The following is a 115,343-nucleotide window of genomic DNA, read 5'->3' on the forward strand; positions in this document are numbered from 1 at the left end:
TATGGAGAGATATTATAATTGCGATAGGCTACATAGCTCTTTGGGATTTAAATCTCCAAATAAATTTGAAAAAATGGCCGCATAAGATGATATTAACCAAGGCGTCTACTTTTCAGGGGGAGGCTTCAGCTCCTTCATCGAGACCAGCCAACTGGGGTGGTTAGGTGTGTCGTAGATAGCCGCCACACGTGACTCGTTGACGTAATTGCCATCCACATTAACACCACGGGCGGAGACCACTTTCAACGGCTCCATAGTATGGGCGTCGGCAATGACGAAGTGGGGTGGCCAGTAACCGCCGCCCACCACATACTTGCCGTCACCGGACACGGCTACGTCTCGAGCGTCATAGGCGATCTGCACCTCGGCAACCTTCATCTTGTCAGGAGTCTGCCAGAGATCGATCTTGGTCAGCTTGCCGTCACGCCCCTGGGTATACCAGAAACGGCCGGCGTCCTTGGCATGCAGGCTCTTATGATGCTCAGCAGCTTTTAGAACATGCACCGCATAGCCGGTTGGTACGTGGGCAACAACCTCTTTTTTGTCGCCGTCGATAATAGCCACTTTACCCACGTCACGCTCGATGACCAGGAAGAAGTTCTTCCAGTTACGGCCATGCAGAGGCTTGGAGGGATAATCTTTCGGGTCGACGAAGACCTTGTGGCGCTCTTTCATCAAGGCCAGTGACATTTCAGGCGGAATCGGGGGTTCCATCTGAATGTAGGTGGCCATCTTCTTGATCTCATCCGCGGTCATGATATCGTCGAAGTTGTTCATACCGCCTTCGGTACCGAACTTGATGATCTTTTCTAAACGCTCCTGTCCCAGTTTCTGCGTTTCCTTCGGTTCCAGACTCTTACCTGTCGCGCCTTTACGCAGGGTGCCATGGCAACCCGCACAACGCTGAAAATAGATGGTCTTGGAAGCCTCAAAGTCCGCTTCGCTGAGTGTGGGTGTTGCGGCTTGGGCAGCAATGCCTGCACCGCCAATAGTCAAGCTGATTGCCAAAGAGAGCGTACTGACGCTGATACCGGTCCTCACGCTTGGCCTAGAACTTCTAATCATTGGAGTAATCCTCGCTCATGTGTCGATAGTCGCACTACGAATTAAGCTCCCCGGTCAAGTCATCAACCTTGACAAATGTCAAATCAAAAAATGTGGTTTTACCCGATAGTCAATCCAGACAAGGTATTTGATTCGAGTCCGGTTTGGGTTTATTGCGAGATTGAAATGACCCAATCCGTATCCGGTCTTCCTTTTGTTATTGATTTACAACAGTTTCGGGATGCTCGTCATGCGCAAGAGCTTACAGACTTTCGGACTCTCCCTGTTTATCGTACTGGCCTTCCTGGTTATCGGTATCGGTTTTCTGTTTGGTATTGATAATCCGGTTCCGTGGATCATGATAGCGATACTCATTGCATTACCCGTGATCCATAAGAAAATGACATCACGGAAGTTTATTGCCTGGGACGACAACCTGAGTGTAGGAATAGAGGTCATCGATGAGGATCACAAAAAACTACTCTCATTGATCAATAATTTACAGACAGCCATACTCTATCCGACCGGCGAGGCATTCGAACGTCAAGCGTTAAGTGAATTAGTGGATTACACCAAATATCACTTTGCAAGAGAAGAAAAGCTGATGCAGGACAACGGCTATCCGGATTTTGAGCCGCACAAGGAACAGCACGAAATAATGATCATGCAAGTAAGCAATTACATGGATGCCTATGAAAAGGACCGTGAAGCGACGATTGACGAATTGACCAGTTTTCTTAAGACTTGGTTAATCAACCATATCGCAGGCACAGATCAAAACTATAGCCAGTTTTTACGTGACAAAGGGATCCGCTGAATCCATTTGAAATCGACCAATCAGCGTATGAGTTGAATCAACTACCTGTATTGCAGCTCAAAAATCGCGGACGATAGGGATATTTGTTCTGCGTGTGTGGTGCTGTGCCACTTTGCAGAAGCCCGGTTTCAGTTAATATTGCTTTGTCTTCGGAAGTTTAACGCGCCAGAGTTGAACTCTGGGCGCACTGGCCTCTGCCGATGGGTATCGCTACTTAGTGATGTCTCATTGACAAAAACAGTTGCACTCCCATGGCCGCTACTCGCCGTGGCCCACTAGAAATGCACTTGTATTGCTCGCTGATAAGCCATATAGGCCTTAGCAATATTACTTGACAGATAGATCGCTGACCCTGTGAAGACAATACCAGGAAGAGCTGGGAAAGGTTGCGTTATAAAGTCGCCTGCTAACAGCAGGATAATCGCGGATGTATGAACGATATAATGCCGCCTGGCTGAGCGCTCAGGTATAAAATGCTTCATGGAGGGAATTTGAGCGTTAAAACGGCGTCTTTTAAGCACAACCGCCTGCAGATGGTACCAGCATAGAAAAGGCAAAACCCTGTAGATAATGCCAATTGGGATGGTCAAGCCAACGCCGATTAGAAGCAGAATACCTATAACAACATCCCGCTCCGATACTATCCATATCGCCGCCGCCAGTAAAAGGCACCCGATACCGGTTCCTATGAACAAAAGGGTTGAATCGATAATCGGCCGTTTTCTTTGAATAATAATCACAAGAATTCCTACTGCCATGAGGCATAAGAGAAACAGAACCGCTGTAATACTTGATTTAAAAACTGGATCTTCAATAAAGATAGATAGTGTAAAGAACGTCAATAGAATGACTATGGATGGCGCATAAATCTGTTGCAGCAGCAGCGGAATTTCGCGAGTGACATAGAAGATTGGCACGAGCTTGAACAGTACAGAAAAAAGCACGATCCCCAACCACCCCATCAACCCCCAGGAAAGATGGACGGTAATCACATGTTGCATGTCATTCAGTGCCACCTTACCTGCTAAGGCGAGCACTAGGAGTATGCCAAGCAATGCAGTTGGGATCACTGAAAACCAACCCAGCCCCAGTTGTAAAGTGATCTTGATGGGTACGGACTTTCCTTTTATCGTGAGACTTGCGGCCACAAGAAAAACAGAGAATCCAACGCTAATCAAAACTGCCCCAAGCATTAACAGTTCGTGATTGAAAAAGAGAAATCCACTACTCAGTGAGATTGCACCCAGTGCTAGACAAAGGTTTACGATGCTGCTCACTAGCATCACAGAAGGCAGTGGCGTACCGACCACTACCGGCAGTAGCTGAAACATTGCCCCGGTCATGACCTGTGCGAGAAAACCCACTGTAACGAGATGTGTCAATGTCAGCGCCAACGGACTCCAGCGCGAACTGTAGAGATCCTGACCATTGAAGATCAGAAGCAGACCTATCGCCACAGAAAAAAGTGCTGCACTAAAGAAGAACTTGAAAGGAACAAACAATGGCGGCGCTTGTTCCAGGGAAAGTCCCGATGTATTGATCACCTGACTAGGGCCTGCTAACACGAAACCAATACGCCCTGCTGGGACTGTTTTTGTATCCAGCAAAGCAGAATGAGCGTGGTGTAGCCCGGCTATATGAGCGAATGATAACGCTGATGGGCACAAAAACGGTCCCTGCCCTGCGGGTTGCGCCTGAAAAAGCACCACTCGGCGTTGCTCGTCGCTCATTTGGAACAACCAAACTACACTCCTCGCGCCTTGATTGGCGCTTTTTCAGACGCAACAGGGCCTATTGGATTAGTCTTAACAGGCCCTAGCCCGAATCGGTAACCGGAGGGTGCCCTGTGTGCCAGATGCGAATAAAACACTCACCATTCGACCATCGGCTATCCCATGAAAAATCCATCTGCCTCAGAAGAGAATAGAGCGGAAAGGGCTCTCGATTGTGGCGCACACAAAGCCAATCCTCCTTGGACAAGGTGTCAAGCATATCGAGGATGCGTTCGAGAGGAACCGGCGGCTCTAGCTCACGTACATCCAGCTTGCATTCCATCATAATGCCCCTAAGATCCGCCTCGCCACCTCCTCCTCTAGCGTCTGTACGGTTCTGTCTGCCATCGGATAGAGCACATTCTCTTCCTTCGAATTATGCTGCTGTATCATCATCAGGAGTGTCTCCGATGCACTAAGTCCATTATCCCGTGACTGCTCGGTTATAGCAGTTCGCAGAACGTTAACGAGGTATCGTATCTGATCATGCTCCATGGTCATGACTCTGACTGGGCCGCTGGCAGATGCAGTCGCATCCTCAATAGCAGGAAAAAGGACATCTTCTTCGATAGAAAAATGACGCTCCATCATCTCATCGAATGAATCAGCGATTGTCCAGGCATTTTCCCATTCAGACTTGGTAATCGCCTTTTCTATCTCGACAAAAACCTGGTCAATACATCGATGATCTTCGGTCATGGTTTGAGATATCTTAATCATAGAAATGCTCCCGCTGCCGTTACATTGATTCTCGGTGCATTTCGATCTCTGGCCTTGACATGTGTCAATCGTACTATTTAACAATATTAGATAGTTGTTATTAACCCGGTGATTAAGAAAATTTGGCGTATTCACCTTCATGGAAGAGAAAAGAGACGCAAGAAAATTACTGCGAGTTTTTAATCAGGAGAAACGCCGACAGGCTCAACAACTACGTAAATGCGGGATGACACGAGCGTAGATTGACGATTACGTCAAAAAATGGATTAATCAGAATATGCTGCTGCATCCTGATGATCCGGTATTGCCACTGCTGCAGGAAGTGGTTGAGTCGGTCTCCCTGATGTCCACCAACCCAACCGCGGAAAATATTGCACGGCTGATTTTTGACTATGTCGAAGCCGGCAGCTTTCCGCTGGTGGAAGTAGCGCCGCATGAAACCGACAGCGCATTGGCGAGTTATCGAAAGCCTTGATTCAGCGGCGCATGGCCATACCCGCACCGGGTATCGATGGATGCGCCATGACAAGACGCACCCATCAAATACCGGCGATCAACTGATTTCGTTGTAACCGCGCTCTTCGTGCAGAACGATATCCAGACCTTCAATCTCCTCTTCCTTGTTGACCCGAAGACCGATCAACGCATCCACCAGCTTGAGAATGCCCAGGGTCACCACGGCGGTAAAGACGATGGTGACAACAACCCCGATAAACTGCACCCAGAGCTGGCCGCCCATGGAGGTTATGCCATCCGCAAAACCGTACCCGGAAAAGATCCCCAGTGAGGTGGAGGAGAAGATACCGGCCAGCAAAGTACCCAAAATCCCGCCAACCCCATGGACCGGAAAGACATCGAGCGAGTCATCAATTTTAAGCACCTGTTTCAGATAGTTGGTGGCTGAAAAACAGATTATCCCGGCCAGCAGACCAATCACCAGGGCGCCCGCCGGTCCGACGAAGCCGGAGGCTGGGGTGATCGTACCCAAGCCGGCAACCATACCGGTAACCGCACCCAACGCACTGGGTTTACCGAACTTGATCCACTCCCGAACCAGCCAGGTCATCGCACCGGTGGCCGCGGAGATATGGGTAACCAGCATTGCCATCGCGGCACTGCCATCGGCCGCCAGGGCGCTGCCTCCATTGAATCCGAACCAGCCGACCCAGAGCATGCCGGCACCGGCAATGGTCATGGTCATATTGTGAGGCATCATGGATGCTGTACCGAAGCCACGCCTCGGGCCCATCACCATGGCAGCGACCAGAGCGGCCACGCCAGCGGTGATATGAACCACCGTGCCACCGGCAAAGTCGTACAATCCCATACTGCCAAGCCAGCCACCGCCCCAAACCCAGTGGGTAACCGGCACATAGACCAGCATCAGCCAGATGGCACTGAACAGCAGCATGGCTGAGAAGCGCATACGTTCGGCAAAACCACCGACAATCAGAGCCGGCGTAATGATGGCGAATGTCATCTGAAAAAGCATGAACAGGGATTCCGGGATATCGCCAGAAAGAGTCTCCTTACCGACACCAGCCATGAGAATCCGACTGAAATCGCCGATCCAGGCGTTTCCTTCACCGAAGGCCAGACTATAGCCGGCAATCAACCATAGGATCGACACCAGACCGGCAATGGCAAAACACTGCATCAGTACGGAGAGAACATTCTTGGTTCTCACCAGGCCGCCGTAAAACATCGCCAGCCCCGGCAACGTCATAAACAACACCAGGGCGGTTGACGCCATGATCCAAGCCGTATTTGCACTATTCATGAATACCCCTTCTAGTCATTACTCCCCCCTCTCCCAAGATCAGGAATAAGCACACAATTTACTGTTTTTTTACAAATTAATGCTTTAACTCAATATTCATTAAGTTAAAGTCACAAAATGGCAGATCGGAACTAAAGTTACCACCAATTTAGCCGTTACGCCTCACGTGGGTTCGCGGATGAACAATACCATAGAGTGGATTGTCCAAAAATACTTGACTATATAAGCAATTATTAATACAGTATCCCGTGAAGCAGTGTTTTACTACTTACGGCCCGACTGGAACAATGGATATCAGGACATACACACAGACTCAAGCTGTCTCAAATGGGGTAACCCCTTTTAGAATCAGTAGCATAGAGCAGTTACCAACACTTGCTCAGGATGAGTCGTGTCATATTATCAAGCAGTATTTCGACTATCTTGAGCGCACCCTGTCGAATCAGGAGGCCATAGTCGACGTCGAGCAACTGCGTGATATGCTCAACGAAGTCTCCGGCTTCATCCGTTCCAATAAAAGCCAGCTCAGGGCTGACGGCTACAGCCGCATGCTGAAGCGTTTGAACAGTATCTACGCTCAGGGCCTGCGCAATACCAATGACCGGGCCTTCACCCGCACTGCAGTCAACTTTGCCGACATATTGAACACAGTGAGTCAGAGCTTTCCGAGCTACGACTACAGTGAATCAGTTGGACTGCTGCTGCACTACATGCACAAAATGTTCAACTATCGGGAAGAGGGATGGATCGAGGTGTTCGAACACCTGATCTCAATGTCCGACTCGCTCGAGATCATGCAGCTGATCAAAACTCAACACCTTCAGGAGATCCAAAACTGGGTTGAAGAGGGCGTGGACAATCTGTTCGCCCTGATGGATGAACAACTGGAAGTCATCGACAACATCGATGCTGATATCCTGTTGCTTGACCAGGAACTGCTGCAGCGCCGCAAGGCTTTCTCCAAACAAACCCGAGCCACTCAATCTGAACTGGTGATTCCTATCTCCAGAGCCCGTGATAAGCAGTTGATCCAGGACCTTTTTGATCGGCGAGCCCAGCTGATCACTGAACGGGTCGGCAAACTGGAACTGGCAGACCTGCTGGATGAGAACATCCAGGAATTTACCGATCGTCTGATTGAGATACGGCGCAGTGCAATGATCCAGCTCGTGTGGAGCAATCCTGCCAGTCACTAAACCATCTCCAGCAGTCAAGCGAACATGAAACAAATGGCCTGATCATCTCAGGCCATTTTTTTTGATACGGGAAAACTCACTGCCCCAGTGAATTCGTAAATGTCAGCCTGATTAGGGCCTGCTGCCACGAACCGTTGCTCGTCGCCCATTTGGAACAACCAAACTACACGCCATGCATCTTGATTGGCGCTTTTTCAGGCACAACAGGACGTATTGGATACGTGTTAACAGGCCCTAAGAGACCTTAAACCGATCCATCTCTTCAGTCAGGACTCTGGAGAGCCCTTTCAGGTCCCGTACAACGCTGCTTGTGTTGTTGGATTGGGCTGAAGTCTCATCTGCACTTTTGGAGATTCTCTGAATATTCTGGTTCATCTCCTCCGTGGTGGCACGCTGCTGATCAGCTGCCGCAGACACCTGGGAGCCGAGCTGATTGATCAGTTCAATCTTCTGCTGCACGGAATCCAGGGTATCCCCAATGGTGGTTGCCTGCTGAGATGACTCTTCGGCATGGCTGACACTGACCGCCATAACATCAACCGCCTCATTGACCCCCGCCTGCAACGCGGAGATGATCTGCTCGATCTCTTTGGTCGAGTCCTGGGTTCTACCAGCCAGGGTTCTCACCTCATCTGCCACCACCGCAAAACCTCTTCCCTGCTCACCGGCACGCGCCGCCTCAATCGCCGCATTCAGTGCCAATAGATTGGTCTGTTCAGCAATGCTCTTGATCACCTCGAGTACCACACCGATCTGCTGGCTTTCTTCAACCAGAGTCTGGATGACATCACTGCCCTTACGGATCTTTTCAGTCAAGGTACCGATGCTCTGTACCGACTGTTTGACGATCCGGTTGCCCTCTTCTGTCGCGGTCATCGAATCTGTCGCGGAGCTTGCCAGATGATTGATATTCTCAGAGACATGGGTTGCACTGGCGGTCATTTCACTCAACGAAGTCGCCAACAGATCCAGTTCCTGTTTCTGGTGCGTCACGGCAAGGTTGGTTTTTTCAGATGAGTTGTTTACCTCATCAATCGTCATAACCAGACTCTCGGAGGTATTGGCCACCTTACCCACCAATCCGCTCAGGTCATAGTTCATTTTCTGCATCGCACCGAGTAATCGTTTGAATTCATCGTTACGATTGCAGGTAATCTCCTGTGAAAGGTCGCCGGAGGCGATTCGTTCCATATGCTGGACGCCCATATCGAGTGGCTTCAATGCAATCTTCATATAAAGCATCACCCCGAGCATGAGCAAGCCAAGCATCACCACAGCAATGGTATAACTGATGATGATCAGTCTCTGCTGGGATTTGGCATTTTCAGTGATATCTTCGATCGACACCATTCTGCCAACCAGCTTGCCATCCGTGCTGAGCAAGGGCAAAGAGCCAACTCCCAGAATACTCTCCTGCCAACTGACCTCATGGTAACTCTGCTGATCACCCTGATGATTTTCCAGATCGGGATAGGTATCTGTAGTCGTGGCAGCCACTTTGCCGCTATCTGTCTTGAAAATAATCTCCCTGCCATTTGCCGCTTTGATTTTTTCTGCGACGGCATCGAGCCCTTTTTCATAGACACCGACACCAACCAGATCGGAGCGATCATAGATTGGGAAAGCCACCAGATTTACCAGACGCCCATCAGCTGTCAGCTCAAATCCATCCGCCGATTTGCCTGTGGCGATGGCTTGATTCGCCACTTCCGGGCTCTGACTGACGCCATCCAGGGAGCTGAAGCCGATTCGACCATCCTTGGCAAGGATCATCACATTGTCTGCAATCCCCATTGCCTGCAATCGGGTTGCGGTTGGTCCTACGGCATCTCTAACACCCTCTTTACTAAACCGATAGAGTGACGCACTGAGTTTGCGATTCCGGGTTAGCGAGGTGAAATTTGCCGCCATGGTTGAACGTTCGTTTTCACCGATGGCGCGCCAGAGATCTTCGAGTCCGGCCAGGTAGGACATCTGATAATCACTGTTTTTCCTATCGTAGAGATGCTGTCCCAAAGAGAACAGCACGATGGTGAAAACCAGCGTCGCCAGACCAATCACAAGACTGAGCCTGAGCTTAAGCGAGAGTCGATTTAGCAATGTCATCAGAGATCTCCGACGGGAGCTTCAACCAAGTGGTTTGCCGTTATCATGGCACGCCGGGATACACTCCCAGCGCACCGCTTCGGCATTACTCAACCGGATAACCTGCCGTTGTCCAGCCTGGAAACCCATCTCTGAAATAATAGACTTTGCTCCAGCCCCACTCCACAGCCAAAGCAGCGCCCCAACTGGAGCGATCACAGCCCTCTGCATTGCAGTAGAAGACAACCGCCTCATCTTTGGGAACTTCCGCAGCCAGCGAGTCTGCTGTCAGTTGTTGATTCGGAGTACCCGGGTCATACTCAATATTCAAAGCACCTGGGATACGGCCGGCTTCATACTGTTCCGGCTTACGGGGATCGATAAACCAGGCTCTGGCTTTCCAAAGCTCGTGGGCTTTGGCGCTGTCGACGGTGGTGGCGCCGGTAACGGTTGCTGGGGAGACATAACTTTTATCCGTTTTGACTGGCAGATCGACAGCAAATGCAGAACCGGAAAATAAAAGACAAAGCGATACTAAGGTACTTTTGGCCACAGATTTCATCGAATAATCTCCTTGGTGAATTATATTTAACACTGTTCATTCGATACTTATTGAGGGTGTATCAGAATTCAGTTTTTATAAGTCGAATCCATCGATCAGTTTTCACGTGAGATTCGAGCTTGATTTGTAATCTCCATTTCTTACTCGACTGTTATTTGTAAAACTTTAATTGAGTTATTGTTTTAACAGACCAACCTCGTATTTCGCCCATCGCTCTATTAGGGCCTGTCAACACCGATCCAATCGGCCCTACTGTATAGACGCTTAATTGAATACCATTAAAATCCCAAGCCAGTGTCATTTTCAATGCCAGTAATTCAGTATTTGATTATTTAAACCAATACCTCACACAATCCGCTCTTAAGATAACTGGGATATGTTGTAACACTTGTTTTTTCTATCGTAGAGATTGGCAATAGAAATATGGCCTGATCCGTCAATAGTTAAAAAAATTATTGCTAGCAGTAAAGACAGACAGCACTGACGATTGGTTTAGGGTGCAATCCGCAACCGCGGACCAATCATGTTAGACAACATAGCAGAATAAAACAGATGGATACTGTCCGTATGCCCATAGCCATAACCGGTATTCCTGAGCAGGAACATTAGCGTCAAACCACCACTCAGCCATCTAATATTTATTGTTGTAGGTTCCTACTTCTCAACTTCCATCCTGAGTGCAAACAACCTTTCTATAGCGCTGCACACGATCCATATAACCAAGCCACACCGGAGACCAACTCAAAGGTTATCAGTCAGACAGATTCAAGACAGGACTACTGGCACTTGCCGGTTCAACAGGCAAAGAAATAAAGGCATGATCGTTCTTACCGTGGCAGGTCATGCAGGCCTGATTCAGCTTAACAAATGCTGGTTTGAAGAACTTCCAGTTTCTGGATGCTACCCCATCACTGATTGCCGGAATTCCTGTCTCAATGAACTCCTGTGCTGTTTCAGCCCGTTTAGGTCTGGCCAACTGAACAACCTTGATCAGTTTCTCAATCTCTTCCACCTGATACTGAGCAAACTCCCAACGACCCTGTTTAGCTGCCCAGTAGAGATTCTTGTAGCGCTCACCAATTTCAAACATCCAGTGGGAAGTTCCGGGCACCAGCTTAACCAGGTTAGCCAGTTGCTCTGACGGCTCACTCTTTTCGCGCCAATCAGCTTGTGAGGTAAAAACAGAAAACAGCAGGAACAACAGAACAACGATCAAGGTCTTCATATAACATCCGCATAGTTAAACAGCCATACCTTTTCCAACAATACCTACATCGGTGTGATAACAGCCTGTCATCGGAGGAAGTCATCTCAAGGTGTTGATTCAGGTCCCAGCACAAGACCCGGCAGATCAGTAATGGCCAATCAAATCGGCTCAGTGATTATATATTCTGAGCCATCATTAAGGAGGGGGAAGTCTATTATTTTACGCAGGCACAAAAAACCCGGCGATGCCGGGTTTTTTGTAACATACTAAAATATGGTAGCAAGGGGCAGATTCGAACTGCCGACCCCAGCATTATGAGTGCTGTGCTCTAACCAACTGAGCTACCTTGCCATATACGCATGAAGGGCGTGAAATATACTGATGCTGCAGCCAAGTGTCAAATCAGACATTGAAACGAAAATGGATCACATCCCCGTCACTCACCACGTACTCCTTCCCTTCCGAGCGTAACTTTCCCGCTTCCCTGGCACCCTGCTCCCCTTTACAGGCGACGAAATCGTCATAAGCAATTACCTCAGCACGGATGAATCCCCGCTCGAAGTCGGTGTGGATAACCCCGGCAGCCTGGGGTGCGGTGGCTTCGGCGGGAATCGTCCAGGCCCGCACCTCTTTCTCACCAGCGGTAAAGTAGGTATCCAGACCCAGTAGCTGGTATCCGGCACGGACAACCCGATTCAGTCCTGGCTCTTCCAGACCCATGTCAGCCAGAAACTCGCCCCTTTCTTCCTCATCCAGCTCCACAATTTCAGCCTCAATGGCGGCACAGACCGCTACCACTTCGGCACCCTCTTCAGCAGCCAGGGCTTGAAGCGTCTGCAGATGAGGATTGTCGGTAAACCCCTCCTCATCAACATTGGCGATATAGAGCACAGGTTTGACGGTCAGCAGAAACAGATCCCGCAGTTCGATCAGCTGCTCCTCACTCAATGCCATACTGCGTACTGGATTACCCTCATTCAGGTGGTCACGAACCAACTCCAGCAGCTCTTTACGGGCAAGAACCTTTTTATCTCCGGTTTTCGCCTGTCGCGCGGTTTTGTCGAGTCCCTTCTCCACCGACTCCAGGTCGGCCAGGGCCAATTCCGTATTGATGACTTCCACATCACCGGCCGGATCGACCCGACCCGCCACATGCACAACATCGTCATTCTCAAAACAGCGCACCACCTGGGCAATGGCATCGGTTTCACGAATATTGGCGAGAAACTTGTTACCCAGCCCCTCTCCCTTGGAGGCACCCGCCACCAGGCCGGCGATATCGACAAACTGCATACTGGTGGGGATGACCGCCTGAGGATTGACGATCGATGCGATCACATCGAGCCGGTGATCGGGCAGGGGTACCACCCCGACATTGGGATCAATGGTGCAAAAGGGGTAGTTTTCCGCTGCAATCGTCGCCTTGGTCAAGGCGTTGAAAAGAGTGGATTTGCCCACATTCGGCAAACCGACGATACCGCATTTGAAACCCATGAATGCTGCCCCTGAGAAAAAAAGGAGCCAGCATACCGGAAACGGCGCTGATTGGCACCACTACTGAATTGTGAACAGCTTACCGAAGTTGGCGATCTGCAGAATTTCCAGCACGGCGTCGTTGCCGTTGATCAACATCACATTGTTCTCCTGAACCGCGCTGTGCTCACGCAGCTGCAGCAACATGCCCATCGCAGAACTGTCCAGATAATCTGTCTCTGCCAGATCAACGACAAACAGCTTCTCACCCTTTGGGTAGGTCTTATAGGCCTGCATGAAGTCCTGATGAGTTGAAAAATCAAAACGGCCGGCGATTTTCAGTGTCACGGTCTTTTCGTCATCAGATAGTGCAGAGGATATGGACATGGCTGGCCTCGTTGTTTGTAGAAGTTGCTATCACTCATTATCGTCACAGCCGTCCATTGCTTAAATCGAATTGATTGTCTCACCATCGCACCTTGCGGCGCTATTCAGATGCAACAGGTGCTGATTTCATCAACAGCTCTGCCAGGGCTTTAAACTCTTTTGCCGACTGACTGTTGGGTTTGTATTCAAATATTGTACGCCCCGCCCCAGGGCACTCGGCAATGGCAGCCGCCTCGCGTATCGTAATCTCCAACAACTGATCCGGAAAGTGTTTTTGTAATTTCTCAGCGATATCCTTCGACAGTTTTCTGCGTGGAAAAAAGCGATTCAAGGCGATCCATTGAGTTAAGGGCTTGGACAGATAGGGTTCGAATTTCTTTAATGTTTTCAGCATCATGACCAATCCATTCAAGGACATATGATCGGCACAGAGCGGAATCAGGGCCTCGTCTGCGGCAAAAATCGCGTTCGCCACCAACAGTCCGGCTGAGGGAGGGCAATCGAACAGCACAAAATCCTGGTCTGCTGACATACCCTGCAAACCCTGCTGCAACAACCGGGCACGGGTTGCCCCGCCATCCTGGAGATACTCGATCTCCTGCAGTTTTTCACCAGCCGGAATCAGGGTCAGCAGGTCACGGATACCCTGTCTGACATCAGTGATCCCCTGCTGCTGCAACAGAACCTGATCGATTCCCTTTGTGGGTGCACGGAACAGACCATAGCTCGAAGCCAATTGCCCCTGGGGATCCAGATCGATCACCGTGACCCGCTGACCAGCCAGTGCCAGGGCATGCCCCAGGTTGGTGGTTAGGGTGGTTTTACCCACACCACCTTTCTGATTAATCAGTGCAATTCGCCTCATGCGGTTTCCTGTTCGATGATCTTGATAACTTTGCCACCCCTCAGGGGTAGATCAGCACTCACTCCGTCTGCCATATTGATGCTGAGGTCTTTGATATAAAAGAAAAATAGTGTCACTATTTTAGTTTGGCTCCCAATTCAACAGATGCTTACAAGACCCGGATACCATCTGCTGCAAGGATCAAAACCAATGCCTGGAAATTCCCTTGCCCCGTCGCAATGGACTCACAGATGATGGCAAAAGAGTCCCAAATGGCGTTAACGGGTAATTACCTGCAATCCCCAGGTAATTATTGATAGGTAAAAAATTTCAATCAACACAAGACCCTACAGTGACTATCGACCCTGAAACCCGATTCTTTAAGACCACTCGAGAGGAAACCGTGCTGAATACTGTCTTGCATAAGTGTCTGATATATCTCAGCAGACCCCTCATGATCTGAGGTAAACTCACCAATATAGGTTTGTTGTTATTCTGATTGACATGTATCACAAGCAATTTTACACACTACTCTGGTTGTCATTGATGAGCTGCTCGCTCATGGCAGTCACTTTTGACCTGCCTGAAGCGGGTGACGATCTGGTGGGACGATCCTTTCGATACACCACACACTATGAGGAGACATTCTCCGACATCGCGCGGATCTATGACATAGGCTATCGGCAGATGGTTGCCGCCAATCCCGAGGTGGATCCCTGGCTGCCTGGAGAAGGCAGTGAGATTGTCATCCCGCAACAGTACATTCTCCCCCCTGGCCCCCGAGAAGGCATCGTTATCAATCTCGCAGAACTGCGTCTCTACTACTACCCCAAGAACAGACCTGTGGTGGTCACCTATCCAATCGGCATTGGAAGGGAGGGTTGGAGTACCCCGACGGGCAAAACCTCCGTAATCGGCAAAAAGAAGGATCCCAGCTGGACAGTACCGGAATCGATACTCAAGGAGCACGAAGAGCAGGGTGATCCGCTACCGGATGTAGTTCCTCCCGGACCGGATAATCCGCTTGGCAGCCATGCCATCTATCTGGGTATGAGTGGCTATCTGCTGCACGGCACCAACAAACCCTATGGGGTGGGCATGCGGGTCAGTCACGGCTGCATTCGTCTCTATCCTGAGAACATCTCAAAATTTTTCAACGAAGTGGATACCGGCATTCCGGTGCGCATTATCGACAAACCCTACAAAGCCGGTTGGCTCGATGGGGAGTTGTATGTCCAGGTCCATCCACCGCTGGCTGAATATGTCGAAGAGCGAGGCCACAACCAGACTGAGCTGGTGAATGCGGTGATCAGCAAACTGATGGAAGACAAACGAAGACCCGACTGGACTCAGCTGCAGAACTATGCGGAGCAGGAAACCGGCCTACCGATGCCGCTCTACCTACTGCAGGGAGACGAGGTGGCTGACAACCACTGAATCAGAGTCTGATCCAATCAGCCGCTCCCCTGCCTCATGGCCATATAAAACAGAAAACCCCCGCAGAAAAAATCTGACGGGGGTTTCCCATAACACTCAAATCTCCGGCTGATGCCGCAGACTGGAGGTATTGGCACTTATTTGGCCATTGCTTTCTCAGACATACGTCCACAACGCTCATTACAGGCTTCAGCAGAATCCTTGGCAGCGTTCGCAGCTTTCATAGCAGCATCGGCAGTACCCTGAGCGGTAGCAGCTTCCAGTTGAGCCTCTTTCGCAGCTTTCATAGCAGCATCGGCAGCGGCCTGAGCGTTTGCGACATCAGCTTCCAGGCTGCTGTTGGTAGCACAACCTGCGAACAGACCAAGACTGAGAATCATTGCGGCGGTTTTGATGGTAGTTTTCATATTTACTCTCGATCTCTCTTATGAGTTTTTACAATATGTGGCAGACGCCCCGTACCTTTGCACCCGTGGTTTAGCGATACAGAGTTTCCCAAATAGACCCTCTCCAGGTATCTCTCGCGAATCAACCCCAATCCCGGGGTTAAGGGCTCTTTGATCTCATTTGCTCAGGTGTGGTGGCTGAAATGGATTTCAAACCCTCCACCTGTTGCCGATTCAATCAGTAGCACCAACAACTTTCAACGGTCTATATGGGACGCTCCCAAAGTATCAGGTCATACCCTGTTTCGCTCGACTTGCCCCCTATTGGTTAACAGGGTGCTGTATCGGGTAGAACATTGTAAGACCTGCTCTTCACCGTTAAACACGTATCTAAAAACTTCAGGCTGTAAAGAGCGGTAACATCTGGCACGGAAGCTTGATCCAAAAGTTAAACAAATTCAATGGCAAGATTCCAACTTTTAGAACTTTTTTGCAAATAATCACCCCTGACAGCTCAATAAACAGGGTTAATCGGGCCTGTGAACAGTTCCCTAGGCTATCTCAATCGATTTTTGCCATCCCCACACCCCGTGGATCACTGGCCGCATCAATCTGACCTGTGGATTTATCCCAGACTACAGCCTGCATATTGCCGTATCGGTTCTTCAGGGGTTTGAAATTGTGCCCCATCTCGGTCAACTGCCCAATCAGCGTCTCACTGAGGGCGTCAGTTTCCATCTGTATCACGTCGGGCAGATACTGATGGTGGAAACGGGGACGGCTGACCCAGGCCTGAGGTCCACGCCCCTCGGCCATCTCCAGGATACCGAGCAACACCATGGTGATGATCCGACTCCCACCAGGGGTACCGAGAATGGCGATACGCTGGGAATCCTCAACAAAGGTGGGGGTCATGCTCGACAGCATACGTTTCCCCCCCTCAATGGCGTTTGCCTCCCCACCCACAAGTCCGTAAACATTCGGTACTCCCGGGCTTGCGGAGAAGTCATCCATCTCATCATTCAGCAGAACCCCGGTGCCGGGAACCACAACACCGGCGCCAAAGGGGTAGTTGATACTCAGCGTGGCCGCAACCCGGTTACCCTCCCGGTCGAGGATGGAGAAATGGGTGGTATCCTGCCCCTCGGCAGTGGATATTTCGGTCTGCTTCGGGCTGGGGGTCGCCCGTTGCATATCGATACTCCGGGCCAGACCCGCCCCGTAGAGGGGATGAATCAGTTTCTCCACCGGCACCTGAACATAGTCCGGGTCGCCTAGGTATTCTGCCCGGTCACGATAGGCCCGACGCATCGCCTCGACCAGCAGATGGGTTTTCTGCGGCTCGGGCAATTCCGCATAGTTATTCTCTTGCAAGATATTGAGAATGGTGAGGATTGCAATCCCCCCGGATGAGGGAGGCGCAGCACTGGTGATGCGCATCCCCTGATAGTGACCGATAATTGGGCGTCGCTCCACAACCCGATAGTCGTGCAGATCCTGCATCGTCCAGATGCCGCCTGCCGATTGAACGCCATCGACCAGCCGCTGCGCCAATTCACCCCGATAAAAGCCATCAGCGCCCTGCTCTGCCAAGACCCTCAAGGTGGCTGCCAGATCGGGTTGTTTGATCAGATGCCCAGCAGGAGGCACCTCCCCCTGCAGCAAAAACTGCCCAGCGGAGGCGTCATGGGACTGCAGCACCGGCAGGCGCCATGTGGCCATGCGCCGATAGTAGTCATCGACGGCAAACCCCATGTCGGCAACCTCAATGGCTGGCTTCAGCAGATCAGCGAGGGGCAGTCTCCCATAGTTTTCTGTCAAGTGGGCCAGTGCTGCCGGAACACCGGGTATGCCGGCCGCCAGGGCACCATCAATCGACTTGTCTGCCACCACGTCACCCTGCGCATCCAGATAGAGATCCCGATGTGCGGCCAAGGGCGCCCGTTCACGGCCATCCAGCATGGTCTGGAAGCCGTCACTGGCCCGATGCAGCAACCAGAACCCACCACCGCCCAGTCCGGAACTGTAGGGTTCGACGACCGCCAGAACCGCAGTCACCGCCACCGCCGCGTCGAAGGCGTTACCCCCCTTTCTGAGGATTTCATGGCCCGCTTGAGTAGCCAGGGGATGGGCGGAAGCGATAGCCGCCTTGGCGGGCTTTTGCGCAGCCCAGAGCTGGCTGTAACAGCCAAGCAAAATAATAAGGCTCCACAGGGGAGCCTTATACAATCTCATGACTCGCGTCATCATCTAGTCGGATTCACCGGTAATCTTCAGATACTTGCTGTAGAGCTGTTCGTAACTCTCTTCATGCTCCGGATCTTTCGGAATACAATCAACCGGGCAGACTTCGACGCACTGGGAGGTTTCGTAGTGCCCAACACATTCCGTACAGAGGTCTGCTTCAATTTCATAGATTTCATCACCCTGTGTGATTGCCCCATTGGGACATTCGGGTTCACATACATCACAATTGATGCATTCATCGGTGATCAATAAAGCCATGCGGTTCTCTCCTACTTGTTCGGATGATTGTCTGTTGCTGGGGCTGACGATCGATCAACCCACCCTGATTAATAAGCGCCACCTCTGTAATGGCGCGGGAATTTTAGGCTAGCCATAGCGTTGACTCAATGCATTTTGTACAGCCGGATGGGTAAATTCAGATACATCCCCGCCCAATGCGGCGATTTCTCTGACCAAACCGGAGGATATGAAGGCAAATTGCTCAGCGGGTGTGAGAAACAGAGTTTCAATTTCCGGGGAGAGCCGCCGATTCATACCTGCCAACTGAAATTCATACTCAAAGTCGGAAACCGCGCGCAAGCCGCGCAGAATCACATTCGCCCCACACTCCTTCACGAAGTCCACCAACAGCGTATCAAAAGCGAGAATCTCGACATTCTCGATACCCCCCAGCACGGTATGAGCCAGGGAGAGACGCTGGTCTAGGTCAAACGCAGGATTTTTACCCGGGTTTTTCGCAATCGCCAAAATCACGTGATCGAAGAGTTCGGAGGCCCTTCTGACCAGATCGCTATGGCCATTGGTGATTGGATCAAATGTTCCGGGGTATACGGCTCTAATCATATGTTGCTATCAATTGAACAAGATAATCATAATATCAGGCTTGAAAGTTATGAATGATAATTCTCACCCCAGTCTTTAACGGGTTTAAACCCACCCTCAACTAACGGTAACAGCAGAGTTTAGCAAGCTTTAGGCCATCGCTCATCCCGGAAGGGGAGCACAAGCCAAACCGTAGCGCACCTGTCCGGCACATTTATCCTTAAGCAACTGCCACCCCTCGGGTAGCACCGGCAGCGGCCTCGATACCTCATCCTCCATGTAGATACGAGCATTGTCCGCCAACCAGCCCTGGTTCAGTTTGTGACAGAGTGGCCCAAGTAGATCAGCAGAGAACGGCGGGTCGAGAAAGACCACATCGAAGGGTACAGGCGACTGCTCAAGCCACTGCAGGGCGTCGGCCCTGATCACGGACACCTGGTCCAGGTTCAGCTGCTTGCGATTCTCTTCCAGTTGCCGAACCACCGGGTTGGCGGTATCAAGCATCACCACCTGACCCGCACCTCGGGAGGCCGCCTCGATACCCAACGAGCCACTTCCGGCAAACAGGTCCAGGCAGCGTGCCCCACTTATCCAGGGCTGCAACCAGTTGAAGAGGGTTTCCCGGATACGGTCACCGGTGGGCCTGAGCCCTGGAAGCTCGGCAAATGGCAGCTTCCTGCCCCTGTGCTCACCGCCGATAATGCGGACTTGGCATGCTGAGTGATTGGCCATTGGTCGGTCTCTGATTCGTTATTCTGTTGTGCTCTGGTCCTATTCAGCGGCTTCTACCCGCTTAACCTGAGCCACAGGCGAGCTGAATCTTCCCACCTGAACTCTGACCAGGCGATCTGAATCGACCCGGCGTCGGAAAGCATCACGGATCTGCTCCTTACTGACCGCCTTGATCCTGTCGACAAACCGATCGAGATAATCGAGAGGCAGATCATAGAAGCCAATGACCGCAAGATATTCAACTATCTTGCCGTTGGATGCGATCCGTAGCGGAAACCCACCGGTGATGTTCTGTTTCGCCGCCTGCAGCTCCTCATCAGTCGGTCCCTCAGTGATGTAACGCTGAAGGGTATCCTTGACCACCTTTAGCGCCTCATCCGCCTGTTCGTTTTTGGTCTGCAAACCAACCTGAAAGAGGCCCAGCTGGCGCATCGGAATGAAGAAACTGTAGACGCTGTAACTCAAGCCACGCTTCTCTCGCACCTCCTCACTCAACAGTGAAACCAGTCCACTGCCACCAAGTATATGATTCCCCACATAGAGCGGAAAATAGTCCTCATCACCCCGTTTCAGACCAGGTTGCCCAAGATAGAGGTGGGATTGGGTCGATGGAAAGGGAATCTGCTTGATCACCCCTTTTTCAAGGGACGGTACCGGCGGCAGAGAAGGCATTGCTTCCCCTGACGGCAGACCGCCCACAGCCTCTTCGGCGATAATCGCGGCAAGATTCTCATCGACCGCACCGACAATCGCAACCACCGCATTTTTTGCCACATAGAGTCGCTGGTGGGTCTTTACAATCTCTTCACGGGTGATCGACTCAACAGACTCACGACTTCCCGAAGGGTCCGAAGCGTAGGGATGAGTGCCGTAGACCAGCTCATAGAGTTGTTTTTTACCGACACTGCCGGGAGACTGCTCATCCTGCAACAGGCCGGCCAGTATGGATTGACGCTCCCGCTCGATATCCTCCTGGGTGAAGCTGGGACTCGCCAGGATTGCCGAGAGGGTTTCCAGAGATGTATCCAGGACCTCAGGCTCGGTCAGGGACCGGACGGCAACCCAGGCCATATCCCTTAAAGAGCCCGATTCCAGCTGTGATCCAACCCCTTCGATCCGTTGCGCGATCTGATTGGCATCCCATTTCCCGGCACCTTCGGTCAACAGACTGTTGGTGAAGGAGGTTATGCCGGCTTTATCCCCATCTCTGGCACTGCCGGCATCGAACACGACCCGCACATCGACCATCGGGATTTCCGGCGCATGGACATACAGCACCTTGGCCCCATTGCCGGTTTGCCAGGTCTCGATTTTGGGTGAGGCCTGCAGAAGGCCCGCAAAGCCGATTATCACAACTAGGAGCAGCATACGCAGACTGTTATTGGCCATGACGACCTCCTGCAGCGGAGTGACGTGTGACGTTATCCTCCATCGGTAGGGGCTCCAATACGGCAACCGTAAGGTTGTCATCGACCAGATATTTCTCAGCCACCTGCTTGACCTGCTCGGCGGTAACGGCATTCAGCTTGTCCACAAACTCGTCACCAAGACGCCAATCGAGGCCAACGGTCTCCAGCTGCCCGATCAGCATCGCCTGGTAAAACACAGAGTCCTTTTCGAATACCTTTGAAGCGGTAATCTGTTTGCGTACCCGCTGCATCTCTTCATCGGTCACCAGCTCTGTTTTGAAGCGGCCCAGCTCTTTCAGGATGGCTTTTTCCACGATCTCAATCGGGGTGCCCGGCCTGGGCACTGCATCGAGCACCAGCATACCCGGCAGACGGGAGAAAGCGTTGTAACTGGTATCCACCGAGACCGCCAATTCGCTGCCGCGAATCAGGTTACTGGCGAGGCGGGCACTGGCGCCGCCATCGAGAATGTATGCCAGCATCTCCAGTGCATAGGGTTCCCAATCCTGATCTGTCTTACCGATCACCGGGGTTTTGAATCCCATCACCATATAGGGCTGGCGCGCCGGCACCTTCAGTGCCATCCGTTTGACGCCTCTCTGCTGAGGCTCCTCTCTCGGCTTGTTGATCGCCACCGGTTCCGGTTTGAGGACACCGAAGTAGCGCTCTGCCAGACGAATCACCTGATCCGGTTCGACATCCCCGACAACCACCAGTGTGGCGTTGTTGGGGGCATACCACTTGCGGTACCAGACCTGAAGGTCCTCCACCTGCAGCGAGTCCAGGTCGGACATCCAGCCAATCACCGGTATCCGGTATGGTGAAGCCTGGTAGGCACCGGTGAGAAACAGCTCGTAGGTCAGGGATTGGGGCTTGTCTTCTGTGCGCATTCGCCGCTCCTCCTTGACCACCTCAACCTCTTTTTTGAACTCCGCTTCCGGCAGCTGAAGATTTCTCATTCTATCTGCCTCCAGCTCGAAAGAGACCTCCAGACGGTCACTCGCCAGGGTCTGATAGTAGGCGGTATAGTCACGGCCGGTAAATGCGTTCTCATTGCCCCCGTTGGCGGCAATGATCCGGGAAAACTCGCCAGGGGCATGGTTGTCGGTACCTTTGAACATCATGTGCTCAAGCACATGGGAGACACCGGTAATCCCGCCATGTTCGTAACTGGAGCCGACCTTGTACCAGACCTGGGATACCGCAATCGGTGCCCGCTTGTCCTGTTTCACGATCACCTTCATCCCATTCTTCAGCTGGTGTTCCACCACATTGGCCTGTGCGTGAGCCATGGCCATCAGCATCAGCATGAAAGTCGTCATCAATCTTCGCATTAAGGTGTTCCTTATCATCATTAATCAGTCTTTTAATGCCTCAAGTAAGGCCGAGCGGTAGAGCATCCACACCCCCAAGCAGACGACGGCACTTTAACATTGCCCTGGAGGACCTGTAGAATAGCGCCGGCTACAGCCCGCAGGCATTGTTTCAGAGGCCCGAAGGATTGTCCAAAATGGCTCCAGGCACAACAGGGCCTATTGGATTCGTATTAACAGGCCCTAGTTAAGAACCTGCGATCAGTTTAGAGTTCCAATCACCCCATTGGTGTTACCCAATATGTTCGGATTCGGTAAACGTAAAAAGTCAGCAACAGAGGAAGTCGACAAACAGCCGGCGGCGGAAGAGAGCACAGGCCTCTTCTCCCGCCTGCAACAGCGGCTGTCACGCACCCGGCACAATCTGACCGATGGCCTGGCCAACCTGGTGATGGGACGTAAAACCATCGATGAGGATCTGCTGGAGGAGCTGGAGACCCTGCTGCTTACCGCCGATGTGGGCGTCGATGCCACCAGCCGTATCATCGACGACTTGACGGAACGGGTGAAACGCAAATCCCTCAACGACCCGGAAGCCCTGACCCAGGCGCTGAAACAGCATCTGCTTGAGATTCTTCAGGGCTGCGACAAGCCGGTCGAGAACAGAGAGGACGGCAAACCGATGGTGATGGTGATGGTCGGCATCAACGGCGCCGGCAAGACCACAACCATCGGTAAACTGGCGAGAAAGTTCCAAATCGACGGTGAATCCGTCATGCTTGCCGCCGGTGACACTTTTCGCGCCGCTGCGGTGGAACAGTTGCAGACCTGGGGTGAGCGAAACCAGATTCCGGTGATTGCCCAACATACCGGAGCAGACGCCGCCTCCGTGGTGTTTGATGCACTTCAAGCGGCCACCTCCCGGCAGGTGGATGTTCTGATTGCAGATACAGCCGGCCGGCTACATACTAAAACCAATCTCATGGAAGAGCTGGCCAAGATCACCCGGGTGATGAAGAAAATCGACCCGCAAGCGCCCCATGAGGTGTTGCTGGTGGTGGATGCGGGAACCGGCCAGAATGCGGTCAACCAGGCCCTGCAGTTCAACGAGTCTGTCGGCCTGACCGGCCTGGTGGTCACCAAGCTGGATGGCACCGCCAAAGGTGGTGTGGTGTTCGCCATAGCGGATAAGGTCAAGGTGCCGATCAGATTCATCGGCGTCGGTGAATCGATTGAAGACCTGCGTGAATTTGATCCCAAGGAGTTTGTCGAGGCACTGTTTGAAACTGATACGACGGATTAAGACATTTGATTCACTTTGACAATGTCAGCAAGCGCTATCCGGGTGGACATACCGGACTGAGTAACATCAATCTGCGCATCGACGCGGAAGAGATGGTCTTTCTCACCGGCCATTCGGGAGCCGGCAAAAGTACCCTGCTGAAACTGATTGGACTGCTGGAGCGCTCCAGTGGCGGACAGGTACATGTCAATGGCCGCAACCTGACCCGGCTGAAGAACCGTCAGATCCCCTACCACCGCCGAGAGGTGGGTATGATTTTCCAAGACCATCGCCTGCTGCACGACCGCACCGTATTCGACAATGTGGCCCTACCCCTGGTGGTCTCCGGATTGGGTCATAAAGAGATCGGCAGAAGGGTCCGGGCCGCCCTCGACAAAGTTGGTCTGCTGCATAAGGAGAAGAGTGCCCCGATCACCCTCTCGGGTGGTGAACAGCAACGTGTCGGTATTGCCCGGGCGGTGGTCAGCAAACCGCCACTGGTGTTGGCAGATGAGCCCACCGGCAACCTGGATCCGGAACTGTCGAAAGAGATCATGGAGCTCTTCTCTCAGTTCAACAAGGTCGGGGTAACCCTGCTCATTGCCACCCATGACCTGGCCCTGGTCAGCAGTATGAATCGACGCATCCTGACACTGGCCAACGGCGCATTGAGTCATGACACCAAGACGGAGTACCGGGATGTCACTTAAGTCTCGACTCCTTTCAATGCCGGGAATCTGGTTACAGAGACATGCCCAGGTCGCCCTCTCCAGCCTCGGCAGACTGGTGGGGAATCGCCTCTCCTCCCTGATGACCTGTGCGGTTATCGGCATCGCCCTGGCGCTGCCGGTCGGATTGCATGTGATGCTGAGCAACCTCAACACGATCAGTGGCGGATGGGAGAGCGGCGCCAGTATCTCTCTGTTTCTTGATCAGAATATCAGCAACGATAAAGCCCGCTCCCTGGCTGAGACACTACGTCAGCACACACGTATTGAAACCGTCGAGCTGATCAATCGTGAAACGGCACTCGAAGAGTTTCAACGTCTCAGCGGCTATGCGGACGCACTCCAGGCCCTCGATAGCAACCCGCTGCCCAATCTGCTGGTAATTCAGCCGAAAGTTGAATACACCACAGCGGAGACAGCAGAGAAGCTCGCCCAGGAGTTACGACTGCTGCCGGAGGCGGATATTGTTCAACTCGATCTGCAATGGGTCAGACGCCTGCAGGCCATCACCGTGATCGCACAGCGGGCCGTGGTGGTTCTGGCGGCCCTACTCAGCATGGCGGTTTTATTGATCGTGGGAAACACCATCCGGCTGGAGATCCAGAACCGCCGCACCGAGATCGAGATCACCAAGCTGATCGGCGCCACCAACGCTTTCATCCGCAGACCCTTTCTCTATACCGGATTCTGGTATGGCCTGTTCGGCGGGCTGATCGCCTGGTTTCTGGTTGCCCTGTCGCTGATTCTGCTCAGCGGTCCCATCGCCAAGCTGGCCCAGCTCTACCAGAGCTCATTCGATTTAAGCTCACTCGACCCAATCACAGTCCTGGTACTGCTATCCGGTAGCGCCCTGTTGGGCCTGACCGGCTCCTGGCTTGCAGTCGGCCGCCACTTGAGCGCGATTGAACCAAGCTAGCGCACTAACTAATTGAATAGTCGAACATAAAACCACACATACCCTATTGAACTTTCTACCCCATAACCGGTCAGAATGGTCAGTTATTGGCACTCCTGCATAGAGAGTGCTAATATTCTACATCAAGCAAACTGGGGTAACCTGCATGAGTAAAGAGATCGCACTGGCCACCTTGCCCACGGGTAACATGGATAGCTACATCAGCGCAGCTTTTCAGCTGCCTATGCTGAGTGCCGAAGAGGAGCACTCATTGGCGGTTCGCCTGCGTGATCAGAAAGACCTTCAGGCGGCCCAGGCCCTGATCACATCCCACATCCGTTTCGTTGTCCGTATCGCCAGAAACTACAGTGGTTACGGACTGGCCCTGCCCGACCTGATCCAGGAGGGTACCGTCGGCCTGATGAAAGCGGTCAAGCGTTTTGACCCGGACATGGGGGTCCGACTGGTCTCCTTTGCCGTGCATTGGATCAAGGCCGAAATTCATGAGTTCATTCTTAAGAACTGGCGCATCGTCAAGGTGGCAACCACCAAGGCGCAACGCAAACTGTTCTTCAACCTTCGCAGCTCCAAAAAACGCCTTGGCTGGTTCTCCAAGGAAGAGGTCGATCGCGTCGCCCAGGACCTGGGCGTGAAACCTGAAACCGTACTGGAAATGGAGTCCAGGCTTTCCGGTCAGGATATCGCGTTTGACGGTCCGAGCCAGGAGAGCGATGAGCAGGTAACACCGACACCCGCCGGCTATCTCAGCGACATGCGCATGGAGCCCGCCTCGATACTCGAAGCGGTGGACAGCGAGAGCCAGATGAAACAGAAGCTGATGAGCGCCATTCAGGATCTGGATGAGAGAAGTCGGCAGATACTGGAAGCACGCTGGCTGAGTGATAAGAAAACCACCCTGCATGAGTTGGCAGACAGATTTAAGGTTTCAGCAGAACGCATCCGCCAGATTGAGCAGGGAGCGATGAAAAAACTGAAGTCCCAGCTTGCCCTATAGGCCCTATAACCCAGCATCGGTAAACCCTGCCATCCGCCGAACCAACAAGATTGGCGGATGTTTATAGCGCCCTGGTAACCACTACCACGCTCTAAAGCTATCCAAGCCCCGGCCGATTCTTACTAGAAGGGAATCATCTTTAGATTGGATTTATAGAGGATCATCCTTTAATTCCCAACAGATCCGGATGAATGGGTCAGAAAAGCGTTTGCCGGGCATCATGGAAGAGAGCCGGGAAATGAGTTCCTGGGCCTTGGCCTAGTGAGGGTATAATGGCAGAAAGAGATTTTACATTTGAAAGAAGCTTTATAGATCAGCCTAAGGTAACCTTCTGTTTCGAGTACTAAGCTGCTTACCGAAACTGATGCATTAAGATTTCAGAGCATGGATTAGCTTAAACCCTATGCCCGAACACTCCCATCTCCCCGCCAAGGTTTTCATCGCAGTGTTGATGTTATGCCTGATGCTGCTGACGATTGCAGAAATGTCCGGTTTTTTTCCAGCAGCGGAAACCCAACCAGGCAAGAGGCTACAGGCTTATTCCGAAAACCTGGCTGATCAGCTCCATCCGTTGATCACTACCTATAACCAATCGGCACAACTGGCGGTGCTGACCAAAGGTGTCTCCGACCATCCCGCCATAACCTCACTCGTGATAGAAACCATTGAAGGGGAGATGCAGAGAGCGGTCGCACCTCACTCCGACAGTTCTCTACAGACAGACCTGATTCAGGTGCCCATTGGCGCCGGTAGCGATACTGTTGGCACCTTGTCGGTGAGTCATATGGTAATCAACACGGAGTCTGACTGGACCGCCATCGAGATCACGATCGTATGCCTCTGGACACTGCTTGCCAGTGTGATCCTCTATCTGCTTTTCAGCGATAAGTACAGCCTCGGCCTGAACTCATCCAGCGTCATTCCGGAACGGGTCAGAGCCGCATTCAATGCCCTGTCTGAGGGGTTGCTGATTCTCGATCACCGGCACCGAATCATTCTGGCGAACGACTCCTTCTGCCACAAGATTGGTGAAAGCTTCAAAAACCTGCTGGACAGCAATGCCGATGCCCTGCCATGGAAACACAGGGAAGACACGGACAAGATCGAGAAGCTCCCCTGGCATATCAGTCTCAACAATTGTGAGCAGGTCACCGGGGTGCCGATTCGACTGTCCCTGAAAGAGAGCAGCGAAAAAGCCTTTTCAGTCAACAGTGCGCCGATCTTCGATAACAACGGTCAGATCCGTGGGGTGTTGGCAACCTTCGATGATATGACTGAACTTGAAAAGCAGTATCGACAACTCAAGTCAGCACTACTGAAACTACGCAACTCCGAAAAAGCGTTGCGGAATAAAACCGTTGAGCTGGAATTTCTGGCAACCCGGGACTCATTGACCGGCTGCCTGAACCGCCGAGCATTCTTTAAAAAGTTTGACCAACTGTTCAAAGAGGCAAAGACCCTGAACCGGTCGCTGGTCTTCATCATGGTGGATATCGATCGTTTCAAATTCATCAATGACCACTATGGACATGCCAATGGCGACAAGGTCATTAAGTATGTCTCCGAAATACTCAGCAGCAATTCAAGGCCGGAAGACGTGGTCGGTCGATATGGTGGGGATGAGTTTGCCATCGTACTGCCCAATGCCACGATGGATGAAGCCAGGTCGATCGCCGAACGCTTGCGCATGGATATCCAACAGAAGTGCCACTCCCTGTTCACCAATCCGCAAACTGTCACAACCAGTATCGGCATGGCTGCCCTGGAGACCGAGGTCGAGGATTCCATGCTGCTGATAAACAACGCAGACTGCGCCCTCTACGAAGCCAAACAGCAGGGACGTAACTGTATCATTAACTGGACGCCGCAATTGAGGCATAAGACGGGCAAAGAGACGACTACTGGCAGCCATCTGTTGACCGATTCCGACTGGAAAGAGATGACAGAGGCTGAACGTCATCTGCATTCAGAAATAATGCGACTTGAGGATGTCGTCGGACATCTTGAGTCGGAGCTCGAGTTTAACCGCCAGGAGATGATCAGACGGCAGGGCAAAGATGAACTGACCGGTCTGCCAAACCGCTATATCTTCAATGATCGTATCAGTCAGGAGCTGGCGCGCTGCGAACGTAACAACAAACTAACCGCAATCATCTCGGTCGACATTGACAGCTTTTCCCGGATCAATGAGGCTTTGGGAGTTGCAACCGGCGACCAAATTCTCAAGCTGACTGCGGAACGTCTCATCGAATCCCTGCGCAAGACCGATACCATTGCTGTTGTGGATGAGCATATCGAATACGACTCACCCAACATCTCACGCATCAACAAGGATGAATTCGCCCTGATCCTCTCAGATCTCGAGGAGGTCAAATCGGTGACCTGGGTTGCTCACCGGATTCTCAGTCATCTCAAAAAACCCATGTACATTGATGACCAGGAGCTGTTCATCACATTCAGCATGGGTGTTGCGATCTATCCCCATGATGATGAAACGCCAAATGAGTTGCTGCAAAAGGCTGCCACCGCCAGACGCTCGGCGAAAGACGAACCGGGCAGCAACCACATACGGTTCTTTTCCAGGGAGATCAACCGCAAGGCATTCCACAGCATTTGGCTGGAGACCCAACTTACCAAAGCGATTTACCATCAACAGTTCGAGCTTGTCTATCAACCCAAGTTCAGTCTGTATGACGGTAACATCGTTGGCCTTGAGGCACTCGCCCGTTGGCCCCATCCAAAGGTCGGCTATATCCCCCCGGATGAGTTCATCCCGATTGCGGAACATACCGGCCTGATCAACAAGCTGGGCTTTTGGGTATTCAAAAAAGCCTGCGCTGATATGCGACGTTTACACAAAAAGGGATTCCCGGATTTGATGCTGGGGGTAAACCTGTCTGCGGTGCAATTGAGAGACAGCACTTTGGCAGATAAATTTCTCAGCGTCTGCTCAAAACGAAAAATACCGCCATCACTGATTGAACTGGAGATCACCGAAAGCACGCTGATCAAAAACTTCGAACACAGTAAGGATGTGATGAATAAAATGCATACGGCTGGAATCAACTTTGCCCTGGACGACTTTGGCAAGGGCTTCTCGTCCCTGAACTATCTTCAGAAACTGCCGATCAACAGCATCAAACTGGACCGGGAGTTCCTCAACAACACGCTACCCAATAATCAGACGCAAACCATCGTATCAGCCATCATCTCGCTGGCCAAAAGTCTGGATTTGAAGATCGTTGCCGAAGGAGTGGAAACCGAAGCTCAACGACAGTTTCTCGAACAATATGATTGCAACGAGATACAGGGCACCCTGTTCAGCCCACCGGTGAACGCAGACGATGCGCTGGATTTGCTTAGAAAGTTCAATAGCAAGTGGTGATCAAGCCGGCCACTGAAGATCGCTTTTAAGGAGCTCAACCCTGTCTACAGTGGCCAACGGACAGACCGGCCAGATCGCACAACAGATCACTCAGATATCCTGCAGTCACCTCAGGTTTCGGCTCTTCGAGATAGGGAATCTCACCAAGGCAGGGGGCGGGCAGCCAGGTTCTCAAGGTAGCCAGATTCTCCTCTCTAGCCGCCATTTCCGGTTCCACTTGATTGGCTACCCAGCCGGCAAACGAGACCCCTGCATTGAGCATGCATTCAGTGGTCATGAGGGCATGATTCAGACAACCCAGACGCAGTCCGACAACCATCACCACGGGCAGCTCCAATGCACGCACCAGGTCAGCAAGCGTATCCTGTTCGCCAAGCGGCACATGCCATCCGCCAACCCCTTCCACCAGAACATGCTCAGCCCCCTCGGCAAGGTTTTGATAGCCATCTACGATGTCAGCGATGTCGATCGATTCACCAGTCTGAAGAGCGGCCAGATGCGGTGCGATCGCTGGCCGATAAACGAATCGATTGACCTGTTGATAGGGTAGCTCAAGACTGGCCTGCGCCTGGATGCGCAATGCATCCTCATTACGCAGTCCTTGATCGGTATCCGCTGCTCCCGAGGCGATGGGTTTCATCCCCACGACCTGCTCACCCTGTTGTTGAAGCTTGTGCATCAAACCGAGGGTCACCTCTGTCTTGCCGCACCCGGTATCCGTACCTGTTATGAATAGACCAGCCATCTTTCTTACTACCTGCCCCGGGGATCCAATTGATGCAGTGGAACACGACACGCCGCAGCGACTCCGGTTTCTGCCGGAGCCCAGGCATGGCCGTAGACCACTTCGTAACTGGCCGGTAGTTTATCATCAAGCCTAAACTGCTCGTAGGCCTGAATCATGGCGCGCATCCGCCCTTTTCCGGTCAACCCTTTTGCTCTTTGCGCGGTGACGTTATGCGCACCCAGGGTCTTCAGATCGCGCATCAGGGAGGGCACGTCATCGTAACTGAGCGAGATTCGATCCACATCCACAACCGGCTCGGCCAGCCCGGCATGTAACATCGCATCCCCGACATCGTGCATATCGGCAAACGGTGAAACATGGCTGTAACCATCCACCGCTGACCAACTGGCGCGCAATTCTTTCAAAGTGTCGGGACCAAAGGTTGAGAACAGCAACATGCCATTGGGTCGCAGCACTCTCAGGAACTCCCGCATGGTTCCCGCCAGGTCGTTACACCACTGCAGCGCCACATTGGAAAAGATCATATCCACAGAGTGATCTGCCAGGGGAAGCTGTTCCGCATCGCCGCAGATACAGGGAGCCCGTTTAAACCAGCCCCCCTGTTTGCGCACTTGCTGCAACATCGGCAGCGCGAAGTCGAGCGCTATGATCCGGGATTTCGCATAGTGTTTATCCAGCGCACGGGTGGCATCCCCGGTTCCGGCACCAACATCCAGCACCACCTCGGGTTGATGGCGGATATAGGCGAGACGTTCGATCATCCGCTTGGCGATCTCTCGCTGCAGCTCGGCCACCTCATCATAATGGGGAGCCGCACGGGAGAAGGCGGCACGTGCCTGACGCTTGTCGATCGTCGTCGTGGCGGTTTCGACACTCATAGCATCGCCTCCAGGCTCTCCAACACCAATTTTTCAGTCTCCAGAGGATGGGAGAGGAAGGGGGTATGGGCGGCCCGCGCTATGGTATGGGTACTGGCGTCAGGCAACCATTGCTGGAGTATCTCCGATGCACCACTCGGCGCCAGGGTGTCCCGACCGCCATAGATCCAGCTGGTAGGACAGGAGATCCCCTTCAGCCGCTCGCGCAGATCACAATGCTTGAGTAACTCGAGCCCCGCCTGCAATGCCTCAGGATCGGGATCGGGACGCTCCTGCAGCCTGGTTTTAAGACCCCGTATCACCTCCACCGCCAGATCGCTGCCCAGCATCTGCAAGGCCAGAAACCGCTCCAACGCCCGGCTCATATCATCACCCAGTAGATCGATAAACTGCTCCAGGGTTTTCAATTTCATGGCATACGGCCAATCTTCAGCGCTAACGAATCTTGGCATACCGGCAATCACCAATACCCCATTGACCCGCTTCGGCGCCTGCAGCACCGCTTCCAGCGTCACCATCGAACCGAGTGACCAACCGAGCCAGATCGCCTGCTGCGGCGCCACTTCCAGGCAGGATTCCGCCCAGCTCTGGAGCCGCTCTTGTCCGGCGTAGGGACTGTGCCCATGACCGGGCAGGTCGATCAGCGTGACCCGGTAGTGTCTGGCCAGCAGTTGGGCGAAGTCGACCCAGACCGACGAGTTCATCCCCCAGCCATGCAACATCACCAGCTCTCTGCCCTGGCCAAGCGTCTCCACACCCAATTTCATGTCTGCTCCGGGGATAGACTCTGCAGCGCGTCCAACAATCTGTCGAGCTGTCGTTCAGTATGATTTGCACTGAAGGTGATACGCAATCGGGCCTGACCTTCGGGGACTGTCGGTGGTCGGATGGCAGTCACCAGGATACCTTTCGCCTCCAGATGCCCGCTCCACTGCAGAGCCTGCTCGGCGCTGCCGGTGAGCAGGGGCTGAATCGGCGTAGCCGATGGCATCAAGGGTAAGCCCATCGCTTCACCAGCCTGGCGGAAACGGCCGATCAGCTGAGCCAGCCTTTCCCGACGCCAGCTCTCCTGCTGAGCGATGCGCAGACTGACCCGGGTCGCCTCAGCCACCGCTGAAGGCATGGCGGTGGTATAGACATAGCTGCGGGATTTCTGAATCAGGGTCTCGATCAACGCCTCGCTGCTGGCGACAAAGGCGCCAAAGGTGCCAAAGCCTTTACCCAGGGTTCCCATGAGGATCGGAACCTGCTCGACACCCAAACCGAAATGGGCCAGACTTCCACCGCCTGCATCACCCAACACACCCAGACCATGTGCGTCGTCCACCATCAGCCAGGCATCCCGTTCGCGGGCGATTGCCTGGTACTCATCAAGTGGCGCAAGATCCCCATCCATGCTGAACACACCATCGGTCGCAATCAGCTTCTGCCCGCTCGTACAGCATTCAAGCTGTCGCCTGAGGCTCTCTGGATCGTTATGTTGGAAACGTTTCACCCCGGCTGAACTGAGTGCCCCTGCATCTACCAGGGAGGCGTGATTCAGGCGATCCTCAAACAGCCAGTCGTGACGTCCCAACAGTGCACTGGCGACACCGATATTGGCCATGTATCCGGTCGAGTAGAGCAGTGCCCTCGGACGCCTGGTGAATTCAGCCAGCTCCTCTTCGAGCGCGTGATGCGCCGTGCTGTGGCCATTGATCAAATGGGCGGCACCACTGCCAACCCCATAGGCGTTCGCCGCCTGTTGCAGAGCCTCGATCACCTCCGGATGGTTTGCCAGCCCCAGATAGTCATTGCTGCAAAAGGTCAGCATTGGCCGTCCATCGACAACCATCTCTGTCTGCTGTGGCGATGAGACAACCCGGCGCCTGCGATAGAGCCCCGCCTCACGCTGACGCCTCAATTGTTCCGCCAATCCGTTCATATTACGTGCTTCAAATCCCGCCACCGGCGAGAACGGACGCTCAAACGGCCTGTGCTTTCTGGCAGGGGATTTTGGCCGCTTTGACCTCAGTCTCGACCAGCGCCTCGGTTTTCATACCCAGACGTTGTAGTAGTTCTCTGTCCCGGTCCGCTTCAGGGTTGTCCGTGGTAAGTAAACGCTCACCATAGAAAATCGAGTTCGCCCCGGCGAGAAAACAGAGCGCCTGCATCTCGTCACGCATCTCCCCCCGCCCGGCCGAAAGCCTGACGTAGGAGTTGGGCATCAGAATTCGCGCCACAGCGATGGTACGTACGAACTCCAGGGGATCCAGATCCTCAACCCGGGAGAGCGGTGTGCCTTCGATCTTGACCAGCATGTTGATCGGTACCGACTCGGGATGCTTCGGCAGATTGACCAGCTCCCGCAGCATGCTGGCCCGGTCCCGTCTCGACTCACCCATCCCGAGAATGCCTCCGGAACAGACATTGATCCCGGCATCACGTACATGGGAGAGGGTCTGCAATCGATCATCAAAGGTTCGGGTGGTGATCACCTCACCGTAGAACTCCGGAGAGGTATCCAGATTGTGGTTGTAGTAATCCAGGCCCGCCTCACGCAGGCGTTCCGCCTGTTGCTCGGTAAGCATACCCAAGGTCAGGCAGGTCTCCATGCCCATGCCGTTGACCGCTTCAACCATCTCAATCACCCGCTGCAGGTTCTTATCGGTTGGATTGCGCCAGGCTGCCCCCATGCAGAAGCGGCTGGCGCCTTTCTGCTTTGCCGCTTCTGCGGCTTTGACCACATCTTCCAACGGCATCAACTTCTCGGCTTCCAGCCCCGAGTCATATTTGGCGCTCTGGGAGCAGTAGCCACAATCCTCGGCGCAGGCGCCGGTCTTGATGCTCAGCAGGCTGCTCATCTGGATCTGATTGGGGTCAAAACGCTCCCGATGCAGGCTCTGGGCACGAAACATCAAGTCGTTGAAAGGCAGATCGAGCAGGGCCTCGATCTCGTCCAGAGTCCAGTCATGGCGTAGCGGGCTGTCGGTCATGATATCCACCAGGTTGTACAAATTCAGTCTGCATTAGGGAGCGGGGAGTCTATGGTAAACATTGACCGCCAACAGTCAACCAGGATTACATTGCTTAGTTTACTTCTGTATAATTCTTATACATTCCAGCCTATTTTCAGATTCCACCGCCAACAGAACATCGACATCTGTCGATTACCTATACTGGGCAGACCGCAACGGTTAGACTGAAAAGCGACTCAAAGGGATCACTGAGCGCCCCGATCAACCACCGATATCCATGGATGGAGCGATGAAGTCCAATTGGCTGGATCTACTGCTAAAACATATCTACCCACAGAACTGTCTGCTCTGCGGTGCAGATGCCGATCATAGACGCCGTTTTTGCGACCCCTGTTATCAATCGCTGCCGTTCAATCGCCACGCCTGTCCCCGCTGCGCTCTGCCACTTCCCCCCGACGCAGCCGCTGAAACCCGCTGTGGCGCCTGCCTTAACAGTGAGCTGCCCTATGCTTCATGCCAAACCGCCCTGCGTTACGAAGCACCATCCAACCATCTGATCGCACAGCTTAAATTCCGTCACCAGCTGCATCTCACCATACCGCTCGCCCGACTGATCATCGACCGCCTGGGTGAGTTGCAAAATCCACCGGATCTACTGCTGCCAATGCCTCTTCATCAACAGCGCATGAGACAACGGGGATTCAACCAGGCACAAGAGTTGGCTCGGGTTGTAGCCAAGCACTACCGGATCCCCCTGGAAGACCGCCTGGTGAAACGCACCCGCAATACCAAAGCCCAATCCGACCTCAACGAACGGTTGAGGCGAAACAATCTTCGCCATGCGTTTCGTGTCTATGGCAGCCTGCGGGGTAGCCGGGTGGCGATCTTGGACGATGTGATTACCACCGGATCGACGATCAACGAAATGAGTAAGGCGTTGAAACGATGCGGCGCGGCTGAAATCACTGTCTGGGCTGTCGCCAGAGCGACGATGGAACGATGATTCCAGAGAAGTGGAATAGAAGAAACTTTTTCTGTTTCAGGCGGACCAATTTGAACCATTGTTGGTATAATGGGTTCGACGCCTCAGGAGAAATACAGCTGGCGTCAAATTTTCATGACTGAACAGATCCTTCTGATTCTACCCACAGGAACCGAGGTTGAGCACTATCTGTTCACGAGGTACCTATGTCGACACTGTGGGAAAAAATCACCCGGGACTGCAAGCTCATCACCTTGCCTGATGTCTATATCCGGCTAAAGGATATCATCGACACGCCGGAATATCGCCTGGACGATGTCGCCGATACCATCCGCAGCGACCCGGCCCTGACCACCCGCGTTCTGAAACTGATCAACAGCCCCTACTTTGGCCTGGCGAGTAAGATCGAAACCGTATTTCGCGCAGTCTCCCTGCTCGGGACACAACAGATTCATGATCTTACCCTGGCCACCTGCATCTCAGAATCGCTACATGAGCCGGCTGACATCGAGTTTGACATGCAGGATTACTGGCGACGCAGTATCTTCTGTGGCCTGGTTGCCCAAGGCATTGCCAGACGCATGGGCCTGATAGACAGTGAACGACTGTTTGTCTGCGGCCTGCTGTTCGACCTGGGTCACCTGATCATGCATCAGAGCATACCAGAAGAGACCCGGCAGGCGTTCCAGCAATCTCGACAACACTCCCAACCGCTGGTGGAAGTGGAACGAGAGCTGATCGGTCTGGATTATGCACGGGTCGGCGCCACCCTGATGCGCCAATGGAGCTTCCCCCTTTGTCTCATCGAGACCACAGAATTTCATACCGAGCCACTACGCGCCAAACACCACCCGACGGAGACCGCAATGGTTCATATCGCGGTGATGATAAGCGAGGCCCTGATGGGGAATGGCAAGCTAGGTGAAGGTCTGAACACGCCTCACCCAGCGGCGCTGGAGAAAACCGGTCTGGATCTGGCGACCTGTCACTCAATCGCAGAAGAGGTTCGACCCGGGATTGAGCATATCCTGAATACGATCTATCCACTGAAAAAAGCTTCCTAGGGCCCGTTAACAAGAACCCACTAGGCTTTCGTCAACGCTTAAGCGGGCAGGTACTCCGGGTATTCGGTCGTTTGCTGATTGTTTTAACCACACGCTTTTTTCGTGGCTTGGACTTCGGCTTGCGCGTTTTCTTCGGGGTGAGAGAGACTTTTGGCGCTTTGCGCATCTCCATGGTGGAGAAAGTGCTGGTATCGATGGGTGCCCGCTGACTGCCCTTCGGCGGTGGAGATTGGCTGTAGTGCACCTTGCCGTTCTCGTCAACCCATTTGTAGATCACAGCCTGGGCATTGAGCGGTAACAGTAGCAGCAACAGATAAGCTGCTGTCATACCTATGTTTCGTTCCTTCATCCTGCGTTCCTTGGGCCTAGCCATAAAACGATTCAGTGAAACACCAATATACCCTAAACACCGAACAACAGGCCACACCACAGCCCCTGGCTCATCGGCCCGACTCTACCGTCTGTCCGGAGAAGCGCTGATTTCCCGCATCGCAGGCCCTGGTTAGAGATTTCCCAGGGGGAAAATAAACCGTTCCCCCATATGTTCCATAATCACCCCTTCGGGCAGTATCTCGATCAATAAAGGACCTTCTGCCAGATAGTCTCCCTCCCGGTACTTCTCCATGTTGACCAGCACATAGCGTTTCAGCGGGCGAGGATCGTAACTGTGAATATCAATATTCATCTCCGGCAGGTTGGATACAAATCCACCCGGCATATCGTGCAGTGGTATGGCCCTCGGCGGCGGTGGTTTCGGCGCTGGCGGCGGCGGGGCCTGGACCGGTTTTGCCGTCACCACGGGCTGGGGAGTCGGTTGCCTGGGCATATCGACAGTTTGAGCCGCTTGGGTCATCGGGTCTACAGGCGGTGCCTGTGTCTCCACTGGCGCCGCCTCGGGTTGCGGCTGTACGGTGGTTGCACCCTGACCGGCGCTTACCGGCCTGACAGTAAGCTCCCCCGGAGGACGCATTGGCTCGGTGACCGGAGCGGCTTTAGCGGCCGACTCGGGTGTCGCCTTGGCCTGAGGTTGGGGATCCGGCTGGGATCTGTTCTGGATACCACCCAGGTAGAGACCGATCGCCAAAATGGCCAACCCCAACAGCGACAGCAGCCCCCACCTCAGACGGCTGCCACCCGGACTCTGCTGCTCCGAGGCTTGCGCTGAAATACCCGGCACCTTGCCCAGTTTATGCTGCCGTTCCGCCTTTTTCAGGGCTTCTAGAATCAGCGACATATCAACGCGCCCCGCTAACCGGATTGGCGGCAAGGGTCGGGGTGCTCGCGGGTAACTGCAGATTATTCAGATAGACCTGGGTCTGTTGGCCCGCCACACCATCTGCATCGAGACCGTTTTGACGTTGAAATGCCTCCAGCCGGGACTTGAGAGCCGTGTCAAAGCGATCCAGCCCTTCTACCAGGGCCAGCTCTCCGCCATCCACAAGACTGAGACGACTCCGTAACCAGGTGACCGCCTCTCCCGTGGAGCCCTGACCGATCAATGCCAGCCCGGCATGGGGTTTCCATAGCATGACAAACCCTCCCCGCCAGAAACGCTTGAGTTGATCCAGCTTGACCACACCCTGGGACTCACCGGTATCGACCAACAACCACTCACCATCCACATGGGTAAGGAACAACAGGCGCTCCTGACCATCCTGTTTCAGGCGAATCAGCAGGGGACGATTCAAGCGCAGCAGAGTTTTCCAGTCGGCAAACTCACTCAAGCAGCGTAATCCATACTCCGGAGCCTGTTGGCAGGGATGGGATGCGGTATTCAGATTGATCGAGGCATCCCACACCTGAAACAGCTTCTGGTAACTGCTGAAGCTGTTCTGTGGCTGTTTGAAGAGCCTCCCCAACTCGATCTCTCTGGGTGGACTTGAACGCTTATCTTCGATATCCGGGCTGGCGGCAATCTCAGCCTTTCCCTCATCAGTTTCAGGGCCTCCGATCTCCGGCGGCTCTGCCAGAGGGGGCTGGGGCAACACTTCTGGCTGCTCGACTGATGGCGGTTGTAACAGCTCAGCGGGCTGGTCCACCAGACTGGATTGGGAGTCGTCAACCGGTGTCTCGGATTGTTGTGGTGGCTCGACCTCAGCCTGAGGAGTCAAGTCTCGGCTTTGGGGCGATTTACCGATCTCTTCCGCGGGTCGCTCCTCAACCGCTTTCGGTGTTTGAGGCTCTGATTTTACGCTCACATCCACACTGCGGCTCAGCTGGCTATCGAACCAGTACCAACCACCCCCAACGGCCAATAGCAACAGCAGACCGGCCGCTATACCGAGCTTCAGGCCATGATTGCGTTTCGCCTTGCGCCCCTTGACCTCTTTAGCGGACCGCCAGACCATGCGGGCGTCGATTCGTTGTTTGCCGCTGGTATAGATCGCCAGCAGCGCCCGCTCGCAGATGGTATTGATCAGCCGGGGTATGCCTCGCGAGTAGTGATGCAACAGCCATAGAGCGGTTGGAGTGAACAGGTCCTCCCGCTCACCGGCGACCGCCAGGCGGTGACTGATATAGGCCCGGGTCTCCGCCTGGTTCAAGGGTGATAGATGATAACGGGCCGTGATCCGCTGATCGACCTGCCTCAACTCTTTGCGGTCGAGGATCTGCAACAGTTCCGGCTGGCCAACCAGAATGATGCGCAACAGCTTATGTTGGGATGTCTCCAGATTGGTCAGCAAGCGAACCTGCTCAAGTACTCGCGGGCTCAGGTTTTGTGCTTCATCCACCACCAGCACGGTGTGTTTACCGGCACTGTGGATTTCCAGCAGATGCTTGGCCAGCCGATCGCTGAGATGTTTCAGAGAGTATGGGGGCCCTTCGTATGAGATACCGAGTTCATCGCAGATGGTTGCCAAAAACTCTCTTCTCGATAAACGGGGATTGAGAATCAGGGCAACTTCCACATCTTCAAGTTGCTGGGCCAGCAGGCTTCTCAGCAGCAGGGTTTTGCCGGTACCGACCTCTCCCGTCAGCAATACGAATCCACCATTCGGACCGGCACCATAGATCAAATGGGCAAGACTCTCCTCATGCCCCCGACTCAGGTAGAGATAACGGGGATCCGGGGTGATGGCAAACGGGTTTTCCTTGAATCCAAAATCGCTGAATTTCATGGTCTTGTAAGCGGATCAATCACAGCCGTCTTCCGCTTCATCCTCATTCTCCTCGGCTATCTTGGTCGCCAGTTCCAGCCACTTAATGGCCTCGGTCTCACTGCGTTCCACCCATTGACCGGCAAGATAGATCTGACCCAGTTCATTGGCAGCCAGATAGTAGTAGCCATCCTCTGCAGCCTGTTTCAGCCATTTGACGCCCTGCTGGGTATTCTGCTCTACCCCGTGACCATGCAGATAGAGCATGCCGAGCTGGAACTGGGCTTCCACATGGTCCCGCTTTGCCAGCCGTTTGAATGTCCGGTAGGCGGCAGTGTAATCGGCACTTGTCAGTGCAGTCATCCCATCAGCGTAGTCATCCGCAGTCACTCCGGCAGAGAGCAACAACATCGACCAGGCCAAGAGCAGCTTAATTATCGTAGTTTTCATGATCACACTATTCTGACACAGGGCCCCGTGATTACCAGAGGGGCAGAATGTTTTTTCGCAATCGGTTTGGCGTCAGAATGCGGCCTTGAATACAAACTTTGTATGAAACCACCCCGTCAATCAACCAAATCAAGCTAGCGGGTTGATTGCGAGAATTATTCAACATAACAGGCTGACTGATCATGATACAGGGAGTAAAAAGCTGCGGACGCAACTTTATCCGAGGAAACCGATCACATAATTATTGACCCGGCGACTCTGCATGTCGCGTTAAACAATCTCTATACACTAAAGCGGAGATCAGGCAAGCCTTATGGTGTAATCTCCTGCCGATAACCAACACCATAGTGAAAACTCGATATCAAGGTGCCCTATGTACAGATTTGCTTTCATCCTGATTCTTCTCATTAACGCCCTCCCCCTCTCGGCCCAACCGCTGGTATCGGTCGAGTGGCTGGAACAGAATAAAAGTAGCGCCGACCTGGTGCTGCTCGATCTGCAGAGCAACCAGAACTACCTACGGTTTCATATCCCGGGATCCGTAAACACCGAGTACGGTGATTGGCGGACGGAAAAAAAGGGGCAGCCGAAGCTACTGCCACCGGTTCCCATCATGGAGAAGCTGATCGGCTCCCTGGGAATTAACAACAAAACCCATGTGGTGCTTATCCCGCTCGGCGCCAGCGCCGGCGACATGGCGGTGGCATCCCGGGTCTACTGGAGTTTCAAGGTCCTGGGACACGATAAGGTCTCAATCCTCGATGGCGGCCTGATCGCCTATGCGGAGACCCGAAAATACCCCCTGGAGAAAGGCAATCATCAGCTCAAGCCTGCCACTTTCAAGGCAAATTACCGAGCGGAGATGAATCCGGATGCCAAGGCGGTTAAACAGGCCATCAACTCCGGCGCCTTGGCGGTGGATAACCGCACCCGCGCGGAATACCTCGGCATCTACAAGGGTGGCGCCAAGGAGCGTCCCGGCAGTCTGCCCGGCGCGGTCAATCTCAACTACGACTGGCTGACCGTCAACGGCAGCGGCAAGCTGCACAGCTTGGAAAACCTGAAGCAGATCTACAATGCCGGTAACGTGCCCCTGCAAGGTGCACAGATCAACTATTGCCATACCGGCAATCGCGCTGCACTGGCTTGGTTCGTCTCCCATGAACTGCTCGGCAACAGCCAGGCCAGACTTTATGACGGCTCCACCCAGGAGTGGGCGGCAGATTCAGGTCTGCCGATGGATCGACAGGTCCACCTGAACTTCTGAACCTGACTGAAATAGAGACCGTAAAGCTGCAAGGGTGAGAGCTGCCGATGCCAAGAGTTCTATTGATTGTTATCAGCCTGCTGGTTCTGCAACCGGCAGGCCATGCGGATGAGACCCTACATCTGGAGAGATCCGAGTCTATGGCAGAGAAACTCTATCAGGCCTATCTGGACAAAGGCATTGGCTACCGCCCCCGCACCGAGCATTTCAATGCGGATGGCACCCCCAGCTACATCAATCGGCTGATCCTGGAGGATTCTCCCTATCTGCTGCAGCATGCGCATAACCCGGTCGACTGGCACCCCTGGTCCGAGGCGGCCTTTAAAAAGGCCAGACAGGAGAACAAGCCGATCTTTCTCTCCATCGGCTATTCAACCTGTCACTGGTGCCATGTGATGGAACGGGAGAGTTTCGAAAGCCTGCCGATCGCCGCCCTGCTGAACCGGGACTACATCGCCATCAAGGTGGACCGGGAGAGCCACCCCGATGTGGATGAGGTCTATATGACTGCCGTGATGCTGATGACCGGTCACGGGGGCTGGCCCATGTCCAGCTTCCTCACCCCCGAGGGAAAACCTTTCTATGGCGGTACCTACTACACCCCAGAACAGTTCACCTCGCTGCTTGAGCAGGTGAATAAGCTCTGGAAAGCTCAGCCTGACGATGTGATTGCTCAGGCAGAAAAAGTGGCGGATGCAGTCGCCGAGAGCAACCGCCTGAGAGGCGAGGCAAAGGCACTTGATGAGGGGGTCATAACCCAAGCAGTAAAGAGCATCCAAAACACCTTCGACGAGATCCAGGGTGGCTTCGGACAGGCACCGAAATTTCCCAGAGAGCCCTGGCTCTATCTGTTACTCGACCAAGCACAACGCCATCGGGATCAAGCGGCCCTGCAGATGTTGACAGTGACTTTGGACCATATGGGACGTGGCGGCATCTACGACCAGGTGGCGGGCGGTTTCCATCGCTACTCCACCGACTATGAGTGGCTGGTGCCCCACTTCGAAAAGATGCTCTACAACCAGGCCCATCTCAGCCGTATCTACCTGGGCGCCTGGCGCATCACCGGCAGAGAGGAGTTTCGCCGGATCGCCACCCAGACCCTCGACTATGTATTGCGTGAGATGACGGCACCGGACGGGGGATTCTACTCCGCAACCGATGCTGACAGCGAAGGTGAAGAGGGTCTGTTTTTCACCTGGACCCAGGATGAACTGAACACCGCTCTCAGCAAGCAGCAGGCGGGCCTGGCAATCGCCCTCTACGGAGTTACCCCGTCCGGTAACTTCGAAGGTCGCAATATCCTCCACCTGCCGCAAACGCTTGCCGAGTTTGCCAATGAGAAAAAACTCTCATTGACCGATCTGCTCACGCAACTGGAAAACATCAACCAAATACTGCTGGAAACCCGCAACAAACGCATCCCACCCTTGAGAGATGACAAGATAGTCACCTCATGGAACGGCATGATGATCACCGCTTTTGCCCAGGCTGCTGATCTGCTGGATAACAGCCGCTATCGGGATGCCGCCCTTAAGGCTGCCGAGTTTCTCTGGCAGCAGAACCGCTACAAAGCCGGCCACCTGTGGCGGGTTCATCTGAATGGCCAGTCCTCCATCCCGGCTACCCAGGAGGACTACGCCTATCTTTCAGAGAGCTTTCTCTACCTCTATGACCTGACCGGCAAGCAACACTGGCTGGAGCGCGCCAAAGAGCTTGCCGGAGCCATGACCGGGCGCTTTCTCGATCAGCAGCAGGGTGGCTTCTTCATGAATGAGGCCGACAGCAGCATCACCGGCATGGGGCGCCCCAAGGATGAGGGCTCAGACAACGCCATCCCGTCAGGCAGTTCTGTCGCCATACACAGCCTGCAGCGACTCTGGCAACGTAGCGGTGAACTGGAATACCGCAACCAGACCGATGCCCTGATATCCCGCTTTGCCCCGGCCCTAGAAGCGACTCCGATCAGCTATGGATACCTGTTGAGTGCCGTGGCCGATCACCGGCATGGGGAACTCGGCTCGAGGGCCTATGCCGGACAGGGTGGTATCCGCATTCAAGCCAACACCAGCCAGGCGGCAGAGCAAACCCTGCTGAACCTGAAGATCCACATTCCGGACGGCTGGCACATCAACTCCAATCAACCCACCGGCAAGGATCTGATTGCGACCCGCATGACCTTGGCAGAGCAGGTCAAAGGCTGGCAGATGGGGCCGGTAACCTACCCCAAGGGAACGCAAGAGAAACTTGCGTTCCAGCAACAGCCACTGTCTGTCTATGGGGGAAACATCAGCTTACAAACTCTGCTGAAACAGCTCGATAAATATCAGCCCGATCCAACAACACTACCGGTTGAGTTACAGCTTCAGGCGTGTAACGACCAGGTCTGCCTGCCACCGGAAACCGTGACACTCTGGGTGGACCTTAACCAGTAAGCCGAACGATTGTCTGGCGCTAACAGGCCTAGGGTAATCCCCAGTGCCCAAGCCAGGGTGGAGCTCATAGAATAGAACTTCTGTAAATCAAGGAACTGAGATACTGGAGTTATCCATGAACGGATCAGCAACCACATTTGGCACCAGTCAGTCACGCTCACCAAACCCTCTGTTCGGGGCGCCCCATACTCTACTCAGCTCACCGGTTCGAAGTAACCAGGCTGTAGCGCAGGAGGTTGCCAATCTGTTCAGGCAGGGCAGACAGGGAGAAGCGGTTGCCCTTTTAAACAACCAGAAACAGGGCCAACCTCCCGCTGTTCAGCAGGCACTCGACCGGATGGTCAGCGCGGAGCTCCAGTACTCGATTTCACCAAACAGTGCACACAACAGCCTGGACCTGTTGGCCAGCCCTGCAGAGATCGGCACTGCCATCAGACAGATCAATGAAGCCGGCAACCAGCCACCCGAGATGCCGGACACATCAACACTCTCTGATCAGCAGAAGTTTGATGTCTACGCCAGTATTGTGCAGACCCGCGGCGATCAGGCCGCACAGGATGACCTGGCCAACGGCAACTCTGTCATCGTCGGCTTACGCACTGAGACCGGCACCTTGGAAAACAGTGGCCAGGGTGTTTACGATGACCGTATCGCCGTCATCTCCAGAGAGGCCAATGGCGCCGTTCATGTAGCGGAGTTCAATCAGGTTTCAACCGAGCCCACGGCACAATACGATGCCAATCTGGCCAATCATCCTGACAATCGGTTCAGACGTTCGGTCGGAGAGGATGTCACCGGTGACGGTATCCGTGACCAGGGCAGACTGGCCACACCACAGACCATTCAGATGTATGAAGATACCCACCGCAATCCAGCCTCGGCCGGCGGCAGTGACTTTGCACTGAGACCAACACAGGAGGCGGTAAACCGGGGACAAGGCGGGGTTGAGCGTTTCACCGCCGCAACCGGTTATGTGGACAACAGCAACCCGGCCGCCACCGATGACCTGAACCGTACATTCAAGATACACTCTGGCAGCCGATCCAATACCGATTCGGCTGGCTGTACAACCGTGCACCCCAACGATTATGTTCGCTTTGAAGAGAGCATCAGAACCAATCCGGGGCAGACCACCTGGAATTATCTGCTCACCGAGGTCTCACCATAATTAACAACAGACCATTCAGTAGAACCACTGTCCTGCTCTTCTGCCTCGCTCTCGCTTCATTGAGTTCTGCACAAGAGGTCTGGGTGCCCACCACTGAAACCGAGTGCCGGATTGAGGGCTGGTCGAAGGAGACCGATCAGCATGGCCTGCAAGTACACGCATCCGCTGAATTAGATGCCCAGGTGGTCGGCACACTGCCCGCCTATGTGATCAATTTCGATAGCCACAACTTTGGCATCGAGTTCCAGATCATCGGCTCACAGCAGGGCTGGCTGAAGATCCGTGGTGCGAAAGATGATCCGAACCGCAGCAAGCTGCCGTTGAGAGCCACTTATCCGGGCATCGGCTGGATACCCGGCAAGCAGGTGGCATTCATGGTGCAATCCGGTAGCGGTCATCAGCACCCTGATGCCGGAAGTCCTAAGCTGCTCGACCTGAAAGGCGACTGGCTGACCTCCATGGGCCGAGTCGAGCAAGTGATCGCCTGCTCTGGTGAATGGGCCCTGCTGGACTACTCACTTGGCAAACAGCGCAATCCGCAGACCCTGGCACTGAAAAGACTGACTGAGACGGAGCGACAAACCACACAGGGGCGCGCCTGGTTTCGGGGCATTTGCGCAAACCAGGAAACCACCTGTGAATTCAGCTGGCCGCAATAATAAAAAACTGATTGCCTCTGATATGCCTAAAAATAGTAACCCAGATTGATATTCAGTCGCTGTTCCGACTCTCCACTGTCAGTACCCATACTGCCACCTATAAAAGGCTGATTTTCAGCTGTAACGAAATCGATATAGGTATAGAGTCCACCAGCGGAAACCGCTACACCGAGCACATTCATCCAAGTATCATCCAGGCCTGCTGATTTATTGGTGATCAGAGAAAAATCATTATAGAAAGTCAGATTGGTGATTGCCCCCCATGCAACAGGGAGACTGTACGCCAGATTTGCTGTATAGCTATCCGCTTCGGCAGGGATAGTGTCAAAAAAACTGTAGGCTCCTACCGCCATCAGGTCGGCGCCGCCATCAACATCGTATTCATATGAAGTGGCCTGCAATTGCAGATTCCAGGGTCCGTAGTCTCCAACAAGATGCACGGCATAAGCGCTATGATTACCCGCTTTGTCGTTACCATCGTGCAACAGGCCATACTGTCCTGAAACTCCAACTTCGAGATCCACCCCTTCCAATGGACTCAGCTGATAAGCGACGCGGGCATTCAAGGTATTGTTTTCAGCGACGGCATTGACCGGCTCAGCATAGGTTCCTTCACCGGGTGTGCGAAAACCCACCACATCATAGGAGTAGCGATCCTCACGGTTATCGACAAAGCCGTCGACACCACCCTGCTCGTCGTTGAAGTAGAAGCCGAAGCGGAGATCCCAAGGTCCCTCCTGATGCAGGTACTTAACACCGGCATCATAGTCATCTTCAAGACCGACATAGTAGTTGGAACTGAAGAAAAAGTTATGTGAGTTATAGGGTAAAACACCAAACGGCACTTTTTGGATGCCGGCCTGCGCCTGCGCATCCTCATCAACCTGATAACCTACCCAGGCGTGATGTACTGCATTCATGTATTGAAACCATCGCCACTCCGCCGACAGCAATACGCCACCCATCTGACCGTCCAAATTCAACCTGAAGATATCAAAGTCGAAATCACCACCTCGATCCCGATTACCTTCCCTGTATCGTTCATTGCTGTACTGCAGTCGTACGGCACCGCCAACCTTGATGCCCTCATTTACCGAGGTTTGTGAAGCTTCAGCCTCCTCCGCTTCATCCATCTGCGCTTCAACTGTCGATTCATCAGCTTCTGTTGCTACCTGATCGCTTTGAATTTGTTGCTCAAGTTGCTCGATACGCTGCTGCATCTGACGGATCTCTTTCAGCAGCAGTTCACTCTCCTTCTCGTCGGCGTAAAGAGCGCTAGGACCGCACAGTAAAACAACGGCGGATAAAAGGGAGCGGAAGGGAGTCGCCTGGGTAATCAGCATCGGCATTTCCTTAGTGTTCTTACTATTAATTATGGAATTCAGACTGATCTGAGCTTATACGAAAAGCGCATACAAAATAATTAGTCACTGAGAAATTGCCAATATCATAACGCTTGCAATCACCCAGTTAAACGAGCATATTATTTAGTACACTAAACTTAGTATACTCATTATGTCAAACTCCCCGATAAACGACACCTACACCACGGATTACGAGGTCGGCCAGGACAATCTGAAAATGTTCGGCATGGACATGCATAATCCGGTGTTCTTCATCAGCGCCGTCCTGATTCTGCTGTTTGTGATCGGCACACTGGTATTTCCCGCCGAAGCGAAATCGATGCTTGATGGGACCAAAGCCTGGTCTATCCATGCTTTTGACTGGCTGTTCATCTGGGGCGCCAATTTTTTTGTGCTGTTCTGTCTTTTTCTGGTATTTCTTCCGGTCGGTAAAATCAGAATAGGCGGCGAAACCGCTACCCCAGACTACTCAACACTCTCCTGGTTTGCCATGCTGTTTGCGGCCGGTATGGGGATAGGATTGATGTTCTGGAGTGTTGCCGAACCGGTGGCCTACTACACCAACTGGTATGGCACACCGCTCAATGTTGCCGCCAACACCCCTGAGGCTGCCCGAACTGCGATGGGCGCCACCATGTTCCACTGGGGACTCCACCCCTGGGCCATCTATGCGGTTGTTGCCCTGTCACTGGCTTTTTTCGCCTACAACAAAGGCATGCCGCTGACCATCCGTTCAGCGTTCTACCCTATCCTGGGCGAATCCTGTTGGGGCTGGCCTGGACACATTATCGATCTGCTGGCGGTATTGGCCACCATTTTCGGCCTGGCCACCTCGTTAGGCCTGGGGGCACAGCAAGCCGCCGGTGGACTCAACCATTTGTTCGATATTCCGAATGCGATCAACACCCAGATCGCCATCATCATCGGCGTGACCAGCATTGCCATATTTTCCGTCGTGAGAGGCATCGATGGGGGCGTAAAACTGTTGAGTAATGTGAATATGGCGCTGGCCGCATTCCTGTTGCTGTTTGTCCTCATACTGGGCCAGGGATTTGGATTCTTTGGCCAGATAGCATCAACCGCATCAGCCTACTTTGAAAACCTGCTGCCCCTCAGTAACTCCTTCGGACGGGAAGACAGTGACTGGTTTCACGGCTGGACGGTCTTCTATTGGGCCTGGTGGATCTCCTGGTCACCCTTTGTCGGCATGTTTATCGCCCGCATCTCCAGAGGACGCACGGTCAGGGAGTTCATCATCGCGGTGTTACTGGTCCCTACCCTGGTGACCCTGATCTGGATGACCGCCTTCGGTGGCACCGGCCTGAATCAGGCAATCAACGGTGTTGGCCAACTGGCGAACGGCATTTCCGATGTCTCCCTGGCCATGTTCCATATGCTGGAAAACCTGCCGATGTCATCGATCACCTCATTCCTTGGTATTACCCTGGTATTGATCTTCTTCGTCACCTCGTCAGACTCCGGATCTCTGGTAATCGACAGCATCACTTCAGGCGGCAAGGTGGATGCTCCGGTACCTCAGCGGATATTCTGGGCCACGCTGGAGGGCGTGATTGCCGGCACACTCCTGTATGGTGGCGGCGCAGAAGCGTTGAAGGCCTTGCAGGCTGGCGCAATCAGCGTCGGTCTACCATTCACCCTGGTGCTGCTGCTGATGTGCGTCAGCCTCTATAAGGGTCTGGCTGAAGAACAGAGGCGCTGAGCTCGACCACTCCAATCCCATTTTTCTTGAGGAGCCAGCCAGGCACCTCAAACCCTACATGGAGGCCTCAACACGCCAGCCAAGCTGCTCTGCCTTGGCTTTGGCCTGTGCCGGTACATCAGTTGCCACAAAGTGACGATGCAGCACCTGCACGCCAAGCATATGGTTGATGATCGCATCCAGCTTGTTCTGGGTGGCCGCCGTTAACTGCTTGTCGTCATGCAGATCGAACAGCGCTTTTACCCCTTCCGCTGACAACAGGCCCGCATCGGCAATGGCAGCCGGATTCAGATACTCATCCGCCAATCCCCGCATCGCGGCCCACTTCTTCGGATCGGTGTGGGCAGGCGGCGCCATGAAGGCAAACTTCTCCCGCTTGTAAAGCACCTCGGGCAACAACCCTTTCATCGCTTCGCGCAATACATACTTTTCCGTCTTGCCCTTGATGCGCAGGGAGGGAGGTAGCTGTGCCGCCAATTCCGCCAGATGATGATCGAGAAAGGCGGGACGGGCCTCCATGGAGTTGGCCATATCGACCCGGTCTCCACCCCAGGTGAGGATCTGCCCTTCAAGCATGGTCTTGATCCAGACATACTGGGCCTTATCCAGGGGATGGCGTCCCGCGAGACTCTCGCCATCCAGCTGTTGTGCAATGGCCTGCCCCGGATCGTAGTCGGTCAGTTGAGCGTTCAGCTCTGTAGAGAGCAGTCCCGGCACCCGGGTAGCGGAAGCCAGCCAGGGCTGCAGACAGCTCGGGGTGAATCCGACCTTCTCCTCCAGCGCCTGATGACGAACTTCATCTTCTGCCAGCATTGCCCCCTTAAAAAGCTTGTTCTGCTCCGCCAGCAGCTTCTCCCACTCGGCACGCTCCTCGGCGGAGAGATGATCCAGACCGTGCAGAAACATATCCCGGCGGAAGGCGGGATAGCCACCGAACAACTCATCGGAACCCTCGCCGGTCAGCACCACCTTGTAGTCGACGCTCTGCACATGCCGGCTCATCAACAGTTTTGCCACCCCCAGGGTGTTGTAGATGGTCCGCTCGGTGTGCCACAGAGTCTCGACAAAATTATCATAAAGATGAGAGGCATCCAGCATCATCACATCCTGATCCGCACCGGTGCTTTCGGCCATCTCCCGGGCGATCGGGGATTCGTCATAGTCCTTGTTGTCAAAACCGATGGTGAAGGCCTTCACCGGGCTCTGCCTGGCTGCTGCAGCCAATCCGAGAATCGAACAGGAGTCGATACCACCGGAGAGATAACAGCCCACCGGCACGTCCGCCTCCAGACGCAGCTGCACCGCTTCCAGCAGCTTGGCGCGAACCGCTTCGATCCACTCACCCTCATCATACTCCGAGGGTCTTTCACCCTCTTCAGGAAAGGGCATATCCCAATATTTCCGCTGCGAAATATGCAGGCGCCCATCCTTTCGCTCAACCACCAACTGATGCCCAGGGGGTACCTGATGAATGTTCTTGAAGGCGGTGGAACCTGGCACGATGGTCTGCATCAATTGATGGTAGACACCGGCCGGATCAAACTTTCGCTGTACTTCGGGATGGGCGAACAGCACTTTCAGTTCCGACCCGAACACCAGCACCCCGTCCGCTTCAGCCCAGTAGAGCGGCTTGATACCAAAGCGATCGCGCACCAACATCAGTCGATCGGCCGGTTTATCGTAGAGAGCGAAGGCGAACTCACCCCGCAGATGGGGCAGCATCCCCTCCAGCCCGAGACGTGGATAGAGATGCATGATCATCTCTGAATCGCTTTTGGTCTGAAACCGGTCCCCTCGGGCAGTGAGATCTGCGCGGATGCGTTGGTAATCGTAGAGCTCACCATTCTTGGTCAGCATCAGCCGCCCATCGGCACTCTCGAACGGCTGCCGCCCGCGACTCTCATCCAGGTCCACAATGGAGAGCCTGGCATGACTGAACCCCACTCCCGGCATGCGTCTTACGCCGAAGCCATCCGGGCCTCGATGGTGTTGAATGGCCGCCATCGCCACCAGGGTTTCAGGGTCGACAGGTCGATCCCGGTCCGCATAGATAAATCCTGCAATACCACACATATCTTTTTTACTTCAGCTATAACTTTTCAACAACACGGAGAGCAGCGCCATGCGCACGAAAACCGCACCACGAGCCTGGGCGAAATACCAATTGTAGGGGGTGTCATCCAGACTGCGATCAAGCTCCTCCCCCCGGGCCAGAGGATGCATCACAACAGCACCGGGCTTGAACGGCGAGTCGGCATCGAGTCGATAGATCCGGCCATGCTCCTCATAACCATCCGATACCCAGGCGATGGCATTCAGATAGACCACATCCAGCTGCGGCAGCACCTCGTTCAAATCAGGTGTAATACGAATATTCAGCCCCGCCCCGCTCAACTCCTGATACTGCCCCTCGGAGAAGGGATCCTTATCCTCACTGACAATCACCAGCTCATCGATGCCTTCTGAAAACAGCGAAAGGAACAGCAACAGGCTACGGATGGTACGCATCCTACCCGGCACACCAATAATGCCGATACGGACTTTTTCAGAGGTCTTCATGCGAGTCGGATCAACCAGCTGAGGCACCGCTTTAAGCATCGTGTAGACATCCGCCATCGCCTGGGTCGGATGCTCATCAGTACCATTACCGCCATTGACAATCGGAATACGCAACGCCTCAAGCATCTCATAGACGGCCCGCTCGTCACTGTCCCGCAGCACCACCATATCCCCATAGTGGTTGAGCATCTCCCCCACATCATAGAGTGACTCACCTTTAGCAATACCGGTGGTTGCCGGGTCGGTGATCGACATGATGTCCCCACCCAGACGATGCCAGGCACTCTCAAACGAGAGCCGGGTGCGGGTACTCGGCTCATAGAAGGCAGAGATCAGAATCTTGCCGGTCAGGGGACGGGTGATACGTTGGGGCTCGGTCTCATATTTTGCAGCCAGACGGCAGAGTTGCACGAGCTGATCACGGCTAAACTGACGGGCTGAGATCACGGGCCGATGGGCCAGTTCAAGCAAAGGCACCAGATCTTCCACCAGCCGGTCCATCAGGAATCTGGGCCGCTCAAAACCCTGTACATCCAGCGCCGGCTCCTCCAGCGGCTTGGTCAATTGAGCATCAATATCGTTCACCACAGGGTTCCTCCTTTTTTATCCCGGAACCAGAGCAACAACAGAATGACCGGTGCGGCGGCCACCATCGCTGTTGCAGATATAATCAGCAGATTGAGTATTTCAGGAGGGATAATCATCGCTCGTACACTAGGCCTCCCTGGCAGGTGTCGGTGTTGGATCGAGCATCTGCCAATCAAAGCTACGTGGCGCCAGCCAGGTAGTTAGCAACACCAGGGTCATGGAAACTGCAGCTGCCACCAGAGCCGCCACATAGAAACCGATCATGAAATAACTCAGCAGCCCGACCAGGGTACCCAGCGCCATCGCCAGGGTGGCGCCCATCGGGTTGATGCTGCGCCAGTAAAGACCGGCGGCCACCGGCCAGATGGTGCTGGCGACAAAGGCACCGGTGAAATAGAGCAGCTCGGCCAGCGTGGTGATACGTGGCCAACAGAGCAGCCAGGTCACCAGACCCAGACCGAGGGTTATCCAGCGGGCCGCCTTGACCAACTCCTCTTCCCCGGCCTGAGGCCGCAGATGCCCTCTATAGAGATCGGTCAATACCAGGTCAGAAGTGGCCGCCAGTAGTGAGTCAAGACTTGAGGCCAGGGCGGAAAAGACCACGATGAAGACCAGCACCGCGCCACCGGCACCCAGTAACTCGCCAGCCACCAGGGGGCCGACCATGTCCGCCGTCGGAACATTGATATTCAGGGCAGGCACGGTCAGGGCGAGGAACCCGGCTACGATCGGCACCGGCGTCCAGAACAGACCGGCGATCAGGTAGGCTTTGAAACCGACGCCCTCACGAAAGGCAAATGCCCGGCTCCACCAGACGTTGGAGTGAAATATCTCGCCGACACCAAATAGAAGATTGTTGAACAGGAACATGATGGCGGCAGGAAACAGCAGATTGAGCAGCTCCGGCCGTTCCATCAACACCTGCTCATGCATGGTATCCACCCCGACCTTGGAAATCGCCAGCACCGCCAGAATGACAATACCGGTCAGGATAATCAGCGACTGCAGAAAATCGGTACCGATAACCGCACGCAAACCACCCAACAGGGTATAGCTGACGCACACCGCGACAATCACTGACATACCGATGTGGTAGTCGATACCGGTGAGGGCGTTGATCAAGACCCCACCAGCCATTCCCAGGCTGATCAACCAACCGAAGGCATAGAAGAGGGAGATCACCAGGAACACCCGCCAGGCCAGATTGCCATAGCGCAGCCGGATGAAATCACCACTGGTGAAACCCTGAGGCATCAGCTCCCGAATCCGTTTCGCCAACGGCGCAAACAGAATCAGACCAATTGAGCCCAATGAGTATCCGACCATACCCCAGATCCCCATCTGAAAGGCAAGCTGGGGAGCCGCCATGGTGGTGTTACTGGTCACCCAGGTGGCCATGGCAGTCGCGGTTCCCAGGGCCAGACCGACCTTGCGGCCAGCCAGCATAAATCCATCCAACCCCTGGGCGCGCCGACCCAGCCACCAGCCCAGCCAGATCCAGACGACACTGAACAGAGCCAGTATCAGCCAGCCAAGATCCGCACTGAGTACCGGATCAGAGTTCAAAGGAATACCCCTTCAATCTCCGAGAGAGCCTCTTCGGTATTCATCAACCGGGCATAGCGGTCCTTCATGGTGGTGTCCGTGGCCTGTTGCAACTCAGGGGTCACCGTGGCGATGCCATCGGAGATCAGGGTGACATAAAATCCGAGATCGCAGGCGTCTCTCACCGCGGTACTGACGCACTCGTTGGAGTAAACACCGACAACGAACAATCCGGTAATACCCAGATTGCGCAGTACATATTCCAGGTTGGTCGAGGTAAAAACCCCGGATGCGGTCTTATCGATGATGATCTCATCCCCATGAGGTGCAATCATCGGCAGAAACTCCGCCTCTTTGGAGCCTGGTGGCGCATGCAGATTGAGGCGCTTGTGTCCTGGCCCCCGATCCCGCCCATCCTGGGTCAGTGACTGGATTCTGGTATGCACCACCTCCAGGCGGTTGGCGCGAAAGGCATCCTGCAGACGCCGTACATTGGGCAACACCAGACTTTCCAGACGATCGAAATAGTAGGCCTGGGATTCCGGTGGCAGACCGGATGAGTCTGCATCGGCGAAGACGCCATATCCGGGCGCGGCATCAAGATACTGCATATCGATGCACAACAGCGCGGTGTTGTGTCTTTGCAGCGAGTGGGTACGACCCGCCGCTTCAGCGATCTTTTCCCGGTAAGTATCCCGAAGCGGATCGACATTCATATAAGGATCTGGTTGTTTTTCTTCTTGATCACTCATGGTGACTCCTCATTGGCAAGTTCATAGAGTGTGTTCAGCAGCACATTGGCGCCGGCTTGGATGTCGTTCCACGAGGTCCACTCCGCCGCTGAATGGCTGCGCCCATCCTTACTTGGTACAAAAATCATGCCGGTTCTGGTGATCCGCGCCAGCTGCTGGGTGTCATGGGCAGCGCCACTGGGGAGTTGATGGTGGCTGTAGGCAAAGGCCTGAGCCGTGGATTCAATCAGTGCCCGGATACGTGGATCACAGCTAACCGGCGCCAGCTCACTTACCACCTTGAAGTCGAACATCAGGCCACGACGCCGGGCGATGGCTGACAAAGTACGCCGAAACGCATCGCTCAGGTCATACAGGATCGACTCTTCCAGGTCGCGAAATTCGAGGGCAAAACGGACCTCACCAGGCACCACGTTAGCCGCCCCGGGCAACAGCTCGACACGACCGATGGTGGCGACACTCTGGGGACCACCATGCTCCTCCAGAATCCGGTCGATCTCCACGGAGAATTCCGCCAGCCCCTGAAAGGCATCACTGCGCATCAGCATCGGCGTGGTACCTGCATGATTGGCGACTCCGGTCAGACGCACATCCCAGCGCTTCAGGCCGCAGATACCTTCTACCACACCGATCGAACTACCCAATTCATCGAGTACCGGCCCCTGTTCGATATGCAGCTCAACAAAGGCGTGCAGGCTCTCCGGTGATCTGGCGGCGGAAAGTGCCTCACTGGCATCCAGCCCCTGAGCGGCCATCGCCTCGGCCAAACCCACCCCTGAAAGATCCCGGGCAGCATGAATCCACTGAGGGGAGATATCACCACACAGGGCCTGGGAACCGAACATGCCACTGAAACGCCCCTCCTCGTCGGAAAAAGCCACCAGCTCCAAGGGCCGTTTCAGGCTGACCCCCTGCTCTTTCATCGATCGCAACGCTTCCAGACCACAAAGCACCCCGAGGGCACCATCCAGATGTCCGGCGCCGGGCACCGTATCGATGTGCGAACCGACCATCACGCTGGGCTTTTCAGGATCCCACGCCAGACGACCAAACAGGTTCGCCGCCCCATCCTGATGCAACTCGAGCCCAGCCTGAACGATACGCTCCCGCAACCAGCTCCGGGCCTGCATATCACCATCGGAAAAGGCCATCCGGTAGATGCCCTGATCATCCGCCCGACCGATGGCAGCCAGCGCCTCCACATCGGATTTAAGGCGTGGAAAATCGATTTGCAGCGGCTTGGGTTCCATGAGTCTATTGCTGTCGCCTTGCACCGAGGATGATCAACCAGAGGGTCGCCACAAACACCAGCGCGCCCACAGCAAAGAAACCCACTGCCTTGGCAAGGGTATGGTGCTCCACAAGCAGGCTTGCCGGCTCGCTCCAGGGTGAAATTGCACCATCTTGATGCACGATGCGGGCACGGAAGTGATAAGATCCATCACTCAATCCGGTCAATACAGTCGACCGGTCACTGCCCTGATAGAGAGGGGTTACATTGACAAAGCTGTTATCCAGGCTTGATTCAACTTCAACGCGGGCGCCTTGCGGAATATCCCAGCTCAGTGTGGCCTTGCCATCGGTACTCTGTACCGGTGCTAGGGAGAGGCTCGGCGCACCGATTGCCGATAGAGAAAAATGGCAGAGAAACAGACAGATAAGGATCTGTCCGGAGAGATATCTTCCTGCATTACACATAGAACTGGATGCCCGCACAACCACTTCTCGTGTCAGGCGTAAGATCCTTATATTCAGCTAACTATGATTAGTATTCTAAACATTTTAACCATAAAAATCCCGTTATTATCTGTAAACCCTGCAAAAACACAGGTAACAAATACTTAACATTATTTAGGGAACGTAATTTCATGATCCACGCGGACATCACTGAAGACATCCTGATCGCCCTAAGACGAGTCATTCGGGCGATTGATCAGCATTCAAGAAACCTTGTTCAAAGTCATGGCCTTACCGGCCCCCAGGCGCTGCTGTTGACGGAGATCGTGCGCAGCGAAAAGATCACCGGCAGCGAGCTGGCGAAACGGGTCAGTCTAAGCCAGGCAACCGTCACCGATGTAGTGAAGCGTCTTGAAAGCAGAGAGCTGCTGGAGCGGAGTCGTGACACCGGTGACAAACGCAAAGTGATACTGATGGCCACTAAACAGGGAGAGGTTCTGGTGAAGCAATCCGTGCCCCTGCTACAGGAGCGCTTTCAGCAACGCCTGAGCGAGCTCAAGGATTGGGAACAGAACCAACTGCTCTCGTCACTTCAGCGGATCGCAGAGATGATGAATGCGGAAGACCTGGACGCCTCGCCGATGTTGACCAGCGGTGCGATTACCGCATCGCCGGAAGCAATACAGGATGCAGTCACACCGACGGGTAATCCACCGGGAGCAGAAGAAGTATAAGGCAGATAGAAATACACCCCCTAGACCCCAACAAAAAAAAGATGACATGATACTGACCCCATTCAGTCAAGCCTGAATCGATTCCAGACCGTCAGCATCGATCAGGCAGTGGTCTTTCCTTTTGGGTACTGACTCTGTAATAAACTGCTCACAGGCAACTTCCAAGAGAGCGCCGCATCAGCAACATCAATCTTTCTCGCCAGCACACCAATACTCTGATGAACCGGTATCAAATGCACCTTGGATGTGGTTCGGTCACGGGACAAGGAGAGGACTCTGGCCGGTGTTCCCTCTACGGATTCCAATATTTCGAAGCCGGTTCTTTGATTCAGCAGCACTTTGAATGTTTCGCTGGAATATCGCCAGAAGTCCCATGGCAGCTCATGAGGTGGAATCACTGGATGAGTGGCGATAAACAGCAAACCACCAGGCTTCATCAACCGGTTGATTTCGATCACGGCCTGCCAGGGCATCGCCAAATGCTCGAACACAGAGATTGAAAAAACCGCATCATAGTGGTTCTGCGGGAGGTGGGATGAGAGCTCATGAACATCAGCCACCACATCCACGTTCTCCCCAGCATGGATATCCACGCCGGTATAGTCCACCGTGGATTGAAATAGGTCACGCTTCACCACACCGGTTACATTTCTTGAACCGATCTCAAGCAGGGCTGCCTGGGGCATTTCATTAACGGTTGCCGTAAATCGATTAAAAACGTGGTAGAAGGGATCTTTGTCTGTCTTCTTCTTGATTGGTGTCAACAGCAGGCTGAAAAAAGATAATAATGGAATCGTCAGGATGTAGACGAACAAGTTGTCTTTGCCGTGGTTTCGTATAAATCGAGGGACCTTCCTGATCAGCCTTACAAATTTAATATCCATATCAATCCTAACCATGAATCCAACGATGTTATCCCTGATGCTACATGCTGTAAAACACACTCATCTCATAAGTCTCGTCGAGTCTACAGTGCCTGACAACGTAGCGACCCCATCATCTCAACCAGACTCTGTCACTCCTTCATCCAGAAGCAGCAAAATCTGCTTATATCCAGCGCCTGACCCGCTCTTGGTAGGCTTGATAGTCAGAGCCAAAGCGGCGTAGAAGATAGGCCTCCTCCCGCGCTACAACATAAAAGTGCACAATCACCACCGCAGGCAGTAGCAGCAGCACCATCCAGCCGTTAAGAAAAACAAGAGCAAGCCCCAATTGCAACAGGATCAGAGCGAGGTAGAGGGGGTTTCTGGTGAATCGATATGGCCCGGAAACCATCAATCGATTGACCGGCCGGATCGGAGCAACCGGATTACGCGACGCATGGAACTCACGCATACCCCACAGAGTAATGGCGATCGCCGCGACACTCAGCATGACACCAACCCATTGCAGGATTATCCATGGCGGCAGTGGCATGGGAAAATAGTTGCTGATCACACCCCCCAAGCCGATGCTGACTATGTGGATCACCGGTGGGGGTATAATCACATCAGCATGATCTTTTTTTGGACGATCACTTGCCACTTTCTCTCCCTCTACCTATCCCGCTTCAATTGTCGGAAAACACTGAAATCCCATGCCTGAATACCTGCATCAAGCTGGCGCCCTGACGCTGGTAACCGGGCAATGAACCATCCTCTTCAGCCCGCCGGTAACACTCCACCGACACCCGCTTCAACTGCCGTAACATGCTCAACTTCGAGTTCTCAGACAGTATCCGTTGGCACAGATCAGCATCTCTTCCTCTCGCAGAAATTTCGCATTGAGATACTCATAAAAACCCCTGAATCGGCCCGTTGGTACGCCAAATAATGGTTTTATATTCACCACCAGCTTAAACCGATTGAGCGGTAAAAACTCAATGATCCTCAACCTGTCCAGCTTGACCAGTAACTGAGTCAGCTCCGTCTCAGTAAAGCGGTACTCCGCCGGATTCTGAACAAACTGTCGTGGTTAAAGATACCGATCGCTGCCAGCATGAGCTGGGTGCTGCCCACCATCTCCCGCTCCTGATCCTCAGCCTGCATGGTGATGCGCACCCGCCCTTCAGCCGCGATCTGCACCAGACCGGAGATTTCCAACAGCCGGTTGCTTGGCTCATCCCGTTTTATCCGACAAATAGTATCAATAAATAGTACTTTTCGTTTCCAATAATAGTGCTTTTAAGTATTTGGTTTATTTAATTACAACCCACCGCTACGGTGTCCTTAACTCCGATGTGGAGCCCCCCTTTTTATAAATATGGAGTTTTCGGAATGACCACTCTAACTAAACAACTTAAATATCTGCTCTTTGGCCTCACCTTTTTCGCTGCCCAGAGTGCCACATCTGCGGGACTGATGACGCCGAAATCGGCTAACCTGCCAGAATTGGAGATCAAACAGCACCATGTCGACGTCACCATCGAGGACGGTTATGCGGTCACCTCAGTCGAGCAGGTCTTTTTCAATCCCAACGATCGTGAACTTGAGGCCATCTACTCATTTCCGGTTCCGGAAAAAGCCTCTGTCGGAGAGTTTACCTACTGGATCGATGGCCAACCGGTAACCGGCGAGGTATTGGAGAAACAGCGGGCCAGGGAGGTCTACCAGCAGGAACGCCATGCCGGCCGGGAAACCGCACTGACCGAGCAGGACAGTTACCGCACCTTTGATAGCCATGTCTATCCGGTAAAACCTCAGCAGGATGTAAAAATCCGCCTTGTCTATATTCAGCCCGCCCATGTGGATAGTGGTATTGGACGCTATGTCTACCCCCTGGAAGAGGGCGGTGTGGATGAGGAGAAGCTGGCTTTCTGGAGCTATAACGACGTGGTGACAGAGGCGTTCAGCTTCAACCTGAAACTACGCTCCTCCTACCCGATCGACACCATGCGATTGCCACAACACCCCCAGGCATCCGCAACCGCCAACTCCCCACAGGAGTGGCTGGTCGCACTGCGAAACGGCCAGGCCAAAACAGCAGAAGGCGAGTCACAAGCCACCCCCGCAATCATCCAGAAACTGGATAGAGATATTGTGGTCTATTGGCGACACCAACAGGGCTTACCGGGCAGTGTCGACATGGTCACCCATAAGGAGCCAGGTAAGGATAGAGGAACCTTTATGCTGACCGTCACACCGGGGGATGATCTGGCTTCCATCCATGAAGGCCGGGACTGGGTTTTCGTGCTTGACCTGTCAGGCTCGATGAAGAGTAAGTATCAGAGCCTGGTTGAAGGGGTGAAAAAAGGCTTAGGACAACTTTCAGAGAAAGATCGTTTCAGGATCGTGCTCTTCAACGACCGCGCCAGGGAGCTCACTTCAGGTTATATCAACGCAAGCAGAGACAACGCACAACGCTATATCGATAAGCTTGAAAATATCGCACCCAATGGCAGTACCAATCTTTATGCCGGTGTCGAACGAGGTATAAAGGGTTTGGATTCCGATCGTTCGAGCGCCATCATCCTGGTAACCGATGGCGCTGCCAATGTCGGCACTACGGAAAAGAGAGCATTTCTCAAGCTGCTTGAAAAATATGATGTGCGGTTATTCAGTTTTGTCATGGGTAACAGCGCCAATCGCCCGCTACTGGAAGGCATGACAAAAATTTCCAATGGCTTTTCGATCAATATCTCAAACAGTGACGATATTGTCGGCCAATTGATGTTGGTAACGGATAAGTTAACCCATGAGGCAATGCACGATATCGATGTGAGCATTCGAGGAGTCAAAGTCAAGGATCTGACGCCGAATCGAATCGGGTCCCTCTACCGGGGTCGTCAAATGATCCTGTTCGGCCACTACTGGGGCGACGGTATGGCTGATGTCACCATTCGCAGTAAGATTTCAGGACAAAAGCGGGATTATTCGAGCCAATTCGAATTTCCCAGCCAGAGTAACCGCAACCCCGAGATTGAACGGTTATGGGCTTATGCCACTATTGAATCTTTGCAAAACCAGATCGACTATCTGGGTGAGGATGCTGACACGCGACAAGCCATTGTGGATGTCGCTAAAGAGTATGGATTGGTGACAGACTACACCTCAATGGTGGTTGTCAGAGAAGAGCAGTTCCAGCAGCATGGCATCGATCGTCACAATCAGGCGCGTGTTGCTAAGGAACGGGCTGCACGACAACAACGGGCCGCTGTACCGGTGACCGACAATCGAGTCGATAATCAGCAGCCGATGTTCAACAAACCCCGCGCCTACCCGACATCGGGTGGTGGCGCTCTCGGCCCCTGGCTGCTCCTGCTACTGATCCCGTTATTGAAAGCAAGACGTCAACGTCGTAATTAATAACACTTACTCAGGCTGGAGTTCATCCAGCCTGAGTTTTTTTGACTCAATCCCAAAACCATCCTGGTTTCGTTGTGAATGGCGAAATACAAACCAGGCAAGTCAGAGCCTCAGCTGACCTTCAGGACAAAAACAGCAACAATTTCATTGCCACGCATGATGGCATAACCTTCAAGCCCAGCGAGTCTTTTCCAGGCCTTTTCAGGGGTTGTAAAGTAAACTAAACAGTCACCATCTTGGAATTTCTTTTTGAAGGCCACCCATTTTTCGTGCCGATAGCCAAATGGCATTTGTGGCACATCTGGATTAAGAGATATCTTCTTCATAGAGCCCGCTTCGATCACTGAAAAATCATTGGCCTTGCTAACGATAATCTCCCTTTCTGTCGACTCTTTAAGTTGTTCTAAATTACAGGATGACGATTCACACCCAGAAGACCCAAACAATAAACAGGCAGCGAGTAGATAACCTAGAAATCTGTAACTATTCACAATATCGCTAGTGCCAGTTAGGATCTCTGGCCGGCTCTTTAAAATGATTCCACATAAATTCATTAGTTTGTTTTATTACTGGCTCTTCGAACTGGCTAGGATTCAGGTCATAGAGTAATTGATAATCAGGTTGCAAAGCATGATGTGCTTCATGGACTAACTGGCGCTCAAAGGAAAATGGATAACTCTCTGGGTAGTTATCCATAAACTCCCAGTACTCCTTTTCGGGTAGCTCAACTAAAGAGTTTTCAATACTTTCGTTCATCACTGTTTTATATGGAGCAGCCTTAACATAGTCTGGATTGATGATTATTTCGTTCTCATCCGCGTTATATCCAGTTATTTGGGAATAATCTATGGTGATCTTAAATCTACCAACCTTGTCTTCTATCGCTTTGATTTCTGGATAGCTTCTCAGCTTTTCCCAAGTCTCTTCAACTTGTTTAATTTCATCGATTCGTATAGCCGATGTTTCTACTGCGCCAGTCAATTTTTCAGAAGTACTCGGTGTGCTAGTCAGTCGGTCTTCAGTGGTTAGACTGCCGGCTATTCGTTCACCTGTCGTTTTAAGGTCTGAACTGGACATTTGACTGCTGTTAGACGCTCTCGAGTCGAGACCATCAAGTGAGCTGGGTGATAAAACAGATCCATCTGTTACGTTGCCATGTCGGCTTAAGGTGTTGTCCATAACACGCTCCTAAATGTACTAATACAGGTGACTGATTATCGGTCTATTCACGATGCTGCATCAACTAGTAATTACCCTCACAGGGTTCGATTGCACTTACACAGAACACTTCAATACATTTAAATACTGTTTTAAGTGGCTTAACAATATCCTTTGCCAGCAGATCCAGTGGATGGCGATTCCCATTTGCTAAGAGTTAGTTAATTCCCTTTATCCCTAGCGATTGAGATGGCACTTGATATTAAATTGCTAAGGAGAGATTTTGCTACTTCTCATGTTTACACACAGGAAGTATCGCAGGTTGCCGCTTCAGAATGTCGCCATAATTGGCTTGATGGTCCGCTTGGCAACAATCCATTTTCACTTCACTTCCAAGCTTCTGGCAAATTGATACTGAATAATTGAATATCGAATCAAGTATGGGTCTAAACAGCGTAATCAAGCACCAGCCCGCCAAACACCACCAGGCCAAACCGGTTATTGTTGAGAAAGGCCTCGAAACAGGCCTTGGGATTGCGATCCCGGGTCAACCACTGCTGATAGAGGAACAACATCGCCGCCGCGGCAATCCCCAGAAAATAGAGCAGGCCACGATCACTCATCAGACCGATCAATATCAATAGTCCGATCATCACCCCTTGCAGCAGACCGACAATCAGGTTGTCATGACGGCCAAACAGGATCGCTGTGGATTTCACGCCGATTTTCAGATCATCCTCTCGATCCACCATGGCGTACTGGGTATCGTAGATCAGCGCCCAGATCAGGGTGGAGAGAAAAATCACCCAGGTGATCAGCGGCAGACTCTCGGTCAGCGCCATGAAGACCATCGGCACCGCCCAGCCAAAGGCAGCGCCCAATACCACTTGAGGTAAATAGGTATAGCGCTTCATGAAGGGATAGAGTGCGGTCAGCCCCAGGGCCACCAGAGAGAGATAACGGGTCGGCCAGTTCAAAAAGATCAGCAGCGTGGCCGCGATCAGGGAGAGCACCAGAAACACACCAATTGCCTCTCTGGGCTGCACCAACCCACTGGCAATGGGACGATCCTCGGTACGCGCCACATGGCCGTCAAAATCCCGGTCCGCATAGTCATTGATGGCACACCCGGCAGAGCGCATGATCGCCACCCCCAAGGTAAAGACCAATACCATGCCCCAGGGAGGCACCCCGTCAGCGGCGATCCACAACGACCAGAGGGTCGGCCAGAGCAGCAGCAGTATACCGATCGGACGATGCAGCCTGACCAGCAGCGCATAGCGCCGCAGTCTCTCTCCCCAGCCCACAGACTGGACCGGCGGCAGTCCCATGTTCGCCTCACCACTCATCGATCATCACTCATCCGCATTGGCAACTGCGGCAGAAACAGCTCATTCACCAGAATCGGTCTCTGCGCCACATAGAACAGGGTGCGTCTACCCCAAAGCAACTCCGGTTGATTCTGAAGATGTTCACAGGCTGCATCGAACAGGGCATGCCCCGGGCTGAGTCTGGCAAACATGGTAGCGCCCCGAATCACCTTCGGATCAGAAAAAAGCACGGCTCCCAGAGGTTTCTCCCCAAGCAGCATCAGTCGTCGTGCCGGCCCTTTCAGGGTGGAGGCAGGAATCAGGGTGCGGGCGAAAACCCAGGGAGTGTCATCGCAAAGCAACACCACATCGCGCACCAGCGCCAATAGGCCCTGACGCATCTGCAACGATTGCCGTTCACTGGTCAGCGGCCGCCCCCACCCCTGCTGTTGCAGCGAGACCCGGAACCGGCCTGATCCACAACACTGGATCACCCGTCGGGTGAGGGAACCGGTATCGCGCAGCCACTCCTGAGCCTCTGGTGGAACCCCGCTGTAGCGGCGTTGCGACCAATCGCTCCAATGGGGTTCCAGTAGTGACCTCTTACTGCTTCGCTGACTCAAGCTTTGTTCCTTGAAAAAGATCGATTATGGCACAGCAGACAAGCAGTTGACGAACATCCGTGATGCCGGACAATCGTTCGGCAACGCTCGCTCAGGGATGCACAATGGGATCAGCGCTCAAACCCGCCCATAGTCGACCCGGTCACCCAGCCAGCGCTTGACCAGGGCAGTTGCAGCAGCCGGATCCTGTTTAAGCACCATGGCCGCCCCATCACGAACATCATCCAGCATCTCCTGATCGCGGATCAGATCGGCGATCCGCAGCTGCATCTCACCGGTCTGACGGGTGCCGAGCACCTCGCCAGGACCACGCATTTCCAGATCTTTCTGGGCGATCACAAAACCATCTCCTGTCTCGCGAAGGATCGCCAGACGCTGCTTCGCCTGTTGCGAGAGGGGGGATTGGTACATCAACAGACAGTGGCTCTCCGCGCTGCCTCGCCCTACCCGGCCTCGCAGCTGATGCAACTGAGCCAATCCCAGGCGTTCTGGATTCTCAATAATCATCAGGCTGGCGTTGGGTACATCCACGCCCACTTCGATCACTGTGGTGGCCACCAGCAGACCCAGTGAGCCGGATTTGAACTGCCCCATCACCCGCTCTTTTTCATCCTGCTTGATGCGTCCATGAACCAGACCGATGTTAAGCTCGGGAAGCGCCTCGGCCAACAGACGGGCGGTCTCTTCCGCTGCCTGGCACTGCAATACCTCCGACTCCTCAATCAACGTACAGACCCAATAGGCCTGACGCCCTTCGGCACAGGCCGCCCTGACCCGGGCAACCACCTCATCACGACGGTTGCTGGAAAGTACGGCCGTGGTGACCGGTTTACGCCCCGGCGGCAGACCATCGATCACCGACAGATCGAGATCGGCATAAGCGGTCATCGCCAGGGTGCGTGGAATCGGTGTGGCGGTCATGATCAACTGATGGGGTGTACGATTCTGCTGTTGCCCTTTTTCCCGCAAGGCAAGGCGCTGATGCACACCGAAACGGTGCTGTTCATCGATCACTACCAATCCCAAATCGCTAAACGACACATCATCCTGAAACAGCGCCTGGGTACCCACCACCATCTGTACCTCAGCCGACTCAATCCGCTGCAGCACCTGCTCCCGCGCTCGACCCTTGAGCCGTCCGGTCAGCCAGGCGATCTCAACCCCCAGGGGGGTCAGCCACTGACTGAAGTTGTTCAGATGCTGCTCCGCCAGCAGCTCGGTCGGCGCCATCAGCGCCACCTGACTGCCGGCACCGATCGCCTGCAGTGCCGCCAAGGCGCTGACCACGGTTTTACCCGAACCCACATCCCCCTGCACCAGCCGTTGCATCGGCTTGGAGTGGGCCAGATCATCTTCGATTTCGCTGACCACCCGATGCTGGGCCTCGGTCAGACTGAAGGGCAAAGCCTCGAGCAGCTCCTGCTTGAGTCGATTCTGTTTGGTGTAGGCGGTGCTTTTGATGCGCCGGTGTTCCGCCCGTACAGTCAACAGACTGATCTGATGGGCCAGCAACTCCTCGAAGGCAAGCCGCTGCTGGGCGGGATGCTCACCGGAGAGCAGCAAACGCTGATCCACATCCGGTGGAGGACGATGCAGAAAACTGACCGCCTCCAGCAGGCTGGAGAGCTGGAACCGCTGTAACAGATTCTCGGGCAGCAGCTCCCGCAGGGCAGAAGGGGATCGATCAAGCAACTCAAGGGTCTGGCCGATCAACCCTCTCAGGGTCAACTGATGCACTCCCTCAGTGGTCGGATAGACCGGGGTCAACGTATCCTCAACCATCAACGGTTCATCGTCCGAGAGCCGCTGATATTCGGGATGCACCATCTCCAGACTGTTGGGACCGCTACGAACTTCGCCGAAGCAGCGTAGCCGCACCCCTCTACTGAGATTCTGTCGCTGTGCATTACTGAAATAGAAAAAACGCAGAAACAGACTGCCGGTACCATCGGAGAGATGGACCATCAGTGAGCGTCGCCGGCCGAATTTGATCTCAGCCAAGTCGACCTCCCCTTCAATGACCACCTGATCGCCCCGCCGCAGACCGCCAATAGGATGAACCCGGGTTCTGTCCTGATAGCGCAACGGCAGATGGAACAGCACATCCTGCAAGGTGGCGATACCCAGTTTTGCAAGCTTTTCGGCACTCCTTGCCCCAACCCCCTTCAGCAGGGTGACAGATTGGTCTGCCAGACTTTTCAGTTCAATATCCTTTTTCAATGTCACTCGCTTTCATACGGTTTGAAGGTAAACTGTTGGCGTGTTCCCATGGAATCATGGTTGAACTCGGTCTTCCATGTGGAGACAACATTTTCTAGATCATGAACCCTGAGTAAAGTGGAAATGGTGGCACAGGAAACATTCAGTATTCAAACCCGCGGCAGAGAGACGGTCAACATCACCCATCAGATAACCTCACTGGTGGATCAGTCCGACATCCAAACCGGCATCTGCCAACTCTTCCTGCGCCACACCAGTGCCTCTCTGATCCTCTGCGAAAATGCCGATCCTGATGTCCGGTCTGACCTGGAGCGCTACCTCTCCAGACTGGTCAAGGATGGTGACCCGATCTTTCAACACACCATGGAAGGTCCGGACGATATGTCGGCGCATATCCGCACAATCCTTACCCACAGTGATCTCAGTCTGCCGATCAGTAACGGACGACTGGCATTGGGCACTTGGCAGGGAATCTATTTGTGGGAACACAGAACCCACCCCCACAATCGTCAAGTGATGGTAACTCTAATCGGAGAATAAGGGGACGAGAGCGGCAACAGGGACGATACTGGGGCTTGTTATAGAGCGAATTCAACAGAACTCACTTATCGAGTTTCACCTTTCCGCCAAACAGTCGACCAACCAGACTGTTTTTTGTTTTCGCCATCCACTCTTGCCGCTCACTGAGCAGCATCTTGGAGAGATTGACTAGGGATTGGAGGGTTTTGGTGCTGGCGATCTGCATCCTGATTTCAGTCTGCTCGGTGGCGCTGCTCCAGGGCCCGCCATTGTGTTTGCGGATAAAACCGACGACCTGATGGTGTAGCGCATTGCGTAAATTGGCCACCAGATCCTCTTCCGCCTTCTTCGGGTCCCTGCCGACCAGTTCGTGGACGTGTTTTTTAGCCTGTTTGGGAGTCACCAGTTTCAGGGTGACACAGTCATTCAGCAGCAGATGCTCCATCTCTGAGCGCCGATCCTTGAGACGCTCACCCATCGATTTCGCTTCCGGTACATAGCCGGTGGCTTTTTTGTTCTGCTGATGAGCCGTAACCGGCTTGGCCGGTTCCTGTTGCTCTGCAACCGCCTCTTCCAGCGACGCCTCCTGAACCCCATCAGACTTACCCGATTCCGTCGAATCGGTTAACTGACCGACCTCCCGTTCCAGCCACTTCGCCTTTTCGTTCAGTGCCTCGTGAAAATCGGCAACCGAACTCTCAGGGCTCAGCATCCCCATAGTCGCCTCTTCCAGGATCTGCACATAGTAGCCCATGATGCTGGGGTCGGTGATACCGTGGGACTGGCAGATGACAAAGGCGCGTCCTTTGATATTCACCTGCATCATCTGCTTGAGTTGGTCGCTCATATCAAAATAAAAACCAGTTATAAGGGCCTGATAACACGAGCGTCTACTGCTAATCCGCTATGAGTCAATCTCCATAATAGCATCCATTTCCACCCCTGCATCTTTCGGCAGAGCCGCCACCCCGATTGCCGCTCTTGCTGGATAGGGTTCAGCAAAGTAATCAGCCATCACCTGATTGACCACAGGAAAGTGAACCAGGTCGGTGAGAAACACATTCAGTTTGACCACATCGGCGAGGTTTCCACCGGCCGCTCTCGCCACCGCGTGCAAGTTGTCGAACACGCGTCTGATCTGTTGTTCGATATCACCTTCAACCATCTCCATGGTTTCCGGAATCAGTGGGATCTGCCCTGACAGATAGACAGTCTGCCCCACCTTCACCGCCTGGGAATAGGTACCTATGGCCTGTGGCGCCTGGTCAGTGCGGATAATTTCACGACTCATGTTGTTACTCCTCTGGATGTTATCGGGCCTGTCCGGGCCACTTTGCTGATGAATGGTTGATCTGTTATCTGCAGCAGAATCCGCACCGATCGAACACTCCCTATCGAGGGTTGCTGCTGATGCTATTTGAGACGACTGATGCGCATCACGGAAGGAAGTGAGCGGACCTGGCGCATGATTCTCGCCAGGTGCAGACGACTCTTCACGGTGATCACAAACACCAATGTCGATGAAAGCCCATCTCGCTCCTCTGATCCCACATGTTCGATGTTCGACTCCTGCTGGGAGATCACCGAAGCGACAGAGGCCAGAACCCCACGCTGATTGCCGGACTCGACCTTGATCTTGGTTGCGAACTCGCCCTGAACATCGGACTCCCATTCGGCCTCAATCCATTTGTGCCCATGCTTCTTGTAATCCCCAAGATTGGGACAGCCCTGACGATGAATGACGATACCCTTGCCTGGATTGAAGACACCGACAATGGCGTCATCGGGTATCGGCCAGCAACATTTGGCGAAATTGACCACCATCCCCTCGGTACCGCGAATCGCCAGCACTCCGGATGGTTCTGCCTCCTGAGCGCCAGTCTCGCTACCAGCCGGCACCATCTCCTCACCAGCCAGGCGGCGGGCAACCAGCAGTGGCATGTGATTACCCAGGGCGATACCCGCCAAAAGGGAGTCCAGACTCTCCAGACGAAACTCTTCCAGCACCTGATCTATCTGCGACGGATCAATCTCCTCAAGTTTCAGGCTCAGTAGATTCAGCTCCCGCTCCAGCAGGCGCCGTCCCAGGTTGACCGCCTCCTGGTCCTGCAGATTCTTCAGATAGGATCTGATGTTGGCCCTGGCCTTGCCTGTGACCACAAAATTGAGCCAGGCGGGACTTGGCCCAGCTGTTTCCGAGTTGATGATCTCCACCGTCTGACCGTTATGCAGCCTGGTGCGTAACGGCACAAGCCGGCGATCGACCCGGGCCGCCACACAGGTATTCCCCACATCGGTATGCACACTGTAGGCAAAATCGACCACCGTCGCTCCCTTGGGCAACACCATGATGCGCCCCCTTGGGGTGAAGACATAGACCTCATCGGGAAACAGATCCACCTTCACATGTTCGAGAAACTCCATCGAGTCGCCAACACCCTGCTGCATCTCCAACAGGTTTTGCAGCCAGTCGGAAGCGCGGGATTTCACCCACTGACCACTGGCTTCCCCGGTCTTGTACATCCAGTGAGCCGCAATGCCCGATTCCGCCAGCTTATCCATCTCTTCGGTGCGGACCTGGATCTCGATCGGAATACCCTGGGGACCGAACAGCACCGTATGCAGAGACTGGTACCCATTCGCCTTCGGAATTGCAATATAGTCCTTGAACCGGCCGGGCATCGGCTTGTAGAGATTGTGCACCACCCCGAGCACCCGATAGCAGGTATCCACCCGGTCGACGACGATACGGAAGGCAAATACATCGACCACTTCGGAGAAGCTGAGCTTCTTCTCAACCATCTTTTTATAGATGCTGTAGAGATGCTTCTGTCGACCGTAGACCTCGCCCTCAAAGTCCTCCTGTTCAAGACGGGTACTGAGCGCCTTTTCGACATTTTCAATCAGCTCCCGATGGTGACCACGGGCATCCGCAACCGCTCGCTTCAGCGCCCGGTAGCGCATCGGCCAGTAGGCAGCAAAACCCAACTCTTCCAGCTCGAGCCGCATGCTGTTGATGCCCAGCCGGTTGGCGATGGGAGCAAAGATATCCAGGGTCTCCTTGGCGATCCGTCGCGATTTATCGGGTCGCATCACACCGAGGGTACGCATGTTATGTAAGCGGTCTGACAGCTTGATGAGAATGACCCGGATATCTTTGGTCATTGCCAGCAGCATCTTGCGCAGACTCGCAGCCTGAGCCTCCGCCTGGGAGTTGAAATCGATCTTGGAGAGTTTACTGACCCCATCCACCAATTCGGCGATCTCCGCGTCGAAGGTATCGGCCAACTGCTCCTTGGCGGTGGGAGTATCCTCAATTACATCATGCAGAATTGCAGCCATCAGGCATTTGTAATCCATGCGCATGGTGGCGAGGATGCGTGCCACAGCAACCGGATGATAGATGTAGGGCTCACCGGTTTTTCGATGTTGGCCGACATGAGCCTCTGCACCAAACAGATAGGCACGATAGACTTCGCGGATATGATCCGAACTGAGATACTCTTCCAGATAGGCACACAGATCACTGATCAGAAAACGGGGCGTATCCTGATCTTTCTCTATGATGCCTAAAGGGTTGCTCATTCGGGCACTCCAAAAACACAACTAATGGAGAATTCTGTGCCGATTCAACCCTGAGTTGCAAGTCATTAGACAGGAAAAACTGTATGTTGCGGCGATAAACGCCGCAAGCGGGGAGGAAATCTTATTGGTTTGGTTCCATCGGCGCGATGTCAACATCCATGATCGCCTCATCAAGCACGGCCTCTTCCTCAGCGAGCTGCGCATCCACATCCTGATGGGAGATCAGGCCCTCGGCGATCTCACGCAGCGCCATAACGGTGGGCTTGTCGTTTTCCCAAGGCAGCAGAGGCTCGACGCCATTGACCAGCTGACGGGCCCTTTTGGTGGCAAGCAAGACCAGATCAAAACGGTTATCCACAAAATCCATGCAATCTTCAACTGTCACACGTGCCATCGTTTTTCCCCACCGGAATGAATTTCAAAGGGCCTCAGGGCCGCAAAAAAGAGAGGAATCATAAACCAAGTTACCGCCAAAGCCAATTTCCCAGTCAAAATAAGAGGGAAAACACCTTAACGCTGATCTGAAAAAAACCGTGCCGGGGGTACCCCCAGGTTTTCACGAAACATCGCAATGAATGCACTGGGGCTGCCATAACCCAGCTCATAGGCGACCTCCGTCACGGAGGCACCATTGCCTAATCGGTCGATCGACTCCAGCAACCTCAAGCGACGACGCCAGGCACCAAAACTCATCCCGAGATGACGGATAAAGAGTCGACCCAAGGTCCGTTCACTGGCGCCGATATCTAAAGCCCACCCAGCCAGTGTGCGGTTGTCCGCAGGATTGGCGATCATACTATCGGTAACCCGGCGGATCCTCGGTTCAGAGGAAAAAGGCAGATAGAGGGGGAAGCGCTCGATTTTTTTCAATTGATCCAGGATCACCAGCATCAATCGCGCCCCGGCCGTCTCAGGCTGATAGTCATTGCCGATCGCTGCCGCCTCCAGAATCAGTGCCTTAAGTAGAGCCGACACCCTCACCACACAACACTCGTCAGGCAACTCCTCGACATAATTCGGATCGATATAGACCGATCTCAATGAGACCGCCTCGGCCATCTCGACCTCATGCATCACCCCAGGGGGTATCCACAGCGCCTGAGAGGGAGGAACCAACCAGGCCCCATCATCGGTGGTCGCCTTCATGGCGCCACGGATGGCAAACAGCAGCTGCCCTCTCAAGTGGGAGTGTTTCGAGACCAGTTCCGAGGCCTTGCGCTCACTTGTCAGAGTCAAAACAGGCCGATCCGCATCCACCACATATCCCACGTGAACCTGGGGGTCTATTGTCCGTTTCTCAATATTCATTGTCAGATTATAGCTATTAAGACAATTCAATTCCCCTTCATAATAGTCACATGATGAAGATTCCGACACAGTTCAGAGAGCGACCTGAACTTCTGCTGATGTTGATGGCGATTGCCGTACCGCTCAGTTTTGCCGCCTGGCAGACTCTGTTGAACAACTTCGCCATCGAAAGAGTGGCCTTTACCGGCCAGGAGATGGGCATTCTGCAGAGCCTGAGAGAGATCCCCGGGTTTCTTGCCTTCGGTGTGGTTTTTCTGCTGTTACTGGTGAGGGAACAGAAGCTCGCCTACATCTCGCTGGCTCTGCTCGGGCTGGGTACCGCCCTGACCGGTTTCTTTCCCTCGATCATCGGCCTCTACATCACCACGGTCATCATGTCGGTTGGATTTCACTACTACGAAACCCTGCAGACCTCCCTGGCACTGCAATGGACCGACACATCCAACTCCGCCGAAGTACTCGGCAAACTGATCGCAGCCGGCTCATTTGCCTCGATCCTGACCTTTGGTCTGATCTGGCTTGGGGATAACCTGCTGCAACTCGACTACCAGTGGATCTACCTGGTGATGGGAGGACTTACCCTGCTGATCGCCCTGATCTCCTGGTTGAGCTTTCCCCTCTTTCCGCAGAAGACAGAACAGCACAAACACATGGTGCTGCGTAAGCGGTACTGGCTCTTCTATCTGCTGACATTCATGTCCGGCGCCCGCCGTCAGATCTTCGTGGTGTTCGCCGGTTTTCTGATGGTGGAGAAGTTTGGTTACAGCGTTTCACAGATCGCCATGCTGTTTTTGATCAATGCGACCCTCAATGTCTTCCTTGCCCCACGCATCGGTCGCCTGATTGGCCAGATCGGGGAGCGGCGCGCCCTGCTGATCGAATACAGCGGACTGATCCTGGTATTCGTTGGCTATGCCCTGGTGGAAAACGCCACCATAGCCGCCGGACTCTATATCATCGATCACCTCTTTTTCGCCCTGGCAATCGCCCTCAAAACCTATTTCCAGAAAATTGCCGATCAAGAGGATATCGCTTCGACCGCCGGGGTCAGCTTCTCCATCAACCATATTGCCGCCGTGGCGATTCCTGCTGCGTTCGGGATCATCTGGATGAGCTCACCCGCACTGGTGTTCTACGCCGGCGCCGCGATGGCCGCCATCTCCTTGATTCTTTCGCTGCTGGTGCCGGAAGCTCCCACCCCAGGCCGGGTCAGCCGTCTGGCCTATTCCAGCACCGGCGGTAATTAAGGCCCCGCTGAACCGTTCGCGTCTCATACTGCCGGGTGGCCTGGATCAACAGACTGAACAGGACTTCAAAAAATCTGCGGCTGCAGACTTATTGGAAGGATAGGAAATACCTTGATCCAGCTCGAACGGCTGCTGCAATGATTGATACTTTTCTGCGGTAATGCACAAAGCGGCGACGATGCATGCCACAGACCATTGACGACAACAACGATCCGAGCAACTCAGCCATCAACAGCAGAGACCATAACCCTGGATGAATCTCTGAATTTAGTAAAGATACTCAATCTCATCGTTGACGAAGGTATAGCGAGGCTGCTTATACCAACCATACAAAAGAGACCAACGGGGCTCTTTATGAACCTTCGATTGATAGATCTTTAACTGACCGGTTTTGTCATTCATCCAGAAATCGAGGTCATAGAGCTTATCCGGCTCACCAACCACATGAAAATCTGTACAGGCAAAGTAGATATCACTGCCAATCTGTCTGACCGGATCATGAATACGCACGAACTTCAGCGTCAGGACTTCTCCGGTTTTATCGTCACGTAGACGAAAAACACCATTCTCATCCACCACATCCTCGATGTGCTGCATCATGGTTGACTTAATGTCTTCGACATAATACTTGCGGCTATCGGTGGGTGTGTCACCTGACTCATCAGCCATACATAGAGTTGTCGCCAATCCCGCCAAGCCAATCAGCAGCAGATATCTGATCATCACTTGAATCCTATTGGGCTGCCGGTTTACCTGCATGTTCCGCAGGTTTGCCGCCATGCTCCATCTTCTTCATCGCCTTACCGCCATGTTCGCTGACTTTCTTCGTCTCATCCTCCATGGCCTCCATGGCCTTTCCGCCATGCTCTGCAGCCTTGCCGGCATGTTCTGATGCCTGCTGTTTTGCCTTCATTGCCTTGCCGCCATGTTCAGCTGCCTTGCCTGCATGTTCCGCTGAAAATACCGCCAACGGAAACAGTAACACTAGGCCAAGTATCTTTTTCACAACATCTCTCCTCACAATTTTTTTAGGTTATAGAATCTCTACAGGAATCCGGTCTGAGTAGTCTTAATGGAGAACACCATCCAGACTGGACCAACATATCATTTGGTATATTTAGTCGCCGCACCTCAGTCAGCCAACCCCATATTTCTCCGACTGAATGGCTCTATCAACCAGGCCTTGAAGGAGAACGCCGTCTCCCGGGCCTGAGGTAAGCCGATCAGGCCTCCGCTATCCGCAACTTTTTCCTCTCTGGGCATCTGATTATAGCTGCCGAACAGCGGATCCCAGAAACTGAATATGGTGGAGAAATTTGCGTCACCATAGCTCCGTTCAACCCGATGATGGGAGGTATGAAACCTGGGAGTTACAATCACTCTGCACAGAACCCGCTCTATTGGCTCAGGCAGATCAATATTGCTGTGATGAAACTGGGCGCACAGACTGATCAATCCTTCAAATACAAACCAGGCAATCGCGGTGGGTCCCCAGACCAGCACCCATAGTGCTTTAGCGAAGGATGAGAGAAAAAGTTCACCCGGATGGAAACGCAGTGCGGTGGTCACATCCATCTCGGTATCCGCATGATGGGCTTTATGAAAACGCCACAGCAGAGGAAAACGGTGATTCGCTCTGTGCCAGAAATAATCAAACAGATCGAGCATAATCAGTGACACCACAATTTCCAACCAGCCATTCAAACCCAACCAGCGGGAAATACCCCAGCCCTGCTGCTCGACATAGACAATCCACAGCAGAAAGGGCACATAGATCAATACCCTGACAATCACTGTGTTCAGCGCCGCTACAGCGGCATGAAACATGAAGCGGTTGATTCGTTTCCCCTGCCAGACACGGGCGGGAAAGATGGTTTCAAGGAGGATAAAAAAACTCAATCCACCCAAAAACAGAATCAAGCGACCACCATCCAGGTCCAATTCCATAATCAATCAGCTCTCAGTTAAATTCTAATAGTCTATCCAAACGGTTCTACTGGGCCCTAACCAGGACGATCATCTTAGTCATATTGAGCGGATAAAATTCAACAATATTAGCCAGGAATTTCCACTGGCCTCCATATTATTGAACTTTCCGACTGTTCGGAGGCAACGCTCGTGTTAAGCAACCTCTGAATAAGTCTGAACCGAACAGCTTGTCGATCAAAATTTGCCGATTCAAGGCGCAGATCGCACGTAATAGCCCGCTATTGCGAAGATCTGCAACGCAGAAGCGGTGCATTTTGGCGACAAGATGTCGGTTCATGACTTGTTCGGAGGTTCCTTAACTTGTAGGTTATCAATCTGAGTGCTTCACACACCACTGGAAAACCGAACACGAGATCCAATGTACTACAGAATAGCCCTATTGTTTACCTTGATTTATACCCTTCCGGCTTACGCAGAACAGACGCCAGTCTTAAAAAAATCGGATGACCGTCATATGTCGAACCTGACTCAGCTGACCTTCAAGGGGGACAATGGTGAGGCTTATTTCAGTTTCGACGGGCAACAATTGATCTACCAGTCGAACCGGGAGGGTTTTGAGTGCGACAAGATCTGGACCATGAATATTGATGGATCCAACAAAACCATGGTCAGCCCAAATCATGGCGCACACACCTGCGCATTCTTCCAACCCGGGGAACAACAGATCGTTTTTGCATCCACAAGCCACCTTCAGGGAAGCTGTCCAAGCAAACCCGAATGGCCCCCACACATACGTTATGCCTGGCCGCTGCACCCTTACGACATCTATCGGGCCAATGCAGACGGTTCTGGCCTGACACCGTTAACCGACAACCCCAAATATGACGCCGAACCGATTGTCTCCGCAGACGGGAAGTCGATCGTTTTCGGTTCACAGCGCAAGGGGGATTTCGACATCTACCGGATGGATGTGGATGGCGGCAATGTTCAACGCCTGACTGATACTGAAGGCTATGATGGTGGACCGTGGTTTTCTCCAGACAGCACAAAGATTGTCTGGCGCGCATGGCATCCCTCCACCGCCGCTGAAAAGTCCCAGTGGAAGGAAAACATGGAGAAGGATTACATCCAATCCACACCTCTGGATATTTGGGTAATGGATGCAGATGGCAGTAACAAAATACGCCTTACAGACAATGGTGCCACCAACTGGGCCCCATCCTGGCATCCTGACGGTAAGCGCATCGTCTTTTCAAGCAACATGGATGACTGGCGGGATGATTACAAAACATATGGTCACAACTTTGAACTCTACCTGATAAACAGCGATGGATCGGGACTTGAGAGGATCACCTATAACCAGGTTTTCGACAGCTTCCCCATGTTCTCACCCAACGGCAAAAAGATTGTGTTTGGTTCCAACCGCAATCCGGACAAACCTCGTGCAACGGATATTTTCATTGCTGACTGGACTGAATAGATGAATAGAGGCCTCCTGTTTCTACTCTGGTTGATTTGCACACCACTGCTGGCGGTCGAGAGCCACCCACCCATCCACCATCAACTTGATGTCAAGCTTGAACCGCAACAGCAGACGCTTAACGTCACTGATCGTATCTCATTCACACAACCTCTATCTAATCTCAAGCTGATCCTGCACGCCAACCTAAAACCTCGTTTTTCTACAGACCAGGGCAAGGTTCAGGTCAGACTTGACCATCAGGATAATTATGCCGAGCGTTATGATATCAGCCTGCCCAAAGGAGCAAACCACTTAACGGTGGAATACACTGGCCGCATACACCATAAATTAACTTCCAGCCGCAAAGAACGATCAAGGGGATTTAGAAGCAGCGCCGGACTTATCGATAAAAAGGGGATTTTTCTAGCCGCTGGCAGCTTGTGGTATCCACAAATCGAAGGCTATCCCTATCTCACTTTCAACATGCAGGTCACCCTGCCAGCTGGCTGGTCCTCGGTCACTCAGGGTCACCGGGGAAAACCTAACAACAACAGCGAACAGAACATAGATCGTTGGCAAATCGACAAACCACAGGATGAGATCTATCTGATCGCAGCAGAGTTCACTGAATATCAGAAGATCACACAACTCCAGGGGAAACCGGTATCGGCTCAGGTATTTCTTCGTAGCGCAGATCAGAAACTGGCAGAGCGATACCTGCAGGCAACGGTCAAATACCTGAAGATGTACGAACAGTTGATCGGAGCCTATCCCTACAGCAAATTCGCATTGGTAGAAAACTTCTGGGAAACCGGATTCGGCATGCCTTCATTCACTCTGCTTGGCTCAAGAGTGATTCGTCTTCCTTTCATCCTCAACACATCTTATCCCCATGAGATCCTGCACAATTGGTGGGGCAATGGGGTTTATGTGGATTTTGATAGCGGTAACTGGAGTGAGGGATTAACCGCCTATCTGGCAGACCATCTGATCAAGGAACAGCAGAGCCAGGGTATCAACTATCGTCAGCAGAGCCTGCAAAAGTACCGTGACTATGCAGCCAAGCACAGGGACTTCCCCCTCACAGCATTCAAAAGCAGGCACAGTTCAGCTACTGAAGCCGTCGGTTATGGTAAAACCCTGATGATGTTTCATATGCTGCGCAAGCAACTAGGTGATCAACTTTTCACTAAGGCGCTTCGACAGTTCTACCGGCAATACGAGTTTAAAATCGCCTCCTTTGCAGACCTTCAGCAAACTTTTGAAGCGGTCAGTGGAAAATCATTAACAAGCTTCTTCACTCAATGGGTTGAATACACAGGGGCGCCTGAACTTCGACTCATTTCAAGCAGAATCGACAAGCAAACGGATAAAGTTCGCTTGCAGTTTACTCTGCAACAGCTTCAACCGGACCCCGTATACAAGTTAAATATCCCAGTGGCGGTTTCACTGGCCAATCAAACTGAAGCGAAACAGTCGGTCATCACCATGGTGAAGCGAAAGCAGACTTTTGAAATGGATCTGCCTTCAATCCCGACCCGACTCGACATTGATCCGCAATTCGATCTATTCAGAAAACTGGCACTGGAAGAGACCCCGCCAGCTTTCACACAAATCTTCGGCACAGCCAAACTGCTCGTAATCTATCCCAGCAGTGCAACACGCGAGATGAAAAAAGCCTGGCAGGCCTTCGCTGATGAGATCTCCCATATGGGGCCGGAACAAGTCACCATCATTGCAGATGATGAGATAGAAAGACTGCCTGAAAACAGTGCAGCAGTGGTACTCGGCTGGAACAATCGTTTCACCAAACAGGTTCAACAACAGTTGCAACAACATCCATTGACATTCACTCCCGATATTGTCCGTGTGGGAGCAGAACAGATCGGCCGACAAAACAGTGCGTTTGCATGGGTTACAAGAATCAGAAATCAGAACGAACAACCCTACCCACTGGCACTGATCACTGCAGACCTGCCCAGCGCACTGCCAGGACTGGGGCGCAAAATACCCCACTACCATAAATACAGCTACCTGGCCTTCAGCGGCACAGAACCCAAAAACAGCCTAAAGGGACGCTGGCCGGTTGCAAATTCACCGATGACCAGACTCTTCACACCGGGTGCAGCAAGAGCAAAATTAGAGCCTACCTTACCACTGGTCGAACCGGTGCTTGAATACAATCCGCAACAAATGATGCAAACCGTAAGCTATCTGAGCGATCGGCAGCTGCAGGGCCGAGGACTGGGATCGAAAGGTCTGGATCTGGCAGCAGACTACATAGCTGCCGCGTTTAAAAAAGCGGGTTTAACGCCCGGTGGCGAGCAACAGGGATATTTTCAATACTTCTTTGCCAATGATGAAGAAGGTAAATCGCAGCGGCTGAAAAATATCATAGGCGTTATTCCAGGCAGACACCCACAACGCTCAAAACAAAACCTCGTGATTGGCGCACACTATGATCACTTAGGACTTGGCTGGCCCGATGTCCGCGAAAACAACCAGGGCAAAATCCACTTTGGTGCAGATGACAATGCCAGCGGTATTGCCGTCATGCTTGAATTGGCACGCATACTGGCCAAAAACCACAAACCCGACCGTACGATTGTATTTGTTGCTTTCAGTGGTGAGGAAGCGGGTCGCCTGGGTTCAAAACACTATGTAAAGCATCAACAAAGGCATCCGGTATCCAAGACGATCGGCATGCTCAATCTCGACTCAGTCGGCCGTCTGTTCGATAACAAGCTGATTGTGCTCGGTGCAGAGAGCGCTTCAGAGTGGCCCCATATTTTCAGAGGCATAGGTTTCGTTACCGGCATAGAGTCTGCAATGGTCAATGAACCCCTCGACACCAGTGATCAGATCAGTTTCCATGAAGCCGGAGTTCCGGCTGTACAGCTCTTCACCGGTGCTCACACGGACTACCACAGACCAGGGGATACCGCTGATAAGATCGACATTGACGGTATGATCAAGGTAGCCGAAGTCAGTAAACAGGTTGTGGAATATCTAGCGGCTCGTGAAGAACCGATGACAATTCGATTGGCCGGTGCCCAACAATCCCAGAAGACTTCCAAACAACGCAAAGTCTCTCTCGGCACTATCCCTGATTTCACTTATCAAGGTCATGGCTACCGTCTGCATGGCGTGGTACCCAACTCTCCGGCTGACAAGGCGGGTCTTAAAAAGATGGATATCATTGTCCATATTGATCAGACTCCCATAAAAGGTCTGCGAGATCTGTCCAAAACTCTCAAATCCCTGAAACAAGGTCAGACGATTCGAATAGAATACTTGAGGGATGGCGCTACAAATCAGACTAGCGCACAACTGATAAACAGATAATCTACCCGACACACATGAAAAGAGAGCGACTCTTTAACTGGCCTTTACCTGCAGAAGAAGAAGCAGCTGAAAGTCGCTTTCAATCCCTTCCCAAGCTCTACTCAATAATTTCTCCCAATAGATTCAAATGCACCAATACAGTGCACACAAATAGTGCATGCGCTTCATTTCAGTGCGAACCCAAGACATCTCACACTCAAGAATATTGCTATCTAACTGTTTAACAGACGAAAACAGAAAGTGGCATGGATGATGCTGCTCTGAGATCGCGCTAGCTGTGATCGACGGCGTATTCAGGCACATTGCTCAATTTGGAACAAGCCGCACTCCACGCTTAATCCGATTGGTGCATCCAGAGAGGCCTGATCATGACCATGTTGTCCGCCGGAAATCCTGTACGACTTACCGTCATTGATTTCTATCGCATTACACCAATAGGTAATTCTGATCTTTCGTTTGGAGATATATAAAGTATGAAAAGTAAGCTGGAATATATATGGCTCGACGGCTACAAGCCGACCCAGAGTCTGCGAAGTAAAACCATGGTCCGCTCCGATTTCAGCGGTAAACTGGAAGACTGCCCGATGTGGTCGTTTGACGGTAGCTCGACCGAACAGGCTGAGGGTAGCGCATCTGACTGCCTGCTGAAGCCAGTCGCGGTAATTCCTGATCCGGCGCGTAAAAATTCTTACCTGGTGATGACCGAAGTTCTCAACGCCGATGGCACCCCACACCCCTCCAACGGTCGGGCCACCATTGAAGATGACGATGATGATTTCTGGTTTGGGTTTGAGCAGGAGTACTTCCTCTGGGATCCTGTTACCAATCTGCCACCAGGCTTCCCGGCTGGCGGTTACCCACCTCCCCAGGGCCCTTACTACTGTTCTGTCGGTGCGCGCAATGCCTATAACCGCGAACTGATCGAAGAGCACCTGGATATGTGCTTGGAAGCCGGCCTGAACGTTGAGGGTATCAACGCCGAGGTGGCAGCTGGTCAGTGGGAATTCCAGATCTTTGCCAAAAGCGCCAAAACCGCTGGTGATGAAATCTGGCTGGCCCGTTACCTGCTGGAGCGCACTGCTGAGAAATTTGACCTGGCAGTCGACTGGCACCCCAAACCGCTTGGTGATACTGACTGGAATGGCTCAGGCATGCACGCCAACTTCTCGAATGGCCCGATGCGTGAATCCGGCGATGAACAGATTTTCACCAAGATCTGTGATGAGTTCGGTAAAAATGTCGGCCCCTGTATCGCCGTCTACGGTGCACACAATGATCAGCGCCTGACAGGTCAGCATGAGACCCAGTCCATCGACCAGTTCAGCTACGGCGTTTCCGACCGTGGTGCGTCGATTCGTATTCCGGTTGGTACGGTTGAGGATGGCTGGAAAGGTCGCCTGGAAGATCGTCGTCCGGCATCCAATGCGGATCCCTATAAGGTTGCCGCAATCATCGTCAAGATCACCAAAGAGGCGCTTGGCTGATCCGACTCTGAATGAGTGCGATCCACAACCGGAGCGGCTTAGCCGCTCCGGTTTTTTATCTTTACTTCAGGGAACGGGTAACAGAAGTTCCTGAACCCTCACTTCACGCTTGCCCACTCATGTTCCAGAGTGCGTATCACCTCACTCATCGACTCCGGTCTTGCAGCGGGCTCTTTGGCCAGACATCTCATACAGAGAGCTTCGAGAATTTTTGGCACCGGATATTTACTCACTTCCGAAGGTCTACTTGGCTGGCGGTTTTCCACCATGTCAAGGATTTCATAGGTCTTGTCACTGTCGAACGGGGTCTGCCCTGTCAGCAGCTCATAGAGGACTGATCCCAGGCTGTAGATATCGGTGCTGAAGCTGATATCCGGATCACGCCGGATCTGCTCCGGGGACATATAACAGAGGGTACCCTGCAGCTTGCCATAGCCGGTTATCGATTTATCGCCGTCAACCACCGTTTTGCTTTCCTGCGGCTCCTCCAGGGTGCTGCCATCCTTTCTCCAGACCTTGGCCAACCCCCAATCCATCAACAACACTTCATTGTAAGGGCCGACCAGTATGTTCTCGGGTTTTATGTCACGATGCGCGACACCATGTACATGGGCGTAGCCCAAGGCATGCGCAATCTGCACAACAACCTCAACCAGCTGAGTCAGGTCATAACGTTCACGGTAGTTGAGGATTTCCCGCAGCGTATAACCATGCACCAGCTTCATGGTGAAATAGTAGTGCCCCCGATTGTCCCGACCAATCTCATAGATGGGCACCGTGTTTGGGTGTTGAAGCATGGCAGAAACCCGTGCCTCGCGAAGCAGACGTATATTCTCTATCTCATCATCGATAAATTCAGATCTAAGGGTCTTATAAGCAACCACCCGGTTCAGATGCATATCCTTGCAGGTCTTGATCAAGGACTTGCCACCCTTGGCGATGGTACTCAGGAACATGTAACGGGTGTTAGGATTGAGAACCTTCGGCAGCGGTTTGTCAGTGTCTTCCAGAAAGACATCGTTGTATTCTTTTGGTGGCTCCTGAAACTTGAGCATAATGAGTCACTTCATCTTCTCTGTGTCAACCAAGTGTAGCACTCTTCCTGGCCTGGTTTATGAATATTTCTTTGAATCAAGACACAACAGGACAACGTCCCGACAACCTGTAAATCAGCACATAATTCACAGGGACAATCAGCCCATTACACATACTGCACCACACCGGTGCATGTTATTTCGATCAGCTATTTACGGTCTCTGCCAAAGTCTGTTTAAACGATTGAACCAGACACTTTGCAGACCCCATTCAGCCACACTGAAACCAGGATTCATCGGCTTCAGGATCTATACTTTTCTCCCGAAAGTTTCAACTTGTCAGTTTGGCATAGAGTCGCGGCAGTTCACGGGGCAGCTCCGACGGCTTGCGAATCACCACATACCCGGTCGAACCGAACAGATGGGGAAGATAGTCATTGGCCTTGCTATCGATGGTGACACAGAACGGCTCCAACCCCTCTGCACGAGCTTCACGAACAGCCTCACGAGTATCCTCGATACCGTACCGTCCCTCATACTTATCCAGATCATTCGGCTTACCATCAGTGAGTATCATCAACAGACGGCGCTCTGATTGCTGCTGTTTGAGAATCGAGGTGCTGTGACGGATTGCCGCGCCCATGCGGGTGTAATAACCGGGTTTAATGGCCTGTATGCGTCCACGAATGGCGCCGTTGTAGTGTTCATCAAACCGCTTGATCTGATGGAAACGGACAGGATCCCGTTTACGCGAAGAGAAGCCGTAGATGGCAAAGGCATCTCCGGTAGCGGATAGACTTTCAGAAAACAGGAACAGACTGTCACGGATCACATCGATCACCCGGGCATGGTTGCCCACCCAGGTATCAGTGGAGAGTGAAAGGTCCGCCAGCAGCAGGCAGGCCAGATCACGGGATCCCGCTTTCAACAGGCGATAGAGACCGTTGTCCGTGGAGGCGTGACCGGCAATGCGATCGGTGGCAAAGCGCAAGTAGGCATCCAGGTCGATCTCACTGCCATCCTGTTGGCCCTTGTACCACTTCCGTGAAGGCGCCAAATATTGGAATTGAGCCCGCAGCTTTTTTGCTGTGCGGTAGAGATGAGGAGGCAAGGTACAACTAGCGGCGTCGGCCGCCAGCATCGGCACCACTCGACACAGGTCGGGAATCAGTTGGCGTTTCTTGAAGTCCCATTCCGGCAGCAGGATACCCTCATGCAGTACCAGATCGTCCTCCGCTGCGGCCGGCAGATCGAGATCAAAACGCACCTTTCCAGCAGCGCCTCTGGCGTCACGGCTGATACTGATAAGATCCATATCCTGAGCTGCATCGGCGGCGCTCTCCAAATCCTCGTTCTCTTCCGCATCCCGGTCCAGTTTGAGAAAGCCGCCCCAGGTAAAGATGTTTTCCATGCGAATGGTGACCAAGCCCCGCCCCTTGGTCTCTTTCTTATCAGTCTCCTCAGCCAGTCGCTTAGTCTCAGATTCCAGGGCTTTACTACCACCGCCACCGCTGCTCTCACGGTTATCCCGGTTTTGCTGGCGACTCATGCTGACGGGTGGGCAGGGATGAAGCCAGAGTGGCACGGGGTGCGGTGGCCGGGGTGCCTGAGGCAGATGTTCAATGCTGCCGGGTTCAAGCAGTGCCTGGCGTATAGCGGACTCCTGAGCCAATTCCAATGGCTGATGGGATGGGGGCTGCAGACGCAGTGCCAGGTGAGCCGACACCAACCGCTGATAGAGCGGCCGGATACTGGGGTAGCGTTCCAGCACCTCACAGGTCAGACGCTGATTGCGACTGAACCAAGGTTCATCTTTCAGCTGTTCACCCACGGCAAGAACCACCAGCCAGCGGTAGAGATCCCGATTAAGCTGGGTGGTTGAAAAACAGTCGATCACAGCAGGCAGTCGAAGATACTGCTCATCACGCCAGGCCAGTTCGACCTTCTTGTTATCTCCGGCAATACGATGCAACAAGCTGCGTCGTGCGGTATGTTCCGTGGCATGGGCGGCTTCAACCTGTAAACCACCATCGCCCCCCAGTGCTCGAAACAGAATACTGACACGGGTACTCACCTGCTGCAGAGTGACCGCCGCTTCTGGATAGCGGCTCTGCGCAGCACGTGTGATCAGCCGATGCCAGAGCTCACCAACCCGTTCTTCCATCAGCCACCACCATTGAGCGGTATCGTTCTATCAGCAGACTTACTGCCCTCCTCTTCTGCAGGCCGGCCGGTTGCCACTGCAACGGCCTCGGCTTCACTGACCCATTTGAGGAGTGATTTCTGTTCGAGTGATCCCTGAACCTGCTCACAGGCTGTGATGCATTGAGCACACTCGGTACAGGTAAACATGCGTCGCTTGATCGAGCGCGGCTTCAAGCGCATTGGGCAGATATTGTCACAGGCACTGTTGCAGTTTGAACAATGCCTTGCCCGGTTTCGATCGAATCCCACGACCAGGCCCCGATCGTTGGCCATCCAGGCGAGACTTTGAAACAAACCCACCGCACAGCCAAATCGGCAGAAAAGATGCCGGGCAAATGTAAATTCTATAAACAGCAGCAGCGTGCCAACACCAATGAAGCGAGCCTGGTTTGGGGTTAACGATGCATGCAGCAGGTTGTGGTAGATCTCCTCCGGAGGCAACAGATAGGTGAGCAGCACCACCGCCCAGAGCAGTGCAAAAAATGCAGCGGACAATAGGGTGAGTGGCCAGTAGCGCCAGTCGAACTTCACCATCGTTCCATCCGCCTGGCGTCGGGGCAGTGGCTGACGCTCCCACAGGCTCTGCCTGCCACTGGCATAAAACATCAGTCGATTGATCATCTCCACCACCGAGAAGTGGGGACAGAGCCAACCACAATAGAATCGTCCGAAACGCCAGGCGACCCAGATCAATCCACCGATCACCAACAACAGGGGCAGAAAACCACGCAAGATGATATTGAGACTGCCCTGCAGCGAGCTGATGTCTCCCCCGATCAGAGCATCCAGGCCAAGCGTCCAGTGGCTGCCAAACAGAATAAAGTGATTGAGGTTCAGATCGAAACGAAACAGATCGAGAGGTGGCGCCAGGATAAACAAACAAAAGAAAGCCGCCTGAAAGAGAGAGCGTCGACGCTGCAGGGTTGAACTGCGCTTAAACATCAACCCGCCCGATCAAGGGAAAACGATAGGTCTGCCCCGACATGGCTTTGATAAGGCCAAGCAGACCCGGAATCAGTAACAGGGGAACACAGATAATGTAGTAGAGCTCAAAGATGACCAAAGCATGCAGAGAACGGTACCCCCCCAGAAAAATGATCAACAGATTCGCCATGGTAAAAAGCAGAGTCGCGATAACGGCACCGACGAACGCCTGACGCAGGTGATTGAAAAGCAATCTACCCGCACTACCCCGGTGACGCAGCCAAAGCCAGGCCAGCGCAATCAGTGGCAACAGGGGAAACAACAGATTCAGCAGATAGAGACCTTCACTGATCACAGCCAGCGTTTTACCCTCGACGCCCTCAACCTGTCGTTCCGGTTCAACCACCGAAGGTAACCTCGACAACATCCATCAGCGCAGCAACGGTCTCTTCATCATCACTCAGAGGCTCAACCAGGGCAGCACGACACGCCTCCAGTGGTGCGTATCCACCCTCAATCAAAGTGGCGGTATAAACCAGCAGGCGGGTTGAAGCCGCCTCTTCCAGGTCATGATCCTTGAGCGCACGAAGGGCATTGGCCAGGTTTACCAGGCGCTTGGCAAGGAGCGCGTCGATGCCTGTTTCGCTGATCAAAACCTGTTGTTCCAGCTCGCTTTCCGGAAAGTCGAAGCGGGTCGCCAGAAAGCGTTGACGGGTACTCGGTTTCAAGCCTTTGAGTAGATTCTGGTAGCCGGGATTATATGAAACGATGAGCATAAACTCCGGCGGTGCATGCAGAATCTCACCAGTACGTTCGATCGGTAGAATGCGTCGATCGTCGGTAAGCGGATGGAGCACAACCGTGGTGTCCTTACGCGCTTCCACCACTTCGTCCAGATAGCAGATCGCCCCCTCCCTTACCGCCCGGGTCAATGGCCCGTCACTCCAGAAGGTCTCCCCTTCACCGATCAGATGACGTCCCACCAGATCGGCTGCCGTAAGGTCATCGTGGCAAGATACGGTATATACAGGTCGCCCCAGGCGGGCTGCCATGTGGTTTACAAAGCGGGTCTTGCCACACCCGGTAGGCCCCTTGATCAACAGCGGCAGTTGATGACGATAGGCATGCTCGAACAGCTCGATCTCATTTCCCTGGGGTTTGTAGAAGGGTAACTCGTTCAAACCGGACACCTCACGGATAAGATAGATAGAAGGCCATTCCGATCAGGATACCCGGAATGAACAACCAGATAAAAACCGGCCAGCGCCATATACCACGGACACGGCCGAGACCCATAAAATAGCTTCCCACCAACTGTCCTTTGATCAACGCCAGAAACAACACCATCAGGGACAATCCAAGACCACTGAATCCCATTTTAGCAACCAGAAAGGTGGTCAGACTGAAAGAGATCAGCAACAGATAGATCAGAGTGCAGGGACGAATACCAAGAAGTTCACTTAGTCGTTTCATGGGCCGATCACCGCATCACATAGACAAGAGGAAACAGAATCAACCAGACCAAATCGACCATGTGCCAGTATGAGGCACCGCTCTCGATTCCGGTATGCTCCTGGCGACTGTATTTACCCCTCGCTGCCATCACTGCGATTGCCGCAAGAATGACCATCCCCATGATAACATGCATGAAATGGAAAAAAGTCAGGGAGAGATAAAACATATAAAAAGTATTACTGCTGAGATTGATTCCCTCACTGTAATGGTGGACATATTCGAAAGTTTTGACAATCAGAAACAGCAGCCCCATGGAGATCGCTGCCAGCAGCCAGTGGACACAGCGCCTGCGATCGTCCACCTTAATGGCACTCACCGCACGAACCACAAAATAGGAGCTGGTGATCAACGCCAGAGTATTGATCAATGCCGCCTCCCGGTCCAATGTCAGCTGGTACTCATTGAACAACTCCACGTGCTGCAGGCGGGTAAATGCATAGGCGGCAAAGAAGACGGCAAATACCGTCAGCTCCGCCAGGATGAAGATCCATATCGCCAAATCACCCGGCGGGTAGTTACTCTGTAAAACTGATCGATCTGCCGTCATGGCCACTCAAAGACCTGTCAAAAAAAGGCCGGCACTTCAGTGCCGGCCGCAGGAATGAAGGAATCAATCCTTCAGAGGGTATTGTCAATTTGCTGTGATGGCCTCCGGATCGTTCTGACCCACAAAGAAACTGGCGATGTAAACCACCAGGCCGATCAAAAAGATCACACCGGCAATCTCACGCAGCCAGTAGAAGAGGGAGATGTGCTCCTGCACTACCATAAAGGGCTGTGGATTCTCCCCCATCCGCTGCAGATAGGCTTGCAGAATGCCGGCACCGGTGAGGAACAGGGTAATGAAAACCATGGAAATGGTCATCAACCAGAAAGACCACATCTCCCAAATCTGGGACTTCGCCGAATTGGCAGCATTACGGCCGCGCAACAGGGGCATGGCGTAGGAGATAATCGTAATGTTGATCATTACATAGGCGCCATAAAAGGCCATATGACCGTGCGCTGCAGTGATCTGTGAGCCATGGGTGTAGTAGTTGACCGGTGAAAGGGTATGCAGGAAGCCCCACACGCCGGCACCGAGGAACGCCATCACGGCGGTACCCAGAGCCCACAGCATGGCCGGTTTATTGGGATGGTCGCGACGACGCTTATTCACGACATTGAAGGCGAAAACCGTCATCATGAAAAATGGAATCGGCTCCATGGCGGAGAAGATCGAACCCCACCATTGCCAGTATTCCGGCGTACCGATCCAATAGTAGTGGTGTCCGGTACCCACGATCCCGGTGATCAGGGTCATGGCGATAATCACATACAACCACTTCTCGATCACCTCCCGATCGACACCGGTGGTCTTCACCAGGACAAAAGCCAGAATCGCGCCGAGGATCAATTCCCATACACCCTCAACCCAGAGGTGAACCACCCACCACCAGAAGTACTTGTCCAGCACCAGGTTTACAGGATTGTAAAAGGCGAAAAGAAAGAACACGGCGAGCCCGGTCAACCCCAGCAACAACACCAGATTAATGACTGTCTTACGTCCCCTGAGAATCGTCATGCCGACATTGAACAGAAACGCCAAAGCGACAATAACGATACCGATCTTGGTAATGGTCGGTTGCTCGAGAAACTCTCGACCCATAGTTGGCAAGAGTTTATTCATTGTAACTTCCGCCAAGGTGGAATAGGAGAGCAACAGATAACCTGCCACCGTCAGTGCAGCGGCGACCAGAAACACCCAGAACATCAGTGTGGCCAGTGCTGGTGAATAGAGTTCGGTCTCCGCCTCTTCCGGCACCAGATAGTAGGAGGCCCCCATAAAAGCCATCAGCAGCCAGACGATCAAGGCGTTGGTATGGACCATACGGGCCACATTGAAGGGAATCTCCGGAAAGAGAAAATCCCCGACCACATACTGCAGGCCCATGATCAGACCAAACAGTACCTGCGCCACAAACAGGGCGATGGCGGCGATGAAATACGGTTTGGCAACCGCTTGTGATTGATATTGCATATTCTTTTCCTCGCTTAACCCTGGATGTTCGGTGGCCAATTAGCGGTGTTGATTTCTGACACATACTTCAGAAATTCAGCAATCGCTGTGAGCTCTTCGTCACTGAAATTAAACTGCGGCATGCTGCGTCGGCCGGGTATACCTTCTGCCGGGCGACTGGCGATAAAGCCCTTGATGGCATCGGTTGAATTGCCATAACGCGTGTAGACATTCCCCAGCTCCGGAGCAAAGTAGGCGCCTTCACCCAGCAGGGTATGACAACCGATGCAGTTGTTCTCCTCCCAGATCAGTTTGCCTTGGGCGATAACCGGCCCCAGCTCCCCGGAGAGCGCAGCACGGTTATCCCGTTGTGGCAGCTGACCCATGGTATCGAAGGTGAGGGCAAGAAATAGCAGAAAGAAAAAAGCTGTACCACCATAAAAGATGTTACGCGCCATTATTTTTGTAAACGGCTGGGCCATCGGAATATCTCCTGAATACTGTCGTGAGTTAGATTGATATCAACAGGTGCAGATTGTGGCTTTGACCTTGGTCAATTTGCATTTTGTCGCAGGGTGTCCGGACTAACGTGGCAGCCAGTAAATAAAAAAACCACAGAAGACAACCAAGCCGATGAAAAATATGATGAATTTTTTTCTTGCCCCAGAACGGAAACCACGTTTCTGGTAGTGTGAAACGGCACCGCAGTGGGGACATTCGGCTTGATCATCGGCGATCTTTTTACCGCAATAGAGACACCTCACCTCAGCCATACATCGCCCCCTTACTCAAGATCCTTGTGTGAAATACAGGGATGATGGGGTGTCACCGCAGAACCATCGGGCTCAAGGCCGACAATAGCCTCAGTATGGGCCTGCTGTTTGAGCTGCTCAACATCCAATACCGAGACCTCATTGCTGGTCACCTTGATGATCTGTTTACTGCTCAGGTTATGTAGAATTCTGGAAAAGGTCTCCGGCTTCATGGAGAGGCGCGCCGCCAGCACACCCTTGGCGGCCGGCAGTTTGAACACCTCACTCCCAGCCTCCTCCATATAGCGCAACAGGGTGGCACAGAGCCGGGTGGTGGCGCTCTGCAGCGTCAACTCATCGATCTGTCGGATCAGGCCGCGCAGCCGTTGACTCATGGTCCCCATGATCCTGAAGCTGGTCTCATTGGAATGACTCAGAATATCCAGAAAGCGCTTGTTGTCGAAAGACATCACCCGGGCCGGGCCCAGTGCCTGAGCACTGACCGGATAGACCGGATTGTTCATGAACATGACTGCTTCGGCAAAGGTATTGCCGGGTTGAACGATGTCGATAATCTTCTCATCGCCACTGGGCGAGCCCCGAAACAGCTTGATCTGACCACCAATCACGAGATAGAACCGTTCGGCTTTGTCACCACTCTCAAACAGGGATTCGCCATCCAGCAGCTTCAATGTATTGCTATTCTCCAGTATCTGTTTCACCTGCTCATCATTGAGGGCGGAGAAGAGATTGGCTAATCGTATGTTGGCAGTCATTTTTCTAATCACGATTGAAATGATTTGCGGTGACTTATGGTTTCAACAGATCACCATTTCGATTCTGGACAATAGCACGACCGAAACGTCAGAAACGCTGCGGCAGATCATTGACCCTTTACAGCAGTCTAGTGCCAACTGAAATATTCTGTCTATACCAGACGCATGATAGAGACAAGAGAGATTAATCCGGCAGCCGCAGGCAGACTACCCGATCACCGGGTAGAAAAAAAGCGGCACGGATTGTTCTTACCTGAAAATGATGAGTTCCTGACCAAAGTACATGCAAGATTGAAAACCACTTGGTGCCACCATTCATAATTCAGAACCAAATAGGGACATGACAGCACAGGCTTAAGACCTAACCAGGCTAGGGCCTATTGGATTAGTGTTAACAGGCCCCAGCTGCAATCCCGGAAAAAGGATTAATCTGAAACCTTCCTCAATCTATTTTCCTCAACTATTCAACAGGTTACAAAGTTGATTATTTGACACTCCACGACTGTAGACGTGGTTATCAGATTAAAGGTAAAACTCGGAAGTGGAGATAACATGGTCAGCAAATGAAAACTGCAAAGCTTCCGAATCCGACCTGATTCAAGATCTCATCGGATAGATATGGCGTCGTCATCGATGCAGTAAGAGCTAAAGTCAGATTCAATCAACGCCATGTTGAGCATTAATGCACTATATTTAACGAAAAAATAATAAATTACCGGGGTTTTCTGCCGTTAATTGAATAAAGCAGTATTAAAAAAAAATGAGCTCAGAATCGATAAGGGAGATACCAATGAATATTCCAAAGTGTTTGATCGCACTTTTGCTCTTTGCCCTACCGGGATTGGTAATGGCAGCTGGTGATGGCATCCAGCTTCAGGACTTCACCTCTCATTGGGCAGGCATAGCCTGTGTCATTATCTTCGTTATGGCCTATTCACTTGTCATTGCTGAAGAAGCTCTGCATCTACGTAAGTCAAAGCCTGTAATGGTGGCTGCCGGTGTCATCTGGATGATTGTGGCCATTGTCTATGTCAATTCAGGGGATACGCATACGGCAGAAGCAGCTGTTCGGCATAACCTGCTGGAGTTTGCTGAACTCTTCCTCTTCCTGTTAGCAGCCATGACCTATATCAACACCATGGAAGAACGGGGGGTTTTCGATCTGTTGCGTATTTGGCTTGTTTCCCGTGGATTTTCACTAAAAACTATCTACTGGCTAACCGGTGTTCTGGCCTTTGTCATATCACCAATTGCCGATAATCTGACAACTGCCCTGCTGATGGCAACCGTCGCAATGGCCGTAGGTGGCGCCAATACAACCTTTGTTGCCATTGCATGTATCAATATTGTGGTCGCAGCGAATGCCGGAGGAGCATTTTCTCCATTCGGCGATATCACCACACTGATGGTCTGGCAAAAAAGTATTGTTCAGTTTCAGGAGTTCTTTGTTTTGTTTTTCCCCTCCCTGGTCAACTGGCTGGTACCTGCTGTCATCATGTCAATGGCTGTATCCAATGAGAAACCGGAACCGGTTGAGTCCGGTGAATTCAGATTGCGACATGGTGCATGGATCGTTGTCGGGCTGTTTATTCTGACCATCATCATGGCAGTTTCAGCACACAACTTTTTGCACCTGCCTCCAGTTGTCGGCATGATGACAGGTCTGGGCCTGCTTAAGTTCTATGGATACTATTTGAAGCGCCGGGATGCCACTAATACTGCAGCGAAAAATGAAGCGGTGGCCGATGACAACCTCAACCTTGGCGAACACCAGTTGGCATTGGAGGATAATGCCACACAACAGCGTGGTGCTCAGGATGACCATGGCCATGGCAGCAACCATTACAATATCTTCAAATCACTGGAACGCGCCGAATGGGATACGTTAATGTTCTTCTACGGCATTATCCTCTGTGTTGGCGGCCTGGGAACTCTCGGTTACCTCTCGTTGGTTTCTCAAATGATGTATGTCGATCTGGGCACAACCAATGCCAACATCCTGGTTGGTTTTCTCTCTGCGATCATTGATAACATTCCGGTTATGTTTGCTGTACTTGCCATGATGCCTGATATGTCTCATGGCCAGTGGCTGCTGGTTACCTTGACAGCCGGTGTTGGCGGCTCAATGCTTGCGATTGGTTCAGCCGCAGGCGTGGCAGTCATGGGTACCGCCCGCGGTGTCTACACTTTCATGGCCCACCTGAAGTGGAGCTGGGCGATTGCACTCGGCTATGCGGCCAGTATCTGGGTACACTTCCTGGTCAACGCTTCCGCATTCAGTGTACCTGCCGGAGCGGCTGCAAAAGCTGTTGGCGCCCATTAAGAACCTTGTTTTTATGATCTAGCCGGGCAATGCCCGGCTTTTCTTATGGGAAGGAATGCGAAAATTATCACTTCTTAGTGAAGACGCAAGCATGATAGCTGATTTGAAATCAGACAAACCTGGCAGGCCGGTTAAACACAACAACCTTAATCGCCGATTTAATAGATACTCAATTCGCTCTCGTTCTATGGCATCACGTTTGTATTTACAGTCACTGGATAAAAACCCCGAAATCACAGAGACATAGATCTTACATTTGCATCCTATACAGCCTAACCGGTTGTTTTTAATAGATATATAATGTTTTTATTATTTAGAATCTTTTTTACCTCTAAAAATCACCTCAACTGAGGTTATAAATTCCTTTCTTTTTATAAGTAGAAAGAAAGACGATTTAAAAGCGGTAGCGTTTGGCACACGGGTCTTGGGTGAGCCAATTTCCTGTGTTATCTCTGTTATTGTTTGAAATCGTTTGACCTATCCATAGATTCTTATATAAATTAATGAGATGCGTGCGGAGTTGATCACAGTATGCCTTGCTGTCAGTGGTCGAAGATTCAAAGTGTCACTATTCAGCAGTCGACATATACACTGCTGTGATCTGTTATTCTGCTTTATATGACTTGTTTCAACGGATCTTATCCTACCCTATGGAGTAGATCGGTAGTTGGCGCTTTCGGATTGTTAATTAACAGAGCTTAGTCAAGTGAGATTCTTCGCATTTTTGTTATTTTGGATTGTTTCAGTCGCATCCGCCAGTGATAAGCCCTATGTACCGGAAAGTCTGCCGGGAGCAACCATCGTCAGCGCTGAGGAGACGATTGAGTTAATTCTTAACAATTCAGATCTTGTTGTGATTGATGCAAGAAAAAAATCAGAATATGTCAAGGGCCATATCGAGGGAGCCCACAATATCCTTAACACCACTCTCACGCCCGCACTTCTTATGGCGATCACTCCTGACAAATCAACATCACTGCTTTTCTACTGTAATGGGATTCGCTGTCAAAGGAGTTCCGATGCCATTTCGAAGGCGATCGATTGGGGCTATTCGACAATCTATTGGTTTAGGGGTGGATGGAAGGAGTGGCAGGAAAAACGGTTACCGGCAGTCACTGAATAGTGCAAGAGATAACAAACTATAAACGGCCATTAGAATGCGTATAGAACGCTTATCCATCAAGACGCTAACAGTCTCCATCTATGCAATGGTCGGCATCTCGTCTGTACTGCTCTCGTTATTGGCAGGGTACTATTTCAAACAGTCAGCACTGGATGCTCAGATCAAGAGTCTGTCACGCGTGATGGAAGTGGCCGCACAGGAGGTGATCAGAGAGATCAGTGAGCACAATTTTGAATTGGGCATGAAGCTGGGCCATAACACCCACTTGATCAATGTGCTGAAACAGCCACATGACAAAGAGCTGCTACCAAGAATCGTCGAGATTCTGAATGACCCGTTTATAAATGGATTTCCTGGATTCGCAGAAATCGATCTGGTTAAGTTAAGACTCTACACTCCAGATTTGGAACTCCTGGTGCAAAGTGAATCGGGTGAGAAACAGCTGGAGAATCATCTCCCATCCTATTTGGCGGCTAAAATCGCGCAGCGAAAGAAAATCGATCGGCTTAAGGCCATTGATGCGCTTTGGCATTCACCCACTGGCTCTCTTTATTCAACCCTGGTGCCGGTAGGAGGACTGCATGCCGTGGGATATCTCGAAGTTGTCGTCGATCCATCGTTTAACCTTCCTGACATCAGCCGTATCACAAAAACACCTGTGAAGATATTCACTATCACCGGTAGTCACCTCGACACAGAGATGACTGTGGAGGACGAAATTCACCTTCCTGTGACCTATACACTTCATACATCAGCAGGAAGACCTGTATTCAGGATAGTCGGTTATGAGGATGTCAGTGTGCTGCTTGAGGAGATGGAGTTTACGCAGATGGTAACCACTGGTGGATACATTCTGATTACGCTGAGCATCCTGTCGCTAGCACTCTGGTTGTTCTATCGATTTCTATTTATACCAATGGACAGACTCGTGGATGGAATGCAACAGATGACTGACTGGAATCAGGATTTTCATGTCAACAAGCGGGGATTGCGAGAATTCGCAACTCTCGCGAATGGCTTCGAAAAAATGGCAGGACAGATTCGGGTCCGTAACAGCGAGCTGGAGCGTCTTCTAGATCTTGATGAGAGCGCTATCCTCTGTTTTGGCGAGGATGGTGAAGCCATCTACTTCAATAGAGCGGCATTAAAACTCTTTCACTATTCACAGGAAGAAATCGGCCAGCTCGATCTAGACGACCTCTTTCCAGGTGCTGAGACGATCAGTGATCTGACTCAGCACGCATTACCAGACCAGGTGCAACATCAACAGTTGGAGTGTCTGGCAAAGAATGGGCGTCAATTTGTCGCTGATGCCGCCATCAACCCAGTGAAATTATCCGATGGCATCAGGCAGACGATCGTCATGCAGCCGATATCCGGAGATGAGGATGAAAAGCTAACGGAATTGCTTGTAAACAGTATGGAGCAGAATGAGCAACGTCTGCAGGCAGTAGAGGCGTCACTGGAATCAATTCTAGAAATTGCACGTGTCAGCCCAAGCCAACTAGCGGGAAGTGATAGCGATGCGTCCTTGAACAACGGGTCTGATCGCGAGACTGAGAAACAGTTACTGAAAGAGAGGGTTGTATTGGTGATGCACGCAGCCCTCACATGCTGGGAACACGACCTTGGAAAAAACAAATTAGCGTTGGCTGAAGAGAGTGGGATCTGGCCTGTCTATATCGATAAATCCACACCCACAACTCGTACGCTGGATAGATACCTCCACATAGAGAGCTGCCCTAACAACCCTCGAAGCAACAGGGTTATTGCGACAGCCGAATTTGTACTTCAGTGCGTGAATCGAAAAGTCACTCCCCAACGCACACAGCTGCAACAAGCGTTGGAGGAGCTCCGACTCTTGCTCTCTGGCCTGAACGATAAGCGATAATAACCCCACACTCTTGTCTATCCCGCCTATCTGCAGGAAACCACTTCGCACCCTATTCCAAAATCACGTTAGATTTCGTTGATACGCAGTGACTGCGCTTTGTAAGTGATTGAATATATGGGACTAAGCCAGTAGAAAAAAACGTACGAAATCGTACGAAAAAACCCTTTGTCCAGCCATATTAATACCGGTAGCTTGTGTATCTGCCTGGGGAGGCAACATCCACTGATCCACTCGTAAGGGCGGTTCGCTTATCGCGCTAACAGTGGGTGACAAGTTTTGGCGTCCAGCCATTCAAAAATACTAATAAATGCTGATGACTGGGCAGAAGCCTCAAGGGTTTCTGAAATCAATGATGGGAGGAGTAATGAAGTTATCTATGAAGAAACTGGCGTGTGCATCGACGGCAGTACTGGGACTCTGTGTGAATTCGGCCATGGCGGTGAGTATCTCGTCAGATGGCAAAGACCTCGGGAATCTCGATGTCTTGATCAAGGGTATGTCCATCCTTTACGCAGAGGATAACGGCTATGACCCAAATAATGGCACCTCTTACCTGCTCAAGCTGAAGTATGAGAGTCAGGCATGGAACAATCTGAAAGCGGGTGCCGGTTTCTATGCCAATGGCGATATCTTCGGTATCACCGATTTTGAGACCGAACGAGTAGCCCGAGGCATGTTTGTGACCGACGACGGCTCCACAAAATCACAGCTGGGTGAACTCTACCTTAAATATAACGCAGAAAAATTTACGCTCCACGGCGGTAATCAGCGCTATGCAACCCCATTGACCACCATCGCCTATAGCAATATGCCGAATTTCTACAGGGCCTATGGCGCATCGACGACTGCCATTGATGGTCTTAAGCTGGGTGCGGCACAAATTACCGAGATGTCATTCGGCGCCCGTGCCATGACTGACTTTGGACTGATTGGCGAAGCGACAAAAACTGCCGGTGCCGCGATCAATTCCAGCTTAATCGGACAGGCGGAATTTCACGAGATCAGCACAGCCACATTCGGTTCTGGAGCAGCTGAAACGAATGGCATCACGGTGGCGAATGCGACTTATACAGGTTTGGAGAATACCACTATCGGTCTCTGGGACTACTATGTGGATGACATCGCCAACAATGTCTATCTGCATGCCGACACCATGATTCCCCTCGAAGGGATGAAACTGAAATTGTCGGGGCAATACCTGAATCAGCAGGAGACGGGGGATCAGTTGGGCGGCACCCTTGACTTCGACCTGTTTGGACTCAAGGCTGCTTTGGGCAGCAAAAAGTGGTCAGTCTATGCCGCAGTAAACAGTTCTGGTGGTGATACAGCCATGCTCAACGCCTGGGGTGGCGATCCCGCCTACACAAGCTCCATCTTCTCCCGTAATGAGTACCGTAAGAATGTCGACGCCTACAAGATCGGTGCCTCTTACAAGATCATGAATAACCTGATAATCAAGGTGAGCTACGCCAATTACGGCAAGTCGGATACCTCAGCGCCGCGCAAGGTGCTGGGCCTGAGCGGCCCGGGCATGGTGGCACCGCAGACGGATGCCTACGAGGCGGATATCGTGCTCGTCTACAAGCCAAAGAAGAATGTCATGTTGAAAACGTTCCTGGCAAACCGGGGTAGCGAGTACGACGGTATCGAGGGTAAGGATCTGACCCAGAATCACTTCAGAGTGATCGCATCGTACAAGTACTGACAAACAGTTGAGCTAATCGAGCAGACAAAGAGCTGTAATGGAGTAAAAAAGACTGATGGGTTATTTCGCGTTGTTTAACAGGCTACGCACAGACCCCACAAATGCCCAGCATTTGTGGGGTTTTTTTTAGGTATTAACTGGAATCACGGCCAGTGAAACCGCGAATGAGAAAGACCTAGAAGTCAGATCACTACCATTCAAAGCAACACAAATCGTATAATAAATCAAAGAAAAAGACCTTAAACTAACTATTTTTTATAATGCAAACAGATTTCATTCAAGTTTGGGATATGTCAGTCCAATGGATTATGCAAAACAGCGTGAGTGGAGGCATCAACTTTTAATAGCGAAGTTCTGATCGCATTACTGTAATCAATTCTGCCGACCTGCCTGGTTCATAGTCCATCCATGGATTACTCAACAATAATGGTGTGATCACGAATGTTGCAATCAAAGCAAGCAACATTACCATGGCGCTTAAAAGACCAAACAAGGCAATAGGTGGAAAACTCGATAATGCCAATGTGGTGAAGCCCATTGCCAGGGCTATTGCAGTAGAAACAATTGGCACTGATTCGCTTCTAATCACTTGCATGATTGATTTTACGTGTGGCGCCCCCTCATTAATCAGGCGTTGATATCGAACAATAAAATGCATGGTATGATCAACCCCAATACCCAGTGCAATTGCAGCTACCATTATTGTTCCTGTATCCAGCGCAATATGAAAGTAACCCATCACACCAAACAAAATTGTAATAGGGAAGATATTTACCATGACAGCAACCAAGCCAACTCTCACATTTATCAACATCAATGTGATGATTATAAAAATTAAAACCAGCATGAGCAGCAAAGAGCGTAACTGGCCGTCGGCCATATAGTCCACAGCCTGGCTATTAAGATAACTTTCTCCAGTAACCTCAATATTAAGTCGCGGGTCAATAGTGTTACTGGCAAAACTGCGGATATTCTCTATTGCCTGATTCAATTGTTTAGATGAGCTGATAGAGTGTCTGACAAGAATTCTGGCACGACTATAATCTGGCGAGACAAACGATTTTGCACTTGCATGACCTAGCAATGCCATGTAGCTACTGATCTGCTCATCAACTGCAGGCAGATAGGTTTGACCTGATCGCCCTCCATCGATACCTCCATGCACAACACCCATATAATCGGCAAAGGAAAAACTTTTATCAAACTGCCTTGCCTCTTCAATGTAACCCTGTAGCTTTTTTAACTCCAATAAGTTGTGCGTTTTCAGAAATGCTTCCTTTTCGCCGCTTACTACAATAGAAAGCGCATGAACACCAGATAGTTTGTTTTGCAACATCTTGGCATGATAGGGTGTTTTATCTGAAGCTTCGAAATACCCCATAGTATCGTTGTTGATTTCAATCTTTGTTGCCCAGAAACTGCTGAATGCCATAATCATAATGACAGCGAATATAAACAGCCTTGGATTCATCGATATGTGATCAAATATGTGCAATGCAAGCCTGTCGAAACCTGCACTTTTCAGTGTCACGACTGTTTGCCCCTGTTGAGTGATCAACCGAAGGCAAGCAGGAACCAGAGTGACAGTAATGATGAAATTGAGTGTTAACCCTATGGCCGCAACCAATCCAAACTGTTGTAATAAATCGATCTGATTAAGTGAAATAGAAAGAAATCCCAGGCAGGTGGTAATAAATGTCAGCAGAACAGCCATCCCCATATGTTGAGCCATGAAGTGATTGGCTTCTAGAGCCCCCAATCCGTCTGATAGACCAGCCTGATACTCAGATATGAGATGGATATCTTCTGTAGAGCCTGCAATTATGAGTATTGCAGGTATGATTGACGTTGTGATATTTATCGGTATTTCCAGTACTGCCATGACACTTAATACCCAGATAACACTTAGACTGGCAGTCAAGAACGGTATAAAAGCAGCTGTCAGATGTCTAAGCATCAACCCAAGCGTTAAGATCAGAACCAGCAGTGCCAATGGCAGAATCATTTTCTGATCTTTTCGGATTTGCTCAGAAATACCGGCGCGAATTGATGGCCCCCCAATGTGGAAAACGGTGCGAAAGCGCTTCTTCAGTGGCAGTAAGGCTGTATCCAACTTGCTTGCCATCTGCTCATTAAATCCTGTTTGATTCTCTGGCACATCGAAATAGAGATTGAGTGCCATCACAGTACCATCCCTGGAGATAAGATTTCCCTCGACCAGTGGATTCGCTAGTGCAGCTTTGGCAATGGAAATTGCTGAAGACTCAGTTTCAGGTATCGATTTAAAATATGGATCAGTAAAGATATAACCATTTTTGGTTCGTAGATACCTTAAAGAAAACAGACTGGTGATATGGGACACCTGAGGGATGCGTTCTATTTCTTTTACAATTTTTTGTATCGCGGCCAAGTTATCAAGTTTTACAAGATCTTTATCCTCAAGATAAATTACAGTGGCATTCTCACTGCCAAAGATTTCTACAGTAGAGTCGTATAAGGTCATTGCCTTGGAATCATTGACCATCATCCCTTCTGCAGCTATCTCAATATTAAGATCAGGCAGCCGTGTCAGTGCAACAAGTGTTATAACACTAAGGACAGCAATAACAACCCATGGATAATGCGCTGCATAGATGATAATACGTTTCATGAGCACCTCCCTCCTTGATTGTTATTCCTTCTATTGAGGTGCTATTAGTGTCACATAAGCAGAATTATCTTCCTATGCCATTATTTACTGAAATAATGTGACATATTCACAGCCCTGAGAAACATGAGCTTTGAACAAAACCGAGCTATTTTACAGTCTGATAAAAAATATTTGGGTCTGTTGTACCGCCACCTTATGACTGCGGGTTGGCCTATAGGGTTTTGGTTCAAATATCATCAACATATTCTTGCATTTCTGAGTTACCGACTTTACCGGTAATAACTAGAGCAAATGCAGCATAGCGCTTCTCTATCACCAACGGGCCGTCATCATAATCAGTACCACGAAGTAAGTCACAGCGCATGAAGGGGCCACCCAGTAGCGGTAAAAACGTTTTGAGAGTGACATCAGTAATTGACTGCCACTGTAAAGCTTATTTGATGTGTAGGCTATACGATCAGTAGCGGCAATTTTTTAGCACAACCCCATGGAAATAATCGTATTGCTTTCTAACAGAGCTGATCGAACCGGCATGAAAAGCATATCTGTGTTCTCGAGATTTAGTTTAGGCGGTAATGGCCAGCCGACCGATTTGGTGAAACATTCAACGGTATTGCAGCCCGTACGGGCAGACGATACTTTGACTATCTCACTTTAATTCGGAAAGATGAATGGCACGATACGCAATTGTCCAGCAACGCACCAAGCTGAGAAAGGGAGTGCCCAGCATCACCCAACTGTTCAGCATCAAGCGCCAGCTCATCAAATCTCCGGTGTGTATCTGAACCAAGCTTCTTAAACGAAACAGGAAGTTTTTTATGGAGTGTGTGCGGCATATGGGCACCTGCTCCTCTTCCAGACTTTCTGGCACTTGCGGTCACCATTTCCATGTCTTCAGCTGAGAGGCCTTTGACGATACCCGCCGTGCTTTTAACGAACCCACGCATCTCCGAAAGTACTGCTTCTCGCTCGACAGCTGTCAAATAGATAGTAGTCCCTTTGAAATTCCCATTATTCATATTCAGACCGCTGTCCTGGCTGAAAACCTGAGAAGGGCTAAAGTTTAATAGAGCGCATAAAGCAATAGAGATCGTTTTGAGTTGCATAGTTCACCTGGTTTCCTACTTGATTCGTCGTGTTCGCGTAAGAGTACCATAGCCCTGTGCCACGTAAGACACAAATCAGTCAATTTTACCCATTCTGGTATTTCGACAGGCAAGTCGTTTACTGGTTGGTTGTTTACTACGAAGGTTGAAGAGCGATTCACGGCTCTAGGCATTCCCATCCACTTAAACTGAAGTGTCCGTCCTTCACAAGAAGAGGATTAAGCTGAGGGGATATAACTGTCTGACCCATATTATCCAGCACAGAGTTCCTCTCTGAAGTGGACGAAAAGTGTCCTCAAGAGCCCCTCTATTCATGAACTCGGTAAATACGAAATGAAAAGATTTATCATTCTTTAAAAGACTCAGCCGGTTAGATTACGTTTCCAGTGCCCATCCTCGCGTAGCAGCTTTTCTATGGCCGCAGCACCCACCGGTCGACTGAAAAAGAATCCCTGCCCCTGCTGACATCCGTTACGCACGAGACATTGCCATTGCTCTCTGTTCTCAATACCTTCTGCCAATGCCCGTTTATTGAGATTCTTGGCCAACTCGATGGTGGTGAGTACAATCTGTTCATCATCCCGGTCTGTCACTACACCGTTTACGAAAGATTTATCGATCTTCAACGTATCCACCGGTAGATTCTTAAGGCGACTGAGAGAGGAGTAGCCAGTACCGAAATCATCAAGACTCAATCCGATGCCCTGCTTATGCAGCCGTTCCAGCCGCTCGATGACGATAGGAGAGGCATGCAGTGTGGCACCTTCAGTGATCTCCAGAATCAGCTTCGAAGCAGGAACCTGTGCGCCTTCCAAGGCCTGGAGTACGGTTGTTTCCAAATCTTCCCGCTGAAGCTGAAGCGTCGACAAATTAACGGCCATTTTCAGATCCAAGCCCGAGCCATACCATTCTGCCATCTGCCGGCAGGCAGTCTGCAGTACCCAGCGGTCGATGGGTAGTATCAGGCCGCACTCCTCCGCCACTGGGATGAACTCTACGGGCGAGACTTTACCAAGTGTTGCCGAGTCCAGTCTCAGAAGAGCTTCCACTGCTAATATTCTGCCGTCATTCAGGTCCACGATGGGCTGGTATACCAGGTGAAACTCCTCTTTTATCATTGCCTGGTTGAGCCCTGTCTCCAACATGTGGCGGTGTTGGATCCGCTGGGCTAGATCGCCAGCGTAAAGCGCATAGGTGTCGCGTCCCTCTCCTTTAGCGGTGTACATCGCGGCATCGGCGTTCTTCAAAAACTCAACTCTATCCTTGGCGTCCTCCGGATACAGACTGATGCCGATACTGGCTTTGATATAGTAGCTTTTCCCGTCCAATAGGAAGGGTTCGTGCATCGTATCCAGAATACGTTGAGCAAGGGTTGTGGCTTTTAGAGCCAGATGCCCAGCAGCATCCCCCATCTGCTCTTCTTTTCCATCAGGCATCATCAGAATGAGGAATTCGTCACCACCTTGACGGGCTACAAAGTCAGGCTGGCGAATCTCAGGACGCAAGCGTTTTGCCACCTGGCTCAATAGTTCGTCACCGGTTGTATGCCCGGCGCTGTCATTGATCACGCCGAAGTTATCCAGGTCTAAAAACAGCAGGGCAAGGCCGTGGTCGTAGCGATTGGCATGGGCCAGCGCATTATCCACCGCCACCAGAAATGCGGCCCGATTGGGAAGGCCTGTAAGGCTATCGTGATGGGCCAGGTATTCGATACGCTGCAGGTTCTGTTTTTGCTCGGTAATGTCCTGAAAGGCCACCACGCCACCTACTGTTTGATTTTGGTCGAAGAGGGGTGTAGTGATGTAGGAGATGGGTATGGCCTCACGCTCCCGATTCATGAACTGGTCATCTCGACTGGTGTGTGATTCACCACTCTGTAGCACACCCAACATGGGACACTCATCCTCACCGCAGGTTGATCCGTCCGTTTTCAGGTAGTGGATAAAACCGTGTATCGATTTACCTAGAAGTTCGCTTTCTTTCCAACCCAACAGTTGTTCCGCTGCTGGATTGAGGAAGGTCAGGCGTCCCTTGTCATCGAACCCGAGCAATCCTTCTCCCAGTGCGCCGATGACGGACCGGTTGTAATTATTGGCACGGGCCAGCGAGTGTATGGCATTCTGGCGATCTTCAAGATGACGGCGAGCCTGCCGTGTGTAAAAGCCGATACCCAACAGTCCGCAGAGCCAGATTCCCCCATGGGTGGTGCCGATCAGCAGCAACTGTTCACTGCTGTCCTTTCGATAGGGGGCCATAGGAATAGCGATGGAGACTCCACCACGGATGTCGCCGACTTTATATCCGTGCCGGTCATGACACTTCAAGCAGCGTCGTTTTGCGACCATCGGGCGCATCATCCGCAATGTGGGTTGACCACGAAAATCAACAATTTTCGCTACCTCGTCCAACTCCCCCTCAAAGGTCTCAAGCACCCCACGCTCCCACTCATCCGGCTCATTCTCCTCGTGCAGCGGTTTCAGGCTGGTAATGTGGATATAATCATTATGCATCCGGCTGAAACGTTCGTTGATCTTGCGAATCATATAAGCCGGGTTCATCAGGGTGAGCTGTTGCTCCGCATCGGTGGTGACATCCCGATGTGGCAGGTCCGCCAGATGGGGGTTAGGCTGTGTCTGTTCTGTGATCTTTACATAGACACCGCCCTGAGCCGCAATCCACTGGCGCACTGCCTGATCTTTTTGGAAGTAGGCGCGAGCGACGCTGAGTGCGGTGGCAAACTCGCGATTACCCTGGTCATGTACTGTCCAGGCAAAGACGCCTGTGATCAGCAACGTCCAAGTTATCGCCGCAACCAGAGTATACTTTCGCAAAGATCCCAGTGCTGAGGTGAAACCGATTTGGAGATCGTTGCTGACTTCGGATGTGGTCGGGTTCACCTCTGATTCTCCGAGATTAACTAGGGTTACGGTTTGGGTGATACTCCATTACTCTTTATTTATTATTGTTACTTTAGCGACTGTTGAAGAAAAAGGTTTAGTCTAAGAGTGAAGAATAAGCCGATTTGGCTTTGCATAGTTGAATTCAATCCGTTGATTTGAACAGAGAAGCTCTTTTCAAAAACAGCGTCTCACCAAATGTTAGAACATCAAATATCTATTTTCGACAAGAGTTGATTTAGAAATGGTTTAAAAATTACTTCTAAGGCAGAAATTATTTGTCGAGCTTAGAAAACTTTATGATTACAGTTAGTTATGAGAGATTGCGGTTTTTTCACGGGTGACACCAAATCGGCCCGTTGTTCCAAATAACAGGCACTTTTGACAATAATCTTTCGTGAAGCAGTTAGAAAAAACTCTCCATTCGAGTTTGCTCAGAGCCAAGGACTGCGATTCTGAAGCCTTTGCCACGCATGGCATACGTCGCATCGATACGGCATTTGCTGTTAGCTGGAAAAACTTCGTAGAACCGTATCAAGTCCACCCTTGACCTGGAAATTTCAATGTTTTCATTGTGCGCAAGTGTGGCGCTTGACTCAAATCACAATCGTGATTTTCGATGCGACTCAATACCTCACAACTGATATCATAAGCGTCTGGTTTTAGTGGATAAACTCAATCCATTAATCCCTATCAACTTGTTAACACTAATTTCAATATGGGCAATCCTACACCACACAGAGCCAGAAAGAGGTTTGGTCAGAATTTTCTGCATGATCCGGGCATCATCCAGCGTATCGTCCATGCCATCACTCCGCAAACCGATGACAATTTGGTGGAAATCGGTCCTGGACAGGGAGCAATCACAACAGAACTCCTGCCTCGGGTCAGCCAGATGCATGCCATTGAACTTGACCGGGATTTAATCGAGCCATTGGCACACCGCTGCGCAACGCTCGGCAATCTGCAAATCCATAACATCGATGCGCTTAAATTCGACTTCTCCATGCTGGCTGTACCGGAGAGCCCCCTACGGGTAGTCGGCAACCTGCCTTACAACATCTCCACACCTTTGCTGTTTCACCTGCTGGATCAGTCAGCCTGCATCAAAGATATGCATTTCATGTTGCAAAAGGAGGTGGTAGAGCGGATGGGCGCCGATCCTGGATCAAAAAGCTACGGCCGTCTGTCGGTAATGCTGCAGTCCAGAGCGGAGGTGACTCCCCTGTTCAGTATCGGTCCCGGGGCCTTCAATCCCCCCCCGAAAGTCGATTCAGCCTTCGTCCGTTTAGTACCGCATGACAGCCTGCCTTACCAGATCGACAATTGGGATAACTTCAGCCAGGTGGTTGCCGATGCCTTTTCACAACGTCGAAAAACGCTGCGTAACTGCCTGAAGAAAACACTCACCACAGAAGCGATCGAGTCTGTTGGAATCGACCCCGGTATCCGCGCCGAATCACTTGCCATTGAAGAGTTTGCCAAGCTGGCAAAACTGTTGAGCAATCCGCAATCCAACTGAAGTATCTCTGCGGATAGCCGTTTTGCTCGATACAGTTCAGATCAGATCCCAAAGAGTATGAGTTACCGACCCTGCTGAATGCGAGAATCGTCAGGACCGCATTAAAAAACCCCTCTGGATGGTTCCTTTCAATCTTTGAATATCAAATATTTTTATTTATTGAATACCACATCTTCCAGAATAACCGGATAGAAGTACCCATAACCGAAATCCTTATTGGTAAACAATTGGCCTTTAGCAACAACTTCATCTCCGACACGGATTCCGGCTTGAGTCGTACGCAGAATGATCTTGTGATTCTTCGTCTGTTTGCTACCGGTTCCATCTTCCAGATGCACCCAATCCCGGCCCATGATCTGGCTGGAGATTTTTGATACTTTGCCTTTCACTTCAATCACACTGCCACTCAAATCCTGCTTTTTCTCAAAGATCTGCTCTACCGTAAAGCGCCCTACCGGGTCACCCAGCTCGATGGGTGGCTGTGGCGCCGCGATCGGTTTTGGCGGCTGTTTGTTTTTTGACGGCTGAGCATGGGCTTTGGTCGGAAGTGATTCGCCTTTGCTGATCGCCTCGACAAACAGGATCCTGTCAAAGGTTCTGTTCAATGTCTTACTGGTGAAATTCTCCATCAACATCTGTTCGTAAAAACTGATCTTTTCACCAACCTCAACCTGAGTCTCCGGTACAGCAATCCAGTAAACGCTGCTTGCCTCCTCCACCCGGAGATAGGTGTAACCGGCCGTGGAAATTGCCTCCAATACACTGCCCGTATGGGGAATTGCGTCACGATTCGGTGCCGCTCCGGTTTTGCCATAAGCACAGACTTGTCCACTGCCAAGTAGAAGCAACATCGATGCAATCCAGGAAACTACTCTCGTTCTATTCATAACAGTTTTCTCTATTTTGTCGACCTTCGAAACATTCTCTGAAAGTCCATTCTGATCACCTTACCAGATAACTGCGTCAAGTATGGCAGCGTCGTGTCACAATGTTGCACCCGTTAACAGACAACGGCATGAATCACAACAGAACCAGCCAGACTCCACCTGAACACCACATCATGAACCAAATACACGGCATCACCGGGAAAACCCCAATATCACTAGGTATTAATAATCTCTCTCGCAGCATACAAAGCATGAAAGATCGGCACAAGCCATATATATTGTTGTTTACAGGCCAGGGACAATAGTTCGGCACAAACAAACTGAAACACCACTTTCAGGCTCACATTAAATATTCAGTTTCCGGAGGCTACCCGGTAAACCGATCCAGATCGATCAACAGGAAGGCTGTCATTCACTATACCGATCTGTTGAGTGTGGCTGAGAAAATCCCTAGAGGTTGGCTGAACCCGAGTTAAAGATGGCGCAATACCCCTTTCCCTGTCGCTACCACCTGATTCGCAGGTTGGGCATTGCCGGCTGTCTAGTCTGCCTGATGGCTCTGTTCAGCCACTCAGCCTTGGCAGACAGGGGCTTTGAGGATCCCAACGATCCCACTCTGTTCATGCCTGCTGACAAACAACACAGCAGCTGGCTAGAGTCCATTGGCCCAGGACAGGGGCCGGTAAGACGCAACTCCGTCAAGGCGGATGCTCATGAAAATGTAAAATCCTTTTACCACGCCCGCTACTGTCTCAGCTGCCACGAAGGGCAGCAGAAAAATCTGCACTATGCCCGTACCGAACTGGTCTGCCGGGACTGCCACATCTCGAAACCTGTGGCCGGCATAAACAACCCAAACGCGGCGGCCTTTGCGGAACACCGTTACGAGAAGGTCTGCGCCAAATGTCACGAAAACGCCGGCCCCGGCATGGGCAGCTATCTAATCCATGAGAAGCCCCCCTGGTCGAGACAGACCCGGGAAGGATTCCCCGCCCTCTATTGGTCAACCATGGCGATTCTCGCTTTGGCGTTTGGGGTGTTTCTGTTCTTCATGCCCTACACCTCAGTCTGGGCCTGGCGTGAAATCAGACAACACTGGATACAGCGGGGGGAAACCACTCAAGCCGATAGCCAGAGTCTTCTGATAGAACGATTTTCCCCGGGTGAACGTTGGCTGCACACAGGCCTTATCGTCTGTTTCATGCTGCTCTCTCTGACCGGTGTGGCATGGATGACCATCGAAACCGAATTCGGCAAGTTGCTGGCACTTCCATTCGCCGGTGCCGAAGGTGCGGTATGGGTTCACCGACTTTTCGGTCTGATGCTGCTGGGAATATTCAGCGCACATATCATCTACCTGATTCGCTCTGCGGTGATCGGCAAACCTGGCTTTCTCAGAGGACCGGACAGCCTGGTCTGGACCTGGAATGATTTCAAGGCGATTCATCAGCATATGACCTGGCTGTTTGGTCGAAGAGAGCATCCGGTATTCGACCGTTGGTCCTGGTGGCAGAAGTTCGACTACTGGGCGGTTTGGTGGGGACTGGTGATCGTTGGCACAACCGGTCTGGTGATGTTTGATTCAGTGCTCACCACATCAGTATTGCCTGGATGGATGATGAATGTGGCCCGCTGGATCCACAAGGTGGAGGCCATCTTGGCGATGGCTCACATTTTTGTGGTGCACTTTTTTATCGAGAGTTATCGCCCCAGCGCCTTCCCGTTGAATGCACATATTTTCCATGGCGCAGCCGAACTTCAGGCATTGGAGCAGGAGCATCCCGCCTGGATCGAACGCATGCAGAACGAAGGCAATCTACAACAACGCATCATTACCCAGCCACCCCGCGCGGTACAGATCGCTTTCTTTGGATTTGGTTTGAGTATGGTTGCCCTGGGTCTGCTGCTGCTACTGGGCATGCTGCTGTTTGCAGTGGATTTGAGTTTCTAAGGCAGTGACTGCCTACACCAGGCACTCACCACTTGGGACAACGGGTAAAGATGAATTGATAGGTTTTATCTTTCCAGGCCCCACCCCAGATCCGGGTAAGATGCATCTCCTCACCTTCCAGGCGCAGAATTTCAGTCACCGGTGTCCCCCAACCACGAATGGTCTGGGCCTCGCACTCGGTATAGTCGTCATTGCAGTTGAGATCGGCCCTGTGGGTCCGTCCGCTTCGACCGCCACGGATAAATAGACTTCCCTGCTTGACCGCATAGTGGGTGATCATGCGCTTCTTCTCCCGACACCAGTCCCCGATCAGACCAACAGGCTGTTGGGTCGCATCAGTCTGAGCCGCTTCCGCGAGCAAATCCTTACCCGAGAGGAGTACAAAAAGTGTCAGTAACGCCGCCAACCAGCGTCTCTGAAATCGTGTTTGATGAAACAGCTTCACACCTTGCCTCCCGATGAATAATCAGCAGCCCGGAGCCCCATTACCGGTACTTCCTCAAGCTGCTGGGATAATACGATGTCTGTTCCGAAGGGTAAACCTAGTGATCCAGGAACTGTCTCTTTAACTGCTGACTTCGGAATCTCTGGAACGGTCTGTTCATATCCATGTTTTTCGATTGAACGATTCGTTCAATTTCACAGCCTTTACAGGCAATCAACAAGCCAAGGATCAACTGTTAACGATCTCGGAAGGATTCAGCCTGGAGACGCCTTAGGCCGATGATTCCCCAACTTTCAAACATATATCGGCCCCTTACCGTTACCGGTCAATTCCTGCAAAGGGAAACCGACAAAACCCACTTCGACTGGCATGGATATTGCGACATACTCAAGTTAGCAAAACCCATGCTGTATTAAACACATACGCGGAACTCTCTCAGTAGAAACTTCTGTTTCTACTTCAGCAGGTTTCCAGTTTTTAGGAGTTTTTTGATGAAGAAGTTTGCTCTGATTGCCCTGGCTATTGTCATTGCCCTACCGCTGGCCAGCGTTGAAGTGATGGCGATGGATGATGCCAAAAAGATTAAAAAGATGGTGAAAAAGGGGAAGAAAGTCGCCATTAAGCAGTGCTTTGCCTGCCATGACATCACGGCAGAAAAACAAAACAGGGTTGGCCCACCACTCTGGGGGGTGTATGGAAAATCTGCCGGTTCAGTGGAAGGCTATGAATACTCTGCTGCACATCTCAGCAAAGCGGATTCCATCGTCTGGGATGAAGCAACGCTCGACGCCTATCTGCAGGATCCCAAAGCGCTCATCCCGGACAATAAAATGGCGTTTCCTGTTGTCGGCGTGAAACCGATGTCGGATAAGCAACGCAAGAACGTAATCGAGTTCTTGAAGTCGTTAAAGTAATCGTCCGTATTTTTAAGATCCAGCAGTCAGGAGATCATTAATCATGAGCCGTTTACTAAGGGGTATTACCCTACTCCCATTGTTAACCCTGTTAATGATTACCCCACTACTGGCAGCCGATGGTGATCTGGTAAAAATCGAAGCCAAGGCCTCTGCCAACGAGATCGTGGAAAGCTTGAAAAAGCAGCTCGCAGAACAGCGTTTCAAAGTCTTTTCTGTCTACGACCACGGTGATGCAAACTCTGTGAAAAAGGTGATCGCATTCGGCAAATCAAACCAGAATGCGCGCATCATGTGGCACGATCCCGCCGCCGGATTGGAGTTACCGCTTAAAATTGCAGTATTCCAGGATGATGTGGGCACCCGGGTGATCTACCGCAAACCCAGCTCTCTGCGCAGCACCTACAGCCTGGAGGATTGCCGCCTGCTGGATGACCTGGACCAGGTATTCGCGCAGCTGGCACAGCAAGCCGTCCAGTGACTTATTTCAAACCTCGCAGCACTCAGCTGCTCCTGCTTGGACTTATCCTCATCTCGGGGCCTGTGGCAGCAGAGCCGCAGGCTCCGCAAGGATGCCAAAGCCAGGCATTCGGAAGCGGTCATTTCCGTGCTTATGCCGACCCTAAACCGGTTTCCAGAAACGCGTTTTATAACAGCGAAGGGCAAAAGGTCCCTCTTGATACGCTCCCAGGCCCACGTGCGTTACTGGTCAATTTCTGGACTACCTGGTGTACCCCTTGCCGAGAGGAGATGCCATCCATGGATCGGCTTCAGGCTCGCATCTCACCGGACCAATTGATGATCCTCCCTCTGGTCCGGGACGGGAAGGGTGTCTCGGAAGCAAACCGATTCTATCGAACCCATGAAATCACCCATCTGCCGGTTGCAGCTGACCGGTTTGGTAAAATCTCCTACGACCACAGGATCGGCGCCCTGCCCCAGACCCTGTTTGTCGATCAGCAGGGTATGGTAAAAGGGATGCTGATCGGTGCGGTGGATTGGGAAAGCAAGCCAGTCCTGCAGTTGCTGAGCAACTGCCTCGATGTGAGTTTAAACGAAGCTAGTTTGCGTTAGGGCCTGTTAACCCTAATCCAACAGCCCCTAGTACTGATCCAATTGATTACTGCACTTAACCAGTAAGAGGAAACATGAAACTTCTTGCCAGTCTCAGTTTGATTTTAATGCTGCTGCCAGCCACCGCCACCACGGATGACAGTGTGGAGGAGATCTATCACTATTGCTCAAGAATCATGGAAAATGCCTCCAATCATCTGAAAGCTCTGCAAGGTTATGTAAAGGGTGAACTGTCGATCGAAAACCACATCCCAACCCATGTGGATGCATTGTTGAACCTCAATGATATCTACCAGGATCTATTCCCGGCCGGGGATCAACACCCGGAGTCAGAGGCACTGGCCCTGATCTGGAGCGATCCACGAGGGTTTCAAAGCGCCATACAGCACAATCGCCGTAAGATCATGGCGCTTAAAACGGTCGACCCAAGTGATATGAAAACAATGAAACGAGCTGTCAACGATGTGCGCATGAGTTGTGGTGACTGTCACTACTATTTCAGAGAGCGATGAACACTGATGGCACCAATAGACAACAATCAACAATTAGACAGATGATTCCAATCCCTGTCATACCTGAATATATGAAACGTAATGATTGACTACCTTATGAGTGAGTAATCCTTCACTATTTTTATGAAGAAATTTTCGCCTACTCCTGGGCTACGGTTCTATCGCCACACTTCAACAACACTGACATTTCGCGCTTTTCCAGTTTGTTGGCAAAATCGCAGGCATCCACAACGTCCTTCTCCATTTTCAGATAGTCTGGCGCGATCATCGTCTGTTTCACATCAGCACCATACTCGAGCAGCTGCTTGACCAACTCCTGATTGCCTGTATTGATGGCATACATGAGCGGTGTCAGATCCTCTTCACTGACCCGATAGTTGACGTCCACGCCATTCTCCAGCAATAACTTGACCGCTTCCCCCTTCTCCTCACTGACAGCCTCTTGCAGAAGCGTCCTGCTGAACATGGTTGTCACATTCAGATCCAATCCCTGTTGGATCGCCTTTTTCAGTTGTGCATCCCGATCCAAAATGCCAGGTTCATACAGCACCAATTGAAGCAGCTCCCCCTTCTCAACAGCCCCTTTATAGGCCTCACATCCGGACTCGGAACCATAGTCACAGGCAAGCTTGGTATACTTGTAGGCTTCAACGATATCTTTTGTTTCAATGCCGAACTTGATCTCACCTTCAAAATAGGCAGAGGCCAGAACCAGGCAAAGCTCACCACTTTTCTCATCCACACAGTAGCTTTTCAACTTCTCTCCTGCCTCTTTGTACTGCAGCTGAGAAACAAGCGCAGTAACCTCTCTCTGCCAACCGAAAGGCGTCCCTTCCGCGATTGCCAGGAGAGGCAGAACAAGCAGGCCCAAGAGTGGGAGAATCATTTGTTTGATGTTTTTTCCATTCAAGCTGTAATCCTGTTGCATTTTGATTACCTACAGATCTGAATTGAGTTAAAAAACTTAACCGATTGGGCCACCCATATCATCGGTACTGTCATGCATCTCGCCACCCCAGTCTATCCACTCCACCAGGGAGCCATCATAGAGCCGGGCATTCGGGTTTTGCAGAATCTGGTGCAGCACAAACCAACCCAATGCGGCCCAGACACCGGTATCGCTGAATGCGGCAACTGACCCTGTTGTCTGGATGTCATAACGCTGAAACTCCTGCTGCAGTCTCTCCACTGGCAGGAACCGCCCGGTATTCTTATCCAGCAGACGCACAGGCGGTATCCCCACACCATCGTAAATCGTGCCCCCTTCAGCTACCTGCGGATCACGCTTGTAGCCATCAAAATAGAGGCTTGGGCGGAAATCAATTACCGGTCTGTTGTTGTCCAGCAGATCCTCCACCCGATTGCTGTCGGCCAAAAGATCAGGCTGCCAATTGATGGTGCACCGCTTCGCCTCAATGGATGAGATACCCTGTTGCAGATCATCACTGGAGAGAGACTCAATACCTCCATCCAACAGCGCCACCTGCTGAAAACCAGCCATCATCAGGCTCCAGACAACACGCGATGCCTCTGCAATTTGCCTGGGACCTCTGGCGGATCCGACGACAATCACAGACTCCTGCCCCGCCAATCCGAGACTGCCCAATAGAGCTGCCAGTCCATTCTCACCGGGCAGGTACCCGGGCAGTCCGTAACGCTCAACCTGCCAATCGAGCTCATTGAAACCGGCCCAGCGGGATTGCGGCCAATGACCTGCCATGAATTCGGCACGGGATCTGACATCAAGCACAACAACCTCATGTCGGTTCTCGGAGAGCCAGGTTCCATTCACCAGTACCGGTAACGAGGCAGACAAAAGATCCAGTGGCCCGAGACATCCCAGCAGCGCCAGGATGCGTAACAGCGAATCCATCAGGAGCGGATCACACAATCATTCAGTTTGGAGGCCAGATTGCCAAACCACTGAAAATAACCACCCGTGGTTTTCGGCATCTGTTGACCGGCGGGATCCAAAACCACCCGGTTCAATCCGGCCTGATCCAGCACCGACATAAGATGCTGATCAAAAGGTTCTGCCGCCACCACACACTTAGCCCCTCTGGCCTTGGCTTTATCGACGATATCCTGGGCCGTTCCACCGGCAGGGACCGTATGCAGCTTATAGCGCTGTTCAAGGTATTGAAACTCATCCTGCAGGACCACAAACGGCTGACTGCTGGCTTCATGCAGAAGCTTGTTAACCCGGATATCCAACTCCCACAGGGCCTGAATAATCTGATCCGAGTTACCTTGATAAGCCCAGTGGTTGCGTTGATCCAATCCCTGATAGACCATGGTGATCGCTTCCAGGGCCGCCATCGCGTTTAATGGATCGAGCCAGTACATGGTGTCGATCATGCCTTCCGGCCGAATCGTCTGCACCATGCCATAGCCCTTGCCCAGAGACTCCATGTGCGGATCTTCATCTTCATTCGGACCCTTCCAGTCTGCCGGAGTCCGCTTGGCCAGCTGATGCACACCTGCCGCATCGATCAGCGAGACAGCCGCCTGACCGGATTCACTCAACTGTCTACCAAGTTCGGGCTCGAGTGTCGCACCACTCCAGAAGAGTACGGTAAGACCGGTGGGGATCTTCCAATCCCCACTCTGGTCCCGCTCCACCAACACAACCTCCACCGGACTGCCCCAGGCCAGGGCAGATGCCAGTGTAAACATGGGCGGTTGGGTAACCCCCACGCGAAAACTCTTTTGTGAAGTCTGTTCGCCGTTCATTTCACCGGCAACCAGCGGCGTCATTACGCCCAGGCAGAGTGCAATGACTGTTACGAAGAATTTAGCCATAACGCCTCCTCTCCCATCCATGCCTATTCAGCACTCGCTGACTGACTGTTTTTGGCCAATTGACCTTTCACTTTGCTCAACAACGCTTGATAGGGTCCCAACTCAGCCAGGGTGAGATGGCGCACGCCACTGTGAGAGTTGAAGGTCACCACGATCTTGTGTCCCTGCTCCATCTCCTTGAGGATTTTCGCAGCGATATCGGGAGAGATCATCAGATTGTTGCCTTTCGGTGCCGTGATCTTATGCCGACTCTGTTTATCGATACCGATGGTAACCGTTGTTCCGGCCTTGAAACCCTGATAGGTGGCAACCACAAAACCAACCGAATCGGGCGTCCATGCAGGCCCCAGCTGGATAAAATTCTTCGCTTTCCACTCACCGAACTGCTCGATATGAAACATACGGCAGTAGACCTTGCTCTGCTCCATCTCATCGCAAGTCGCCTTCCAGGTTCCCGCCCGCTCTTCGAACAGGTGATCCCGTTTCATCGGCGTCTGCTGCGCCTGCATGCCGGGCTCATCGGCTGCTTTGGCCAACGCAGGAGCAACTCCGAATCCAATCATCGAGAGTAACAGAGCCGTTGCAACAGGCTTGTTCATCAATCTGCCTCCGAATCGTTACGTGCGCCACGCAGCACCCAATTACTGACCAATTGTAACTGCTCCTGGCTCAACTTGGTGTAACGGCGCATCTCCTTCAGGTTATTGCGCCAATCAAACATGATCCACTTATCCCGCGGATAGGTTTTATGGCACAAGTTGCAGTCCAGCTCATGGAGATCGGTCACATACTCCCAGTAGCGCTCCTCGCTTGGTCCAATCGCACTACGGGGCACCCATCCGGTGAGTTTGATCCGGTTCCAGGTCAACTCATACTCAGGCTCCAGCTTGCTCTCGATTTTCTCTACCCGATCCATGCCGTCAAAACTCATCTTAGCCAGAGCGACAGCCCGATTGAAGTCGATGAAGATCTGGCTACCCTCTTCCCTGTCCCAACCTTCGCTTGATACCTGAACCCAATCCCCCTCCTGTTTAACAACCACCAATGGCGTACCGCCATATAACGTTGCCAGAGGATCGTCGCCACCCGGGGTTGCGGTCAATGCCACTTCATGGGGTACTACCACGGCTTGATCAGCCAGTTGAGCACTGTGCGCCTCAGCCAGATATTCGGCCTCCATATCCCCGTAGAGCTTCTCCATGTTCGGCAGTTTGTGAGCAATGCCTTTATGACAGTTGATACAGGTCTGCTCACCGCTCAGCAGCTTTTTGTGCATCTTTTGCGCCAGTGAAGTCTGCTTTTCAGTCAGCATGGTTTCATTGGTATGACAGTTGCGGCACTCACGGGAGTCACTCTGTTCCATGGTCGACCAGACATTCTGTGCCAGCTGCAGACGGTATACTTCAAACTTCTCCGGAGTATCGATGGTACCCAGCGCCCAATGGTAAAGCTCTTTGGTCGCCTGAATTTTACGCACCAGTTTTGCACCCCAGGGTTTCGGCACATGGCAATCTGAACAGATCGCCGGAACCCCCGAGGGATTATGGGCATGGGCCGACTGCTCATACTCTCCCTGCACAACATTCATTTCGTGGCAGGAAGTACAGAATTCATAACTATTTGTATATTCCATGAAGGTGTTGAAACCACCCCATAGAATGATGCCGGCGATGATAC

Annotated in this window: 107 protein-coding genes and 1 tRNA gene (1 of these 108 running past the window's edge); 33 read left to right on the forward strand and 75 right to left on the reverse strand. The window is 52.2% G+C overall.

What is annotated here, in order from left to right; all coding sequences use genetic code 11:
• Window positions 1-105: 105 nt before the first annotated feature.
• On the reverse strand, window positions 106-1,065 hold the full coding sequence (locus tag AC4IE8_RS16910) for a cytochrome D1 domain-containing protein (protein WP_490791516.1): 960 nt from the start codon (window positions 1,063-1,065) through the stop codon (window positions 106-108).
• Between the two features lie 229 nt (window positions 1,066-1,294).
• Here AC4IE8_RS16910 and AC4IE8_RS16915 point away from each other — a divergent pair, with 229 nt between their 5' ends.
• Window positions 1,295-1,861 (forward strand): bacteriohemerythrin, encoded by a 567-nt coding sequence (locus tag AC4IE8_RS16915; RefSeq protein ID WP_490791517.1) that lies wholly within the window; start codon window positions 1,295-1,297, stop codon window positions 1,859-1,861.
• Window positions 1,862-2,136: 275 nt separating this feature from the next.
• Here AC4IE8_RS16915 and AC4IE8_RS16920 read toward each other — a convergent pair whose 3' ends face one another.
• From AC4IE8_RS16920 to AC4IE8_RS16930, 3 genes are all read right to left on the reverse strand, one after another.
• Window positions 2,137-3,591 (reverse strand): hypothetical protein, encoded by a 1,455-nt coding sequence (locus AC4IE8_RS16920; RefSeq protein WP_490791518.1) that lies wholly within the window; start codon window positions 3,589-3,591, stop codon window positions 2,137-2,139.
• 85 nt (window positions 3,592-3,676) lie between these two features.
• Window positions 3,677-3,919: a DUF2249 domain-containing protein gene (locus tag AC4IE8_RS16925; protein ID WP_068987655.1), complete on the reverse strand. Its 243-nt coding sequence runs from the start codon at window positions 3,917-3,919 to the stop codon at window positions 3,677-3,679.
• Window positions 3,916-4,353, reverse strand: coding sequence for a hemerythrin domain-containing protein (locus AC4IE8_RS16930; protein WP_490791519.1), 438 nt, complete (start codon window positions 4,351-4,353; stop codon window positions 3,916-3,918). The genes AC4IE8_RS16925 and AC4IE8_RS16930 overlap by 4 nt, the downstream gene beginning before the upstream one ends.
• 277 nt (window positions 4,354-4,630) lie before the next feature.
• Between AC4IE8_RS16930 and AC4IE8_RS16935 the strand changes: the two genes are divergently transcribed.
• A complete protein-coding gene (locus AC4IE8_RS16935; RefSeq protein ID WP_068987653.1) occupies window positions 4,631-4,828 on the forward strand; it encodes a 6-carboxytetrahydropterin synthase in 198 nt (65 codons plus the stop codon).
• A gap of 78 nt (window positions 4,829-4,906) precedes the next feature.
• On the opposite strand, the gene AC4IE8_RS16940 is transcribed toward AC4IE8_RS16935, so the two are convergent.
• Entirely contained in the window at window positions 4,907-6,133 is a 1,227-nt protein-coding gene (locus AC4IE8_RS16940) for an ammonium transporter (RefSeq protein ID WP_083225877.1), read from the reverse strand.
• Between the two features lie 287 nt (window positions 6,134-6,420).
• Here AC4IE8_RS16940 and AC4IE8_RS16945 point away from each other — a divergent pair, with 287 nt between their 5' ends.
• The gene (locus AC4IE8_RS16945) at window positions 6,421-7,329 is read left to right on the forward strand and encodes a hypothetical protein (protein WP_490791520.1); all 909 of its coding nucleotides are present in this window, start codon (window positions 6,421-6,423) and stop codon (window positions 7,327-7,329) included.
• A 234-nt stretch (window positions 7,330-7,563) separates the two neighbouring features.
• Here the strand turns inward: AC4IE8_RS16945 and AC4IE8_RS16950 are convergent, their stop codons facing one another.
• The 7 genes from AC4IE8_RS16950 to AC4IE8_RS16980 all read right to left on the reverse strand — a co-directional run bounded on the left by AC4IE8_RS16950 (window position 7,564) and on the right by AC4IE8_RS16980 (window position 13,908).
• Window positions 7,564-9,435: a methyl-accepting chemotaxis protein gene (locus AC4IE8_RS16950; protein ID WP_490791521.1), complete on the reverse strand. Its 1,872-nt coding sequence runs from the start codon at window positions 9,433-9,435 to the stop codon at window positions 7,564-7,566.
• 85 nt (window positions 9,436-9,520) lie between these two features.
• A complete protein-coding gene (locus AC4IE8_RS16955; RefSeq protein ID WP_083225875.1) occupies window positions 9,521-9,976 on the reverse strand; it encodes a rhodanese-like domain-containing protein in 456 nt (151 codons plus the stop codon).
• A gap of 751 nt (window positions 9,977-10,727) precedes the next feature.
• Window positions 10,728-11,201, reverse strand: coding sequence for a hypothetical protein (locus tag AC4IE8_RS16960; RefSeq protein WP_068987650.1), 474 nt, complete (start codon window positions 11,199-11,201; stop codon window positions 10,728-10,730).
• 256 nt (window positions 11,202-11,457) lie between these two features.
• Window positions 11,458-11,534, reverse strand: a tRNA-Met gene (locus AC4IE8_RS16965).
• A 51-nt stretch (window positions 11,535-11,585) separates the two neighbouring features.
• Window positions 11,586-12,677 (reverse strand): redox-regulated ATPase YchF, encoded by a 1,092-nt coding sequence (gene ychF, locus AC4IE8_RS16970; RefSeq protein ID WP_068987594.1) that lies wholly within the window; start codon window positions 12,675-12,677, stop codon window positions 11,586-11,588.
• 60 nt (window positions 12,678-12,737) lie between these two features.
• Entirely contained in the window at window positions 12,738-13,043 is a 306-nt protein-coding gene (locus AC4IE8_RS16975) for an STAS domain-containing protein (RefSeq protein ID WP_068987593.1), read from the reverse strand.
• A 100-nt stretch (window positions 13,044-13,143) separates the two neighbouring features.
• Window positions 13,144-13,908: a ParA family protein gene (locus tag AC4IE8_RS16980; RefSeq protein WP_068987592.1), complete on the reverse strand. Its 765-nt coding sequence runs from the start codon at window positions 13,906-13,908 to the stop codon at window positions 13,144-13,146.
• A 540-nt stretch (window positions 13,909-14,448) separates the two neighbouring features.
• On the opposite strand from AC4IE8_RS16980, the gene AC4IE8_RS16985 reads away from it, so the two are divergent.
• On the forward strand, window positions 14,449-15,324 hold the full coding sequence (locus AC4IE8_RS16985; protein WP_490791522.1) for a L,D-transpeptidase family protein: 876 nt from the start codon (window positions 14,449-14,451) through the stop codon (window positions 15,322-15,324).
• Between the two features lie 137 nt (window positions 15,325-15,461).
• Here AC4IE8_RS16985 and AC4IE8_RS16990 read toward each other — a convergent pair whose 3' ends face one another.
• The 7 genes from AC4IE8_RS16990 to AC4IE8_RS17020 all read right to left on the reverse strand — a co-directional run bounded on the left by AC4IE8_RS16990 (window position 15,462) and on the right by AC4IE8_RS17020 (window position 22,254).
• A complete protein-coding gene (locus AC4IE8_RS16990) occupies window positions 15,462-15,731 on the reverse strand; it encodes an Lpp/OprI family alanine-zipper lipoprotein (protein WP_068987590.1) in 270 nt (89 codons plus the stop codon).
• Between the two features lie 540 nt (window positions 15,732-16,271).
• Entirely contained in the window at window positions 16,272-17,945 is a 1,674-nt protein-coding gene (gene ggt, locus AC4IE8_RS16995) for a gamma-glutamyltransferase (RefSeq protein WP_490791523.1), read from the reverse strand.
• A gap of 15 nt (window positions 17,946-17,960) precedes the next feature.
• Window positions 17,961-18,215, reverse strand: a complete 255-nt coding sequence (locus tag AC4IE8_RS17000; protein WP_068987589.1) for a YfhL family 4Fe-4S dicluster ferredoxin — start codon at window positions 18,213-18,215, stop codon at window positions 17,961-17,963.
• Window positions 18,216-18,323: 108 nt separating this feature from the next.
• Window positions 18,324-18,800, reverse strand: coding sequence for a pantetheine-phosphate adenylyltransferase (coaD, locus tag AC4IE8_RS17005; protein WP_068987588.1), 477 nt, complete (start codon window positions 18,798-18,800; stop codon window positions 18,324-18,326).
• Window positions 18,801-18,941: 141 nt separating this feature from the next.
• Entirely contained in the window at window positions 18,942-19,511 is a 570-nt protein-coding gene (gene rsmD / locus AC4IE8_RS17010; protein WP_068987587.1) for a 16S rRNA (guanine(966)-N(2))-methyltransferase RsmD, read from the reverse strand.
• A 39-nt stretch (window positions 19,512-19,550) separates the two neighbouring features.
• Window positions 19,551-20,900: a M16 family metallopeptidase gene (locus AC4IE8_RS17015; protein ID WP_068987586.1), complete on the reverse strand. Its 1,350-nt coding sequence runs from the start codon at window positions 20,898-20,900 to the stop codon at window positions 19,551-19,553.
• Window positions 20,890-22,254, reverse strand: a complete 1,365-nt coding sequence (locus AC4IE8_RS17020) for a M16 family metallopeptidase (RefSeq protein ID WP_490791524.1) — start codon at window positions 22,252-22,254, stop codon at window positions 20,890-20,892. The genes AC4IE8_RS17015 and AC4IE8_RS17020 overlap by 11 nt, the downstream gene beginning before the upstream one ends.
• Window positions 22,255-22,534: 280 nt before the next feature.
• Between AC4IE8_RS17020 and ftsY the strand changes: the two genes are divergently transcribed.
• From ftsY to AC4IE8_RS17045, 5 genes are all read left to right on the forward strand, one after another.
• Window positions 22,535-23,536, forward strand: coding sequence for a signal recognition particle-docking protein FtsY (gene ftsY, locus AC4IE8_RS17025; protein ID WP_068987584.1), 1,002 nt, complete (start codon window positions 22,535-22,537; stop codon window positions 23,534-23,536).
• A gap of 5 nt (window positions 23,537-23,541) precedes the next feature.
• Window positions 23,542-24,225: a cell division ATP-binding protein FtsE gene (ftsE, locus tag AC4IE8_RS17030; RefSeq protein ID WP_068987583.1), complete on the forward strand. Its 684-nt coding sequence runs from the start codon at window positions 23,542-23,544 to the stop codon at window positions 24,223-24,225.
• A complete protein-coding gene (ftsX, locus tag AC4IE8_RS17035) occupies window positions 24,215-25,159 on the forward strand; it encodes a permease-like cell division protein FtsX (RefSeq protein WP_068987582.1) in 945 nt (314 codons plus the stop codon). Before ftsE ends, ftsX begins: the two co-directional genes overlap by 11 nt.
• A 145-nt stretch (window positions 25,160-25,304) precedes the next feature.
• Entirely contained in the window at window positions 25,305-26,153 is an 849-nt protein-coding gene (gene rpoH, locus AC4IE8_RS17040) for an RNA polymerase sigma factor RpoH (protein ID WP_068987581.1), read from the forward strand.
• Window positions 26,154-26,556: 403 nt separating this feature from the next.
• Window positions 26,557-29,538, forward strand: a complete 2,982-nt coding sequence (locus AC4IE8_RS17045; RefSeq protein ID WP_068987580.1) for a diguanylate cyclase domain-containing protein — start codon at window positions 26,557-26,559, stop codon at window positions 29,536-29,538.
• 34 nt (window positions 29,539-29,572) lie between these two features.
• Here the strand turns inward: AC4IE8_RS17045 and bioD are convergent, their stop codons facing one another.
• The 5 genes from bioD to bioB are packed head-to-tail and all read right to left on the reverse strand — an operon-like array spanning window position 29,573 to window position 34,139.
• Window positions 29,573-30,283, reverse strand: coding sequence for a dethiobiotin synthase (gene bioD / locus AC4IE8_RS17050; protein ID WP_068987579.1), 711 nt, complete (start codon window positions 30,281-30,283; stop codon window positions 29,573-29,575).
• Between the two features lie 8 nt (window positions 30,284-30,291).
• On the reverse strand, window positions 30,292-31,164 hold the full coding sequence (bioC, locus tag AC4IE8_RS17055; RefSeq protein ID WP_490791525.1) for a malonyl-ACP O-methyltransferase BioC: 873 nt from the start codon (window positions 31,162-31,164) through the stop codon (window positions 30,292-30,294).
• A complete protein-coding gene (gene bioH, locus AC4IE8_RS17060) occupies window positions 31,161-31,931 on the reverse strand; it encodes a pimeloyl-ACP methyl ester esterase BioH (RefSeq protein WP_068987577.1) in 771 nt (256 codons plus the stop codon). Before bioH ends, bioC begins: the two co-directional genes overlap by 4 nt.
• Window positions 31,928-33,088 carry an 8-amino-7-oxononanoate synthase gene (gene bioF, locus AC4IE8_RS17065; protein WP_490791526.1) on the reverse strand — a complete coding sequence of 387 codons (1,161 nt, stop codon included), beginning with the start codon at window positions 33,086-33,088 and terminating at the stop codon, window positions 31,928-31,930. The genes bioH and bioF overlap by 4 nt, the downstream gene beginning before the upstream one ends.
• A gap of 40 nt (window positions 33,089-33,128) precedes the next feature.
• Window positions 33,129-34,139, reverse strand: coding sequence for a biotin synthase BioB (gene bioB / locus AC4IE8_RS17070; protein ID WP_490791527.1), 1,011 nt, complete (start codon window positions 34,137-34,139; stop codon window positions 33,129-33,131).
• Window positions 34,140-34,410: 271 nt separating this feature from the next.
• Here bioB and AC4IE8_RS17075 point away from each other — a divergent pair, with 271 nt between their 5' ends.
• Both AC4IE8_RS17075 and AC4IE8_RS17080 read left to right on the forward strand, forming a co-directional pair.
• Complete coding sequence (locus AC4IE8_RS17075; RefSeq protein WP_490791528.1) at window positions 34,411-35,124, forward strand: double zinc ribbon domain-containing protein; 714 nt, start codon at window positions 34,411-34,413, stop codon at window positions 35,122-35,124.
• A gap of 185 nt (window positions 35,125-35,309) precedes the next feature.
• Window positions 35,310-36,167, forward strand: coding sequence for an HDOD domain-containing protein (locus AC4IE8_RS17080; RefSeq protein ID WP_490791529.1), 858 nt, complete (start codon window positions 35,310-35,312; stop codon window positions 36,165-36,167).
• A gap of 31 nt (window positions 36,168-36,198) precedes the next feature.
• On the opposite strand, the gene AC4IE8_RS17085 is transcribed toward AC4IE8_RS17080, so the two are convergent.
• The 4 genes from AC4IE8_RS17085 to AC4IE8_RS17100 all read right to left on the reverse strand — a co-directional run bounded on the left by AC4IE8_RS17085 (window position 36,199) and on the right by AC4IE8_RS17100 (window position 39,715).
• Window positions 36,199-36,516, reverse strand: a complete 318-nt coding sequence (locus AC4IE8_RS17085) for a DUF4124 domain-containing protein (RefSeq protein ID WP_490791530.1) — start codon at window positions 36,514-36,516, stop codon at window positions 36,199-36,201.
• Between the two features lie 153 nt (window positions 36,517-36,669).
• Window positions 36,670-37,401 carry a general secretion pathway protein GspB gene (locus AC4IE8_RS17090; protein WP_068987572.1) on the reverse strand — a complete coding sequence of 244 codons (732 nt, stop codon included), beginning with the start codon at window positions 37,399-37,401 and terminating at the stop codon, window positions 36,670-36,672.
• 1 nt (window position 37,402) lies between these two features.
• Entirely contained in the window at window positions 37,403-39,286 is a 1,884-nt protein-coding gene (locus AC4IE8_RS17095; protein ID WP_068987571.1) for an ExeA family protein, read from the reverse strand.
• Window positions 39,287-39,301: 15 nt separating this feature from the next.
• On the reverse strand, window positions 39,302-39,715 hold the full coding sequence (locus AC4IE8_RS17100) for a tetratricopeptide repeat protein (protein ID WP_490791531.1): 414 nt from the start codon (window positions 39,713-39,715) through the stop codon (window positions 39,302-39,304).
• A 373-nt stretch (window positions 39,716-40,088) separates the two neighbouring features.
• Between AC4IE8_RS17100 and AC4IE8_RS17105 the strand changes: the two genes are divergently transcribed.
• From AC4IE8_RS17105 to AC4IE8_RS17120, 4 genes are all read left to right on the forward strand, one after another.
• Entirely contained in the window at window positions 40,089-40,982 is an 894-nt protein-coding gene (locus AC4IE8_RS17105; protein WP_490791532.1) for a sulfurtransferase, read from the forward strand.
• A 47-nt stretch (window positions 40,983-41,029) separates the two neighbouring features.
• Window positions 41,030-43,417: a DUF255 domain-containing protein gene (locus AC4IE8_RS17110; RefSeq protein ID WP_083225866.1), complete on the forward strand. Its 2,388-nt coding sequence runs from the start codon at window positions 41,030-41,032 to the stop codon at window positions 43,415-43,417.
• Between the two features lie 115 nt (window positions 43,418-43,532).
• The gene (locus AC4IE8_RS17115) at window positions 43,533-44,585 is read left to right on the forward strand and encodes a hypothetical protein (protein WP_068987568.1); all 1,053 of its coding nucleotides are present in this window, start codon (window positions 43,533-43,535) and stop codon (window positions 44,583-44,585) included.
• Between the two features lie 83 nt (window positions 44,586-44,668).
• Window positions 44,669-45,244 carry an SH3 domain-containing protein gene (locus AC4IE8_RS17120; protein ID WP_490791533.1) on the forward strand — a complete coding sequence of 192 codons (576 nt, stop codon included), beginning with the start codon at window positions 44,669-44,671 and terminating at the stop codon, window positions 45,242-45,244.
• Between the two features lie 26 nt (window positions 45,245-45,270).
• Here AC4IE8_RS17120 and AC4IE8_RS17125 read toward each other — a convergent pair whose 3' ends face one another.
• Entirely contained in the window at window positions 45,271-46,587 is a 1,317-nt protein-coding gene (locus AC4IE8_RS17125) for a hypothetical protein (protein ID WP_068987566.1), read from the reverse strand.
• Window positions 46,588-46,759: 172 nt separating this feature from the next.
• On the opposite strand from AC4IE8_RS17125, the gene AC4IE8_RS17130 reads away from it, so the two are divergent.
• Window positions 46,760-48,328, forward strand: coding sequence for a BCCT family transporter (locus AC4IE8_RS17130; RefSeq protein ID WP_068987565.1), 1,569 nt, complete (start codon window positions 46,760-46,762; stop codon window positions 48,326-48,328).
• 54 nt (window positions 48,329-48,382) lie between these two features.
• Here AC4IE8_RS17130 and asnB read toward each other — a convergent pair whose 3' ends face one another.
• Genes asnB through AC4IE8_RS17165 form a run of 7 tightly spaced genes read right to left on the reverse strand, consistent with a single transcriptional unit; the run spans window position 48,383 to window position 55,470 of the window.
• Entirely contained in the window at window positions 48,383-50,401 is a 2,019-nt protein-coding gene (asnB, locus tag AC4IE8_RS17135; protein ID WP_490791534.1) for an asparagine synthase (glutamine-hydrolyzing), read from the reverse strand.
• 12 nt (window positions 50,402-50,413) lie between these two features.
• On the reverse strand, window positions 50,414-51,472 hold the full coding sequence (locus tag AC4IE8_RS17140; RefSeq protein WP_490791535.1) for an aspartate/ornithine carbamoyltransferase family protein: 1,059 nt from the start codon (window positions 51,470-51,472) through the stop codon (window positions 50,414-50,416).
• On the reverse strand, window positions 51,469-51,591 hold the full coding sequence (locus AC4IE8_RS17145; protein WP_490791536.1) for a hypothetical protein: 123 nt from the start codon (window positions 51,589-51,591) through the stop codon (window positions 51,469-51,471). The genes AC4IE8_RS17140 and AC4IE8_RS17145 overlap by 4 nt, the downstream gene beginning before the upstream one ends.
• Before the next feature lie 10 nt (window positions 51,592-51,601).
• Window positions 51,602-53,041, reverse strand: coding sequence for a sodium:solute symporter family protein (locus AC4IE8_RS17150; RefSeq protein ID WP_068987562.1), 1,440 nt, complete (start codon window positions 53,039-53,041; stop codon window positions 51,602-51,604).
• The gene (locus AC4IE8_RS17155; protein WP_068987561.1) at window positions 53,038-53,772 is read right to left on the reverse strand and encodes a cysteine hydrolase family protein; all 735 of its coding nucleotides are present in this window, start codon (window positions 53,770-53,772) and stop codon (window positions 53,038-53,040) included. Before AC4IE8_RS17155 ends, AC4IE8_RS17150 begins: the two co-directional genes overlap by 4 nt.
• On the reverse strand, window positions 53,769-55,022 hold the full coding sequence (locus AC4IE8_RS17160; protein ID WP_068987560.1) for a Zn-dependent hydrolase: 1,254 nt from the start codon (window positions 55,020-55,022) through the stop codon (window positions 53,769-53,771). The genes AC4IE8_RS17155 and AC4IE8_RS17160 overlap by 4 nt, the downstream gene beginning before the upstream one ends.
• A 4-nt stretch (window positions 55,023-55,026) precedes the next feature.
• Complete coding sequence (locus tag AC4IE8_RS17165; protein ID WP_490791537.1) at window positions 55,027-55,470, reverse strand: fibronectin type III domain-containing protein; 444 nt, start codon at window positions 55,468-55,470, stop codon at window positions 55,027-55,029.
• 170 nt (window positions 55,471-55,640) lie between these two features.
• Between AC4IE8_RS17165 and AC4IE8_RS17170 the strand changes: the two genes are divergently transcribed.
• A complete protein-coding gene (locus tag AC4IE8_RS17170) occupies window positions 55,641-56,183 on the forward strand; it encodes a MarR family winged helix-turn-helix transcriptional regulator (RefSeq protein ID WP_490791538.1) in 543 nt (180 codons plus the stop codon).
• A 101-nt stretch (window positions 56,184-56,284) separates the two neighbouring features.
• Here AC4IE8_RS17170 and AC4IE8_RS17175 read toward each other — a convergent pair whose 3' ends face one another.
• From AC4IE8_RS17175 to AC4IE8_RS17190, 4 genes are all read right to left on the reverse strand, one after another.
• Complete coding sequence (locus AC4IE8_RS17175; protein WP_490791539.1) at window positions 56,285-57,067, reverse strand: class I SAM-dependent methyltransferase; 783 nt, start codon at window positions 57,065-57,067, stop codon at window positions 56,285-56,287.
• A gap of 163 nt (window positions 57,068-57,230) precedes the next feature.
• Window positions 57,231-57,707, reverse strand: coding sequence for a methyltransferase family protein (locus AC4IE8_RS17180; RefSeq protein WP_490791540.1), 477 nt, complete (start codon window positions 57,705-57,707; stop codon window positions 57,231-57,233).
• A 25-nt stretch (window positions 57,708-57,732) separates the two neighbouring features.
• Window positions 57,733-57,873: a hypothetical protein gene (locus AC4IE8_RS17185; RefSeq protein ID WP_490791541.1), complete on the reverse strand. Its 141-nt coding sequence runs from the start codon at window positions 57,871-57,873 to the stop codon at window positions 57,733-57,735.
• A gap of 208 nt (window positions 57,874-58,081) precedes the next feature.
• Window positions 58,082-58,264, reverse strand: coding sequence for a hypothetical protein (locus AC4IE8_RS17190; RefSeq protein WP_490791542.1), 183 nt, complete (start codon window positions 58,262-58,264; stop codon window positions 58,082-58,084).
• A gap of 174 nt (window positions 58,265-58,438) precedes the next feature.
• On the opposite strand from AC4IE8_RS17190, the gene AC4IE8_RS17195 reads away from it, so the two are divergent.
• A complete protein-coding gene (locus AC4IE8_RS17195; protein WP_490791543.1) occupies window positions 58,439-60,466 on the forward strand; it encodes a VIT and vWA domain-containing protein in 2,028 nt (675 codons plus the stop codon).
• Between the two features lie 110 nt (window positions 60,467-60,576).
• Here AC4IE8_RS17195 and AC4IE8_RS17200 read toward each other — a convergent pair whose 3' ends face one another.
• The 5 genes from AC4IE8_RS17200 to recG all read right to left on the reverse strand — a co-directional run bounded on the left by AC4IE8_RS17200 (window position 60,577) and on the right by recG (window position 65,783).
• The gene (locus AC4IE8_RS17200; protein ID WP_068987553.1) at window positions 60,577-60,792 is read right to left on the reverse strand and encodes a hypothetical protein; all 216 of its coding nucleotides are present in this window, start codon (window positions 60,790-60,792) and stop codon (window positions 60,577-60,579) included.
• A gap of 172 nt (window positions 60,793-60,964) precedes the next feature.
• Window positions 60,965-61,645 carry a hypothetical protein gene (locus tag AC4IE8_RS17205; RefSeq protein WP_490791544.1) on the reverse strand — a complete coding sequence of 227 codons (681 nt, stop codon included), beginning with the start codon at window positions 61,643-61,645 and terminating at the stop codon, window positions 60,965-60,967.
• A 425-nt stretch (window positions 61,646-62,070) separates the two neighbouring features.
• Window positions 62,071-62,973, reverse strand: a complete 903-nt coding sequence (gene ubiA, locus AC4IE8_RS17210; RefSeq protein WP_490791545.1) for a 4-hydroxybenzoate octaprenyltransferase — start codon at window positions 62,971-62,973, stop codon at window positions 62,071-62,073.
• A complete protein-coding gene (locus AC4IE8_RS17215) occupies window positions 62,970-63,557 on the reverse strand; it encodes a chorismate--pyruvate lyase family protein (protein WP_490791546.1) in 588 nt (195 codons plus the stop codon). The genes ubiA and AC4IE8_RS17215 overlap by 4 nt, the downstream gene beginning before the upstream one ends.
• A 117-nt stretch (window positions 63,558-63,674) precedes the next feature.
• Window positions 63,675-65,783: an ATP-dependent DNA helicase RecG gene (recG, locus tag AC4IE8_RS17220; protein WP_490791547.1), complete on the reverse strand. Its 2,109-nt coding sequence runs from the start codon at window positions 65,781-65,783 to the stop codon at window positions 63,675-63,677.
• 117 nt (window positions 65,784-65,900) lie between these two features.
• On the opposite strand from recG, the gene AC4IE8_RS17225 reads away from it, so the two are divergent.
• On the forward strand, window positions 65,901-66,317 hold the full coding sequence (locus AC4IE8_RS17225; RefSeq protein WP_068987550.1) for a secondary thiamine-phosphate synthase enzyme YjbQ: 417 nt from the start codon (window positions 65,901-65,903) through the stop codon (window positions 66,315-66,317).
• Window positions 66,318-66,378: 61 nt separating this feature from the next.
• On the opposite strand, the gene AC4IE8_RS17230 is transcribed toward AC4IE8_RS17225, so the two are convergent.
• From AC4IE8_RS17230 to AC4IE8_RS17250, 5 genes are all read right to left on the reverse strand, one after another.
• Complete coding sequence (locus AC4IE8_RS17230) at window positions 66,379-67,143, reverse strand: hypothetical protein (RefSeq protein ID WP_490791548.1); 765 nt, start codon at window positions 67,141-67,143, stop codon at window positions 66,379-66,381.
• A 57-nt stretch (window positions 67,144-67,200) separates the two neighbouring features.
• A complete protein-coding gene (locus tag AC4IE8_RS17235; protein WP_490791549.1) occupies window positions 67,201-67,587 on the reverse strand; it encodes a RidA family protein in 387 nt (128 codons plus the stop codon).
• Between the two features lie 122 nt (window positions 67,588-67,709).
• Window positions 67,710-69,881 (reverse strand): bifunctional GTP diphosphokinase/guanosine-3',5'-bis pyrophosphate 3'-pyrophosphohydrolase, encoded by a 2,172-nt coding sequence (spoT, locus tag AC4IE8_RS17240; RefSeq protein WP_068987547.1) that lies wholly within the window; start codon window positions 69,879-69,881, stop codon window positions 67,710-67,712.
• Between the two features lie 121 nt (window positions 69,882-70,002).
• Window positions 70,003-70,275 carry a DNA-directed RNA polymerase subunit omega gene (gene rpoZ, locus AC4IE8_RS17245; RefSeq protein WP_068987546.1) on the reverse strand — a complete coding sequence of 91 codons (273 nt, stop codon included), beginning with the start codon at window positions 70,273-70,275 and terminating at the stop codon, window positions 70,003-70,005.
• Between the two features lie 116 nt (window positions 70,276-70,391).
• Window positions 70,392-71,189 carry an AraC family transcriptional regulator gene (locus tag AC4IE8_RS17250; protein WP_068987545.1) on the reverse strand — a complete coding sequence of 266 codons (798 nt, stop codon included), beginning with the start codon at window positions 71,187-71,189 and terminating at the stop codon, window positions 70,392-70,394.
• Window positions 71,190-71,242: 53 nt separating this feature from the next.
• On the opposite strand from AC4IE8_RS17250, the gene AC4IE8_RS17255 reads away from it, so the two are divergent.
• Window positions 71,243-72,436, forward strand: a complete 1,194-nt coding sequence (locus AC4IE8_RS17255; protein ID WP_068988516.1) for an MFS transporter — start codon at window positions 71,243-71,245, stop codon at window positions 72,434-72,436.
• A 267-nt stretch (window positions 72,437-72,703) separates the two neighbouring features.
• On the opposite strand, the gene AC4IE8_RS17260 is transcribed toward AC4IE8_RS17255, so the two are convergent.
• The 3 genes from AC4IE8_RS17260 to AC4IE8_RS17270 form a co-directional block, all read right to left on the reverse strand.
• Window positions 72,704-73,159: a hypothetical protein gene (locus tag AC4IE8_RS17260; protein WP_068987544.1), complete on the reverse strand. Its 456-nt coding sequence runs from the start codon at window positions 73,157-73,159 to the stop codon at window positions 72,704-72,706.
• A 10-nt stretch (window positions 73,160-73,169) separates the two neighbouring features.
• Window positions 73,170-73,442 (reverse strand): hypothetical protein, encoded by a 273-nt coding sequence (locus tag AC4IE8_RS17265; protein WP_068987543.1) that lies wholly within the window; start codon window positions 73,440-73,442, stop codon window positions 73,170-73,172.
• 125 nt (window positions 73,443-73,567) lie between these two features.
• A complete protein-coding gene (locus AC4IE8_RS17270; RefSeq protein ID WP_068987542.1) occupies window positions 73,568-74,383 on the reverse strand; it encodes a sterol desaturase family protein in 816 nt (271 codons plus the stop codon).
• 496 nt (window positions 74,384-74,879) lie between these two features.
• On the opposite strand from AC4IE8_RS17270, the gene AC4IE8_RS17275 reads away from it, so the two are divergent.
• From AC4IE8_RS17275 to AC4IE8_RS17285, 3 genes are all read left to right on the forward strand, one after another.
• Complete coding sequence (locus tag AC4IE8_RS17275) at window positions 74,880-75,845, forward strand: TolB family protein (protein WP_490791550.1); 966 nt, start codon at window positions 74,880-74,882, stop codon at window positions 75,843-75,845.
• A complete protein-coding gene (locus AC4IE8_RS17280; protein WP_490791551.1) occupies window positions 75,846-79,172 on the forward strand; it encodes a M20/M25/M40 family metallo-hydrolase in 3,327 nt (1,108 codons plus the stop codon). It abuts the gene before it with no gap.
• Between the two features lie 473 nt (window positions 79,173-79,645).
• On the forward strand, window positions 79,646-80,656 hold the full coding sequence (locus AC4IE8_RS17285) for a glutamine synthetase beta-grasp domain-containing protein (RefSeq protein WP_490791552.1): 1,011 nt from the start codon (window positions 79,646-79,648) through the stop codon (window positions 80,654-80,656).
• A 98-nt stretch (window positions 80,657-80,754) separates the two neighbouring features.
• Here the strand turns inward: AC4IE8_RS17285 and AC4IE8_RS17290 are convergent, their stop codons facing one another.
• The 11 genes from AC4IE8_RS17290 to AC4IE8_RS17340 form a co-directional block, all read right to left on the reverse strand.
• On the reverse strand, window positions 80,755-81,711 hold the full coding sequence (locus AC4IE8_RS17290; RefSeq protein ID WP_068987538.1) for a serine/threonine protein kinase: 957 nt from the start codon (window positions 81,709-81,711) through the stop codon (window positions 80,755-80,757).
• A 310-nt stretch (window positions 81,712-82,021) separates the two neighbouring features.
• Complete coding sequence (locus AC4IE8_RS17295) at window positions 82,022-83,854, reverse strand: nitric oxide reductase activation protein NorD (RefSeq protein WP_068987537.1); 1,833 nt, start codon at window positions 83,852-83,854, stop codon at window positions 82,022-82,024.
• The gene (locus AC4IE8_RS17300; protein ID WP_083225863.1) at window positions 83,854-84,837 is read right to left on the reverse strand and encodes a 4Fe-4S binding protein; all 984 of its coding nucleotides are present in this window, start codon (window positions 84,835-84,837) and stop codon (window positions 83,854-83,856) included. The genes AC4IE8_RS17295 and AC4IE8_RS17300 overlap by 1 nt, the downstream gene beginning before the upstream one ends.
• The gene (locus AC4IE8_RS17305; RefSeq protein ID WP_083225862.1) at window positions 84,830-85,225 is read right to left on the reverse strand and encodes a magnetosome magnetite crystal formation protein family; all 396 of its coding nucleotides are present in this window, start codon (window positions 85,223-85,225) and stop codon (window positions 84,830-84,832) included. Before AC4IE8_RS17305 ends, AC4IE8_RS17300 begins: the two co-directional genes overlap by 8 nt.
• Window positions 85,218-86,000, reverse strand: a complete 783-nt coding sequence (locus AC4IE8_RS17310; protein WP_490791553.1) for a CbbQ/NirQ/NorQ/GpvN family protein — start codon at window positions 85,998-86,000, stop codon at window positions 85,218-85,220. Before AC4IE8_RS17310 ends, AC4IE8_RS17305 begins: the two co-directional genes overlap by 8 nt.
• A gap of 10 nt (window positions 86,001-86,010) precedes the next feature.
• Complete coding sequence (locus tag AC4IE8_RS17315) at window positions 86,011-86,292, reverse strand: cytochrome C oxidase subunit IV family protein (protein ID WP_068987535.1); 282 nt, start codon at window positions 86,290-86,292, stop codon at window positions 86,011-86,013.
• Window positions 86,293-86,299: 7 nt separating this feature from the next.
• Entirely contained in the window at window positions 86,300-86,881 is a 582-nt protein-coding gene (locus tag AC4IE8_RS17320; protein ID WP_068987534.1) for a cytochrome c oxidase subunit 3 family protein, read from the reverse strand.
• Between the two features lie 84 nt (window positions 86,882-86,965).
• Complete coding sequence (locus AC4IE8_RS17325; RefSeq protein WP_490791554.1) at window positions 86,966-88,354, reverse strand: cbb3-type cytochrome c oxidase subunit I; 1,389 nt, start codon at window positions 88,352-88,354, stop codon at window positions 86,966-86,968.
• A 14-nt stretch (window positions 88,355-88,368) separates the two neighbouring features.
• Window positions 88,369-88,815: a c-type cytochrome gene (locus AC4IE8_RS17330; protein WP_068987532.1), complete on the reverse strand. Its 447-nt coding sequence runs from the start codon at window positions 88,813-88,815 to the stop codon at window positions 88,369-88,371.
• Between the two features lie 102 nt (window positions 88,816-88,917).
• Window positions 88,918-89,106 (reverse strand): zinc ribbon domain-containing protein, encoded by a 189-nt coding sequence (locus AC4IE8_RS17335; protein ID WP_068987531.1) that lies wholly within the window; start codon window positions 89,104-89,106, stop codon window positions 88,918-88,920.
• 11 nt (window positions 89,107-89,117) lie between these two features.
• Complete coding sequence (locus tag AC4IE8_RS17340; RefSeq protein WP_068987530.1) at window positions 89,118-89,861, reverse strand: Crp/Fnr family transcriptional regulator; 744 nt, start codon at window positions 89,859-89,861, stop codon at window positions 89,118-89,120.
• Window positions 89,862-90,651: 790 nt separating this feature from the next.
• Here AC4IE8_RS17340 and nhaD point away from each other — a divergent pair.
• From nhaD to AC4IE8_RS17360, 4 genes are all read left to right on the forward strand, one after another.
• Window positions 90,652-92,184 carry a sodium:proton antiporter NhaD gene (gene nhaD, locus AC4IE8_RS17345; protein ID WP_490791555.1) on the forward strand — a complete coding sequence of 511 codons (1,533 nt, stop codon included), beginning with the start codon at window positions 90,652-90,654 and terminating at the stop codon, window positions 92,182-92,184.
• A 706-nt stretch (window positions 92,185-92,890) separates the two neighbouring features.
• A complete protein-coding gene (locus AC4IE8_RS17350) occupies window positions 92,891-93,307 on the forward strand; it encodes a rhodanese-like domain-containing protein (protein ID WP_068987528.1) in 417 nt (138 codons plus the stop codon).
• 34 nt (window positions 93,308-93,341) lie between these two features.
• The gene (locus tag AC4IE8_RS17355) at window positions 93,342-95,198 is read left to right on the forward strand and encodes a PAS domain-containing protein (RefSeq protein WP_083225861.1); all 1,857 of its coding nucleotides are present in this window, start codon (window positions 93,342-93,344) and stop codon (window positions 95,196-95,198) included.
• 367 nt (window positions 95,199-95,565) lie between these two features.
• Entirely contained in the window at window positions 95,566-96,906 is a 1,341-nt protein-coding gene (locus AC4IE8_RS17360; protein ID WP_490791556.1) for an OprD family outer membrane porin, read from the forward strand.
• Between the two features lie 340 nt (window positions 96,907-97,246).
• On the opposite strand, the gene AC4IE8_RS17365 is transcribed toward AC4IE8_RS17360, so the two are convergent.
• The 4 genes from AC4IE8_RS17365 to AC4IE8_RS17380 all read right to left on the reverse strand — a co-directional run bounded on the left by AC4IE8_RS17365 (window position 97,247) and on the right by AC4IE8_RS17380 (window position 103,559).
• Window positions 97,247-99,556 carry an efflux RND transporter permease subunit gene (locus AC4IE8_RS17365; RefSeq protein ID WP_490791557.1) on the reverse strand — a complete coding sequence of 770 codons (2,310 nt, stop codon included), beginning with the start codon at window positions 99,554-99,556 and terminating at the stop codon, window positions 97,247-97,249.
• A gap of 226 nt (window positions 99,557-99,782) precedes the next feature.
• Window positions 99,783-99,920, reverse strand: a complete 138-nt coding sequence (locus AC4IE8_RS17370; protein ID WP_490791558.1) for a hypothetical protein — start codon at window positions 99,918-99,920, stop codon at window positions 99,783-99,785.
• 280 nt (window positions 99,921-100,200) lie between these two features.
• The gene (locus AC4IE8_RS17375) at window positions 100,201-100,662 is read right to left on the reverse strand and encodes a hypothetical protein (RefSeq protein WP_490791559.1); all 462 of its coding nucleotides are present in this window, start codon (window positions 100,660-100,662) and stop codon (window positions 100,201-100,203) included.
• Between the two features lie 362 nt (window positions 100,663-101,024).
• Entirely contained in the window at window positions 101,025-103,559 is a 2,535-nt protein-coding gene (locus AC4IE8_RS17380; RefSeq protein ID WP_490791560.1) for an EAL domain-containing protein, read from the reverse strand.
• A gap of 718 nt (window positions 103,560-104,277) precedes the next feature.
• Here AC4IE8_RS17380 and rsmA point away from each other — a divergent pair.
• Window positions 104,278-105,081, forward strand: a complete 804-nt coding sequence (gene rsmA / locus AC4IE8_RS17385; RefSeq protein WP_490791561.1) for a 16S rRNA (adenine(1518)-N(6)/adenine(1519)-N(6))-dimethyltransferase RsmA — start codon at window positions 104,278-104,280, stop codon at window positions 105,079-105,081.
• Between the two features lie 152 nt (window positions 105,082-105,233).
• Here rsmA and AC4IE8_RS17390 read toward each other — a convergent pair whose 3' ends face one another.
• Window positions 105,234-105,932, reverse strand: a complete 699-nt coding sequence (locus tag AC4IE8_RS17390; protein ID WP_490791562.1) for a hypothetical protein — start codon at window positions 105,930-105,932, stop codon at window positions 105,234-105,236.
• A 514-nt stretch (window positions 105,933-106,446) separates the two neighbouring features.
• Here AC4IE8_RS17390 and AC4IE8_RS17395 point away from each other — a divergent pair.
• Window positions 106,447-107,919 carry a cytochrome b/b6 domain-containing protein gene (locus tag AC4IE8_RS17395; RefSeq protein ID WP_490791563.1) on the forward strand — a complete coding sequence of 491 codons (1,473 nt, stop codon included), beginning with the start codon at window positions 106,447-106,449 and terminating at the stop codon, window positions 107,917-107,919.
• A gap of 25 nt (window positions 107,920-107,944) precedes the next feature.
• Here the strand turns inward: AC4IE8_RS17395 and AC4IE8_RS17400 are convergent, their stop codons facing one another.
• On the reverse strand, window positions 107,945-108,364 hold the full coding sequence (locus tag AC4IE8_RS17400; RefSeq protein ID WP_068987519.1) for a hypothetical protein: 420 nt from the start codon (window positions 108,362-108,364) through the stop codon (window positions 107,945-107,947).
• A gap of 491 nt (window positions 108,365-108,855) precedes the next feature.
• On the opposite strand from AC4IE8_RS17400, the gene AC4IE8_RS17405 reads away from it, so the two are divergent.
• From AC4IE8_RS17405 to AC4IE8_RS17420, 4 genes are all read left to right on the forward strand, one after another.
• Window positions 108,856-109,278 carry a c-type cytochrome gene (locus AC4IE8_RS17405; protein WP_068987517.1) on the forward strand — a complete coding sequence of 141 codons (423 nt, stop codon included), beginning with the start codon at window positions 108,856-108,858 and terminating at the stop codon, window positions 109,276-109,278.
• Between the two features lie 43 nt (window positions 109,279-109,321).
• A complete protein-coding gene (locus tag AC4IE8_RS17410) occupies window positions 109,322-109,759 on the forward strand; it encodes a DUF302 domain-containing protein (RefSeq protein ID WP_083225857.1) in 438 nt (145 codons plus the stop codon).
• A 62-nt stretch (window positions 109,760-109,821) separates the two neighbouring features.
• A complete protein-coding gene (locus AC4IE8_RS17415; RefSeq protein ID WP_490791590.1) occupies window positions 109,822-110,352 on the forward strand; it encodes a TlpA family protein disulfide reductase in 531 nt (176 codons plus the stop codon).
• Between the two features lie 74 nt (window positions 110,353-110,426).
• Window positions 110,427-110,864, forward strand: coding sequence for a c-type cytochrome (locus tag AC4IE8_RS17420; protein ID WP_490791564.1), 438 nt, complete (start codon window positions 110,427-110,429; stop codon window positions 110,862-110,864).
• Window positions 110,865-111,003: 139 nt separating this feature from the next.
• On the opposite strand, the gene AC4IE8_RS17425 is transcribed toward AC4IE8_RS17420, so the two are convergent.
• From AC4IE8_RS17425 to AC4IE8_RS17445, 5 genes are all read right to left on the reverse strand, one after another.
• Window positions 111,004-111,750, reverse strand: coding sequence for an ankyrin repeat domain-containing protein (locus tag AC4IE8_RS17425; RefSeq protein ID WP_490791565.1), 747 nt, complete (start codon window positions 111,748-111,750; stop codon window positions 111,004-111,006).
• Window positions 111,751-111,828: 78 nt separating this feature from the next.
• Window positions 111,829-112,737, reverse strand: coding sequence for a sulfurtransferase (locus AC4IE8_RS17430; protein ID WP_490791566.1), 909 nt, complete (start codon window positions 112,735-112,737; stop codon window positions 111,829-111,831).
• On the reverse strand, window positions 112,737-113,666 hold the full coding sequence (locus AC4IE8_RS17435) for a metal ABC transporter solute-binding protein, Zn/Mn family (RefSeq protein ID WP_490791567.1): 930 nt from the start codon (window positions 113,664-113,666) through the stop codon (window positions 112,737-112,739). The genes AC4IE8_RS17430 and AC4IE8_RS17435 overlap by 1 nt, the downstream gene beginning before the upstream one ends.
• A gap of 23 nt (window positions 113,667-113,689) precedes the next feature.
• Window positions 113,690-114,265 (reverse strand): hypothetical protein, encoded by a 576-nt coding sequence (locus tag AC4IE8_RS17440; protein WP_068987510.1) that lies wholly within the window; start codon window positions 114,263-114,265, stop codon window positions 113,690-113,692.
• Window positions 114,265-115,343, reverse strand: the 3' portion of a protein-coding gene (locus tag AC4IE8_RS17445) for a NapC/NirT family cytochrome c (protein ID WP_490791568.1). The gene runs 40 nt beyond the window's last position; only the last 1,079 of its 1,119 coding nucleotides appear in the window; its start codon lies beyond the right edge, outside the window; its stop codon occupies window positions 114,265-114,267. The genes AC4IE8_RS17440 and AC4IE8_RS17445 overlap by 1 nt, the downstream gene beginning before the upstream one ends.

This window comes from Candidatus Thiodiazotropha sp. AKAK2 (assembly GCF_058244685.1).

Excerpts from the sequence above, each read along its gene's own strand:
- AC4IE8_RS16910 (WP_490791516.1), bottom strand. The coding sequence starts at position 1,065 with ATGATTAGAAGTTCTAGGCCAAGCGTGAGGACCGGTATCAGCGTCAGT.
- AC4IE8_RS16915 (WP_490791517.1), top strand. The coding sequence starts at position 1,295 with ATGCGCAAGAGCTTACAGACTTTCGGACTCTCCCTGTTTATCGTACTG.
- AC4IE8_RS16920 (WP_490791518.1), bottom strand. The coding sequence starts at position 3,591 with ATGAGCGACGAGCAACGCCGAGTGGTGCTTTTTCAGGCGCAACCCGCA.
- AC4IE8_RS16925 (WP_068987655.1), bottom strand. The coding sequence starts at position 3,919 with ATGATGGAATGCAAGCTGGATGTACGTGAGCTAGAGCCGCCGGTTCCT.
- AC4IE8_RS16930 (WP_490791519.1), bottom strand. The coding sequence starts at position 4,353 with ATGATTAAGATATCTCAAACCATGACCGAAGATCATCGATGTATTGAC.
- AC4IE8_RS16935 (WP_068987653.1), top strand. The coding sequence starts at position 4,631 with ATGCTGCTGCATCCTGATGATCCGGTATTGCCACTGCTGCAGGAAGTG.
- AC4IE8_RS16940 (WP_083225877.1), bottom strand. The coding sequence starts at position 6,133 with ATGAATAGTGCAAATACGGCTTGGATCATGGCGTCAACCGCCCTGGTG.
- AC4IE8_RS16945 (WP_490791520.1), top strand. The coding sequence starts at position 6,421 with ATGGATATCAGGACATACACACAGACTCAAGCTGTCTCAAATGGGGTA.
- AC4IE8_RS16950 (WP_490791521.1), bottom strand. The coding sequence starts at position 9,435 with ATGACATTGCTAAATCGACTCTCGCTTAAGCTCAGGCTCAGTCTTGTG.
- AC4IE8_RS16955 (WP_083225875.1), bottom strand. The coding sequence starts at position 9,976 with ATGAAATCTGTGGCCAAAAGTACCTTAGTATCGCTTTGTCTTTTATTT.
- AC4IE8_RS16960 (WP_068987650.1), bottom strand. The coding sequence starts at position 11,201 with ATGAAGACCTTGATCGTTGTTCTGTTGTTCCTGCTGTTTTCTGTTTTT.
- ychF (WP_068987594.1), bottom strand. The coding sequence starts at position 12,677 with ATGGGTTTCAAATGCGGTATCGTCGGTTTGCCGAATGTGGGCAAATCC.
- AC4IE8_RS16975 (WP_068987593.1), bottom strand. The coding sequence starts at position 13,043 with ATGTCCATATCCTCTGCACTATCTGATGACGAAAAGACCGTGACACTG.
- AC4IE8_RS16980 (WP_068987592.1), bottom strand. The coding sequence starts at position 13,908 with ATGAGGCGAATTGCACTGATTAATCAGAAAGGTGGTGTGGGTAAAACC.
- AC4IE8_RS16985 (WP_490791522.1), top strand. The coding sequence starts at position 14,449 with ATGGCAGTCACTTTTGACCTGCCTGAAGCGGGTGACGATCTGGTGGGA.
- AC4IE8_RS16990 (WP_068987590.1), bottom strand. The coding sequence starts at position 15,731 with ATGAAAACTACCATCAAAACCGCCGCAATGATTCTCAGTCTTGGTCTG.
- ggt (WP_490791523.1), bottom strand. The coding sequence starts at position 17,945 with ATGAGATTGTATAAGGCTCCCCTGTGGAGCCTTATTATTTTGCTTGGC.
- AC4IE8_RS17000 (WP_068987589.1), bottom strand. The coding sequence starts at position 18,215 with ATGGCTTTATTGATCACCGATGAATGCATCAATTGTGATGTATGTGAA.
- coaD (WP_068987588.1), bottom strand. The coding sequence starts at position 18,800 with ATGATTAGAGCCGTATACCCCGGAACATTTGATCCAATCACCAATGGC.
- rsmD (WP_068987587.1), bottom strand. The coding sequence starts at position 19,511 with ATGGCCAATCACTCAGCATGCCAAGTCCGCATTATCGGCGGTGAGCAC.
- AC4IE8_RS17015 (WP_068987586.1), bottom strand. The coding sequence starts at position 20,900 with ATGGCCAATAACAGTCTGCGTATGCTGCTCCTAGTTGTGATAATCGGC.
- AC4IE8_RS17020 (WP_490791524.1), bottom strand. The coding sequence starts at position 22,254 with ATGCGAAGATTGATGACGACTTTCATGCTGATGCTGATGGCCATGGCT.
- ftsY (WP_068987584.1), top strand. The coding sequence starts at position 22,535 with ATGTTCGGATTCGGTAAACGTAAAAAGTCAGCAACAGAGGAAGTCGAC.
- ftsX (WP_068987582.1), top strand. The coding sequence starts at position 24,215 with ATGTCACTTAAGTCTCGACTCCTTTCAATGCCGGGAATCTGGTTACAG.
- rpoH (WP_068987581.1), top strand. The coding sequence starts at position 25,305 with ATGAGTAAAGAGATCGCACTGGCCACCTTGCCCACGGGTAACATGGAT.
- AC4IE8_RS17045 (WP_068987580.1), top strand. The coding sequence starts at position 26,557 with ATGCCCGAACACTCCCATCTCCCCGCCAAGGTTTTCATCGCAGTGTTG.
- bioD (WP_068987579.1), bottom strand. The coding sequence starts at position 30,283 with ATGGCTGGTCTATTCATAACAGGTACGGATACCGGGTGCGGCAAGACA.
- bioC (WP_490791525.1), bottom strand. The coding sequence starts at position 31,164 with ATGAGTGTCGAAACCGCCACGACGACGATCGACAAGCGTCAGGCACGT.
- bioH (WP_068987577.1), bottom strand. The coding sequence starts at position 31,931 with ATGAAATTGGGTGTGGAGACGCTTGGCCAGGGCAGAGAGCTGGTGATG.
- bioF (WP_490791526.1), bottom strand. The coding sequence starts at position 33,088 with ATGAACGGATTGGCGGAACAATTGAGGCGTCAGCGTGAGGCGGGGCTC.
- bioB (WP_490791527.1), bottom strand. The coding sequence starts at position 34,139 with ATGACCGACAGCCCGCTACGCCATGACTGGACTCTGGACGAGATCGAG.
- AC4IE8_RS17075 (WP_490791528.1), top strand. The coding sequence starts at position 34,411 with ATGAAGTCCAATTGGCTGGATCTACTGCTAAAACATATCTACCCACAG.
- AC4IE8_RS17080 (WP_490791529.1), top strand. The coding sequence starts at position 35,310 with ATGTCGACACTGTGGGAAAAAATCACCCGGGACTGCAAGCTCATCACC.
- AC4IE8_RS17085 (WP_490791530.1), bottom strand. The coding sequence starts at position 36,516 with ATGAAGGAACGAAACATAGGTATGACAGCAGCTTATCTGTTGCTGCTA.
- AC4IE8_RS17090 (WP_068987572.1), bottom strand. The coding sequence starts at position 37,401 with ATGTCGCTGATTCTAGAAGCCCTGAAAAAGGCGGAACGGCAGCATAAA.
- AC4IE8_RS17095 (WP_068987571.1), bottom strand. The coding sequence starts at position 39,286 with ATGAAATTCAGCGATTTTGGATTCAAGGAAAACCCGTTTGCCATCACC.
- AC4IE8_RS17100 (WP_490791531.1), bottom strand. The coding sequence starts at position 39,715 with ATGAAAACTACGATAATTAAGCTGCTCTTGGCCTGGTCGATGTTGTTG.
- AC4IE8_RS17105 (WP_490791532.1), top strand. The coding sequence starts at position 40,089 with ATGTACAGATTTGCTTTCATCCTGATTCTTCTCATTAACGCCCTCCCC.
- AC4IE8_RS17110 (WP_083225866.1), top strand. The coding sequence starts at position 41,030 with ATGCCAAGAGTTCTATTGATTGTTATCAGCCTGCTGGTTCTGCAACCG.
- AC4IE8_RS17115 (WP_068987568.1), top strand. The coding sequence starts at position 43,533 with ATGAACGGATCAGCAACCACATTTGGCACCAGTCAGTCACGCTCACCA.
- AC4IE8_RS17125 (WP_068987566.1), bottom strand. The coding sequence starts at position 46,587 with ATGCTGATTACCCAGGCGACTCCCTTCCGCTCCCTTTTATCCGCCGTT.
- AC4IE8_RS17130 (WP_068987565.1), top strand. The coding sequence starts at position 46,760 with ATGTCAAACTCCCCGATAAACGACACCTACACCACGGATTACGAGGTC.
- asnB (WP_490791534.1), bottom strand. The coding sequence starts at position 50,401 with ATGTGTGGTATTGCAGGATTTATCTATGCGGACCGGGATCGACCTGTC.
- AC4IE8_RS17145 (WP_490791536.1), bottom strand. The coding sequence starts at position 51,591 with ATGATTATCCCTCCTGAAATACTCAATCTGCTGATTATATCTGCAACA.
- AC4IE8_RS17155 (WP_068987561.1), bottom strand. The coding sequence starts at position 53,772 with ATGAGTGATCAAGAAGAAAAACAACCAGATCCTTATATGAATGTCGAT.
- AC4IE8_RS17160 (WP_068987560.1), bottom strand. The coding sequence starts at position 55,022 with ATGGAACCCAAGCCGCTGCAAATCGATTTTCCACGCCTTAAATCCGAT.
- AC4IE8_RS17165 (WP_490791537.1), bottom strand. The coding sequence starts at position 55,470 with ATGTGTAATGCAGGAAGATATCTCTCCGGACAGATCCTTATCTGTCTG.
- AC4IE8_RS17170 (WP_490791538.1), top strand. The coding sequence starts at position 55,641 with ATGATCCACGCGGACATCACTGAAGACATCCTGATCGCCCTAAGACGA.
- AC4IE8_RS17175 (WP_490791539.1), bottom strand. The coding sequence starts at position 57,067 with ATGGATATTAAATTTGTAAGGCTGATCAGGAAGGTCCCTCGATTTATA.
- AC4IE8_RS17185 (WP_490791541.1), bottom strand. The coding sequence starts at position 57,873 with ATGTTACGGCAGTTGAAGCGGGTGTCGGTGGAGTGTTACCGGCGGGCT.
- AC4IE8_RS17195 (WP_490791543.1), top strand. The coding sequence starts at position 58,439 with ATGACCACTCTAACTAAACAACTTAAATATCTGCTCTTTGGCCTCACC.
- AC4IE8_RS17200 (WP_068987553.1), bottom strand. The coding sequence starts at position 60,792 with ATGAAGAAGATATCTCTTAATCCAGATGTGCCACAAATGCCATTTGGC.
- AC4IE8_RS17205 (WP_490791544.1), bottom strand. The coding sequence starts at position 61,645 with ATGGACAACACCTTAAGCCGACATGGCAACGTAACAGATGGATCTGTT.
- ubiA (WP_490791545.1), bottom strand. The coding sequence starts at position 62,973 with ATGAGTGGTGAGGCGAACATGGGACTGCCGCCGGTCCAGTCTGTGGGC.
- AC4IE8_RS17225 (WP_068987550.1), top strand. The coding sequence starts at position 65,901 with ATGGTGGCACAGGAAACATTCAGTATTCAAACCCGCGGCAGAGAGACG.
- AC4IE8_RS17230 (WP_490791548.1), bottom strand. The coding sequence starts at position 67,143 with ATGAGCGACCAACTCAAGCAGATGATGCAGGTGAATATCAAAGGACGC.
- AC4IE8_RS17235 (WP_490791549.1), bottom strand. The coding sequence starts at position 67,587 with ATGAGTCGTGAAATTATCCGCACTGACCAGGCGCCACAGGCCATAGGT.
- spoT (WP_068987547.1), bottom strand. The coding sequence starts at position 69,881 with ATGAGCAACCCTTTAGGCATCATAGAGAAAGATCAGGATACGCCCCGT.
- rpoZ (WP_068987546.1), bottom strand. The coding sequence starts at position 70,275 with ATGGCACGTGTGACAGTTGAAGATTGCATGGATTTTGTGGATAACCGT.
- AC4IE8_RS17250 (WP_068987545.1), bottom strand. The coding sequence starts at position 71,189 with ATGAATATTGAGAAACGGACAATAGACCCCCAGGTTCACGTGGGATAT.
- AC4IE8_RS17255 (WP_068988516.1), top strand. The coding sequence starts at position 71,243 with ATGAAGATTCCGACACAGTTCAGAGAGCGACCTGAACTTCTGCTGATG.
- AC4IE8_RS17260 (WP_068987544.1), bottom strand. The coding sequence starts at position 73,159 with ATGATCAGATATCTGCTGCTGATTGGCTTGGCGGGATTGGCGACAACT.
- AC4IE8_RS17270 (WP_068987542.1), bottom strand. The coding sequence starts at position 74,383 with ATGGAATTGGACCTGGATGGTGGTCGCTTGATTCTGTTTTTGGGTGGA.
- AC4IE8_RS17275 (WP_490791550.1), top strand. The coding sequence starts at position 74,880 with ATGTCGAACCTGACTCAGCTGACCTTCAAGGGGGACAATGGTGAGGCT.
- AC4IE8_RS17280 (WP_490791551.1), top strand. The coding sequence starts at position 75,846 with ATGAATAGAGGCCTCCTGTTTCTACTCTGGTTGATTTGCACACCACTG.
- AC4IE8_RS17285 (WP_490791552.1), top strand. The coding sequence starts at position 79,646 with ATGAAAAGTAAGCTGGAATATATATGGCTCGACGGCTACAAGCCGACC.
- AC4IE8_RS17290 (WP_068987538.1), bottom strand. The coding sequence starts at position 81,711 with ATGCTCAAGTTTCAGGAGCCACCAAAAGAATACAACGATGTCTTTCTG.
- AC4IE8_RS17295 (WP_068987537.1), bottom strand. The coding sequence starts at position 83,854 with ATGGAAGAACGGGTTGGTGAGCTCTGGCATCGGCTGATCACACGTGCT.
- AC4IE8_RS17300 (WP_083225863.1), bottom strand. The coding sequence starts at position 84,837 with ATGTTTAAGCGCAGTTCAACCCTGCAGCGTCGACGCTCTCTCTTTCAG.
- AC4IE8_RS17315 (WP_068987535.1), bottom strand. The coding sequence starts at position 86,292 with ATGAAACGACTAAGTGAACTTCTTGGTATTCGTCCCTGCACTCTGATC.
- AC4IE8_RS17320 (WP_068987534.1), bottom strand. The coding sequence starts at position 86,881 with ATGACGGCAGATCGATCAGTTTTACAGAGTAACTACCCGCCGGGTGAT.
- AC4IE8_RS17325 (WP_490791554.1), bottom strand. The coding sequence starts at position 88,354 with ATGCAATATCAATCACAAGCGGTTGCCAAACCGTATTTCATCGCCGCC.
- AC4IE8_RS17330 (WP_068987532.1), bottom strand. The coding sequence starts at position 88,815 with ATGGCCCAGCCGTTTACAAAAATAATGGCGCGTAACATCTTTTATGGT.
- AC4IE8_RS17335 (WP_068987531.1), bottom strand. The coding sequence starts at position 89,106 with ATGGCTGAGGTGAGGTGTCTCTATTGCGGTAAAAAGATCGCCGATGAT.
- AC4IE8_RS17340 (WP_068987530.1), bottom strand. The coding sequence starts at position 89,861 with ATGACTGCCAACATACGATTAGCCAATCTCTTCTCCGCCCTCAATGAT.
- nhaD (WP_490791555.1), top strand. The coding sequence starts at position 90,652 with ATGAATATTCCAAAGTGTTTGATCGCACTTTTGCTCTTTGCCCTACCG.
- AC4IE8_RS17355 (WP_083225861.1), top strand. The coding sequence starts at position 93,342 with ATGCGTATAGAACGCTTATCCATCAAGACGCTAACAGTCTCCATCTAT.
- AC4IE8_RS17360 (WP_490791556.1), top strand. The coding sequence starts at position 95,566 with ATGAAGTTATCTATGAAGAAACTGGCGTGTGCATCGACGGCAGTACTG.
- AC4IE8_RS17365 (WP_490791557.1), bottom strand. The coding sequence starts at position 99,556 with ATGAAACGTATTATCATCTATGCAGCGCATTATCCATGGGTTGTTATT.
- AC4IE8_RS17370 (WP_490791558.1), bottom strand. The coding sequence starts at position 99,920 with ATGCGCTGTGACTTACTTCGTGGTACTGATTATGATGACGGCCCGTTG.
- AC4IE8_RS17375 (WP_490791559.1), bottom strand. The coding sequence starts at position 100,662 with ATGCAACTCAAAACGATCTCTATTGCTTTATGCGCTCTATTAAACTTT.
- rsmA (WP_490791561.1), top strand. The coding sequence starts at position 104,278 with ATGGGCAATCCTACACCACACAGAGCCAGAAAGAGGTTTGGTCAGAAT.
- AC4IE8_RS17390 (WP_490791562.1), bottom strand. The coding sequence starts at position 105,932 with ATGTTGCTTCTACTTGGCAGTGGACAAGTCTGTGCTTATGGCAAAACC.
- AC4IE8_RS17395 (WP_490791563.1), top strand. The coding sequence starts at position 106,447 with ATGGCGCAATACCCCTTTCCCTGTCGCTACCACCTGATTCGCAGGTTG.
- AC4IE8_RS17405 (WP_068987517.1), top strand. The coding sequence starts at position 108,856 with ATGAAGAAGTTTGCTCTGATTGCCCTGGCTATTGTCATTGCCCTACCG.
- AC4IE8_RS17410 (WP_083225857.1), top strand. The coding sequence starts at position 109,322 with ATGAGCCGTTTACTAAGGGGTATTACCCTACTCCCATTGTTAACCCTG.
- AC4IE8_RS17420 (WP_490791564.1), top strand. The coding sequence starts at position 110,427 with ATGAAACTTCTTGCCAGTCTCAGTTTGATTTTAATGCTGCTGCCAGCC.
- AC4IE8_RS17425 (WP_490791565.1), bottom strand. The coding sequence starts at position 111,750 with ATGATTCTCCCACTCTTGGGCCTGCTTGTTCTGCCTCTCCTGGCAATC.
- AC4IE8_RS17430 (WP_490791566.1), bottom strand. The coding sequence starts at position 112,737 with ATGGATTCGCTGTTACGCATCCTGGCGCTGCTGGGATGTCTCGGGCCA.
- AC4IE8_RS17435 (WP_490791567.1), bottom strand. The coding sequence starts at position 113,666 with ATGGCTAAATTCTTCGTAACAGTCATTGCACTCTGCCTGGGCGTAATG.
- AC4IE8_RS17440 (WP_068987510.1), bottom strand. The coding sequence starts at position 114,265 with ATGAACAAGCCTGTTGCAACGGCTCTGTTACTCTCGATGATTGGATTC.